The 115343-nt window shown below is 54.7% G+C and carries 100 protein-coding genes, 1 tRNA gene, 2 pseudogenes, 1 riboswitch and 1 other annotated feature (2 of these 105 running past the window's edge); of the genes and pseudogenes, 72 read left to right on the top strand and 31 right to left on the bottom strand.

The genetic code is table 11. The features are described 5' to 3' along the window. On the bottom strand, nt 1-197 hold the start of the coding sequence (locus NSQ80_RS14785; RefSeq protein WP_339299633.1) for an AraC family transcriptional regulator. The gene continues 709 nt to the left of window position 1, outside the view; only the first 197 of its 906 coding nucleotides appear in the window; the start codon lies at nt 195-197; its stop codon lies beyond the left edge, outside the window. Between the two features lie 134 nt (nt 198-331). On the opposite strand from NSQ80_RS14785, the gene yicI reads away from it, so the two are divergent. From yicI to NSQ80_RS14755, 6 genes are all read left to right on the top strand, one after another. Then, nucleotides 332-2650 (top strand): alpha-xylosidase, encoded by a 2319-nt coding sequence (gene yicI, locus NSQ80_RS14780; protein ID WP_323077202.1) that lies wholly within the window; start codon nt 332-334, stop codon nt 2648-2650. Nucleotides 2651-2788: 138 nt separating this feature from the next. Then, nucleotides 2789-4573, top strand: a complete 1785-nt coding sequence (locus tag NSQ80_RS14775) for a sensor histidine kinase (protein ID WP_339299630.1) — start codon at nt 2789-2791, stop codon at nt 4571-4573. A gap of 94 nt (nt 4574-4667) precedes the next feature. Continuing rightward, nucleotides 4668-5648 (top strand): sugar ABC transporter permease, encoded by a 981-nt coding sequence (locus NSQ80_RS14770; RefSeq protein ID WP_339299628.1) that lies wholly within the window; start codon nt 4668-4670, stop codon nt 5646-5648. Nucleotides 5649-5665: 17 nt separating this feature from the next. Beyond that, nucleotides 5666-6571, top strand: coding sequence for a carbohydrate ABC transporter permease (locus NSQ80_RS14765; protein WP_009224200.1), 906 nt, complete (start codon nt 5666-5668; stop codon nt 6569-6571). 241 nt (nt 6572-6812) lie between these two features. After that, nucleotides 6813-8534 carry an ABC transporter substrate-binding protein gene (locus NSQ80_RS14760; protein WP_009224199.1) on the top strand — a complete coding sequence of 574 codons (1722 nt, stop codon included), beginning with the start codon at nt 6813-6815 and terminating at the stop codon, nt 8532-8534. 100 nt (nt 8535-8634) lie between these two features. Next, nucleotides 8635-11034 (top strand): glycoside hydrolase family 95 protein, encoded by a 2400-nt coding sequence (locus NSQ80_RS14755; RefSeq protein WP_339299624.1) that lies wholly within the window; start codon nt 8635-8637, stop codon nt 11032-11034. A 144-nt stretch (nt 11035-11178) separates the two neighbouring features. Here NSQ80_RS14755 and NSQ80_RS14750 read toward each other — a convergent pair whose 3' ends face one another. Next, nucleotides 11179-12012 (bottom strand): AraC family transcriptional regulator, encoded by an 834-nt coding sequence (locus NSQ80_RS14750; RefSeq protein WP_339299622.1) that lies wholly within the window; start codon nt 12010-12012, stop codon nt 11179-11181. Between the two features lie 128 nt (nt 12013-12140). Between NSQ80_RS14750 and NSQ80_RS14745 the strand changes: the two genes are divergently transcribed. After that, nucleotides 12141-14171: a beta-galactosidase gene (locus NSQ80_RS14745; RefSeq protein ID WP_339299620.1), complete on the top strand. Its 2031-nt coding sequence runs from the start codon at nt 12141-12143 to the stop codon at nt 14169-14171. 64 nt (nt 14172-14235) lie between these two features. Here NSQ80_RS14745 and NSQ80_RS14740 read toward each other — a convergent pair whose 3' ends face one another. Further along, the gene (locus NSQ80_RS14740; RefSeq protein ID WP_339299618.1) at nt 14236-15309 is read right to left on the bottom strand and encodes a M42 family metallopeptidase; all 1074 of its coding nucleotides are present in this window, start codon (nt 15307-15309) and stop codon (nt 14236-14238) included. 509 nt (nt 15310-15818) lie between these two features. Here NSQ80_RS14740 and spoVAC point away from each other — a divergent pair. From spoVAC to NSQ80_RS14660, 16 genes are all read left to right on the top strand, one after another. Beyond that, the gene (spoVAC, locus tag NSQ80_RS14735; RefSeq protein ID WP_016311365.1) at nt 15819-16325 is read left to right on the top strand and encodes a stage V sporulation protein AC; all 507 of its coding nucleotides are present in this window, start codon (nt 15819-15821) and stop codon (nt 16323-16325) included. 3 nt (nt 16326-16328) lie between these two features. After that, nucleotides 16329-17351: a stage V sporulation protein AD gene (gene spoVAD, locus NSQ80_RS14730; protein WP_260071971.1), complete on the top strand. Its 1023-nt coding sequence runs from the start codon at nt 16329-16331 to the stop codon at nt 17349-17351. Further along, entirely contained in the window at nt 17348-17698 is a 351-nt protein-coding gene (gene spoVAE, locus NSQ80_RS14725; protein WP_009224192.1) for a stage V sporulation protein AE, read from the top strand. Before spoVAD ends, spoVAE begins: the two co-directional genes overlap by 4 nt. Nucleotides 17699-17802: 104 nt before the next feature. Next, nucleotides 17803-18759 (top strand): MoxR family ATPase, encoded by a 957-nt coding sequence (locus tag NSQ80_RS14720; RefSeq protein WP_009224191.1) that lies wholly within the window; start codon nt 17803-17805, stop codon nt 18757-18759. 3 nt (nt 18760-18762) lie between these two features. Continuing rightward, nucleotides 18763-20037, top strand: coding sequence for a DUF58 domain-containing protein (locus tag NSQ80_RS14715; protein WP_009224190.1), 1275 nt, complete (start codon nt 18763-18765; stop codon nt 20035-20037). Next, nucleotides 20034-22292 carry a transglutaminase domain-containing protein gene (locus NSQ80_RS14710; RefSeq protein ID WP_009224189.1) on the top strand — a complete coding sequence of 753 codons (2259 nt, stop codon included), beginning with the start codon at nt 20034-20036 and terminating at the stop codon, nt 22290-22292. The genes NSQ80_RS14715 and NSQ80_RS14710 overlap by 4 nt, the downstream gene beginning before the upstream one ends. Nucleotides 22293-22428: 136 nt before the next feature. Then, nucleotides 22429-22956 carry a YqeG family HAD IIIA-type phosphatase gene (locus tag NSQ80_RS14705; RefSeq protein WP_009224188.1) on the top strand — a complete coding sequence of 176 codons (528 nt, stop codon included), beginning with the start codon at nt 22429-22431 and terminating at the stop codon, nt 22954-22956. Then, nucleotides 22953-24080, top strand: a complete 1128-nt coding sequence (yqeH, locus tag NSQ80_RS14700; protein ID WP_009224187.1) for a ribosome biogenesis GTPase YqeH — start codon at nt 22953-22955, stop codon at nt 24078-24080. Before NSQ80_RS14705 ends, yqeH begins: the two co-directional genes overlap by 4 nt. A gap of 292 nt (nt 24081-24372) precedes the next feature. Continuing rightward, the gene (aroE, locus tag NSQ80_RS14695; protein ID WP_009224186.1) at nt 24373-25278 is read left to right on the top strand and encodes a shikimate dehydrogenase; all 906 of its coding nucleotides are present in this window, start codon (nt 24373-24375) and stop codon (nt 25276-25278) included. A 45-nt stretch (nt 25279-25323) separates the two neighbouring features. Then, nucleotides 25324-25614: a ribosome assembly RNA-binding protein YhbY gene (yhbY, locus tag NSQ80_RS14690; RefSeq protein ID WP_009224185.1), complete on the top strand. Its 291-nt coding sequence runs from the start codon at nt 25324-25326 to the stop codon at nt 25612-25614. Between the two features lie 38 nt (nt 25615-25652). Beyond that, nucleotides 25653-26246 carry a nicotinate-nucleotide adenylyltransferase gene (locus NSQ80_RS14685; RefSeq protein WP_036644628.1) on the top strand — a complete coding sequence of 198 codons (594 nt, stop codon included), beginning with the start codon at nt 25653-25655 and terminating at the stop codon, nt 26244-26246. Next, entirely contained in the window at nt 26230-26817 is a 588-nt protein-coding gene (gene yqeK / locus NSQ80_RS14680; RefSeq protein WP_009224183.1) for a bis(5'-nucleosyl)-tetraphosphatase (symmetrical) YqeK, read from the top strand. The genes NSQ80_RS14685 and yqeK overlap by 17 nt, the downstream gene beginning before the upstream one ends. Next, nucleotides 26818-27165, top strand: a complete 348-nt coding sequence (gene rsfS / locus NSQ80_RS14675) for a ribosome silencing factor (protein ID WP_009224182.1) — start codon at nt 26818-26820, stop codon at nt 27163-27165. It abuts the gene before it with no gap. Then, nucleotides 27162-28079, top strand: a complete 918-nt coding sequence (locus tag NSQ80_RS14670; protein ID WP_339299612.1) for a S1-like domain-containing RNA-binding protein — start codon at nt 27162-27164, stop codon at nt 28077-28079. The genes rsfS and NSQ80_RS14670 overlap by 4 nt, the downstream gene beginning before the upstream one ends. A gap of 42 nt (nt 28080-28121) precedes the next feature. Further along, nucleotides 28122-28895, top strand: coding sequence for a class I SAM-dependent methyltransferase (locus NSQ80_RS14665; protein ID WP_339299610.1), 774 nt, complete (start codon nt 28122-28124; stop codon nt 28893-28895). A 246-nt stretch (nt 28896-29141) separates the two neighbouring features. Next, nucleotides 29142-29792, top strand: a complete 651-nt coding sequence (locus NSQ80_RS14660) for an SGNH/GDSL hydrolase family protein (RefSeq protein WP_009224179.1) — start codon at nt 29142-29144, stop codon at nt 29790-29792. Nucleotides 29793-29843: 51 nt separating this feature from the next. On the opposite strand, the gene NSQ80_RS14655 is transcribed toward NSQ80_RS14660, so the two are convergent. Then, a complete protein-coding gene (locus NSQ80_RS14655; protein ID WP_028537439.1) occupies nt 29844-30173 on the bottom strand; it encodes a helix-turn-helix transcriptional regulator in 330 nt (109 codons plus the stop codon). A gap of 315 nt (nt 30174-30488) precedes the next feature. Between NSQ80_RS14655 and NSQ80_RS14650 the strand changes: the two genes are divergently transcribed. From NSQ80_RS14650 to NSQ80_RS14635, 4 genes are all read left to right on the top strand, one after another. Then, entirely contained in the window at nt 30489-31853 is a 1365-nt protein-coding gene (locus NSQ80_RS14650) for a transcriptional regulator (RefSeq protein ID WP_339299607.1), read from the top strand. A 220-nt stretch (nt 31854-32073) separates the two neighbouring features. Then, nucleotides 32074-33783 (top strand): ribonuclease J, encoded by a 1710-nt coding sequence (locus tag NSQ80_RS14645; protein WP_009224176.1) that lies wholly within the window; start codon nt 32074-32076, stop codon nt 33781-33783. A 113-nt stretch (nt 33784-33896) separates the two neighbouring features. Further along, complete coding sequence (locus NSQ80_RS14640; protein ID WP_009224175.1) at nt 33897-35294, top strand: helix-turn-helix transcriptional regulator; 1398 nt, start codon at nt 33897-33899, stop codon at nt 35292-35294. Between the two features lie 232 nt (nt 35295-35526). Continuing rightward, on the top strand, nt 35527-36507 hold the full coding sequence (locus tag NSQ80_RS14635) for a sugar kinase (RefSeq protein ID WP_036644624.1): 981 nt from the start codon (nt 35527-35529) through the stop codon (nt 36505-36507). Between the two features lie 113 nt (nt 36508-36620). Here NSQ80_RS14635 and NSQ80_RS14630 read toward each other — a convergent pair. From NSQ80_RS14630 to kduI, 6 genes and pseudogenes are all read right to left on the bottom strand, one after another. Then, nucleotides 36621-36761: pseudogene (locus NSQ80_RS14630) on the bottom strand (radical SAM protein); the annotation flags it as partial. Between the two features lie 101 nt (nt 36762-36862). Next, nucleotides 36863-37399 carry a methylated-DNA--[protein]-cysteine S-methyltransferase gene (locus tag NSQ80_RS14625; protein WP_260071462.1) on the bottom strand — a complete coding sequence of 179 codons (537 nt, stop codon included), beginning with the start codon at nt 37397-37399 and terminating at the stop codon, nt 36863-36865. Between the two features lie 5 nt (nt 37400-37404). Further along, entirely contained in the window at nt 37405-37992 is a 588-nt protein-coding gene (locus NSQ80_RS14620; protein ID WP_009224171.1) for a bifunctional transcriptional activator/DNA repair enzyme AdaA, read from the bottom strand. A gap of 130 nt (nt 37993-38122) precedes the next feature. Continuing rightward, the gene (kduD, locus tag NSQ80_RS14615) at nt 38123-38875 is read right to left on the bottom strand and encodes a 2-dehydro-3-deoxy-D-gluconate 5-dehydrogenase KduD (protein ID WP_009224170.1); all 753 of its coding nucleotides are present in this window, start codon (nt 38873-38875) and stop codon (nt 38123-38125) included. Nucleotides 38876-38908: 33 nt separating this feature from the next. Beyond that, on the bottom strand, nt 38909-39670 hold the full coding sequence (locus NSQ80_RS14610; RefSeq protein WP_036644623.1) for a DeoR/GlpR family DNA-binding transcription regulator: 762 nt from the start codon (nt 39668-39670) through the stop codon (nt 38909-38911). 18 nt (nt 39671-39688) lie between these two features. After that, the gene (kduI, locus tag NSQ80_RS14605; RefSeq protein WP_036644622.1) at nt 39689-40522 is read right to left on the bottom strand and encodes a 5-dehydro-4-deoxy-D-glucuronate isomerase; all 834 of its coding nucleotides are present in this window, start codon (nt 40520-40522) and stop codon (nt 39689-39691) included. Between the two features lie 215 nt (nt 40523-40737). Here kduI and NSQ80_RS14600 point away from each other — a divergent pair, with 215 nt between their 5' ends. The 3 genes from NSQ80_RS14600 to NSQ80_RS14590 are packed head-to-tail and all read left to right on the top strand — an operon-like array spanning nt 40738 to nt 43936. Then, on the top strand, nt 40738-42399 hold the full coding sequence (locus NSQ80_RS14600) for a hypothetical protein (protein WP_260071461.1): 1662 nt from the start codon (nt 40738-40740) through the stop codon (nt 42397-42399). A 41-nt stretch (nt 42400-42440) separates the two neighbouring features. Beyond that, nucleotides 42441-43103: a bifunctional 2-keto-4-hydroxyglutarate aldolase/2-keto-3-deoxy-6-phosphogluconate aldolase gene (locus tag NSQ80_RS14595; protein ID WP_260071460.1), complete on the top strand. Its 663-nt coding sequence runs from the start codon at nt 42441-42443 to the stop codon at nt 43101-43103. Nucleotides 43104-43153: 50 nt separating this feature from the next. Then, on the top strand, nt 43154-43936 hold the full coding sequence (locus NSQ80_RS14590) for an SDR family oxidoreductase (RefSeq protein ID WP_009224165.1): 783 nt from the start codon (nt 43154-43156) through the stop codon (nt 43934-43936). Between the two features lie 58 nt (nt 43937-43994). Here NSQ80_RS14590 and NSQ80_RS14585 read toward each other — a convergent pair whose 3' ends face one another. The 3 genes from NSQ80_RS14585 to NSQ80_RS14575 all read right to left on the bottom strand — a co-directional run bounded on the left by NSQ80_RS14585 (nt 43995) and on the right by NSQ80_RS14575 (nt 46216). Next, a complete protein-coding gene (locus NSQ80_RS14585; RefSeq protein ID WP_009224164.1) occupies nt 43995-44138 on the bottom strand; it encodes a hypothetical protein in 144 nt (47 codons plus the stop codon). A 243-nt stretch (nt 44139-44381) separates the two neighbouring features. Continuing rightward, nucleotides 44382-45485, bottom strand: a complete 1104-nt coding sequence (locus tag NSQ80_RS14580; RefSeq protein WP_009224163.1) for a Gfo/Idh/MocA family oxidoreductase — start codon at nt 45483-45485, stop codon at nt 44382-44384. Further along, the gene (locus NSQ80_RS14575; RefSeq protein ID WP_009224162.1) at nt 45485-46216 is read right to left on the bottom strand and encodes a ThuA domain-containing protein; all 732 of its coding nucleotides are present in this window, start codon (nt 46214-46216) and stop codon (nt 45485-45487) included. Before NSQ80_RS14575 ends, NSQ80_RS14580 begins: the two co-directional genes overlap by 1 nt. A gap of 245 nt (nt 46217-46461) precedes the next feature. On the opposite strand from NSQ80_RS14575, the gene NSQ80_RS14570 reads away from it, so the two are divergent. Beyond that, on the top strand, nt 46462-46590 hold the full coding sequence (locus tag NSQ80_RS14570) for a hypothetical protein (protein WP_260071459.1): 129 nt from the start codon (nt 46462-46464) through the stop codon (nt 46588-46590). A 29-nt stretch (nt 46591-46619) separates the two neighbouring features. Here NSQ80_RS14570 and NSQ80_RS14565 read toward each other — a convergent pair whose 3' ends face one another. Continuing rightward, a complete protein-coding gene (locus tag NSQ80_RS14565; protein ID WP_009224161.1) occupies nt 46620-47780 on the bottom strand; it encodes a Gfo/Idh/MocA family oxidoreductase in 1161 nt (386 codons plus the stop codon). A 154-nt stretch (nt 47781-47934) separates the two neighbouring features. Next, nucleotides 47935-48759: an AraC family transcriptional regulator gene (locus NSQ80_RS14560; protein ID WP_260071458.1), complete on the bottom strand. Its 825-nt coding sequence runs from the start codon at nt 48757-48759 to the stop codon at nt 47935-47937. Between the two features lie 154 nt (nt 48760-48913). On the opposite strand from NSQ80_RS14560, the gene NSQ80_RS14555 reads away from it, so the two are divergent. After that, nucleotides 48914-49957, top strand: coding sequence for a membrane protein (locus NSQ80_RS14555; RefSeq protein WP_009224159.1), 1044 nt, complete (start codon nt 48914-48916; stop codon nt 49955-49957). 188 nt (nt 49958-50145) lie between these two features. Beyond that, the gene (locus NSQ80_RS14550; RefSeq protein ID WP_217808293.1) at nt 50146-50937 is read left to right on the top strand and encodes a helix-turn-helix transcriptional regulator; all 792 of its coding nucleotides are present in this window, start codon (nt 50146-50148) and stop codon (nt 50935-50937) included. A 68-nt stretch (nt 50938-51005) separates the two neighbouring features. Here NSQ80_RS14550 and thiH read toward each other — a convergent pair whose 3' ends face one another. Genes thiH through NSQ80_RS14530 form a run of 4 tightly spaced genes read right to left on the bottom strand, consistent with a single transcriptional unit; the run spans nt 51006 to nt 53762 of the window. Then, nucleotides 51006-52121: a 2-iminoacetate synthase ThiH gene (gene thiH, locus NSQ80_RS14545; protein ID WP_260071457.1), complete on the bottom strand. Its 1116-nt coding sequence runs from the start codon at nt 52119-52121 to the stop codon at nt 51006-51008. 3 nt (nt 52122-52124) lie between these two features. Then, a complete protein-coding gene (locus NSQ80_RS14540; protein ID WP_260071456.1) occupies nt 52125-52904 on the bottom strand; it encodes a thiazole synthase in 780 nt (259 codons plus the stop codon). Between the two features lie 4 nt (nt 52905-52908). Then, nucleotides 52909-53112 carry a sulfur carrier protein ThiS gene (thiS, locus tag NSQ80_RS14535; protein WP_016311405.1) on the bottom strand — a complete coding sequence of 68 codons (204 nt, stop codon included), beginning with the start codon at nt 53110-53112 and terminating at the stop codon, nt 52909-52911. Between the two features lie 5 nt (nt 53113-53117). Further along, nucleotides 53118-53762, bottom strand: a complete 645-nt coding sequence (locus NSQ80_RS14530; RefSeq protein WP_009224155.1) for a thiamine phosphate synthase — start codon at nt 53760-53762, stop codon at nt 53118-53120. 114 nt (nt 53763-53876) lie between these two features. Further along, nucleotides 53877-53979: riboswitch (TPP riboswitch) on the bottom strand. A 221-nt stretch (nt 53980-54200) separates the two neighbouring features. Between NSQ80_RS14530 and NSQ80_RS14525 the strand changes: the two genes are divergently transcribed. Further along, complete coding sequence (locus NSQ80_RS14525; RefSeq protein ID WP_260071455.1) at nt 54201-55124, top strand: aromatic acid exporter family protein; 924 nt, start codon at nt 54201-54203, stop codon at nt 55122-55124. A gap of 109 nt (nt 55125-55233) precedes the next feature. On the opposite strand, the pseudogene NSQ80_RS14520 reads toward NSQ80_RS14525, so the two are convergent. Both NSQ80_RS14520 and NSQ80_RS14515 read right to left on the bottom strand, forming a co-directional pair. Further along, nucleotides 55234-55407, bottom strand: a pseudogene (locus NSQ80_RS14520) (3-beta hydroxysteroid dehydrogenase); the annotation flags it as partial. Nucleotides 55408-55653: 246 nt separating this feature from the next. Beyond that, on the bottom strand, nt 55654-55839 hold the full coding sequence (locus NSQ80_RS14515; RefSeq protein ID WP_009224153.1) for a hypothetical protein: 186 nt from the start codon (nt 55837-55839) through the stop codon (nt 55654-55656). A gap of 98 nt (nt 55840-55937) precedes the next feature. Between NSQ80_RS14515 and NSQ80_RS14510 the strand changes: the two genes are divergently transcribed. Further along, nucleotides 55938-56336: a hypothetical protein gene (locus tag NSQ80_RS14510; RefSeq protein ID WP_009224152.1), complete on the top strand. Its 399-nt coding sequence runs from the start codon at nt 55938-55940 to the stop codon at nt 56334-56336. 42 nt (nt 56337-56378) lie between these two features. Here NSQ80_RS14510 and NSQ80_RS14505 read toward each other — a convergent pair. Further along, a tRNA-Pro gene (locus NSQ80_RS14505) sits at nt 56379-56452 on the bottom strand. Between the two features lie 164 nt (nt 56453-56616). Continuing rightward, nucleotides 56617-56833: a binding site (T-box leader), on the top strand. Between the two features lie 109 nt (nt 56834-56942). Here NSQ80_RS14505 and leuS point away from each other — a divergent pair. After that, complete coding sequence (leuS, locus tag NSQ80_RS14500) at nt 56943-59384, top strand: leucine--tRNA ligase (protein ID WP_260071932.1); 2442 nt, start codon at nt 56943-56945, stop codon at nt 59382-59384. 31 nt (nt 59385-59415) lie between these two features. Here leuS and comER read toward each other — a convergent pair whose 3' ends face one another. Then, nucleotides 59416-60351: a late competence protein ComER gene (comER, locus tag NSQ80_RS14495; protein WP_009224150.1), complete on the bottom strand. Its 936-nt coding sequence runs from the start codon at nt 60349-60351 to the stop codon at nt 59416-59418. A gap of 219 nt (nt 60352-60570) precedes the next feature. On the opposite strand from comER, the gene NSQ80_RS14490 reads away from it, so the two are divergent. From NSQ80_RS14490 to holA, 6 genes are all read left to right on the top strand, one after another. Continuing rightward, entirely contained in the window at nt 60571-61155 is a 585-nt protein-coding gene (locus tag NSQ80_RS14490; RefSeq protein ID WP_260071933.1) for a ComEA family DNA-binding protein, read from the top strand. A 42-nt stretch (nt 61156-61197) separates the two neighbouring features. Then, nucleotides 61198-61716, top strand: a complete 519-nt coding sequence (locus tag NSQ80_RS14485; protein ID WP_016311414.1) for a dCMP deaminase family protein — start codon at nt 61198-61200, stop codon at nt 61714-61716. 98 nt (nt 61717-61814) lie between these two features. Further along, nucleotides 61815-64613: a ComEC/Rec2 family competence protein gene (locus NSQ80_RS14480; RefSeq protein ID WP_260071934.1), complete on the top strand. Its 2799-nt coding sequence runs from the start codon at nt 61815-61817 to the stop codon at nt 64611-64613. Nucleotides 64614-64784: 171 nt separating this feature from the next. Further along, nucleotides 64785-65333, top strand: coding sequence for a sigma-70 family RNA polymerase sigma factor (locus NSQ80_RS14475; protein WP_009224146.1), 549 nt, complete (start codon nt 64785-64787; stop codon nt 65331-65333). Beyond that, the gene (locus NSQ80_RS14470) at nt 65330-66544 is read left to right on the top strand and encodes an anti-sigma factor (RefSeq protein WP_339299584.1); all 1215 of its coding nucleotides are present in this window, start codon (nt 65330-65332) and stop codon (nt 66542-66544) included. The genes NSQ80_RS14475 and NSQ80_RS14470 overlap by 4 nt, the downstream gene beginning before the upstream one ends. Nucleotides 66545-67506: 962 nt before the next feature. Next, nucleotides 67507-68535: a DNA polymerase III subunit delta gene (holA, locus tag NSQ80_RS14465; RefSeq protein ID WP_009224144.1), complete on the top strand. Its 1029-nt coding sequence runs from the start codon at nt 67507-67509 to the stop codon at nt 68533-68535. 87 nt (nt 68536-68622) lie between these two features. Here holA and rpsT read toward each other — a convergent pair whose 3' ends face one another. Further along, the gene (rpsT, locus tag NSQ80_RS14460; protein ID WP_016311419.1) at nt 68623-68895 is read right to left on the bottom strand and encodes a 30S ribosomal protein S20; all 273 of its coding nucleotides are present in this window, start codon (nt 68893-68895) and stop codon (nt 68623-68625) included. Between the two features lie 205 nt (nt 68896-69100). Here rpsT and gpr point away from each other — a divergent pair, with 205 nt between their 5' ends. The 4 genes from gpr (at nt 69101) to NSQ80_RS14440 (ending at nt 73396) form a co-directional block, all read left to right on the top strand. Then, complete coding sequence (gene gpr, locus NSQ80_RS14455) at nt 69101-70114, top strand: GPR endopeptidase (RefSeq protein WP_009224142.1); 1014 nt, start codon at nt 69101-69103, stop codon at nt 70112-70114. Nucleotides 70115-70271: 157 nt separating this feature from the next. Beyond that, nucleotides 70272-71687: a stage II sporulation protein P gene (locus tag NSQ80_RS14450; protein ID WP_339299576.1), complete on the top strand. Its 1416-nt coding sequence runs from the start codon at nt 70272-70274 to the stop codon at nt 71685-71687. A gap of 18 nt (nt 71688-71705) precedes the next feature. Continuing rightward, entirely contained in the window at nt 71706-72233 is a 528-nt protein-coding gene (locus NSQ80_RS14445) for a hypothetical protein (RefSeq protein ID WP_028539695.1), read from the top strand. Nucleotides 72234-72325: 92 nt separating this feature from the next. Beyond that, nucleotides 72326-73396, top strand: a complete 1071-nt coding sequence (locus NSQ80_RS14440) for a LacI family DNA-binding transcriptional regulator (RefSeq protein ID WP_009224139.1) — start codon at nt 72326-72328, stop codon at nt 73394-73396. 58 nt (nt 73397-73454) lie between these two features. Here the strand turns inward: NSQ80_RS14440 and NSQ80_RS14435 are convergent, their stop codons facing one another. The 4 genes from NSQ80_RS14435 to NSQ80_RS14420 all read right to left on the bottom strand — a co-directional run bounded on the left by NSQ80_RS14435 (nt 73455) and on the right by NSQ80_RS14420 (nt 78027). Beyond that, complete coding sequence (locus NSQ80_RS14435) at nt 73455-74633, bottom strand: glycosidase (protein WP_339299573.1); 1179 nt, start codon at nt 74631-74633, stop codon at nt 73455-73457. A 24-nt stretch (nt 74634-74657) separates the two neighbouring features. Next, nucleotides 74658-75854: an AGE family epimerase/isomerase gene (locus NSQ80_RS14430; RefSeq protein ID WP_323077159.1), complete on the bottom strand. Its 1197-nt coding sequence runs from the start codon at nt 75852-75854 to the stop codon at nt 74658-74660. A gap of 13 nt (nt 75855-75867) precedes the next feature. Next, nucleotides 75868-76827: a 1,4-beta-xylanase gene (locus NSQ80_RS14425; protein ID WP_339299569.1), complete on the bottom strand. Its 960-nt coding sequence runs from the start codon at nt 76825-76827 to the stop codon at nt 75868-75870. 177 nt (nt 76828-77004) lie between these two features. Next, the gene (locus NSQ80_RS14420; RefSeq protein WP_036700814.1) at nt 77005-78027 is read right to left on the bottom strand and encodes a substrate-binding domain-containing protein; all 1023 of its coding nucleotides are present in this window, start codon (nt 78025-78027) and stop codon (nt 77005-77007) included. A gap of 250 nt (nt 78028-78277) precedes the next feature. Here NSQ80_RS14420 and NSQ80_RS14415 point away from each other — a divergent pair, with 250 nt between their 5' ends. The 11 genes from NSQ80_RS14415 (at nt 78278) to dnaJ (ending at nt 91459) form a co-directional block, all read left to right on the top strand. Beyond that, nucleotides 78278-79633: an extracellular solute-binding protein gene (locus NSQ80_RS14415; protein WP_028539689.1), complete on the top strand. Its 1356-nt coding sequence runs from the start codon at nt 78278-78280 to the stop codon at nt 79631-79633. Between the two features lie 120 nt (nt 79634-79753). After that, nucleotides 79754-80629, top strand: a complete 876-nt coding sequence (locus NSQ80_RS14410) for a sugar ABC transporter permease (protein WP_028539688.1) — start codon at nt 79754-79756, stop codon at nt 80627-80629. A 3-nt stretch (nt 80630-80632) separates the two neighbouring features. Beyond that, nucleotides 80633-81466 (top strand): carbohydrate ABC transporter permease, encoded by an 834-nt coding sequence (locus NSQ80_RS14405; RefSeq protein WP_009224132.1) that lies wholly within the window; start codon nt 80633-80635, stop codon nt 81464-81466. A 37-nt stretch (nt 81467-81503) separates the two neighbouring features. Further along, nucleotides 81504-82526: a glycoside hydrolase family 130 protein gene (locus tag NSQ80_RS14400; RefSeq protein WP_028539687.1), complete on the top strand. Its 1023-nt coding sequence runs from the start codon at nt 81504-81506 to the stop codon at nt 82524-82526. A 137-nt stretch (nt 82527-82663) separates the two neighbouring features. Then, on the top strand, nt 82664-84481 hold the full coding sequence (lepA, locus tag NSQ80_RS14395) for a translation elongation factor 4 (protein ID WP_009224125.1): 1818 nt from the start codon (nt 82664-82666) through the stop codon (nt 84479-84481). Nucleotides 84482-84596: 115 nt separating this feature from the next. Next, the gene (gene hemW, locus NSQ80_RS14390; RefSeq protein ID WP_260070479.1) at nt 84597-85802 is read left to right on the top strand and encodes a radical SAM family heme chaperone HemW; all 1206 of its coding nucleotides are present in this window, start codon (nt 84597-84599) and stop codon (nt 85800-85802) included. 171 nt (nt 85803-85973) lie between these two features. After that, entirely contained in the window at nt 85974-86441 is a 468-nt protein-coding gene (locus tag NSQ80_RS14385) for an N-acetyltransferase (RefSeq protein WP_009224123.1), read from the top strand. Nucleotides 86442-86548: 107 nt separating this feature from the next. Continuing rightward, nucleotides 86549-87577 (top strand): heat-inducible transcriptional repressor HrcA, encoded by a 1029-nt coding sequence (gene hrcA / locus NSQ80_RS14380; protein WP_009224122.1) that lies wholly within the window; start codon nt 86549-86551, stop codon nt 87575-87577. Nucleotides 87578-87680: 103 nt separating this feature from the next. Next, entirely contained in the window at nt 87681-88283 is a 603-nt protein-coding gene (gene grpE, locus NSQ80_RS14375) for a nucleotide exchange factor GrpE (protein WP_050769722.1), read from the top strand. A 59-nt stretch (nt 88284-88342) separates the two neighbouring features. Then, nucleotides 88343-90178: a molecular chaperone DnaK gene (gene dnaK, locus NSQ80_RS14370; RefSeq protein WP_260070473.1), complete on the top strand. Its 1836-nt coding sequence runs from the start codon at nt 88343-88345 to the stop codon at nt 90176-90178. A gap of 162 nt (nt 90179-90340) precedes the next feature. Continuing rightward, nucleotides 90341-91459, top strand: coding sequence for a molecular chaperone DnaJ (gene dnaJ / locus NSQ80_RS14365; RefSeq protein WP_009224119.1), 1119 nt, complete (start codon nt 90341-90343; stop codon nt 91457-91459). 73 nt (nt 91460-91532) lie between these two features. Here the strand turns inward: dnaJ and NSQ80_RS14360 are convergent, their stop codons facing one another. Next, nucleotides 91533-91817, bottom strand: a complete 285-nt coding sequence (locus NSQ80_RS14360) for a YxcD family protein (protein WP_009224118.1) — start codon at nt 91815-91817, stop codon at nt 91533-91535. 3 nt (nt 91818-91820) lie between these two features. Beyond that, nucleotides 91821-92252: a hypothetical protein gene (locus tag NSQ80_RS14355; protein WP_009224117.1), complete on the bottom strand. Its 432-nt coding sequence runs from the start codon at nt 92250-92252 to the stop codon at nt 91821-91823. 215 nt (nt 92253-92467) lie between these two features. Between NSQ80_RS14355 and NSQ80_RS14350 the strand changes: the two genes are divergently transcribed. The 7 genes from NSQ80_RS14350 to NSQ80_RS14320 all read left to right on the top strand — a co-directional run bounded on the left by NSQ80_RS14350 (nt 92468) and on the right by NSQ80_RS14320 (nt 97793). Continuing rightward, nucleotides 92468-92836: a hypothetical protein gene (locus NSQ80_RS14350; RefSeq protein ID WP_339299562.1), complete on the top strand. Its 369-nt coding sequence runs from the start codon at nt 92468-92470 to the stop codon at nt 92834-92836. Between the two features lie 65 nt (nt 92837-92901). Continuing rightward, entirely contained in the window at nt 92902-93081 is a 180-nt protein-coding gene (locus tag NSQ80_RS14345; protein WP_009224115.1) for a YfhD family protein, read from the top strand. 110 nt (nt 93082-93191) lie between these two features. Further along, a complete protein-coding gene (gene prmA, locus NSQ80_RS14340; protein ID WP_339299559.1) occupies nt 93192-94160 on the top strand; it encodes a 50S ribosomal protein L11 methyltransferase in 969 nt (322 codons plus the stop codon). Between the two features lie 6 nt (nt 94161-94166). Next, the gene (locus tag NSQ80_RS14335; RefSeq protein WP_009224113.1) at nt 94167-94850 is read left to right on the top strand and encodes a site-2 protease family protein; all 684 of its coding nucleotides are present in this window, start codon (nt 94167-94169) and stop codon (nt 94848-94850) included. 88 nt (nt 94851-94938) lie between these two features. Beyond that, a complete protein-coding gene (locus NSQ80_RS14330; RefSeq protein ID WP_036644744.1) occupies nt 94939-95703 on the top strand; it encodes a 16S rRNA (uracil(1498)-N(3))-methyltransferase in 765 nt (254 codons plus the stop codon). Between the two features lie 3 nt (nt 95704-95706). Beyond that, the gene (gene mtaB / locus NSQ80_RS14325) at nt 95707-97050 is read left to right on the top strand and encodes a tRNA (N(6)-L-threonylcarbamoyladenosine(37)-C(2))-methylthiotransferase MtaB (RefSeq protein WP_009224111.1); all 1344 of its coding nucleotides are present in this window, start codon (nt 95707-95709) and stop codon (nt 97048-97050) included. 305 nt (nt 97051-97355) lie between these two features. Beyond that, entirely contained in the window at nt 97356-97793 is a 438-nt protein-coding gene (locus NSQ80_RS14320) for an NUDIX domain-containing protein (protein WP_009224110.1), read from the top strand. Between the two features lie 71 nt (nt 97794-97864). Here the strand turns inward: NSQ80_RS14320 and NSQ80_RS14315 are convergent, their stop codons facing one another. Further along, the gene (locus NSQ80_RS14315) at nt 97865-98890 is read right to left on the bottom strand and encodes a Na/Pi symporter (protein ID WP_339299554.1); all 1026 of its coding nucleotides are present in this window, start codon (nt 98888-98890) and stop codon (nt 97865-97867) included. Nucleotides 98891-99063: 173 nt separating this feature from the next. Here NSQ80_RS14315 and NSQ80_RS14310 point away from each other — a divergent pair, with 173 nt between their 5' ends. From NSQ80_RS14310 to NSQ80_RS14275, 8 genes are all read left to right on the top strand, one after another. Continuing rightward, complete coding sequence (locus tag NSQ80_RS14310) at nt 99064-100437, top strand: class I SAM-dependent rRNA methyltransferase (RefSeq protein WP_339299552.1); 1374 nt, start codon at nt 99064-99066, stop codon at nt 100435-100437. 253 nt (nt 100438-100690) lie between these two features. Then, nucleotides 100691-104233 carry a helicase-exonuclease AddAB subunit AddB gene (gene addB, locus NSQ80_RS14305; protein ID WP_260070470.1) on the top strand — a complete coding sequence of 1181 codons (3543 nt, stop codon included), beginning with the start codon at nt 100691-100693 and terminating at the stop codon, nt 104231-104233. Continuing rightward, nucleotides 104230-108255 (top strand): helicase-exonuclease AddAB subunit AddA, encoded by a 4026-nt coding sequence (gene addA, locus NSQ80_RS14300; protein ID WP_260070469.1) that lies wholly within the window; start codon nt 104230-104232, stop codon nt 108253-108255. Before addB ends, addA begins: the two co-directional genes overlap by 4 nt. A gap of 101 nt (nt 108256-108356) precedes the next feature. Further along, nucleotides 108357-109556 (top strand): exonuclease SbcCD subunit D, encoded by a 1200-nt coding sequence (locus tag NSQ80_RS14295; RefSeq protein ID WP_339299549.1) that lies wholly within the window; start codon nt 108357-108359, stop codon nt 109554-109556. Further along, entirely contained in the window at nt 109553-113023 is a 3471-nt protein-coding gene (locus NSQ80_RS14290; protein WP_339299547.1) for an AAA family ATPase, read from the top strand. Before NSQ80_RS14295 ends, NSQ80_RS14290 begins: the two co-directional genes overlap by 4 nt. A gap of 80 nt (nt 113024-113103) precedes the next feature. Further along, nucleotides 113104-113847 (top strand): response regulator transcription factor, encoded by a 744-nt coding sequence (locus NSQ80_RS14285; protein ID WP_339299545.1) that lies wholly within the window; start codon nt 113104-113106, stop codon nt 113845-113847. Between the two features lie 3 nt (nt 113848-113850). Next, the gene (locus NSQ80_RS14280; protein WP_260070466.1) at nt 113851-114963 is read left to right on the top strand and encodes a sensor histidine kinase; all 1113 of its coding nucleotides are present in this window, start codon (nt 113851-113853) and stop codon (nt 114961-114963) included. Between the two features lie 137 nt (nt 114964-115100). Further along, a protein-coding gene (locus NSQ80_RS14275) for an ABC transporter ATP-binding protein (protein ID WP_009224100.1) crosses the window boundary here: on the top strand, nt 115101-115343 show its beginning. Its footprint extends 693 nt past the window's final position; the window shows 243 of its 936 coding nt (coding positions 1-243); its start codon is at nt 115101-115103; the stop codon falls past the right edge of the window.

Below are 115343 nucleotides of genomic sequence, written 5' to 3'. Positions count from 1 at the left end.
CGAACCGGGAAGTAATCTGTATCGACCTGAAACAGCGTTTCGCCTTCAAGGCAATAGAAGAACTCGGCTTCATCATGCCAATGGCAGTCGATCACATGTTCACCGGGCCCGTAGCGGTACCAATAGGTTCCGAACGGCTGCCGCTCGTTGCCGTGACTCTTGCTCTCCTTCAGGGAGCGGCGGAGCGCTTGATCCATACAGGTCACCTCATCAAAATAGTGTTATATTTCGGCTTGATAATGTTAGTTTTATATTAGTGGTATCAGTATAATGCAAGTATAGAGCGTTTTCATAAGAAAAACAATGCGACGAGAAAGGCGGTATTCCACCCATGAAGTTTACCGATGGTAACTGGCTGATTCGCGAAGAGTTTACGCTTTCCACCGCGGTACAGGCCTATGATTTTCAAGTAAAAGATCATACTTTAATTGCCTCCGCCTCCACGACACCGCTTCGCGGCCGGGGCGATATGATTAATACGACATTGCTGACGATGCAGTTCCATTCCCCGTTGCCGGGGGTCATTGGCGTGAAGCTGATCCATTTTGCCGGGACGGTGGACCATGGTCCGCATTTTGAATTGGCGAAGGGCGGCGACCATGCCGAGATTACTGTGAACGAGCACTATGCCGAGTTGAAAAGCGGCAGCCTTAGCGTCCGCATCAACAAAGGCCCGCAATGGTCCGTGGATTTCTTCCGCGGCAACGATCGGATTACCGGCAGCGGCTACAAATCGATGGCGCATATAACCGAAAAGGGTGGCAACACTTATATGCGCGAAGAGCTTGACCTGCGCGTCGGCGAATGGGTGTACGGTTTGGGCGAACGCTTCACCTCGTTCCTCAAGAACGGTCAAGTTGTTGACATCTGGAACAAGGACGGCGGGACGAGCTCTGAGCAGTCCTATAAGAACATTCCTTTTTACGTGACGAATAAAGGATATGGTGTGTTTGTAAATGATCCGGGCGCGGTTTCGTTTGAAGTCGCATCGGAAAAAGTCAAAAAAGTACAATTTAGTGTTCCCGGCGAATCGATTGAGTATTTCGTGATCGACGGTCCGAAGCCAAAGGATGTGCTGAACAAGTATACCGATTTGACTGGCAAGCCTTCGCTTCCTCCGGCGTGGAGCTTTGGCTTGTGGCTGACGACCTCGTTTACGACCGATTATGACGAGGCGACCGTTAACTCCTTCGTGGACGGCATGGCGGAGCGCGACTTGCCGCTGCACGTCTTCCACTTCGACTGCTTCTGGATGCGCGAATTCCACTGGACGGACTTCAAATGGGACGAGCGCGTCTTTCCGGATCCGGTGGGCATGCTGAAGCGCCTGAAGGAGAAAGGGCTGAAAATCTGCGTTTGGATCAACCCGTATATTGGGCAGCGTTCCCGTCTGTTTGAGGAAGGCAAGAAGAACGGCTACCTGGTGAAAAAACCAAACGGCGACGTATGGCAATGGAACTTGTGGCAACCGGGCATGGCGCTGGTGGACTTCACGAATCCGGCGGCTTGCGAATGGTTTGCCGGATATCTGCGGGAGCTGGTCGATATGGGTGTCGACTGCTTCAAGACCGACTTCGGCGAACGGATTCCGACGGATGTCGTGTATCACGATGGCTCCGATCCAGTGAAAATGCACAATTACTACACGTACCTGTACAACAAAGTTGTTTTTGAAGTGCTGGAAGAGAAGCTGGGCAAAAATGAAGCCGCCTTATTCGCCCGTTCGGCAACCGTCGGCGGTCAGAAGTTCCCGGTTCACTGGGGCGGCGACTGCTACGCCGATTATGAGTCGATGGCGGAAAGCCTTCGCGGCGGCTTGTCGCTGGGTCTCGCCGGCTTCGGCTTCTGGAGCCACGATATCGGCGGATTTGAGAACACGGCTCCGGCGCATGTGTTCAAGCGTTGGCTGGCCTTTGGCTTGCTGTCCAGCCACAGCCGTCTGCACGGCAGCAGTTCGTACCGCGTGCCTTGGGCATATGACGACGAGGCGGTGGACGTAACCCGGTTCTTCACCAAGCTGAAATGCCGTTTGATGCCGTATATGTTCGACATTGCGGTTCAAGCGACGCAGCAAGGCGTGCCAACGATGCGGGCGATGTTCCTGGAATTTCCGGACGATCCGGCCGCCGAAACATTGGACCGTCAATATATGCTGGGCGACTCGCTGCTAGTAGCGCCGGTGTTCAGCGAACAAGGCGACGTAACTTACTACCTGCCGGATGGCCAGTGGACGCATTTGCTGTCGGGACAGACGGTGGAAGGCGGCAAATGGCGCAAAGAGAAATATGATTTCTTCAGCTTGCCGCTGTTCGTTCGTCCGAACTCGATTCTGGCGACGGGGGCAAACGACGTTCGTCCGGATTACGACTATGCGAATGAAGTTGAGCTTGGCTTGTATACGATCGAAGACGGGGCAACCGTATCCCGCACGGTACGGAACACCAAAGGCGAAGCTGAACTCCAAGTTACGGTCGTTCGCGAAGGTAAGCTTGTGAAGCTGACTGCAGAAGGCGCCGGCAAACCGTTCTACGTAACATTGCACGGCATGGGCGAAGCGGAGTCGGTGCAAGGTGCAGCGTTGTCCAGCAATGGTGCAGTAAAAGTTGATGCTTTCACAGGGAAAACCGAACTGCAAATCACCTTGAAATAATTGGTCCTAGACCTTAATCGCATCTTAATTTAATATGTGACAGGCATCCCCGGCGCACGGTACGTGCCCGGGGAAACTGAAATATCCCCTTTCCCTTTGACGAAGGGGATATTTCCATTTAGGTGAGAGGTGATCCGATTGTTAAGCAAACTGATTCGCATCACCAATAATTTGCGGCTGAAGCATAAGCTGCTCATTTCCTATATCGTCGTGGTCATGATTCCTGTCCTGATTGTCGGCGTAGCCGTAACCGCTTACTTTCGTAATCAAGCCATGGAACGGGCGATCGCTCAAACCACCAACAACGTCGAAAAGGTAAAAACCCGAACCGCTGCAATGCTTCGTGTGCCTATGGATATCTCCGATATTTTTATGCTCGACGAAGGGCTGGAGAAGATCGTTAGCACCACGTATCCCAATGTGTTAGAGCTGACCAAAGCGTATCTCAATTATAATGATTTTCGCGCTTATGACAGAACCTATCGTGAAGTCTCGGGGATTCGCTTCTATTACGATAATCCTACCTTGATCAACAACCTGGAATTAATCCCGGTGAACGAGGAAATCGAGGGCATGTATTGGTACCAGCAAGCGATGAAGAGCAAAGACATCGGGTGGTTCTACATCAACGACAATCAGGAGGTTCCGGTCAAGCGGCTGAGTCTCGTTCGGCAGATCTCTTTTAAAGGAACAAAGAAAAGCGGTGTACTCATGGTCATCATGAACCAGGAGGAACTGAACCGGATGCTGCAGCAAGAGCCTTTTGAGACGCTGATCACCGATGATTTAGGTTATGTTGTGGCCGCCAATAACCCGGCGATCGTCGGTAAAACGCTGGAGGATTTGGATTACGGCATCGACTTGCGAACCCAGCAAAAGGGGACGTTTCGGGTAGATATCCAAGGAGTTCCATCCTATCTCGTCATCGACACCTTGATCCCGGAATCCAGCATGAACGGTCTGAAGTTTATTTCCGTGTTTGCGACGAAGCCGATTGTTAAGGACGCAAATACCGTAAGCCTTGTCGGATTGCTGATTATCCTTCTCGTATTGCTGATCGCGCTGGTGTTCGTATACACCGTATCGTTCCTGACGACCAACCGGATGCTGCGATTGAGCCGGCACTTAAACCGTCTGGCCTTAGGGGACCTGAACGTCGTGTCGCGGATCGACGGGAATGATGAGATCGGACAGTTGTCCCGGCAGTTCAACTACATGGTGGACAGCATCCGCCGGCTGATGGACCAGGTCGTGGAGAAAACAGAACAAAACAATGCCCTGGAGCTAGCCCAACGCGAGATTAAGCTGAAGATGATGGCCAGCCAGATTAATCCGCATTTTTTGTTTAACGCTTTAGAGTCCATCCGGATGAACGCTCATCTCAAAGGGGACAAGGAAATTGCCAACGTGGTCCGGTTGCTGGGCAAGATGATGCGCAAAAATTTGGAGGTCGGCCGGGAAAGCACACCGCTGAAGGAAGAGCTGGAAATGGTCAGCTCCTATTTGGAAATTCAGAAGTTTCGTTATGAGGACCGGCTAACTTATACCTTGTCCATTGATCCCGCAGCCAGCTCTATTCGGGTGCCGCCGCTGATCATTCAGCCGCTCGTCGAGAACGCTGTCGTGCACGGGGTAGAGGACAAGGAAGAAGGCGTCCATGTGGAGGTGAATATCCAAAGGGACGAAGGATTAGTCCGGGTGTCGGTACAGGATAACGGAATGGGTATGACCCAGGAGCGGCTTGATGAGGTCATGCGCTTTATCTCCGGTACGAAGGAACCGGAACAGGGGCGCATCGGGCTGCGTAACGTGCATCAAAGGCTTGTCCTCTCCTATGGGGAAGAACATGGATTACAGATCGTCAGCGAGTATGGAGTGGGTACGAAGATCAGCTTTACGATCCCGGCGGGAGGCAATCTCTAATTTTTATATGGTTTTGTTTGAAATCTCTCGGGTATTTCGTCGGCCGCTCCTCCCTTATCATAAAGCTATAGCAGACAAGGGGGGAGAAATCGAGATGGAAACGCTGTCAACTCAGCCTGAAACCAGAAATGTAAGCGCAACCCCTAAGCCGCAGAAGAAGCGGAAGACCGGTATCTGGCGGAGCATTTTGCAGCAAAAGTACTTATATTTAATGTCCATGCCATTCGTGATCTGGTTGTTTGTATTCAACTACCTGCCGGTGTGGGGATGGACGATGGCTTTCCAAAACTATAAGCCGGCGAAATCCTTCTCGGAGCAAAAATGGGTTGGATTTAAAAACTTCGTGGATTTGTTCCAGGATGAACGGTTCTACCTGGTCCTCCGTAATACGCTGGCGATGAGCTTTATGGGGCTGGTCGCGGGATTCGTGATTCCGATCACCTTTGCGGTGTTGTTGAACGAGCTGCGCGGCAAATATTTCAAACGGACGGTTCAGACGATTTCCTACCTTCCGCACTTTGTATCTTGGGTAGTCGTCGCCGGGATCGTGACGAAAATGCTCTCGATCGACGGCGGGATCGTCAACGAGATTTTAGTTTCCTTGCATATCATTGACGAACCCATCCAATTCATGGCCCAAGGGAAATGGTTTTGGGGAATTGTAACCGCTTCCGACGTATGGAAAGAAACCGGTTGGAACGCCATCATTTATTTGGCAGCGATCACCGGCATCGATAAAGAGCTGTACGAAGCGGCACGGGTCGATGGAGCCGGACGTTTCCGGCAAATTTGGAACATTACGCTGCCGGGGATCCGGACGACGATTTCGGTACTGCTGATTATGTCGATCGGCCATTTGATCGGCATCGGGTTCGAGAAGCAGTTCCAGCTGAGCAACTCGCTCGTCACCGACTATTCCGAAGTGTTGGACTTGTACGCACTGAACTACGGTATCAATATCAGCCGTTTCTCCTATGGTACAGCCATCAGTATGTTCACGTCCGTGGTCAGCATCATCCTGCTGCTTACGGCCAACGGAATCATGAAGAAAACCACAAAAGAGAGCATCATGTAAAGGGAGGGAGAAGGGCGATGGCAAGTTCAAGCAGAGGCTTTAATGATACGCGGGGCGATAAAATCTTCAACATTTGCAACATCATTCTCATGAGCGTCATTTTGGTCATCACGTTGTATCCTTTCCTGAACGTGTTGGCGATCTCCTTTAATGATTCCACCGATACGGTTCGAGGCGGCATTTACATCTGGCCGCGGGAATTCACTTTGGAGAACTATAAAACGATCTTTAATTATTCCAGCCTGATTACCGGCTTTAAAATTACGATTTACCGGACGGTTCTTGGGACCGTGCTTGGCTTGATCAGCGCCTCAATGCTGGCCTATACGCTAAGCCGGCCGGATTTCAAATCCCGGAAGTTTGTATCCACCTTCCTGGCGTTGACGATGTACTTCTCCGGCGGTTTGGTTCCAACCTACATGCTGATGCGCCATCTCGATTTGATCGGCACGTTCTGGATTTACATCTTACCGGGCGTTGTCAGCGCGTTTAACGTGTTCGTTATCCGTTCCTTTATCGACGGGTTGCCGTATGCATTGCAGGAATCTGCCAAGCTGGACGGAGCCAACGACTTCACGATTTACTACAAAGTGATTCTGCCGCTCTGTAAGCCGGTACTGGCGACCATCGCCTTGTTCCTGGCGGTAGGCCAATGGAACTCTTGGTTCGACACTTATCTGTACAACGGGAACAAAGCGCATTTGACGACGCTTCAATATGAGTTGATGAAAATTTTACAAAGCACCAACCAAGGCGCAAGAATGATCAACGCCAACGATATGGCGAATCAGATGGCTCAGGTATCGCCGGAATCCATCAAAATGGCGATCACTATCGTTGTAACGGTACCGATCTTGATCGTTTATCCGTTCTTGCAGCGTTACTTCGTAGATGGGATGACGCTGGGCGCCGTCAAGGCTTAACCCTAGAGCCTGCCGGGCGGTAAGCCCGATGGATTAACGCCGCCAAATCCGCCTCCGCCGCAAGCTGCATCAGCGGCGGGGCGGCACTCGGCGGGTGGGAGTAATTTCTTTTTCAATCAAAGATGAAAGCCTTTACTTTTTTGGGTAACACCGGGAATGAGGGAAGCAACTCAGGTATCAGCAGGCGAAAGCCTGTTCATACAATACAAGTTTGATCAAGATGACGAGGGGGAACGTAGAAATGAAGTGGAAAAGCCCTAAAGCATTCGCGGCGATCTTGCTCGCGAGTACGGTGTTGGTTGCGGGTTGCGGAAGTAACGGTAACAATGCTGCCAACAGCAGCAATACCGGCAACGCGGGAAGCAATGCGGAAGCGTCCGCAGATAACAGCCCGATCACCTTTACCTTCTTTGGTGCGGATGCCAGCCCGAACTGGAACAACATGCAGGACGATGTAGGCAAAGTGATTACAGAGAAAACCGGTGTAACGCTTGAAGCCGAGTTTGACGTAGGTGCCGGCGGCGGCGAAAACAAAATCGCGCTGATGGCCGCAAGCGGTGACGTTCCGGATCTAATTTTTGCCAAAGGGGAATTGAGCAAGCTGGTGGATGCCGGTCTCATTATCGACTTGGCTCCGCTTATTGAAGAGCATGCACCAAACCTGAAGAAAATTTTCAGCGAAAATATGAACCGTCTGAAATACAGCAACGATGATCCTGCGATTTATTCCATCTTCACGAATGGCGGCGTGGATCAGCAGTACTTCGACGCTGGCGGAGGCTTCGAAATCCAGCAACGCGTTTTGAAAGAGCTGGGATATCCGAAGATTCGTACGGTTAAGGATTTTGAAAACGTGCTGAAGCAGTATGTAGAGAAACACCCGACTACAGACGGTCAGCCAACCATTCCGCTGACACTGAGCGCCGATGACTGGAGAATCATGATTACGGTAACGAACCCGGCGTTCCTGACAACAGGTGCACCGGACGACGGCGAATATTATGTCAATCCGGAAACTTATGAGGCGATGCTGCATTACAAACGTCCGGAAGAGAAGGAATACTTCCGTTGGCTGAATCACATGTATAACGAAGGCCTCCTGGATAAAGATACATTCGTGCAAAAAGAAGACCAATACAAAGCGAAAATTGCCAGCGGCCGCGTGCTTGGCCTGATCGACCAAGAGTGGGGATATCAGGATGCAGAAAACGCGTTGAAAACAGCTGGTAAAGACGAGTACACTTACGCGCACTTCCCGGTTACTTTGACGGAGGAATATGAAGATCATTCCTTCCAACAAGCAGGCGTTGACGGCTACGGAATCAGCATCACCACAGCATGTAAAGATCCGGTTCGCGCCATCAAATTTATCGATTGGCTGTCTTCTGACGAAGGTCAGGTTTTGAGAAACTGGGGCGTAGAAGGTAAACACTATACGGTTGATGAGAACGGCCAACGCGTCATTCCAGCCGACATTCAAGAACGTAAAGTAAATGACAGCACGAACTTCACGAAGGAATCCGGCATCAGCTTGTACCGCATCTTCGGTGCGAACTATGGTGACGGCGTGAAAGATCCTTCGGGCAACTACTACACCACGAACTTCCCTGAGCAAATCGTGGCAGGCTACACCGAAGCTGAAAAAGAAACGTTGAAAGCTTACAATGCAACAACTTGGAAAGACCTGTTCCCAGGTGAAGATGCATTCCCTGCGAAGGATTGGGGCGCTCTGTACAACATGCCTGTTCCTACGGACGGCGATTACCAAGTGATTTACCAAAAAACGCAGGATATCATCCGTAAGCGGATTCCGGAAGCGATTCTGGCGAAGGAAGCCGATTTCGACAAGATTTATGACGCTTTCCTTGAAGAGCTGGACAAAGCCGGCGCGAAGAAGATGGAAGCCGAGTATACGGAATTGGTTAAGAAGAGAGTCGAATTGTTTACCGGTAAGAAATTGTAATTGTAGCTTAGCATTAACAATCTAAATAGGATTGCAAAAAGGCCCGTGTGTTTTCGGGCCTTTTTGCGCCAGTTAGCCATTATATACATCATTCAGGAGGATGAGGAAACTGAACTATTCGGAGCAAACGGAGTGGAAGCTATGGTATGATCGCCCCGCTTCTCGCTGGGAGGAAGCTCTTCCCGTTGGAAACGGGCGAATCGGCGGGATGGTCTTCGGCGGGATTCATCGCGAGCGGATTGCGCTGAATGAAGATACGTTATGGTCGGGATTCCCCCGGGACCCGCAAAACTACGATGCGCTGCGTCACCTTGGACCGGCCCGGGAACTGATCTTCGCCGGCAAATACAAAGAGGCCGAGAAACTGATCGATGCGAAAATGCTAGGCCGACGCACGGAATCCTACCAGCCGCTTGGGGATTTGTGGCTAGAGCAGGGAGATTCGGCGACGGAGGCCGATGGGAATGAGCTGCAGGGATTCCGACGGGAATTGGATCTGGCGACCGGGATCGCAACGACGACTTATCGGATCGGGGGGGCGGAATATCGCCGCGAGGTATTCATCAGTGCGGTTGATCAGGTGATGGTTCTCCGCATTACGGCGCTGGGGAGTGAACCTGTGAATATGGCCGCTTCGTTGGACTCACTTCTTCGGCATCAAGCCTTCGGCGGGCCGGCGGAAACGGCACGGATCTGCATGAGAGGCCAGGCCCCCAGCCATATTGCCGACAATTATCGCGGGGACCATCCGCAGTCGGTCTTATACGAGGACGGCTTGGGCCTCACCTTTGAGGCCCAGCTCTTGGCGCTGCCGGAGGGCGGCGGCACGGTGCAGGCAGATGCCTCAGGCCGGCTGACGGTGAGCGGGGCGAAGGCGGTGACGCTGCTGCTGGCAGCCGCCACGGATTACGCCGGCTATGATCAGGCGCCGGGAAGCGGCGGCATCGACCCGGCGGAGCGATGCCAGGCGGCGCTGGATGCGGCCGCAGCGCTTGGCTATGAGCAGCTGCGTCAGCGCCATGAGGCGGATCACCGCCGGCTGTTCGGCCGCGTTGAGCTGCGGCTGGGCCGCGCGGAGGAGGCCGCCGAGCGGGCAGCCCGTCCGACCGACGAGCGGCTTGAGGCTTATCGCCGCGGAGAGTCGGACCTTGGGCTGGAGTCGTTGTATTTTCACTACGGCCGATATTTGCTGATGGCCAGCTCCCGGCCGGGGACGGAGGCTGCTCATCTGCAGGGCATCTGGAATCCGCATGTGCAGCCGCCGTGGAACTGCGGGTATACGACCAACATCAATACGCAAATGAATTATTGGCACGCAGAGGTGGCGGGGCTGGCCGATTGCCATGAGCCGTTGTTCGAGCTGATCCGTGATCTTAGCGTAACCGGAGCCCGAACGGCGCGGATTCATTACGGCGCCCGGGGCTGGGTCGCTCATCACAATGTGGATTTATGGCGCCAATCCACGCCATCGGACGGCGAGGCCAGCTGGGCGTTCTGGCCGATGGGCGGCGTGTGGCTGTGCCGCCATTTATGGGAGCATTACGAATTTGGGCTGGACGAGCAGTTTCTGCGGGAGACGGCGTATCCGCTGATGAAGGGAGCCGCCGAGTTCTGCCAGGATTGGCTGGTGCCCGGACCGGACGGACAGCTGGTTACAGCCCCATCAACTTCACCGGAGAACAAGTTCCTGACACCGGATGGCGGTGAGCCTTGCAGCGTGTCTGCGGGCAGTACGATGGATCTGTTCTTGATCCGTGAACTGTTGGAGCATACGATTCGGGCCGCAGAAATTCTTAAGGTTGACGAGGCGTGGCGACAAGAGCTGGCCGATACGCTCACGCGTATGGCTGAACCGCAGATCGGCCCGGACGGCCGGCTGCAGGAGTGGAGCGAGCCGTTTGCAGAAGCCGAGCCGGGACATCGGCATGTGTCACACTTGGTTGGCTTCTACCCGGGCAATGCGATCACGGTGCGGCAGACGCCGGAGCTGGCAGAAGCCGTCCGCCGCACGCTGGAGGCGCGCAACCAGAATGGCGGAGGCCATACTGGTTGGAGCTGCGCATGGCTGATCAACCTATATGCCCGGCTGGGCGACGGGGAAACCGCTCATCGGTTCGTGAACACGCTGCTGTCACGTTCCACTTATCCGAACCTGTTCGACGATCATCCGCCGTTCCAGATCGACGGTAACTTTGGCGGGGCAGCCGGCATCGCCGAGATGCTGCTGCAAAGCCATATGGGCGGCATCGATCTGCTTCCGGCCCTGCCTGCGGCCTGGACGAGCGGGCAGGCCAGCGGCCTAAGGGCCCGCGGCGGGTTCACCGTCGACATGACGTGGGAGAACGGCCGCTTAACGTCGGCCCGCATCACGTCAACGTCCGGCAGCCACTGTACCCTGCGCGGGCTGCAGGGCCTGACCGTCCGCTTGCCGGACGGCCGCACCGTGCAGGAAGGCGAAAGCTTCCTGACGGAGGCGGGGGCGACGTACCTCGTAGGCTAGAAGGAAAAGCCCCGAATTTCTCGCGGGGGGGCGCTCGGCGTCAAATGAATGCAAAAGTGCAGTTTTCCACGAAAAAAAGCCCTCCCCTTTTGGGTTAGGCTTTGTTAGACGAATGCGCCGTACCGCCCCGGACTTGAACGTTCCCTAATGCAGCCTGCGGAACTGCTGGGGCGTCATGCCTGTGTGCTTGCGGAACGTGGCGACGAAGTGGCTGGCATCGCGAAAGCCCGTTTTGCCGGCGATCGCAGCGACGGTGACGCCGGGTTCGCTGGCCAGATGCTCCTTCGCCTTATGGATGCGCATTTGCGTGAGGTAACTGTACGGGGCGATGCCAAATGATTGCTGGAACAGCTTGCTGAGATGTCGCCCGGACATTCCGGCTACTTCCGCCAACGTATCCAGCCCCACGTTAGGATTGCCGTATTCCCGCTCCATCCAGGCGAGCAACGGTCCCAGCTTCTCCATGATTCGCGGGACAGCGCTGCTGCTTACTTGGCCGAATTGGCTCAGGACAGCGAGGAACCGGTACACCTCGGTTGAGGTCTCCAGGCCAAACGGGTCCTGAATGCTGTCCAGCCGGTTCAGCAAGTGGCCGAGCAACGGGGATATGGGGGCCTCCGGTTCCCAGCGGAACAGGACGGCCTCCCGGATGCCAAACGCAGCCAATATCGATCCGGCAGCCGCTCCGCCAAAGGTGAGGTAATAGGTCTCCCATGTCGAGCTCCGCTTGGCCTGATAAGCGTGAGGCATACCTGGCGGCAACAGCATCCCGCTACCTGGCTGAAGCAGGAACGTACCGCTGCCGAACGTTAGCTCTCCCTCGCCCTCGGCGGTATGCAGCCAATGGTAATAAGGGTAGCCGTCCGGGCGGACGATTTTTTCCTGATTTGGATTATAGCCGACGCTTTCGAGGAGCAAGGGAAGATTCGGTGTGGCAGCCGGGGAAAAAACAAAACGGGTAAAGGCCCGTGAACTCATCGTGCGAATTGCCTCCTAAGTTTGATCCATATTATTATATTACAATTCGAAATTATTATATATAAAGCGGGAAATTTCAACCTTACAATGGACTTAGAAGTTATATATCGCAAAAGGATGTGGATATGGTGATCAACGAGAAACTGCCGAAGATTTGGTACGGCGGCGACTACAATCCAGAGCAGTGGGGACCAGACGTCTGGAAAGAGGACGAGCGGATGTTTAATCTGGCTGGGATTGATGTGGCGACGGTCAACGTTTTTTCCTGGGCGCTGATTCAACCAAGCGAGGAAACGTATGACTTTGCACAATTGGACGAAACGATTGACCGCTTGTACAAAAGCGGCGTGTATGTCTGCCTGGCGACCAGCACCGGGGCTCACCCGGCGTGGATGGCTCGCAAATATCCGGACGTGCTGCGCGTTGACGTGCAGGGACGGAAACGCCGGTTTGGCGGACGTCATAACTCTTGCCCCAATTCGCCGACCTATCGCAAATACGCTGCCCGTCTGGCCGGCAAGCTGGCAGAACGATACAAGGATCATCCGGGGCTGTTAATCTGGCACGTGTCCAATGAATACGGCGGCTACTGCTATTGCGACAACTGTGCGGCGGCCTTCCGCGTCTGGCTGCGGGAACGTTACAAAACGCTGGATGAGCTCAACCGGGTATGGAATACGCGATTCTGGGGCCACACGTTTTATGATTGGGAAGAGATTGTGGTGCCTAACGAACTCAGTGAGGAATGGGGGGGCAACCGCACGAACTTCCAAGGAATTTCGCTGGATTACCGGCGCTTCCAGTCCGATTCGCTGCTGGAGTGCTACAAGCTGGAATACGACGAAATCAAGAAGCATACGCCTAACGTACCGGTAACCACCAACTTGATGGGCTTTTATCCGGAGCTGGATTACTTTAAATGGGCGAAATCTATGGACATTGTTTCTTGGGATAACTACCCGTCCTTGGATACGCCGGTCAGCTTCACGGCGATGGCTCATGACTTGATGCGCGGGTTGAAGAGCGGCGCTCCGTTTATGCTGATGGAACAGACGCCAAGCCAGCAAAACTGGCAGCCGTACAACTCGCTGAAGCGCCCTGGCGTGATGCGCCTTTGGAGCTATCAGGCCGTAGCTCGCGGCGCCGACACGGTGATGTTCTTCCAGCTGCGCCGCTCGATTGGGGCGTGCGAGAAATACCATGGGGCGGTTATTGAGCACGTGGGCCACGAGCACACCCGGGTCTTCCGTGAAGTAGCGGAGCTGGGCCGAGAGCTAGATCAACTGGGCGATACGCTGTTGGATGCGCGGACGGAAGCCAAGATCGGCATCGTCTATGACTGGGAGAACCGTTGGGCGATCGAGCTTTCCAGCGGCCCATCCGTAGCCTTAAACTACGTCAATGAAGTGCACAAATATTACGATACGTTGTTCCAAATGCATGTAGAGAGCGACATGGTGTCAGTGGAGGAGGATTTCAGCAAATACGAAATCCTGATTGCCCCGGTGATGTATATGGTGAAGCCGGGCTTTGCGAAAAAAGTGGAGGAGTTCGTAGCCGGCGGAGGTACGTTTGTCACCACCTTCTTCAGTGGCATCGTGAACGAGAACGATCTGGTGACGCTTGGCGGTTATCCAGGCGAGCTGCGCTCTGTACTAGGCATTTGGGCAGAGGAAATCGATGCCTTGCTGCCAGGCCGCACGAACCAAATCGTGATGAAAGAAGCTTGGGGTGCATTGTCCGGGCAATACGAATGCGGCCTCTTGTGCGATTTAATTCACGCCGAAGGCGCGGAAGTGCTGGCGGAATATGGCTCCGATTTCTATCAGGGGATGCCGGTTGTGACGGTCAACTCGTTCGGCAAAGGTCGCGCGTATTATGTGGCAAGCAGCCCGGACGCCGCCTTCTTGCAAGGATTCCTGAAGAACCTCTGCGAGGAGAAAGGGATCCAGCCGCTGCTGGATGCGCCAGAAGGCGTTGAAGTAGCACGCCGCGTGAAGGATGGGAAAGCTTTCTTGTTCCTGCTGAACCATAACGAAGGGGCCGCCGAGGTGGAGATTGGGTCCGAAGCTTATAAGGACCTGTTGGCGCAAACGGAAGTATCGGGGACGGTTCAAGTCTCTGGCCGAGGCGTTGTCATTTTGGAAGGGAAAAAATAAAGACCATAAAAAAACCGCAAGGCCGTTTAAGTCAGGCCTTGCGGTTTTTGCAAATCGGAGAGGTTCAGCTGTTCTCCAAAATTGTGTTCAGCGTAGTCCGATCCAGTCCGCGCACGAGGCGGATCAACAGCTCCTTCGCTGCAGCGTAATCATCCGTGTGGATGATCGAGGAGGACGTGTGGATGTAGCGGGAGCAAATGCCGATCACGCTCGACGGGACGCCGGTGCCGCTGAGATGCACTTGTCCGGCATCCGTGCCGCCCGGCGACACGAAATATTGGTACTTAATCTTGTGCGTATCTGCCGTATCACGGATATATTCGACCAAGCCGCGATGAGTGATCATCGTTGGGTCGAGGATGCGCAGCAGCGCGCCTTCGCCCAGCCGGCCAAACGCTTTTTTGTCGCCGGTCATATCGTTGGCGGCGCTGGCATCCAAAGCGAAGAAGATGTCCGGCTTAATGAGGTTCGCTGCCGTCCGAGCCCCTCTAAGGCCCACTTCTTCCTGCACATTCGCCCCGGCATACAGTACATTCGGCAGCTTCTCTCCGTGCAGCGCTTCAAGCAGCTCAATGGCCAAACCAACGCCATAGCGGTTATCCCAGGCTTTCGCCATAATTTTCTTCGGATTGACGAGAGGGGTGAACTTGCAAATCGGTACGATTTGCTGGCCGATCTGCACCCCTGCGGCTTCGGCTTCCTCACGGCTGTCCGCGCCGATATCCAAGTACATCGATTTGAGGTCTACCGGCTTGTTACGCTGCGCCTCATCCAGCAGGTGGGTTGGGATCGATCCCACTACGCCGACGATGGGGCCGTTCGGCGTAATGATCTGCAGGCGTTGGGCCAATACGGCCTGGCTCCACCAGCCCCCCAGCGGTTGGAACGACACCATTCCGTTGTCGCTGATCCCGGTGGTCATGAAGCCCACTTCGTCGAAATGCCCGGCCACCATCACCCGAGGTCCTTGCTCATCTCCGCGCAAGACCCCGAACAGCCCGCCAAGGTTATCCTGCACGAATTCCTGCGTGTAGGCCGACATTTTCTGTTTGACGAGGGCCCGCAGTTCTCGTTCAAATCCAGGAGCCGCTGGAAACTCCGTCAGTTCTTTAAATAGCTCGCGCGTTTTTTCATTCATTGCTTGCTTCTCCTTTTTCTAAAGATACGGGTTCCAAAGGCCCGATTTACAGCATCTAGATATCTTAGAATCCATCTCAGATAACCTTCCTACCCTAGTATGAACTACCTTTTTTCGATTGTCCATGGCGATTGGATTGCCCGGATTTCTTGTGCTGTCGTAACTCTGGCGAGCACCCGCCATCCGAGCGCAGCATATACTGCAGAAGCAGCAGTCGATGGGCGAATGAGGAGGCTAAGCTTAATGGAACGGTATGCCAAGGATTGGCTGGTGATCTGTCTGCTCTTTATCCTGTTAGTGATCGTCCTTCTATATTTATAATAACAGGATGCAATTCCCTTGCCCCACCTGATGCAAGTCCGCCGGAACTTGATTCCTGCGGGCTTCTTTGTGTTGTAATTGAGCAGTTTGAAGCCGAAATCCATGGATCATTTTCCAAACATAACAAGCCGCCGGATGACAAATAATGAGTATACCGTGCAAGTTAGGAAAATAAGGAGGAATGCCGTTTGCCTGCAAAAGCGAAAAACAAGCCGGGAGCTCGGGTGAAGCTGAACAACCTGCTGCTGACGGAGGAAGAGTACCAGCAGGTTGCCGACCAGCATAAGCCGAAAACCAACGTTTTGCGCAACTGCGTAAGGGCGTTTCTGGTCGGCGGGTTCATCTGCTTTATTGGCCAATGTATCCAACAGCTGTTTATGACTTTTGCCGACATGTCCGCGCGGGAAGCAGCGAGTCCTACGGTCGCGGTCCTGATTTTCATCTCCGTTGTACTGACCTCGTTTGGCGTGTACGACAAAATCGCCCAATGGGCTGGAGCCGGCACGGCTGTACCTGTGACAGGGTTTGCCAACTCCATGTGCTCCTCAGCCATTGAATCCCGAGCGGAGGGGCTTGTTCTCGGCGTAGGGGCCAATATGTTTAAGCTGGCGGGGTCGGTGATCGTGTTTGGCGTTGTAGCCGCTTTTATTGTAGGCGTGATTCATGTGATCTTCGGCTTGGGAGGAGTGCATTAACCGATGCTGATCGGCGCGCAAACCTGGGAATTTCGCTCCAAGCCGGCCGTTATCGGAGCGGCGACCGTTGTAGGGCCTGAAGAAGGGGAGGGGCCGTTGTCCCACACGTTTGATTTCGTCTACGACAATTTGGAGATTGACGAGAAGACGTGGGAAAGAGCGGAGCGCAAGCTGTTGGAGCACGCTGGGTCCCTTGCCTTGGTCCATGCCGGCATTAACCGGGAGGATCTGTCCTTCTTCATCAGCGGCGATTTGATGAACCAGATTATTACCGCGACGTTTGCGGCCCGGACGATTGCGGCTCCGTATCTTGGGGTGTTCGGTGCCTGCTCGACCTCCATGGAGAGTCTTGCCTTAGCCGCATTTCTGGCTGACGCCGGCGGGGCAAAATATGTGATGGCCGGTACGGCCAGCCATAACTGTACTGTGGAGAAGCAGTTCCGCTATCCAACCGAATACGGTTCGCAAAAACCGGCCACCGCCCAATATACGATTACGGGCGCAGGCTGTGCGGTTGTATCGAAGGAGGGGAGCGGTCCGCGCATTACCCATGCCACGATCGGCCGGATCCAGGATCTCGGTGTTAAGGATCCGTTTAACATGGGAGCGGCCATGGCGCCGGCCGCTGTGGATACGCTGGTTTCCCACTTCCGCGATACGGGCCGGGGGCCCGAGGATTATGATTTGATCGTCACCGGAGACTTAGCTTCGGTGGGACATGCCATCGCCAAGGATTTACTTGAAAAAGACGGCGTCTCGATGGACAAAACGAAATTTGACGATTGCGGATTGATGATTTATGACCGTAACAAACAAACGTATGTGAATGCCGGAGGCAGCGGCTGCGGCTGTTCCGCCGTCGTCACCTATGGCCACATTCTAAGAAAATTAAAGAACCGGGAACTAGGCCGGGTGCTGGTCGTTGCTACGGGTGCCCTCTTGTCTCCGCTGTCCTATCAGCAAGGCGAGAGCATTCCCTGCATCGCGCACGCGGTTGCCCTGGAACAGGAGGTTAACGAAAAATGATATTTTTTTGGGCATTTGTCGTTGGCGGATTGATCTGTGTTATCGGCCAACTGATGTTTGACGTGCTAAAGCTCACCCCGGCGCACACAATGAGTTCGCTGGTCGTCGCCGGTGCAGTGATGGATGCGATTGGCTGGTATGACCCGCTGGTGAAGTTCGCCGGAGCGGGAGCTTCCGTACCGATTACAAGCTTCGGCAACTCGCTGGTGCACGGGGCATTAACCGAACTGCAGCGGGACGGCTGGATCGGGGTTATTACCGGGATCTTCGACGTGACTAGTGCGGGGATCTCGGCGGCGATCATTTTCTCCTTCCTTGCGGCACTTGTTGCCCGGCCAAAAGGTTAAAATTTTTGGAAAACGCATTGCTTTTTGCGGGAACAGTGTACTCCCTATCTATCTTCATGTAAAATAGGTAGATATATACAGGTCTTATTTGGGAGGGAAAATGCGTGCCCGTACATGAGCAATCGATGCAAACTTTGAACGCCGTAAAGAACAACCTGGAGTCGTGTATTTTAGGAAAGTCTTTTGAAATCAAGCTGCTGCTTTCGGCGCTGCTGGCCGGCGGCCATGTGTTAATCGAGGACGTACCCGGTACAGGTAAGACGCAGCTCGTGAAGGCGCTGGCCAAGTCGATGAGCGGAGACTACCGGCGGATACAATGTAATCCAGATATTTTGCCCAGCGACATTACGGGGGTATCGGTTTTCCATCCTCATGAAGAACGTTTCGTATTCCGGCCAGGTCCGGTGATGACGCATATTTTGCTGGCGGATGAAATCAACCGGGCAACTACAAAGACGCAATCCGCCTTGCTGGAAGTCATGGAGGAGCGAAGCGTCACTGCCGATGGCGTGACCTACCCGCTTCCTCATCCTTTTATGCTCTGCGCTACGCAGAATCCGATTGACTTTGAAGGCACTTATCTGCTGCCGGAAGCTCAGTTGGACCGCTTTATGATGAAAATTGGGATCGGTTATCCCGACGCCGACACGGAGAAAGCGATGCTGCGCTCCCATAGTCAAGGCCAGCCGGCAGATCAGTTGGAATCGGTTACAACGATGGAGGAGATTGCCGCCATCCAACGTGAGGTTCAGCGCGTGCATATCAGCGAACCGCTTGCCGATTACTTGCTGGAGATCGTTCGCCGGACACGGGAGCATGAAGAAGTGTTGCTGGGCGCGTCGCCGCGCGCTTCGCTCGCCTTTATGGCCGCAGCCAAGGCCTATGCTTTCCTGGAGGAGCGGGATTATGTGCTGCCCGACGATATTAAGACGCTCGCGCCATTCGTGCTGGAGCACCGGATTCTGCTGCGTCCCGAGTCCCGCCTGGGGCACCGGAACGTCAGCGAGGTGCTGCAGCAAATTCTCCGGCAGGTCCACGTACCGGTCGCCATAGGACGGTAACCGATGCGCGCGCTGGTTGAAGGCGTTAAAGCGGGCCTCACCTCCCGGAAGTTCTGGAGGGTGGCGTCCGTTTGGCTGGTCTGCCTGTTGTATGTCTTGTTTCAAGGCGGGAAAACCTCGCTGATGTTATTTATGATGGTTTCGGTGCTGAGCTTCTACTGGGCGATTGGAGGGTTTGGCGGCGTCAAACGGATCACGGGCTCGCGGACGCTTTCGCTCTCTGGAGAACGGGGCGGGTTGCTTCAAGCCGGGGATCAGGTGGTGGTGAAGCTGCAGCTGCAGCTTCCGGCATTTTTGCCGCTGCCTTACATCGTCGTCAGGGAAACGCTGCGGCGCCATAACGGGGACAGCTGGATGTTCGAGGACAGCATTGTGCCTTATTTCAGCTCCCGATCCGAGCTGGTGTACAAAACGCCGCCCCTCGAGCGCGGGAAATACGCATTTGCCGGTACGAATTGCAGTGCTGAGGATATTTTTGGTCTCATGGAGCATACCAGCGTCTTTCAGACTGGCGGGGAGTTTCGCATCCTTCCCCGAACGGCGTTTATTCCGCACTGGGAGCTGTACAGCCGCAATTCGCGTCTTGCCGGTCCGGAGACGGCCGTTGCACTGTCGCGCCGGGAATCGACTCAAATCAACGGGGTGCGCGATTATGTGTACGGGGATCGGATTTCGCGGATTCATTGGAGCGCTACCGCGAAGACGGGGACCTGGAAGTCCAAGGAGTTCGAGCATGAATCGCTGCCGAAAATGGTTCTGGTGCTGGACGCCCATACGAGCGGATATTTCCGCCCTCCGCAGTTCGAATTGGCCGTATCGACGGCCGCGTCGCTGCTGGAATTTGGGGCTAGAGAACGGATCAGCATGGGGCTGTGCACCATGGGCAAGACCCTCCGTTACTTCCCGCCGGCAGAAGGTTATCTGGAGCGGCAGCAGATGCTGCACCATCTCGTAGATATCGATGCGGACGGATTCGGCAACTACAAGGATCGCTTAGAAGCGAAGCCGGATTTGTTTCAGCCGGGCGCGTTCTTTATCCTAATCAGTCCGCTGGCGGACGACAAGGTGCTGGCTATGCTTAGGTTAGCCAAATCGCGGCAGATGATCCCATATCATATCCAAATCGGGGATGAGGCTGTGGCCGCAGGCGCGCCTAACACATATCAAACCGTTAAACGTTCCGCATGGCAGGCGACCCTGCAGGAGCGGGGACTTCGCGGCATTTACGTCTCCTCTCTGCGCGAGCTTCCCGCAGCGATGGGGGGTGCGAAGCTGTGAAACTTACGGCAAATTCTCAGCTTCCGAAGTCTTATCAGAGCTTAACCCTGTTGTGGATCGTGATCATTGCCATGCAATGGATTGATTTTACGGAGCCGCTGTGGTTTTCGGTCACGACCACTTTGGTGACGGTCACAATCATTATGATGGCTCTGATTGAATGGCTGCTTCCGGTGCAGGCGGCGTGGAAATGGACGATCAAGATCATCGCGCTGCTGTTGATTTGGAGGTTCATCCTGACCAGTTACGGGGTTTACGTTCCGTTTGGCCCGTTTTTTCCCGATCAGATTCGCGGCATGGCGTTAACCTTTACGCCGTATATCTGGTTTTCCTTAATCGCCTGGGTGCTGCTTGAGGCGGCGCTGCGGCTGGTCGTGACTCGTCTGAGAATTTTGGCGTTTTTGGCCGTCCATCTGGTTGCGTTTACGATTTTGGACTCTTTTACACGTTATTATTTATGGCAAAACGTAGCCTGGATTGTATTCGCCGGTCTCGGCTGGCTGGTGAGCGCTCATTTCTACGAGTATCGCCGGAAATATCCGCATGGCTGGCAACGGTTGCGGCAAAGCCCGTTTAAGATCGCCGTGAACATCTTTATCGTCTTTGCCTGCGTGCTGCTGATCGGAATCAGCATGCCGTCGGTGTCGCCTACGCTGACCGATCCGTATACGGCTTGGATCAAGCGCAGCGGGGGAGGCGGCGGCGGTCCCTCAGCCCTGACCAGCGCGTTGGGGGATAGCCCGTCTGCCGTACAAGAGGAGGTCGTCTCCGGCTACAGCCGCGATGACAAAACGCTAGGCGACGGATTCGAATTCAGCTACAGCCCGGTTATGTCCATCGAAACGCCGGTGAGATCTTATTGGCGCGGTGAAACCCGGCGCATCTACTCAGGGAAGGGATGGGCTGACCTGGAGCAGGAAGGCCGGGATACGGAACGTTATCGCGGCGGACCGGACGCCGACCCGCTCATGCACGATCAGCCGGGCAAGGTGGAAACGATGCGGGTAGAACAGATCGTGACGATGAGTACCGATAAGGTGTACCCGGTCTTGTTCGGCGGTTATGCCATCGAAAGCATCGAATTGCTGGACGAACGCCAGCAGGCGGATATGCGCTGGGCCGGCAAACAGGCGGAGCTGTTCTGGAACGGCTACCGCGATCCCGGGGATTTGCCGGATTATCCGCGGAAATATAAGGTGGTTGCCAATATTCCGCTGATCCCACTGAAGGAGTTGGAGCAGGTCAGTTACGATGCGTTGTATCCGGAAGGTGCGCCGGAGGAATATTTGCAACTCCCCAGCAACCTGCCGCAGCGGGTGAAAGACCTGGCCGAGGAAATTACCGCAGAAGGCGAGACACCCTACGCGAAAATGGATTTGTTGCAGCAATACCTTCGGCAAAACTACGAATATACGAACAAGCCGGATTTGACCCGCAGACGCAGCGACGATTTCGTCGACAGCTTCCTGTTTGAAATCCGGCAGGGGTACTGCGACTACTATTCGACGGCGATGGTTGTGATGGCCCGCTCGCTGGGCATCCCCGCACGTTGGGTTAAAGGGTACGCTCCCGGCAGTCAGCCAAGCGACGAGATGATGATGCGCAACCCGGAGCTGGGCCGAGCGTACAATGTGAGCAATGCGGATGCCCACTCTTGGGCGGAATTGTATTTCGGCGATTACGGCTGGATTCCGTTTGAGGCGACGCCGGGCTTCGTCTCTCCGATTATGGAGGCGCCGGAGGAGAGCGAAGATACGCTTACGGTGGATACGAACACCGATACGGAAGTGGTTGCAGCCGAAGAAAGCTTCTTCTCCAAGCTGGATCCGGTGGTCATGCAACGGATTTTCGTTTCGGCCGTCAGTGTCTTATTGCTTTGGACTTTATATCAACTGCGCTCGGAGTTGTATTTCCTCTGGCTCCGGCTGCGGCTGGGCCGCCCGCTGACGCCGGGGGAGAAGACGATTTACGAAACGCTGCGACTCGTAAGACGGATGCGGCGAAGAGGCTTCACCCGCGGCGACCAGGAAACGCTGCGGGAAGCGTTTGGGCGCTGGAAGCTTGAACGACCGCAGCTCGCGGAGGCGCTGGATCCGTTGCTGCTCTTATACGAGCAGGCGATGTACAGCCCGAGTCCGGCTGCCGCCGATTGGCGCACCGCGCGGGAGCTGTCGCGAAAGGCAACCAAATTGGTTGGCGGTCACGGTTGGAGGCAGGCTTGGCCGCCTGGCCCTAAACGGTCCCTTGGTCAATGATCCGATCGTAAACTTATATACTCTGTCAACGTTAACGCCCCCGTGCTTGCGCGGGAGGCGTTTTCTTTTTTAAAATAGAAGCATGTCGGGGGAATAATATGGTATAGTTTGTCGTATGAAACCGAGGTGAACGTATTTGTTTGAGAAGTTTATACCGAATATGCGCGTGGACAGCGTATTCGATATCGATCTGGAAGGACTCTATGCCCAAGGCTACCGCGGTATCATCACCGACCTCGACAACACCCTGGTCGGAGCCAAAGCGCCGCTGGCCACTCCCGAACTGATCGAATGGTTTGAGAAAGTGAAGAAATGCGGGTTTAAACTCGTGATTGTGTCAAACAATAATTTGGATCGGGTGTCGGTATTCGCCAACCCGTTAAATATTGAGTTTGTGCACGCAGCCAGAAAACCGTCCGGCGCAGCTTTTCACCGAGCGATGGAAATGATGGGGCTTGGCCCGAAGGAGACGATCGTGGTAGGCGACCAAATGATGACCGACGTCTTTGGCGGGAACCGGCAAGGGTTGTTTACTGTGCTCGTGCTCCCGATTTCCGTTCAGGATGAAAGGTTCGGCACGAAAATTAATCGCATGCTGGAACGAATCGTGAAGCGGCGGCTGGGCAAGGTTGGATTATGGCTCGAGGAGGACAAGAGGAGATGACGGAAGTACGGGGCGCAGAAGGCGCTCTTCGTTGCAGCGGGTGCGGTGCTGTGCTGCAAACGCAGGATTCAAGTAAGCCGGGGTACGTCCCGGAGCAAGCTTTATCGAAAGAACCGGTGATATGCCAACGCTGTTTCCGGATCAAGAACTATAATGAATCTTCATCCGTTACGGTGGAGCAGGACGAGTTCCTGCGGTTGCTGTCGCAGATCGGCAGTAAGGAAGCGTTGGTCATTCATATCGTGGATCTGTTCGATTTTCATGGCAGCGTGATTACTGGCTTGCAGCGGTTTGTTGGGAACAATCCGGTGCTGCTGGCGGTAAACAAGACCGACCTGCTGCCGAAAGTAACGAACTGGAACAAAGTCCGTAACTGGGTGCAGAAGGAAGCCAAGGACTTGGGGCTGAAGATCGAAGACGTCGTTCTGTGCAGCGCCAAGCAAAACAGCGGCTTCGACCGGCTGCTGGATGCGGTGGCGGCACGGCGCGGCGATCGAGACGTGTATGTCGTTGGCGCAACGAATGTTGGCAAATCAACGCTGATCAACCGGTTGATTCGGGATTACAGCGATCTGGATCAGGAGTTGACCGTTTCGCGTTATCCAGGCACGACGCTCGACATGGTGCACATCCCGCTGGATGACGGCCGGGCGATCATTGATACGCCGGGGATTGTGTATCCGTCCCGCTACAGCGAGCTGGTAGCCCCATCCGATTTGGGCGTCATCATGCCGGACAAGCCGCTTAAGCCGGCGGTATACCAGCTGAATGAGGGACAGACGCTCTTTTTTGGCGGCTTTGGCCGGTTTGATTTCATTCAAGGGGAGCGCCAGTCGTTCACTTGTTTCGTCAACATCCGGGTGCCGATTCACCGTACGAAGCTTGCCCGGGCGGATGAGTTGTTCACGGAACATGCCGGGGAATTACTGTCACCGCCGAGCAAGGAGCATATTGAAGCGTTGCCGGAATGGACGCGCCATGAATTCCGGATTCCGAAGGGCAGCCGGAGCGATGTGTTTATTTCCGGCTTAGGCTGGATCAAAATTAACAACGATGCGGGTGCGGTCGTCGCGATGCATGTGCCTAAAGGCGTGAAGGTGCTCGTTCGGCCGTCGTTGATTTAAGGGTTTGATGGTGTGGACGCTGGCTGGCCTTGCTGGCTAGCGTCTTGCCATGCAGCACAGATAAGGGTAAAAAAAGGCGCTATTTGATGGAAAACGCAAGGATTGAGCAAAATAGCGGTCATTATGGGTGTTATTTTTGGAGCGTGGCCCGAAGTAGGGGCGATTGCGGCGTTTTTCAGGTGGAATAAGGCCATAATTTACCGCTATTTTTGAGTAGAAACGGACTTTAGAGTAAATAAGGCCCATTTGGACCTTTATTATTCGGAAAGTCCGGCGAGCGGGAGGAGAACCGATGGGAGAGCGAGAGCAGGCGAATCACGAAAAATGGGGAGAGACACAGGCAAGGGACTACGGAAGCGCTAGACAACCGCTGCTGCTCGGCGTCATCGGCGATCCGATTCAGCATTCCAAATCGCCGGTGATGCACACCGCCGCCTTGCAGGCGTGCGGGCTTACTGGTGCTTACCTGCCGTTCCACGTCAAAGGGAACCGGTTGGAGGAAGCAATCCGGGGCATTCGCGCGTTGGGGTTCCGAGGCATCAATGTCACGGTTCCGCATAAGGTGGAAGTGATGAACTACTTGGACCACATCGACGAAAGCGCGCGGCTGATCGGGGCGGTGAACACGATCGTGAACGACGACGGCGTGCTCACCGGGTACAACACCGATGGTATCGGGTATATCCGCTCGCTGAAGGAGGAGGCTGCCCCTGAGCTGAAGGGCAAACGCGTGCTGGTGCTGGGCTGCGGCGGCGCAGCCCGGGGCATTGTGTACGCGCTGCTGCAGGAGGAGCCGGGGCGGGTGACAATCGCCAACCGCACCGGGGAGAAAGCGCAGGAGCTGGCCGCCGAATGGTCCGGGCTCGGCAGCTTAACCGGCTGCGGCATGGATGAGCTGGCTGAGGTGCTGCCGGAAGTGGACCTCATCATTAACACCACCTCCGTTGGCATGCATCCGCACGTGAGCGATTGTCCGTTGGATGCGCGGCTCATCCCGGAGGGGATCGTGGTCAGCGATCTGATCTACAATCCGCTAAAGACCGAGCTGCTGGTGCAAGCTGAGGCGAAAGGCTGCACGATTCACAGCGGGCTGGGGATGTTCATTTACCAGGGCGCTTACGCGTTTGAACGTTGGACTGGCCTGATTGCGCCGGTGGGTGCGATGCGGGCAGCGGTCTTGGAGAGCATGAATCAATAACGCAAGTTGTCGCATAATTGAATGTTAAGGGGTCTTGAATACGACATGTTAACAGGAAAACAAAAACGTTACCTGCGCAGTTTAGCGCATGGGCTGCAGCCGATTTTTCAAGTTGGCAAAGGCGGCACCAACGAGCATATGATTAAGCAAATCTCGGAAGCGCTGGAGCGCCGGGAGCTCATCAAAATCTCTGTACTGAACAATAATCTGGACGATCCGCAGGAAATCGCCGAGGAGCTGGCGCAAGGCGCCGGCGCTGAGCTGGTACAGCTGATCGGCCGGACGATTATTTTATATAAGGAGTCTCGTGAATATAAGCAAATCGAGCTGCCTTGAAACGAGCTGCATTCAAAGGTTATTGGAGGCAACGCAACATGAAAAAAGTCGGAATTATGGGCGGGGCGTTTGACCCGATACACCTCGGCCATCTGTTGGCGGCGGAGGCGGCCAGAGAACAATACCATCTGGAAGAGGTTTGGTTCATGCCCTCCCATATCCCTCCGCATAAGCATCAGGCCGGCGTGAGCGGCCAGCAGCGGCTGGAGATGGTCGAGGCGGCGATAGACAGCAATCCCGCCTTTAAGCCGCTGGATATCGAGCTGCGCCGCGGCGGCGTGTCCTACACGGTGGATACGATCCGGGAGCTGCGTGCACTGCATCCCGATCTGGAGTTTTATTTTATTATCGGGGCCGATATGGTGAATTACCTTCCGAAATGGGAAGGGATTGAGGATTTGGCCGGGATGATTTCGTTTATCGGGCTGCAGCGCCCCGGAAGCTTTCTGGAACTGGACGCGCTGCCTCCGTTTATTCAGGAGGCGGTGCAGCTTGCGGAGATGCCGCTTGTTGATATTTCCTCGAGCCTGATCCGCAGCCGCTTATCCGCCGGACGTTCGGTCAGATATATGGTACCGGATGCCGTGTATGAATATATGACAAGGAGCGGATTGTATGGGTTACAGCCGTGAAGAACTGATCGCCTCCGTTTCGGCGGGGATGCCCGCCAAACGCTGGAAGCATGTTGAAGGCGTGATGGAGAGCGCGGTCATTCTGGCCAAGAGGTATGGAGCCGATCCGGTCAAAGCGGATTTAGCCGCTCTGCTGCATGACTTGGCCAAGTTTTGGCCGATTGAGGAGCAGGAAGCGGTCATCCGCGACAACGGTTTAAACGCCGAGCTGCTGAATCACGACAAGCAGCTGCTGCATGCTGAGGTCGGGGCATTCATCTCCAGGCGGGATTACGGGATAGAGGATGAAGAGGTGCTGGACGCGATCCGTTACCACACCTCCGGCCGGGTTGGCATGACGCTGCTGGACAAAATCGTATGTCTGGCAGATTACATCGAGCCGGGGCGCGAGTTCCCGGGCGTGGAGAGGATTCGCGAGCTGGCGGAAACAAGTTTGGAGGATGCGCTGATCGCGGGCTTTGACTCGACGATATCTTTTTTACTGGAGAAGGGGAAGCCGATCTTTCCTTTGACGGTATTAGCACGTAACGATTTGATCGTAAACCGACAAAAATCTAAGGAGGCTGAATGAATGGCGATTAGTTCCAATGAATTGATGAACTTGGCGGTGCAAGCTGCAGACGATAAAAAAGCAATGAACATCGTGGCGCTAGACTTGAAAGGGATTTCCTTGATTGCGGACTATTTTGTGATCTGCCACGGGAACTCGGATACGCAGGTGCAGGCGATTGCCACCGAGATTCGCAAAAGAGCGCATGAGGTTGGCGCCAATATTCGAGGCATCGAAGGCTTGGATTCCGCCCGCTGGGTGCTGATGGATCTGGGGGACGTTGTCGTGCACGTGTTCCATCGCGATGAGCGCGAATATTACAATATTGAGCGGCTTTGGTCGGATGCCAAGGTCGTGGAGACGGTATGAGCCTGGTCGCGGGAACCATCGTCTCTTTACCGATCGATCGCGAGGTATCGCCGTACGGGTATTTTCTAAGTGCAGGCGGGCAAGATGTGCTGCTCCATTACTCCGAGCTGACACGCCAGGTGAAGCCGGGGGAAACGGTGGAGGTGTTTCTGTTCTACGATACGGAGGACCGTTTGGCGGCCACGATGAAGAAGCCGTATCTCACGCTAGGCGAGCTGGCGCTGCTTGAGGTGGCTGACGTGCATCCGCGGCTCGGCTGCTTCCTGGAGATGGGGTTGGGCCGTCAGCTGCTGCTGCCGATCCGTGAGCTGCCCGAGATGAAGGAGCTTCATCCGCAAGTGGGCGACCAGGTGTACGTCATCATGGAGCACGACAAGCAGGGCCGTCTCAAAGCGAAGCTGGCTGGCGAGCAGGATCTGGCTCCCCTTGCTTTCCATGCTCCAACCTCGTGGAAAAACCAATGGCTCGATGCCATCGTCTACAAGCCGCTGCAAATGGGGACGTTTGTGGTCGTCCAAGGCGGCGTGCTGGGGTTCGGGGCGATTGGCTTGATCCACGCCTCGGAACGCAGCCGCTTGCTGCGCCTGGGCGAGCGCGTCCAGGTGCGGGTGGCCCATATCCGTGAGGACGGGCGCGTGAACCTGTCGATGGCGCCGCGCAAGGAAATCGGCATGGGCCAGGATGCGGAGCGCATTCTCGCGTATTTGGAGAGTCGTCCGGGCGGAAGCATGCCGTATTCCGACGCGACGCCGCCGGACCTGATCAAGCAGCGGTTTGCCATCAGCAAGTCCGCGTTCAAGCGGGCGCTCGGCAAGCTGATGAAGGAAGGTAAGGTTGTCCAGAAAGAGAACTGGACCTATTTGGTGCAGTCTCCAGTTGCCGGCACGGACGATCACGGGCAGCCGGAAGCTTAAGCAACAGCAGCAACTAGACAGAAGGCGGTGACAAGCAAGCCCATGGCATCTTATCGGAAATTTGCTTACGTGTACGACGAATTGATGGAGGACATGCCTTACCCGGACTGGATCCGGTTTGCCCGCACGGCTTGGGAACGGTACGGAATGCCAAAGACGGTCGTGGATCTCGGTTGCGGGACCGGCAGCATTACAATTCCGTTGGTGAATGCCGGGTTCGAGGTAATCGGCATCGATTTGTCCGCCGACATGCTGGCGGTGGCCCGCCGCAAAATGGAAACCACGCCCCAAGGCGCCCGGTTACTCCGCGAGGGCAGCGTGCGCTGGGTGCAGCAGGATATGACGGAGTGGTCCGTGCCGGAGCCGGTCGACGCCGTCATTTCTTTTTGCGATTGCTTGAACTATTTGCTGGAAGAAGAAGACATCATTCGGACCTTCCGCCGGACCTACGAAGGGCTGAAGCCCGGAGGGACGTTCCTGTTTGATGTGCACCATCCCCACACGTTGATCCGGTACGAGGAAGAGCAGCCGTTTGTTTGGGACGAGCCGAGTGTGTCGTATATCTGGACTTGCGAGCGAAACGCGCATCGCAACGAAATCGAGCATCATTTGACGATCTTCGCCCGGGAAGAGGAGCAGGGACCGGAATTGTACCGCCGGTTCGAAGAGACGCATATCCAGCGGGCGTACGACCCGGCATGGATGAAAAGCGAGCTGCTGCGCTGCGGCTTCCGCGAGGTCTACATCTATGCTGATTTCGAGTGGGTCGAGGCGGTAGAAGATGCGGCTAGGCTCTTTTTTGTGGCGGTGAAGTAGACGGCTCAGGCTGTGGCTGCCCATCGTTGTCCTAAGTGCAATACCTGCAAAAGTGCAATTTTATTGGGGATTATCCGCTTGATTCGCAAAATAAATGTAAACGTGCAGGTTTTGTACGGATTAATCAAAAATCGGCTAAAGTTCGAGAAGAAAACTGTATTTTTGCACTAATTTCTCCATGGAGGATCGCTGTCTCTCAAAGCTATAATGGGAAACGGAGATCATGGAAGGAAAGAGGGGAAACGCATGAAAAAGCAGTTGACCGTATTGTTTCAGGGGGATTCCATTACAGACGGAAATCGGGATCGCGGCACGGATTTGAATCATATTTTGGGCCACAGCTATGCCTACATCATCGCCGCGAAGCTAGGTCATGAATACGCGCATTTGCAGCCAAAATTCATTAACCGGGGCGTGAGCGGGGATCGGGTCTCCGACCTTTACGCAAGATGGAACGAGGATGCGATCAGTCTGAAGCCGGACGTGATTAGTCTGCTGATCGGCGTTAACGACGCCTGGCGGCAAATGAGCGGCGAACCTAGCGGGGCAACGGATCGTTTCGAACGGGCGTATCGTCACTTGCTGGAGGAGACGAAGGAAGTATTGCCGAACACCAAGCTGGTGTTATGCGAGCCGTTTATTTTGAAAACCGGAGCTACGGCGGAAAAATGGACCGAATGGGAGCGCCTGATCAAACGGTACCAGGATACCGTTCGTCAATTGGCTGAAGAGTTTGGTACGGTGCATGTTCCTTTGCAGGATGCGTTTGATGCGGCGACGGAAAAAGCCGAGGCCGCTTACTGGATCTGGGACGGCGTCCATCCGACGGCTGCAGGCCACGATGTCATCGCCAAACGGTGGCTGGAGGTCGTGGAGCGCAGCGGATTGTGGGACTAAGACGAACATAAATAAAGGGTTTAAAGCGGATCGATTCCGTTTTAAACCCTTTTATTTTTGACGAAACATTTCCTTCAGCACACGGTACGCACGCGCTTGTTCCTCGGCTGGCTGTTCCTGCAGCAGCTGCACGATCTGCCAAATCCAAGTTTGGTCCTGGAGCTCGTCGTACCCTGGATTGCGAAATAGAGCATATACGCTGATCTGCAGGGCATCCGCAATTTTATGCAGCGTTTCGAGCTGAACGTTTTGCTCCCCGCGTTCCAACCGTCCGATGTAGGAACCGTACGTTTCCGTCGACTCGGCCAGTTGTTCCTGCGTAAGCCCTTTGAGCTTGCGATAGTATCTGACATTTTTTCCGACCTGCTTTGCTACATCCATAGAGGCCACCTCTCGTATTAAGTTTAGTCCAAGCGGAGGGGCAAACTGCAGAGTATTCAAAGTTCAATATTTTATCAAAAAGAATTCATAAGTTCTTTATTGCATATTATTGACAAAATTCGAGTGGAATATTATTTTGAAAATAGAAAGTTGAACCATTCCTTTGGGATGGTTGATTTTTTCATATTGAAGGTTGTGAGGAGTGGTCTTTTTGAACAAATCAGGGTTGCAGATATTTCCATTTTATTCGAATTAGACATAATCCCCTAAAATCATGGATGAATAGTTTTTTTTGCAAAATAGAGGGGGATTCCTTTGAAACCGCGTGCCACTATTGTCGCTGCAATAGAAGAATATATGGTGCGACACCAGCTAAATCTCACTCAATTGGCCAAGCAGCTTGAACTGAACCCAGGGACGTTAAGCTCCATTCTGAACGGAAACCGTCCGCTGGCTGTAGATCAATTAGAACGGATCACCATGGTGCTGGGATTTCCGAGAGGCCATTTCTATAAGACTTATATCAGCGAGTATCTGCACGAGAAGGATCCGGATTGGCGAAGAGTAAAACCACTAATTCATAACTGCGCGGAGTTGGGCCAGTTTGATCGCATTCGGGAAATCGTTGGATTATTGCTGGACAACCCGCTTTATGCTCAACTTTTATTTGATTTGGCCGAAGAATTGTACGAGAAGGGCGAATATGAAGCAGCGGGGATCTTATACGAAAATGTGGCGATGACCGAGCGCAAGCAGCACTCCGAACGGTTGGCCCTTTGCCAATATCGTTTATTCCTGATCGGTCAAGGGACGAATCAGGATCAAAACTATCAGTCAGCGATCCAGTTCGAACCGTATATTGAGCGACTGGATGAAGCGAGTCAACTCGATGCGTTAAGGGATCTGGCCAATACCTATCGTGCCTTAAACCGATGGGATAGGGTGGAGAGTATTGCTCAACGATTGGAGCACAAGGCCAAAGTGTATTACTTTTCGGAACAGAAGCGAAAGATCTTGCAACGAAAGACAACTAGACCTTTGTTTTACTATTTGGCGTATTCCTATTTGCTGCTTGGGAGTGTACATAATTTGCGGGGGGAATATGACCAAGCCTTACTTTATATCCAACGCTATCATGATCTAAGTTGGGTGCGGGAAAACGATCCGGAAACGTTACATTGGCGGAACCTGTTTCGTGAATGGGCCTATGCAAACGCTCTTATAACCCGGCTTTCCTCCGGGGATATTACGGTACTCGATGAATATGTCACCTACTCCGAAAACAGACAAGCGGACAAGATCCTCATGATCTTCAATCTGGTTAAAAACGCCAATCGGCATGACTTCTCGATTGAACATATCCTTGAACGGTTTAAAGAAGATTTGGCTGCTTTAGATCATCAGCCCTTGACTACGGGAATGTACAGCCCGCAGTTTATTCTTGATCGGATCTCCCAACTTTATATCGAATTAGCCGATTATGATCTCCGCCGAGGTAAGTACCCGGAGGGGTTTCGTTACTTACTTAAAAGCTTGGAACAGTTCAATCAATTAAACAATTCACACCGAGCTGTCATGGTTAAATATGTAGAGCTATTCGAACGATACAGGAACTTTGCAACGCCGCAAGTCATCGATACATATGAGGAATTAATCAGCAAGTTAAAGAAAAGTGTATAATCCGTTGATGGAGCCACTGCCAAAGGAGCCGGTGTTGATGCACGGCTCTTTTTTTGTTGTCTTCCTTTTTTATGCAAAATTCCTCTTTTCGTGAAGGTTCTGCAGTAAATTCATCTGGTTCAGTGGAGAATTGTAAAAATTAAATAGTTATTGTGCTCATAATTCAGTATAATTCTTATGAACCCATTGAACGAACTCTTCAGAGAGGATTATCGACCTAATGAATGTAGCAGCAACTAAATCAGTTAAGACAAATCGGCGTTCGAAGCCGTCACCTCCACCTGTCCGGATCTTTTCACTCGGCGGGATCGGGGAAATCGGAAAAAATATGTATGGCATCGAGTTCAGAGACGAAATCATTTTGATTGACGCGGGGCTTAAATTCCCGGATTCCCGTTTGACGGGCATTGATTGCATCATTCCGGACATCAGTTATCTGATTGAGAACAAGCATAAAATGAAAGGGCTTTTCCTGACCCACGGTCATGAGGATCATATCGGTGCGATCCCGTATGTGTTACGTCAACTGCAGCTGCCTATTTATGGGGGCCCGTTGACGATTGGCTTGGTGAAGGCCAAATTGGAGGAGCATCGGTTGCTTGGGCAAGCGGAGCTGCATGTGTTCCATGAAAATGACCGGTATGCATTTAAGCATTTGGCTGTGCATTTCTTCCGGACGACACACAGCATTCCCGATGCTTTTGGCATTGTAGTAGATACCCCGTACGGATCGATCGTTCATACCGGCGATTTCAAATTCGATTTCACCCCGGAGGACCGTCCGGCGGATCTGTTTAAGATGGCCAGCGTCGGGGGAGAAGGCGTATTGGCGTTGCTCGCCGACAGCACCAACAGCGAGAAGGAAGGCTTTACCCCTTCCGAGCGTCGGGTTGGTGACGCCATCCTGGAGTCGTTCCGCGGCTGCCGGGGGCGGATCTTATTTGCCACCTTCGCCTCGAACGTGCATCGGCTTCAACAAGTGGTGGAAGCGGCCGCGATCGTAAACCGCAAAATCGCGGTTATCGGCCGCAGTATGGAGAAAGTGTTCGCTATCGGTCAGGATTTGGGCTACATCCGCGTTCCGGAAGGGATGCTGATCGATGTGAAGCACATCGACCGTTACCCTGAGGAGCAGGTCCTCATTGTCTGCACCGGCAGCCAAGGCGAACCCAACGCTGCGCTCAGCCGGATTGCTTCGGGTGCACATCGGAATGTGCAGGTTTATCCGGGGGATACGGTGATTTACTCGTCCTCGCCGATTCCTGGCAACGCGCAAAATATCAACCGCAGCATCGACCTGCTGCTTCGGGCAGGCGCAAACGTCATTTACGGCTCGATTTTCGACATCCATACGTCCGGGCATGGTTGCCGGGAGGACCTGAAGCTGATGCTCAGCTTTATTCGTCCTAAGTATTTTATCCCGATCCACGGTGAGTACCGGATGCTGCTCAGCCATCGTGATCTGGCGCTGCAAACAGGTATTCCTGAGGATCGCATCTTCATCATGAACATCGGGGATACGTTGTCGGTGTACCGGAACCGGGCGAAACGCGGGCGCACCATTCCTTCGGGGCAAGTGCTCATCAGTAACGGGGAAATGCGTCCTACCCATGAAGACACCCTGTTGTTGGAGCGGATGGAGCTGGCCCAGGAAGGGATCGTGATCGTCGTCATGACGGTCGACCGCAAGACGCGGCAAATTTTGGCCGGACCGGACATCGTCTCGCGCGGCTTCGTTTATATGCAGGACGCCAGACCGCTGCTGCGGCGGGCGGAGGCGATGCTGAAGCGGAACTTGAACCGCCTTGGCGAGAAGGAGCCTTACGATCATAACGCCTGGCTGCGAGCGACGCAGCAGCAGCTTCGGCGGTATTTTGCCAAAGAAGTGGGCCGGACGCCGCATATTATGCCTTCCATCTTGGAAGTTTAGCATCAGAGTGGGAGCTTCCCGATAACGGGAGGCTCCTCTCTTTTATTTGACCGGTTGTTCGGAGTTCCGTATAATGTGTAAAAATATAGGAGACCGCAAAGGAGGGAGATCCCATGACGAAGGAACCCACGATTCGTTCCGTGATCAACCATCAGCTGGAAAGGAAAGGATATTCCTTGCACAGCTTTTCTCGCCGTTCGGGAATCAATCGGGGGACGCTCAGCGCCATCTTGAATGGAAATCCCCCTAAACCGATCTCTATCGGGCAGTTGGACCTGATCACCGAAGCGCTCGAACAGCCGATCGGGTCGTATTACCCTTTATATGTGGAGGAATGTATTGATTCAGACCATCCCAACCGACGAAGGTTAAAAGCGTTTCTGCATCGCTGCGCGGAGATTGGCGAATTGGATTGCATCGAGCAGGTGTTGTCCCGCCTGACTGAGGACTTATCCTATCTTCCGATGATTTTTGATATGGGGGAGGAGCTTTACGAAGAAGGCCGCCGCGACGCCGCAAGGCTCTTCTACCAATCGGTCTGCGAATACGAGAAATACCAGCATTCGGAACGGCTGGCGATCAGCCAATACCGCCTGTTCCGGATGAATTTGGGGGAAGACGCAGAATCCAACCTGCGGACCGCCACCTGGTTCGAGCCCTACCGCAACCGGCTCCCCGAGGATCTTCAGCTCGATGGGCTGCTGCAATTAGCGAACACCTATTACTCGCTGCAAAAATGGACTTACGTCGTAAGATTTGCCGAGGAGCTGCAAACGCTGGCCCGGCGAATCTATGAAACGAGCTGGAAGGCGTCCTCCGCCCATCAGGATAGGGAGCTGCGCTGCGAGCGGCATCTGGTGGTTTACTTTGGCCAAGGGTATTTGCTGAAAGGCGCGGCATTGGAGCATCTGGGCAGGTATGAGGAAGCGCTGAAGTGTGTAGCCGAATACGCGGATTTGAGCTGGTTTGAAGGCCTTGATGAGACGGGCTTAAAAGAAGTGGAGAAATTTAAGGTCTGGGCCAAAGCGAACCGCTACAATCTGGAGATTTTAAATGGGAATGAAACGATTCTTCCGGAATATATCCAGATGCTTAAAGAGCATCCGCATGAAGTGCTGCCCAGTCTGAGAATCATTGTCGAAGCCGCCAATATTAACGGTTTTGTGATCGACGACGTATTAAAAGTGTTTCCGGTGAATACGGATTTATATAGCCTTTATCCCAATCACTATGTTTCCGCTGTAAATAAAGACCGGTTCTTGGACCTAAACTATCAGCTGGCGATTTATCTGCTGCGAAAACAGGAGATCGAGGAAGGCTTGGAGAAGTTGATTTACGCGCTCAAATATGCGGTTTCTCTGAATAACAAGGAACTTTTTATGAAAATGGTCCCGCTATTTGAGCAGCATCGAAGCTTCGCGACGCAAGAGCAACTCCAGCAGTACGAATCTTTGATGGGGGAGGTGTTGAAGGTTGCGGAAGTGGGCAATGATGTTCGCTCTGATCATTAGTTTAGGTACGGGAGTATTCGGCAGCATCAGTCACAACAGCCCTATTACAGCTTACGAGAACGGGGTAGGGGGCTAATAAGGCACAACAACATAAGGTCCAGTTTTGCTAGGACATAGCCGATTCATCCGGGGCAACCCGAATCGATGGATTGGCTTTTTTTTGATAGTTTTCCGAGTCCGGACATGAGATAATGGTAGTAAATTGACTCCAAAAGAAGGTGTGAATCTGAACATGCAGCAGTTAAGTGAATCTCGTCCGAACCCGGGAAGCCCCGAGGTGGTCACCTTTGGCGAAAGCATGGCTTTATTGATCGCGGAAGGGGGCAAAGGGCTCGAATATGCAAGCGCTCTCTCTCCATCGTTTGGGGGAGCGGAGTCCAATGTAGCGATCGGATTGGCACGGCTGGGCCAAACTTCCGGATGGTGCGGCCGCCTGGGGGACGATCCGTTTGGCCGGCGTATCCTGAAGGCGATCCGCGGCGAAGGCGTTGACGTATCCCGTGCGATGTTGACGGATGAAGCCCCTACGGGCATGATGGTACGGGAGAACGTGGCGGGCAAAAGCTCGGTCTATTACTACCGCAAGTTATCTGCGGCCAGCTTCATGCGACCGGAGCATCTGGACGAATCGTACATCGCCGGAGCCAAGGTCCTGCATCTGACGGGCATTACGCCGGCGCTTAGCGCTTCTTGCGTGGAAACGGCCCATGCGGCGGTGGATATCGCCAAGCGGCATGGGGTGAAGGTGAGCTTCGATCCGAACTTGCGATTGAAGCTGTGGAGCATTGAGGACGCGCGTAAGGTTTTGCTGCCGCTGGCGATGAAAGCGGATTATTTCCTGCCGGGACTGGATGAGTTAAAGCTGTTGTACGAGACAAATTCGATGGATACGATCATCGGCAAGCTGCAGGAGTTGTCTGCGATCAGTATCATCAAAGGCGGAGACGACTGCACCTACGTGCTGGAGCAAGGGCAGCTGAACCCGGTGCCGTATTTTAAAGTGGAACAGGTGATTGATACGGTGGGAGCGGGCGACGGATTTTGCGCCGGATTTCTGGCTGGAGTCGTACGCGGGTACAGCATGATTGAGGCCGTTCGCCTGGGGAATCTGGTTGGCGCTCAGGTCATTCAGGCTGTTGGTGACTGGGAAGGGTTGCCAAGTGCGGCGGAGATTGAACGTCTCTTGTCCGGCAAAGGGCATGTGGAGCGGTAAAGGGCTGGATCCTTTGCTGTGAACGGTTGTCGTTTGGGCTTTAATGTTAACGTGATCATTTTCTTAGGTAATGATAAAACCGCGGGAGCCTCGTCTCCGGCGGTTTTGCTTACTTATGGGGCGAACCCCTCCTGACTAAGAAATACTTGATGATCGGGAAAAACTTGCAGCAGGCGCTCATACACGATTCGGTAGGCGTCCGGTGAATACCAGGATTCGAGGCCCAGCTGTTCATAGATCGAGCGGATGCCCAGCCTCAGCGAATGAGAGTAGTGGGACAGGAATCCGGTCCCTATATTAAGCAGTGTCTTGGGCGTCATATAGGCGGCAGCTACCCGCGGGTGGCCGTTGGGATTCACCGCCCGCCTCCGCCTAAAGCGGCATGTTCCAGCTCCAGCAGCCGCATCTTCATCTCCAGGCCGCCGCGGTAGCCGGTAAGCGCCCCGTTCTTGCCGATCACGCGATGGCATGGAATCGTGATAAGCAGCGGATTCGCCCCAATCGCCGTGCCTACTGCACGGACGGCAGCGGGTTTACCGATCGACTCAGCAATGTCGGAGTAAGAGCGGGTTTGCCCGAACGGAATCGAGCATAACGCCTGCCAGACGTCTTGCTGGAACGGAGTTCCGTGCAAGTCGAAAGGGAGGGTAAAACGTTGGAGTTCACCGCGAAAATAGGCCGCCAGCTCGGAAGCATAGGGAGCCAGCTGGCGGTCATCTTGCGCAAGCAGACGGCCGGGGAAACGTTGGCCCGCCCAGGCGGTCAGCTCCTCAAAAGAACCGCCGGATGAGCCAACGAACGCCAGGCCTTGTTCGGTAGCGGCGAGATATAGGCTCCAAGCAGGTTCCTGGAGCTGTGACCAGTATAACGGCGGGGACTGAACGATTGTCATGGAGCTTACACCTCCGTTTGCATTTTGCGGTATTCGTTAGGCGTGATGCCGGTGATTTTCTTGAACAGGGTGATCAAATAGGCGGCGCTGCCAATCCCCACTTCTTGGGCGATCTCAGCAACGGTCCGCTGCGATTCAGATTCAGCCAAAGCGTGCTTCGCCTCATCGATTCGCCGTCGCACCAGGTATTCCGTTGGCGTCATTCGCATGACCCGTTTGAACGTTCGTTGCAGATGGTACGGGCTGCCGTGGCACGCTTCAGCCAACGTCTCCAGGGTGAGCTTGTCTTGGTAGTGGCGGTTGATATAGTCCGCGATCTGTTCGACCCATTCCTGATCTGGCAACCGCTGTCCTTCCGGCTTGCAGCGTTTGCAGGGGCGGAAATGGGCAGCACGCGCTTGCTCCGCAGTAGCAAAGACGAGAACGTTCTCCCGCTTAGGCGGCCTTGATTTACAGGACGGGCGGCAGAAGATGCCCGTGCTGACCACCGCGTAGAAGAATTGGCCGTCCTGTGCAGCATCATTGGCGAGAATCGCTTGCCACTGGGCATCGTTTGCGGTCTGGTAAGTCCGGGACCCGGTATGGATTGTCATGGCTTCACCCCCAGCCCTAGTATACCTTGATCAAGATCACGGCGCCACGGGAAGCGAAAGGAAAAGCAAGATTACGAAATGCCCCATCATAGAAAAAGCCTGCCAATAAGGCAGGCGAAATTCGATGATATTACCGCGCCATCCATCCTCCATCAACGCAAAGGATATGGCCGTTCATATAGTCTGAGGCGGCGGAGGCGAGGAAGACGGCCGGCCCTTTTAGATCCTCCGGCGTTCCCCAACGCCCGGCAGGAATCCGATCCGTGATCGAAGCCCTCCGGTTCTCGTCGGCCCGGATTTGCGCGGTATTGTCCGTTACCATGTAGCCGGGTGCGATGCCATTCACCTGTACGCCATAGGAAGCCCATTCGTTGGCGAATGCCTTCGTTAAGCCGGCGACCCCATGCTTGCTGGCCGTATAGCCGGGCACGTTGATCCCGCCTTGGTAGGAGAGCATCGAGCAGATATTAATGATTTTGCCGCTGCCGCGTTCAATCATATGGCGTCCGGCGATCTGCGAGAGCAAGAACACGGTGTTCAAGTTCAGTTGGATGACGTCGATCCAATCCTTTTCGCTGTGATCCTTCGCTGGTGTCCGGCGAATAATTCCGGCGTTGTTTACCAGAATGTCGACCGCCCCCGTTAATTGGAGCGCTTCATCAAAGGTTTCCTGCAGCTTGTCATGCTCGCTGAGGTCGACAACGATTTCCGTCGTTTTCCGGCCTAAGGCTGTAATTTGGCTGACCGTTTCAGCACTGCTGGTGCGAGAGACGCATACGACGTCGGCCCCGGCTTCGGCCAGTCCGACCGCAATCCCCTGGCCCAGTCCGCCGGAGGCTCCGGTGACGAGGGCAGTTTTGCCCGTTAAATCAAATAATTTCATAAGTGTACGCTCCTCCCATCAATCCGCTTTCGTTTATTTGGTTGCGTATTCGATCGTTACGCCGGCACGTTCATACGGTAGCGCGGACTCTGCGGGTAGGCCCCGATCGGTGAGGATACGCGAGATCTCGCTCAGCGAGGCGAAGGTGCGGAGCGCCGTCTGCCCGAACTTTTGATGGTTTAAGACGGCGATCGCCTCGCGGGACGTTTCGATCAAAGCCCGCTTGAAGTCGATCAAATCACCGGTATAAATCGACAGTCCGTGTTCCGGATGGATGCCGGTTGCCGAGATAAAGGCTTTCTGGATATTCAACTGACGCACGTACGCCGCCGATTCGGGACCGGCCAGCATGTTGCGGACGCGGTAGCCTCCGGGGACGACCAGACGAATCTGGTCTTTGGCCGCCAGCTCGCTGATGATATACACGTCGTTCGTGACAACGGTAAGCGGGCGATTCTCTAACCGCCGGGCGATCTCCAGCGTCGTGCTGCCCCCGTCCAGTGCGAGGATATCACCCTCTTGAATGTGATTGAGGGCGAGGCGGGCGATGTCCCTTTTCTCCTCCGCATGCTTGGTCAGCGGCTCTTTGGACGGCAAAATGCCGTACTGGTCGCTTTGGGCGAGCATTGCTCCGCCGTGTACGCGCACCAGCAGCCCTTGCTCCTCCAGCTTGGCGAGATCCTCCCGGATCGTCTTGCCGGTCACGCCCAAGCTTTCGCTTAATTCTGCCACCGTCACTTCCTTTTGCGTCAGCAGAACCTCCATAATTTTTTCATAACGTCGAATTGGATTCATGCAAGCTTTCACTCTTTCTTATCTCAAGTCTTTCATCGGAACGGCGTCCATGTCCGCATAAGCTTTGTTGTCGCCGGCCATGCCCCAAATAAACGTATAATTGCTGGTTCCTACCCCGCTGTGAATCGACCAGCTCGGCGAGATGACAGCTTGCTCGTTACGCACAACGATATGCCGGGTTTCGTTGGGCTCGCCCATCAGGTGGAAGACGACAGCGTCCTCTGCCAGATCGAAGTACATATAAGCCTCCATCCGGCGCGGATGGACATGGGCAGGCATCGTATTCCACATGTTGCCGGTCTTGAGCTGAGTCATCCCCATCACGAGTTGGGAGCTTTGAATGCCGTTCTCGTGGATGAACCGGTGAATCGTGCGCTCATTGGAATTTTCGATCGAACCAAGCGCTCCGGATTCCGCTTCTGCCAGCGTTGTTTTTGCCGTAGGGAATTCCTTGTGGGCCGGTGCCGAATTCAAATAGAACTTCGCTGGCTTCGAGGCATCCTTGCTTCGGAAAATCACTTCACGCGAGCCCTTGCCGACGTACAAGCAATCCTTGTTGTTCAGCTCGTATTCCGTTCCGTCGACAATAATGGATCCCGGTCCGCCAACATTAATGGCTCCAAGCTCGCGCCGTTCGAGGAAGTAGGAGACGCCTAGCTCCTTGAGATCCGTTTCCAGTTTGACATCCTGCTGCACCGGAGCCGCGCCGCCGATAATCAGCCGGTCTTCGTGCGTGAGCACCAGCTCCAATCGATCCGGCGTAAACAAGGTAGGAATGTGGAATTCCTTGCGTAAACGGTCGGTATCAAATTGCTTGACCTCTTGGGGATGCGAAGCGTAACGACGTTCCATGTAAAATCTCTCCTTTACACGTTCATTTTGGTGTATAATGTTCATATACGTTCAGATTAATCCATTTAGGTTCATTTGGCAAGAGGGCACACCATATTGCTCCATCTAGGATGAAGATGCCGGAATTCGGAAGTTTACCGTAGGAAATCGTGGATTCACCGGCTTTAAGCAGCTGAGGGAACCATGGTAGGATGTGGGGGAAGGGGTACGTTTTGATGAGTCTGTATCAAGCTCGAATGAAGACAATCGTCCGAAAAGCCGCAGCAACCGCCTGGCGGCAGCCGCTTCTGGACAGCGGACTGTGGTTTCATGGCGATATCCGGGACAACTATTATTACGCCTCCTATTTATTTGCTGCCGCCGTAGATCCGGACGAAACGCCGCCGTTTGATCGGACGGAAGGCCGGCGGCTGGCAGAGCGGGTGCTGCTGCGCGTGCTTCAGCTGCAGGACCAGGAGACGTCCAGCCCGACATATGGACACTGGCCGCTCGGATTGGATCCGACACCGGAGCGGGCCAAGCCGCATGTGCTCCCGGTTGAGCTCATGGGCAGCTTGATGGCGTATTTCATGCACAGCTATGGGGAAGAGCTGAGCCCGGAGTTGGCCGCCCGCTTCGAGGACGCGTTGTCGCATGTCTATCGCAGCGGCTTCTATCGCAAACCTTTACGGGAATACAACCATCATGAGGCGAAGTATACGGCCGCGAAGCTGATCTTGGGGCAGCGTTACGGAGATGCGACATTGTTCGCGGACGGCAGGGAATGCTTACGGCAAACGTTGGCCCGTTTACGGCTTGAGGGTATGGCCGAATACGGCGCGTTGCCGTGGTTTTGGCACTGGGTTCAGGCGTTCACCTGCGCTTGGGCGCTGATGGGCGATGCGGAGGTAAAGGCCGAGCTGTCTGAGATGTTAAATCATCTATGGACCCTTCGGGCCACCTATTATTTCAAGGGAGCATGGGTTGGTGCCCATGCCCGCGGTTGGCTGCATGATGCGCCGCGGGATGCGAACGTGCTGCACGATTATGTGCAATTCGGCGATTTCGAGCTGCCGGAAGCGATGCCGCGCACCGAGTATGCCGGGCTTCTATTCTATGAAGCTCCTGCGTCAGCTCGGCTGCGGGCATTGGAGCGAAGTAAGCCTGCCGAGTCCAAGGCGGCCATCCTCAAGGAGATCGGCGGCGTCAAGCAGCGGCTGCATTCCTATGCCTATCTGACCAACCACTTCGCGGCAGGTGGGCTGTGGGAGAGAGTCGAGGAATTCGACAATGAGCAGCTACGTTGGCTGTACAGCTTGCCGGTCCGCGGGGAGAAAGGAAATCAGCTGTATTTTTTCCATCCCGGCAAAGGGTATGATCTTAGCGGCTACGACCCGCGCCATCAGAGCGAATGGACGGAAGTGTTGTATTATCACAACGTCGTGGTGGCGGTCTACCCGCTGCCGGAGGGTGTGCCTGGGCAGGTCAATGGCGTGCTTCCGGAAGGAGAATGGCGATTTACAGCGAATGGTATATTCGGAAAGGTTGAAGAGACGTTTTTTGCCGTATATGTGTCGAGTGATTATCAGGTGCGGGAGCGGGACGGCTATCTCCAGGTCGAGGCGGAAGGCCGCTACGTTGGTGTTGTGGTGGAAGCGATGGGCCTTCCGGAAGCAGGCGAGCGGGGAATCGCGGGTCTAGACGATTTCGTATTAACTATGAAGTCCCACGCCCCACGCTTCACAGCCGACGATAGGACCGGTCGGATCGATGCCTCCTATACCACCTATGCCGAGGGAGTCCAGCTTACTCTAAGCGTCAAAGGTCCCGGGCTTCCAGGGGATCGATGGGTAAACGGCGAGCGTGTGGATTTGGAGTCGTATTCTTTTTCATTGTAAGGGGCAAAAAGTACAACGATTAGGAGAAAGAGGGTTAGGGAATGAAGAAGCTGCAGCTTGTGCAAAAAATCGTACAGGAAGGCGTTGTCGCCGTCCTGCGCGGAGAAACCCCGGAGGAAGTCGTACAAATGGCCGAGCAGGCCATTGCCGGCGGGATTAAGGTCATCGAAGTGACGATGACGGTTCCGTTTGCTTTGCGGGCGATCGAGGAATTGGTGCGTAAATACAGCTGGGACGCCCAGGACGAATCCCGTTATGCGATCATCGGCGTGGGCACGGTGCTGGATCCCGAAACGGCGCGGGCTGCGATCTTAAGCGGCGCTCAGTTCGTCGTTGGGCCTTCCTTGAATCGTGACACGGTGATGCTGTGTAACCGGTACCGGATCCCGGTCATGCCTGGATGTATGACGATCAAGGAAATCCAGGAGGCGCTGGAGCTGGGGGCGGACATCGTGAAGCTGTTCCCGGGCAATTTGTACGACCCGTCGATGATCAAGGCGATCAAAGGGCCGTTGCCGCAGGCAAATATTATGCCAACCGGCGGGGTCTCGCTGGCGAACCTCGGCGAATGGATCCAAGCGGGCGCGGTCGCTGTGGGGATCGGCTCGGATTTGACAAACGAAGCGGTGAAACGCAACGATCTGTCGTTGATCGCCCAGAAAGCCGCTGCTTATAAAGCGGAGTATCTGAAGGCCAAAGGATGATCCTAATCAATACACGTTGATCATAAAAATATCGTCGAGGAGGGATTCGCGTGGATCTTGGATTGAGAGGGAAACGGGCAATCATTACCGGCGGCAGCAAAGGCATTGGGCTGGCAACCGCCCTCACGTTGGCTGCGGAAGGCGCCCAGGTCGCCATCGTGGCGCGGAACGAAGGGCCGCTGCAGGAAGCGGCTGCAGCCATCCGCGAGAAGACGGGGACGGAACCGCTTGTCCTTGTCGCCGACGTCACTTCGGGCGATGACGCCCGCCGGGTTGTCGAGCAGGCGGCCAAGCATTTTGGCGGACTCGATATTCTCGTAAATAATGCAGGCACCTCGGCGGCGGCCCCGTTTGAGAAGGTGGAGGCCGAAGCTTGGGGCGCGGACTTGGACCTGAAGCTGCTTGGCGCGGTGAATTTCTCCCGGGCAGCGCTCCCCCATCTGCGTAAAGCGGGGGGCGGAGCGATTCTGAACGTCACTGCCATAGGCGGCAAAACACCTGGGGCTTCCTCATTGCCAACATCGGTCAGCCGGGCAGCGGGGTTGGCGTTAACGAAGGCGATGAGCAAGGATTTGGCGGCCGACCGAATCCGCGTGAACGCGGTGTGCATCGGGCTTGTCCGCAGCGACCAAATCGAACGGAAATGGCGTCAAACCGCGCCCGAGCTCACTTGGGAGCAATTTGCAACGGATCCTCGCCATGGCATCCCGCTAGGCCGAATCGGTCAGGCGGAGGAGGCGGCGAAGGTCATCGCCTTCCTGGTGTCCGAAGCGGCGTCATATGTGACGGGCACAGCGGTCAACATCGACGGCGGTACGTCGGCGGTGTTGTAATACTCGGCGGGGTGGAACCCGCCGGATGAAAAAAGGCGGATCGCCGGTGAGTCGGCGGTCAGCCTTTTTTTACAGGCATGATGCTGCGATTCATTTGGAACAGCCTCATCACGGGAATCCGCTTCATGACCTCTGTTCCCACGGCGCTTCCCATTGAGCCCAGCAGCACGCTGGCGGTCGCCAGCTTGATCAGGTAGTACAACCCGATTTCCGGTGATCAGATCCAGAATAATGAAATTACGAATCGTTGTTGATGCCCGGATCGACACAAAAATAAAGGGTTGTTGTATTCGCTCAGCCATCGTTCTCCCCATTCCTCTCCATCATCGCTGTTCAACAACGATATGGGGTGCAGAGATTGGACTATTCGCAAAAAAAAGAAACCCCGAACTTGATCTGGTCGGGGTTTCTTGGCGTTTCGTTTTGGCTTAGTGCCGGTGTCCGGTTAGTCGAGCCGATACGGCTTTAGATCCAGCGGCAACGCTGCCGGCGGGGTGCAAGTGCTCTGCATTTCATAGTAGCTTCCCGCATCGGAAGCATCGTGGAAGCCCCACATGGCCTCAAGCACATGGTAGGCAAGCTCGCCGGTGGCGCGGTGCGGACGCCCGTGCAGTAAAGCGCTGGCCATATCGGCCGGGCCGATGCCGCGGCTGTTCTCGGCGTAGCCGGGCAGGAGCGGCACCTCGGTCCAGGCTTCCTCGCCGATCCGGCGGAGCTTCACCGGGCCGCCAAAGGAGTTAGGATCGGGAACGAGCAAGGTGCCTTCCGTCCCGTGGATTTCGATCGGCGGTAACGTACTGCCGCCAAAAATATCAAAGCTGGTCGTGAGCGTAGCAATAGCGCCTTGCGCAAACTCCAGCGTGCCCGTGACATGGGTCGGGACTTCGACCTGAATCTTTTGCCCGTACTTTTTCTCGCTGGTGATTGTGCGCTGCTCCAGCGCTTTGCCGGTCATACCGGCGATCCGCTTAATAGGACCCAGCAGCTGGATGAGTGCGGTCAAATAGTAGGGGCCCATATCAAACATCGGGCCGCCGCCTTTGGCGTAATAAAATTCCGGGTCCGGATGCCAAAACTCATGGCCGCGGCTCATCATAAACGCCGCTGCCGAGACCGGCCGGCCGATCGCCCCGTCCTGGATGAGCTTCAGTGCCGTTTGGATTCCGGCACCAAAGAACGTTTCCGGCGCGCTGCCAACCATCAGCTCGCGCTCGCGGGCCGCTGCGAGAACGGCCAAGCCTTCCTCGCGGGTCACAGCCAGCGGCTTCTCCACGTATACATGTTTGCCGGCTTCCAGCGCTTTCAGGCAAACCTCGGCATGGGCCGCCGGAATCGTCAGATTTATCACGATCTGGATGTCAGGATCCTGCAGCAGCTCGTCGACCGTGCAAGCACGGGGGACGTTATATTGCTTGGCCTGCTCCTGCGCCCGGTTCAGGTCGAGATCGGCGCAGGCTACGAGTTCGAGCGCCTCGAACTTTGCGCAATTTTCCATGTAGATACCGCTGATTTTGCCGCAGCCGATAATTCCTACTTTGATTTTGTCCATTATTGGCTGTCCCCCATGCCCGTATAATTGCTGTGACTCAGCGCATTTTCACCTAGAGACTCGACGGCAAGCCGTTTGCCTTCCGCCGCCCACAGCATCCCGCGGGTCATCATTTCCTTCACCGGAGGCAGGTCGACGATGTCGGCGTGATGTCCCAGCGAGTTATAGTACACTCGTCCAACCCCCCAGCGTTTGGTCCAGACAACCGGCATATCCACCGGCTTATTCAGGCGATGAGGCCCGTCAACGACCGGGAAGCGGGTGGTGGCCAGCACTTCAACGGCAGGATCGACATGCAGGTAATACTGCTCCGTTTTGACGTAAAAGTCTTCGATCCCCTCCACCAGCGGGCTGGAATTGGCGATAATCTCTACCTTGTACTCGACTCCGTCATTACCCGGATGGGCCACCCATTGTCCGCCGGTCATAAATTGCCAATCGACATTGTTGCGGAACGAATCACACATCCCTCCGTGGCAGCCAGCCAATCCGGTTCCGGCCTGTACCGCCGCGGATACGTTATTAACCAACTCTTGAGCGATCGTTCCCATCGTCCACACCGGGACAATCAGATCAAGACCCAGGAGCTTTTCTGCATCGGCAAAAGCCTCCAGCGTATCGGAGACCTCCACCTCAAAGGCGTGCTCTCGCAAAACGCCAGCGAAGATGCCAGCAACCTGCTCCGGCTCATGTCCGTCCCAGCCGCCCCAGACGATTAATGCTTTTTTCATTTCTCGATTCCTTCTCTCCTGATAAATTGTTTAAAAAGCTAACGGACACCAGAGACGTTATCGACTTACGCTTGTACATCTGCGAATTCTAACGGACTGAGGAGACCTTATTTCGGGAAAAAGCAGCTGAACGTTCGCCACAATCGCTCCATAAGGTCATTGGAGTCCGTTACAGCGGGAAATAGCCGGGAAATAGACGAATAAGGTCGCTGTGGTCCGTTAGGCCGCTGGATGGGGAACACCGGATGTGGGATGCCGGATGGGGACCGATTCCGCAGGTCACCCCGCGGAACGGGTCGCATTCCGTGGACCCCAGCAGAATGTGCCGCATTCCGCAATACCCGCGGACCCACCTGCAATCCGGCGCGGCCTAAACGGCCACACCCCCATGACCCGGTGCCTATCACATTTCGGAAATGCCGACCCAGCGCCGCTCCGCAATCGAGCGTTCCACCGCTTCCAGCACGGCCTGGCATTGAACGCCTTCACGGAAGCTCGGCACAGGCCCACGGCCTTCGCGAATGGCCGAAGTCAGCTCCAGCACCTCGTGCGTAAACGTATGCTCGAACCCGATCGTGTGCCCCGGCGGCCACCAAGCTTCGGCATAAGCGTGGGCCGGATCGGTGGCAAGTACGCGCCGGAAGCCCTGGACATCGGCGTCGTCGGAGGTGAAGTACACCTCAAGCTCATTCATCCGCTCGAAGTCGAATTTCACGCTGCCCAGGCTGCCGTTGATTTCAAAAGCATTGGTCGAGCGGTGGCCGGCGGCAAACCGCGTTGCCTCAAAGCTGCCTAGCGCGCCGTTGGTGAACCGGGCCAGGAACAGCGTGGCGTCATCGACCGTGACCGGCCCCTTCGGCGCATCTGCGCTGCTTTTGGCGCTAAGGCCGGTCATATTCTCAGCGAGCGGCCGTTCCTTGATAAACGTCTCGCTCATGCCGATCACTTCCTGGATGTCTCCAACCAGATAGTGGGCCAGATCGATCAGATGGGCCCCTAGATCTCCATGCGCCCCCGATCCAGCAATGTCCTTCTGCAGCCGCCAAACCAGCGGGAAGGACGGGTCCATGACCCAATCCTGCAGGAACCAGGCCCGGAAATGGTAGATCCGGCCAAGCCGGCCGCTCTGTACCAGCTCCTTAGCCAACCGGACAGCCGGCGAGAAGCGGTAGTTGAAGCCAACCATATGAGCGACGCCGGCAGCTTCGGCCGCAGCAAGCATCTCCCGGGCATCCTGCAATGTAAGCGCTAACGGTTTCTCGCAAAAAATATGCTTTCCCGCCTGAGCTGCCGCAAGTGCGATTTCCTTATGGGCGTCGCTGGGGGCATTGATGTCGATCAGGTCGATATCGTCTCTGGCGACGAGCGCTCGCCAATCCGTGGTCGTTTCGCGCCAGCCCAGACGATTGGCCGCCTCTTGCACCGCTTCTTCGTTACGGCCGCATAATACAGCCATCTCCGGCTTTAAAGCGTCGGGGAAAAACATCGGCAGCGCCCGATAGGCGTTGCTGTGGGCTTTGCCCATAAACTTGTAACCGATCATTCCAACTCGCAGCGGGTTCATCGAATTCCTCCGTTTCGCGGGTGTAGTCAAAAGTTTTTTTAAATTTTACTTTTTCAACCCCATTATAATTAGATTTCCTTGCGATCTCTCGCCAGTTTATGCGTATGTATGGACAAAATATGCGTTTTCCCATTCTCTGCAGGTACCCGTTCAGCTATCGGGATGGGCGCAGGCTGGAAGGGACAGTGCCCCGCAGCTCCTTAAACACGCGGTTAAACGTACGAATGCTGCTGAAGCCGCACTCCAGAGCGATTTCCATAATACTGAGATCGCTGGTCAGCAGCTGATGTTCGGCGCTTAGGACGCGAACCGTGTTGAGATAAGTTTTGAAATTCATGCCGATGGCGGCTTTGAAGGAACGGCTGAAATGGGAGGGCTCCATGGAAAAACGTTTCGCCATCACCTTCACGTTTAATTCCTCCCGGTAATGGTCCTCGATATAGGACAAAATTTGCTGCATCCGCGCCCGGCGGGACTCGTACTTCTCCTTGGTGGTACGGTCCATCGGCAGCGTGTCCACCGCCCTTTGCAGACTGCCGCACAGCTTTAAGATGCCGGCTTTCAGCAGCAGGGGATAGCCAGGTTTCTTTTCGTCTTTTTCCCGAATTAGCTCGTCCAGGATCGTTTTCACTGTTTCGAGCCCCGGAGTACCTGCCGGAATAAAAGGTGAGGCGAAGCGAAAGTCGGACGGCCAGCTTTTTGTCATCGTGATCCACTCCGGTTTGCAGATCAGAATGATAATTTCCGACTCCAACTCTCGGCTGTCAAAATAGTGGATATCGTTGCTGCCGCAGATAACCATGTCGCCTTGCCGAAGCAGGCGGATTTCTTCATTAACCCCAATCCGGATGGTGCCGGAGAGGACATAAATAAACTCGATTTCAGCATGGAAATGAGGATAAAACGTAATGTTCGTGCTCTGGTAGATATCCATCGGAAGCTCGGGATCCAATTTCCAATTTTGATAGAACGATTTCACTTTTAGATCCCTCCGTGTCGTTAAAATCACATTCCCTCCTAAATGTACTGCATTTTGGCGGGAGATTCCTCTTTTTTGTTTCAAGAATAGATGGAAGAGCTTGGACATAGGATGAAATTGGGAGAATTCAAAAAATGGAAATGAAGGTGGCAATATGAATGATCGATGGGTCAAAATATTTCAAATTGCCGTTACCTACATCGGTACGGTGGTCGGCGCCGGTTTTGCTTCGGGACAATCGATTATGCAATTTTTTACCCTTTATGGCTCGGTTGGCGCCGCAGGGATTATCATTTCGACGTTGCTCTTCATGTGGTTGGGGACGAAAATGATGATCTATGCCCATCGAATACAAGCATTTTCTTACCAGGAATTTAATGATCATCTGTTTGGCCGCCTGTTCGGCAAGGTTGCCAACTTCCTGACCCTGCTGATCCTGCTGGGGGTTACCGCCGTAATGCTATCCGGTACCGGTTCGATCTTTGCCGAGCAGCTTCAGCTGCCTTATCAACTCGGGATCATCGTGAGTATCGTCTTGAGCTATCTGGTGATGACAAAGGGGATGAACGGTATCGTGGTTGTGAATGTGCTGGTTGTGCCGATGATTCTTCTATTTACGAGCTTGATTGCGTTCCGCGCGATTGAGCCGGAAGGTCTGTTCGGGATCAACGGCTTCCAGCTGCAACAACTGGAAAGTTACAAGTGGGTGCTGAGCCCATTTGTGTATGCTGCCCTCAACTTTGCTTTTATCCAGGCTGTGTTGATTCCGCTGGGGAGCGAGGTTCAGGAGGAGAGTACATTAAAATGGGGCGGCTTTTGGGGTGGTATCGGGCTTGGCTCTATGCTGTTGATTTACCATATTGCTTTGAATTCCCGGATGCCTGAAATGCTTAGTTACGAGATTCCGATGGCGGTCATCGTCCGCGACCTCGGCCCGTTTCTGCATGTGCTGTTTCTGTTAGTGCTCTATGGCGAGATATTTACGACCCTGATCGGCAATGTCTTTGGCGTCACGCGACAGCTGCAAAGCCTCTATCAGGTGCCCAAAAACATGACCATGCTGATCATCTTAGTTGCTTGCTTTGTGATTAGCCAGGCTGGTTTTGCTTCCTTATTAACATACCTGTACCCCATGTTTGGATATATTGGGATGCTGCTGCTTATTTTATTGGCGTTCCGGCGGTTGCCTCTTCGTTAAGCTTCCTGTTTCCATGTGCTGCTGAAAATATCACGGAACCGATTTCCCGGCTCGTTTATACTTAGGAAAATCGACTATTTCCCGAGCAATAAAGCTGGTATTTAGCGATTCGCAACCTGTAGTTGACAGATTGCCAACTTCGCTTGGTCGATCGGTGACGGAGGAGCAGCTATGATGGAGGCGGGGTGATGAAGAATATGGATTTTGCAGATAAGCTGCAGAACTATCGGAGACAAAAAGGAATGTCCCAGGAAAAACTGGCGGAAGCGATCGGCGTATCACGCCAAGCGGTTTCGAAGTGGGAGTCGGGTCAGTCATACCCGGAAACGGATAAACTGATCGCATTATGCGAATTGTTTGAGGTTAGCATGGATCATTTGGTCCGGGGAGTGCCAACGGAAAAAAGGGAGCTTCCTCCGGAATCAAATGGATCGGCGATGTTCCGCTATCGATATCACTATGAATATAAAAGTGAAAGAACCTGGTTTGGCGTACCGCTTCTGCACATCAATGTGGGGCGCGGGATGTACGTGGCCAAAGGGATCATCGCGATCGGCAATATTTCCATCGGCGCTGTCTCCCTGGGGCTCATTGCGCTTGGCGGTTTAAGTCTGGGTGTGTTGGCGGCGGGGGTGATAAGTCTGGCTGCGATTGCCTTAGCCTTGATTCTGGCGTTGGGCGGCTTTGCGGCCGGTTTCATCGCAGCTGGAGGGGCCGCTGTTGGTGTGTTGGCTTTTGGCGGATTCGCCGTGGGCGTGTATTCCTTTGGCGGCCTAGCGATCGCATCGAGGATTGCCGTCGGAGGTTATGCCAGCGGGCACATCGCCATTGGTGATGCTGTACGCGGAACTTATTCAATGGCGATCCCAGACGGCGAATTTACCCACGTTCAGGCCGAACAGGTGAGGGCTTTGATCAACCAGGAATACCCAAAGATGTGGAAACCGCTGACAGAATGGATCGTTTCATTATTCCATTGATAGGATAAGTAGATGAGCCGGACATTTCCCTAGATATTAGGGAGGGTCCGGCTCGATTGATGTTCGCCCTAGCTTTCAGTTGGGACTAAGATATCCCAGTCTTTAAACACAGGCTGCAGTCCGTTTTGATAGAGCATTTCCCGGATTTCGGCTACGCTACGCTCATCGGATATTTGAAACTGCGGGGTGCCTCCGCCTTGGGAATGGCCCCCAACTGCCGTGGATACGCCGGCTGACATCTTGGTAACGCCAAGGTGAACCAGCCTGTCGCGTAATCGGGCAGGCTCCCGGCTGGATAAGGTGATCCCGGCCCGCGGCAGAAAGAGACGGTAGACGAGCATCACCTGTACCAAAGCCCGATCGGTCACCTGGGCATCCGGTTCGTAATCTCCGAGAAAAGGGCGGAAGCGCGGAATCGATAAGCTGATCTCACAACCTGGATACTTGGTTTGCAAATAATCCGCGTGCATGGCGGCAAAGAAGGCTTCCTGTCTCCAATCGTACAAGCCAAGTAATGCCCCGATATTCACGGCCCGGTAACCTGCAGCACATCCGCGTTCCGGGGCATCCAGCCGATTTCGATAATTGCGCTTGGGGCCTTTGATATGGAGCTTGGCATAGGTTTCCCGGTGGTAGACCTCTTGGAATACCGTCAGGCTGTCTACGCCTGCCGCAGCTAGCTCCTGATATTCGGAGACAGACAGCGGGTTCACCTCAATGCCGATGGATGAAAAATAATTGCGCAGCACCTTCACGCAGTCTCTTAAGTATTCGACCGGGGAATCTTTGCGGGATTCACCGGTTAACAGCAGGATATGACGGATCCCGGTTGCCGCAATCGCTTCAGCTTCCCGTTCGACCTCTTGCATGTCTAATTTTTTTCGCGGAAAATCATAGATCGAACTAAAGCTGCAATACTCACAGTGGTTCACACAATAATCGGACACATACATCGGGGTAAACAATTGGATTACGTTCCCGAACTGGCTTTGGGTGATCTGCTGTGCCCGTTGGGCCATCTCCTCCAAATGTCGATCAGCCGCTGGTGACAGCAAGGCTAGCAGATCCTCCGCATCAAGCTTAGGCTTGCTAAGCGCCCGCCTTACATCTGCATCGCTGTAACCTTGAAGCCGCTGTGGAAAGGGGAAGCCTTCCCAGGATTGGATTTTGTCATAGAAGCTCATCCCTTAGGCCTCCACTTCATCCAGAAATCCGGTTAGCGGGGAAGAGGCTACCGCGTTTTGCTCCACCGGTCCCAGCCCGGCCAAATGAGCTAGTCTGCCGGCCACTACGGCTGCGCGGAACGCTTCGGCCATCCCCAGCGGATCACGGGCGGTCGCAATCGCTGTGTTCAAGAGGACCGCCGCCGCTCCCATTTCCATCGCTTCCGCCGCCTCAGACGGCTTACCGATGCCGGCGTCAACGATCACCGGCAGGCCTGCTTCCTCGATCAGGATCTGAATCAGTTCCTTCGTCCGCAGACCGCGGTTACTGCCAATCGGTGAACCGAGCGGCATGACGGCAGCGGCTCCTGCATCCCTTAGCCGGAGAGCAGCCGACAAATCCGGGCTCATATAAGGAAGGACAACGAACCCTTCTGCGGCCAATACCTCGGTTGCTTTAATGGTTTCCACGTTGTCTGGCAGCAAATAACGTTGATCCTGGATGACCTCCAGTTTAATCCAATTGCCCATATCCGCCGCTCTGGCCAGCCTTGCGATGCGGATTGCTTCTTCTGCGTTGCGGGCACCGGAAGTGTTCGGCAGCAGCGTCATATGTGGAGGAATATGATGCAGCAGATTTTCCTCCTCCCAATCGGGATTCACTCTTCTTAAAGCGACAGTGATGACTTCTGCTCCTGAACGTTCGATCACTTCGGGAATTAAGGTGTTGCGGTTATATTTGCCAGTACCGATAAAGAGACGGCTGGACAACGCCTTGCCGCCTATATGGAATAAGTCCTGCATAGGATCAACCTCCCCCAACAAAATGGACTAGCTCAATACGATCCCCATCCGATAACGGGGTCACGTCATAGTCTTCCTTTCGTACAACTGTACCGTTTAGTTCAACCAACAGCTTTCGGTCCTTCCATGGGGGCTCTGCTAATAAATCGGCCAGTGTGACACAGCTTTCGTTGATCGTCGTCTCTTTCCCATTCAGACGAACCTGCACGTGGTTCACCTCCTTTCCAGCCAAGCTGCTTGCATCGCCTTGCGGTAAGCTTGGGCTTCTTCTGCCGGGTCCGGTGCATGAAACAACCTTGTCATGACGGCAATCCCTTGAGCGCCGCAGCGGATGATCTCTCCCGCTTGATCCGGTCGGATGCCTCCAATGGCGATCATCGGAACCGGGCAAGCCTTCGCCGTAGCAGTTAATGCCGCCAGCCCTCTGCCGGGAAGTCCGGGTTTGCTGGAGGTATCGTACACATGTCCGAACAGGCAATAATCCGCTCCATCTACGGCGGCCTGCACTGTTTCTTCCACCGAATGAACCGACCTGCCCAAGCGCATCCCGCTGGCTAACGGACGAGCGGAGTCCACCGGAAGACTATGGCCGGCTAAGTGGACATTCACTGCCCGCGCGGCCAAGGCCACGTCCAGCCGATCGTTCACGACAATTTTGTTCAGCGGAATGCCTGATTCGAACATTTGTTGAATGATCTCCAGCTGACCTTTCGCGGTGAGCTGCTTATCCCGCACATGAATGTAATCCAAGTAGGGAAGGGCCTTGAGGGATACCCTGAGCAGTTCGGATACGTGGATGGGAGAGATGGAGATCAGATGCAGTTCGGGTGCGGTTAGCGTTAATTTTTGGCTCGTCATATTCATCCCCTCTCAGGTTAGAAATCCAATGCAAAAAAGCCCCCTCCGTAAGGAGGGGGCTAAGTTCAGCAACAGAATGTATAAGCCTAAATAGACCTATTTTCCGGTTCATGTATGCTTTACTCTCCACTTCCCTACGCAGGTCTTAACCCGTTCAGGTTCAAAGGGTCCGAATCTTTCGATTCATCTCAGCCTTGCGGCTCCCCTAGTGTCGATCGATTTAGAATTGTCATGTTTACTATACACGGGGATCCAGATAATTACAACCGTTGAATTGGATTGGTGTTAAGCTGCCTGCTTTAAGCCGTTTCCAAGAAGTTTTCATGAAAATGTCACGATTTATCGCAAAAATAGCCGTTTTGTGATGTTTAATTAAATTGAAGCGAATTAAAAACATCCTCTATAATACGGTCGGAGCTTGATTGGGGAGTGATGAGATTGAAATGGACGATTGGTTTACGCAATCTCAAGACAGGGCTAGCCATCTGTTTGTGTGTGATCGTTGCAGCGTTATTGCGCCTGGAGTATCCTTTTTACGCCGCGATCGCAACGATCATTTCCATGGAAAATTCGGTCACCAACTCATTTACGGCCGGGAAACATCGGACGATGGGGACGTTTGTTGGGGCGATCGTGGGTGCAGGTTTCGCCATGATTGAGCCTGGGAACGCGGTGTATTGCGCGTTAGGCGTCATCGTCGTGATCTATGTCTGCAATTTGCTGAAATGGAATAAGTCGATATCCATCGGGTGTATCGTTTTTTTAGCCATTATGTTAAATCTTCAGCCGGGTGAAAGTCCGATTTTTTATGGGATTAACCGGATCACGGACACACTGGTTGGTATTGCTGTTGCTGTGATCGTCAATTTGGTCGTCTTCCCCCCTAAGCATGAGGCCGATTTGGAAAAGGCGCGGAAAGCCGTCGCTAAGCGGATGGCCGATTTATTCGGGCAGATCACGACGTGCCGGGAAGTCGTCGATTTGGAGAGTTTTCGTGCGGAGCTAAGTTGCCTGGAGAAATATTATCAGCTTTGCAAAGAGGAATTCCATCTGACTCGAGATCTCAGCGAATCGATGGAGCACATCGGCAAAGAAATTGAATCCTATCGCCATATCTATGAGCATTTGGTGATTTTGCAGCAGCTGCTTGCCGAGCATCGACTGTTGCTGGTCGAGGCCGATCATGAACGGAGCGACTCAGCAGAGGTAGGAAACCGTAGTGAAGAGCAGCAGTACAAGATCGAAACCGTCTATGAGTACCACGCGGATTGGATATACGCTGAGCTGCAGAAGCTGGGATTACCGCTTCCGATTAAGGAGCGGGGTCGTTTCCAGACGAAAGCGGAGCTTAAAATATCGTAACGTGGGTATGGTGCCTACGATTTTCTAACGAACAGGTAGAAAGGGGATGTCCCAAGAGCCGTTAAAGGCTTCTGGGGCATCCCTGCTTTTTTAAGCAAAATAGTGTCCTGATGGCACCAAGAAAACCGAAATGGGCATCAGCCTCTTCCGGTGTGATGCTGACCACAGGCACGTTTAATTGCCGCCCGATGACAGCAGCGATTTCGCGAAGCTGAATGCCTTCGTCGCCGGCACCAAGCAACCGTGAACCCGCTGGGGCGGACTCTACATCCGCTAGTATGAAAAAGAAGGGTTGCTGGATGAGATTGATGAAAATCAAAGGCTTTTAGTGGATCAGAGCCCTCTTCCAGCCATAGCTCATATACCAAGAGATTCGCGGGAAAAAGATATTTAGTAAAGCAAGAAGGACAAATAAAAATAAAAAGACTCCCATTACTAACCTTAAAACACAATACGTTAAGTATCGGAAATTGTTTCAAGGATTGTTTTTATACAGTAAAAAAGGAGTGCACTAGCAGTTTTTGGCCTGTTAGAATCTAAAGGAGAAGAAAAGAAGGAGTCCTACGATGATGACGAGAGTGGTCCAAAAGCCGCCTTTTGCTAAAGCGTCCCAATCTCCGATTTCAGCACGATTCATCGAATCCGCAAAATTGATGAAAGGCTTACGTTGATACTCTTTAAACTTTTCTTTCTCTTGTTTCTCCCACATATTCACTGTAATCCCTCCCTATGGGTTACCCTTTAACATTAGTATACTTGGAACCGCGTTGAAGAGCATTCATTTTTTTAAATTGAGTTTAGGAGCCGATCTCTATGAACAAACTCCCCCCAAATAAATCAACGAAGTCTTCTCTTCAAGAAGTTGAGAATTTCCTTATTCAAACCTACTCAGCCAAGAAGATCCCCGTTTCGAACTTTGAGGAACTTAGAAACGACGCTCAGGTTAAATTTGATCGGATTGTGGCTTGCTTTGAAGTGGATCATCCGGAAGTTCTTAAGAGCATCTTTAATGAAGATGAGAAAAAAATGCACGAAGACTTCATTCATGAGCATAGGAATACGTCATTTGCTACTCCATGGCAGAAGATAAATGCGGGGCAGCTCCTTAGGATCGTATTAGAAAGCGAGGACGGGGTCAGTTTTAGTAACTTCACCGTTCAGGGGTTGTGCATGAGGTTGGTTAATGATCTTTCAGCCTTAAAAACGCAATAAAAAAATCGCGGCCATAAGACCGCGATATTGGTGTCATAAGAATCGAGACGACAGGATTTGAACCTGCGACCTCTTGCTCCCGAAGCAAGCGCTCTACCAAGCTGAGCCACGTCTCGTCAGCAATATTAATAATTTGGGGGAAACATTAATACATTATACACTTTTAGACGAAACTGTAAAGAGGGTAACGGATGAAAAAATTTTGAACGCAAGGAATAGGAACCAACGTTGACGATATGTGGCATTATTTTATATAATAATTGATAATCCAATTCTATAGTGTGGAACTTTGAAGAGGAATAGTAATTTGGATTTCGCCATCCAGAGAGCCGGCGTTTGGTGCAAGCCGGTTGGGGAATGCAGATGAACTCGCCTTGGAGTTATGATGCGCAAATCATCATCGTCTTGCCCGCGTTAAGGGTGCAAAGGGAGCTAGGACAAAGCATGTCCGACGCTAACTAGGGTGGTACCACGGGAAATCTCCTCTCGTCCCTAGCGATCATAACGCTACGGGTCGGGAGGTTTTTAATTTTAGGGAGTTCAATCAGTCGGTTATTGACTTTGATCCCGCATATCAAATTGTTGTTTCAAGGAGGATTTTGAATTATGGCGGACTATAACGTGCCCCATGACGTTTACCGTCCCCAGGCCATCGAACCGAAATGGCAGGCCTACTGGGATGAGCATCACACTTTCAAAACACGGGAAGAGTCGGGGAAACCGAAGTTTTATGCCCTTGACATGTTCCCTTATCCATCGGGAGCAGGCCTCCATGTAGGCCATCCGGAAGGCTATACGGCCACGGATATCGTCTCCCGCTTTAAACGGATGCGCGGATATAACGTTCTGCATCCGATGGGCTGGGATGCTTTCGGGCTGCCGGCGGAGCAGCATGCGCTCGATACGGGCGAACATCCGCGTGATATCACGGTGAAGAACATCAACAATTTCCGGCGCCAAATCAAGTCACTGGGCTTCTCCTACGATTGGGACCGCGAGATCAGTACGACGGATCCGAATTATTATAAATGGACGCAGTGGATTTTTATCCAGCTGTATAAAAAAGGTCTGGCCTATGTGGCCGAAGTTCCGGTGAACTGGTGCCCGGCATTGGGAACGGTGCTGGCGAACGAAGAGGTCATTGATGGCAAGAGCGAACGCGGCGGCCATCCGGTCATCCGCAAGCCGATGCGCCAATGGGTGCTGAAAATTACCGAATATGCCGAACGACTGCTGGAAGACCTGGAGGAGCTGGACTGGTCGGAAAGCATCAAGGATATGCAGCGCAACTGGATTGGGAAATCCGAAGGCGCCGAGGTCGTCTTCGAGATTGATGGACATGACGCATCTCTGACGGTCTTTACCACACGCCCGGATACGCTGTTTGGGGCTACTTATGCCGTGCTTGCGCCAGAACATGAACTGGTCAAGAAAATCACGACCGATGCTCAACGCGAAGCGGTTGAAGCTTACCAAGACCAAGCTGCGCGGAAGAGCGATCTGGAACGTACCGACCTTGCTAAGGAGAAAACCGGGGTGTTCACCGGTGCATACGCGATCAATCCGGTCAATGGCGAGAAGCTGCCGATCTGGATTGCCGACTACGTGCTGGCGGGTTACGGAACCGGTGCGATCATGGCCGTACCGGGGCATGATGAGCGCGACTATGAATTCGCCAAACAGTATGATCTGCCGATCATCGAGGTGGTCGAAGGCGGCGATCTGTCGAAAGAGGCTTACACGGGCGACGGAGCCCATGTGAACTCCGGCTTCCTGAACGGTCTGGGCAAAGAGGCAGCAATCAAGAAAATGATCTCCTGGCTGGAGGAAAACGGCAAAGGCCGCGGCAAAGTGACTTACCGCCTGCGCGACTGGCTGTTCAGCCGTCAGCGGTATTGGGGTGAGCCGATCCCGATTCTGCATCTGGAAGACGGCACGATGAAGCCGGTACCGGAAGATCAGCTGCCGCTGGTTCTGCCGGATGTGGATGCCATCAAACCGTCGGGTACCGGGGAATCGCCGCTGGCGAACGTGACCGAATGGGTGAACACGGTAGATCCGGAAACGGGGCTGCCAGCTCGCCGCGAAACGAATACGATGCCGCAATGGGCCGGAAGCTGCTGGTATTATCTGCGTTATATCGACCCGCACAACGACAAGGAGCTGTGCTCGAAGGAGAAGCAGCAGGAATGGCTGCCGGTTGACCTGTACATCGGTGGGGCTGAGCATGCAGTGCTTCACCTGCTCTACGCCCGCTTCTGGCATAAGGTGCTGTATGATCTCGGAGTGGTTACGACCAAAGAGCCGTTCCAAAAACTGGTAAACCAAGGGATGATCCTTGGCACCAACAATGAGAAGATGAGTAAATCCCGCGGCAACGTCATCAATCCGGACGAAATCGTTAACCAATACGGGGCGGATACGTTGCGCGTTTATGAAATGTTCATGGGACCGTTGGAAGCAACGAAGCCATGGAATGAAAGCGGCGTGGAGGGCATTCACCGCTTCCTGTCCCGCGTATGGCGTCTGTTTGTTGCTGAAGACGGCAGCCTGAATCCGAAAATTACAGCGGACGGCGGCAGCGACGAATTTAAACGCACTTGGCACAAGACGATTAAGAAAGTGACGGAGGATTTTGAAAACCTGCGCTTTAACACCGCGATCAGCCAGTTGATGATTTTCGTTAACGAGGCTTACAAAACGGATGCTGTGCCGAAAGCGGCAGCGGAAAACTTCGTGCAGATGCTGTCCCCGCTGGCACCGCATTTGGCGGAAGAGCTGTGGGAACGCCTTGGCCATACCGATACGATTACGTATGAACCATGGCCAACGTACGATGAGGCTTGGACAGTAGAATCCGAAGTTGAAATCGTCGTGCAAGTGAACGGAAAAATCGTAGAACGCACGAAAATTTCCAAAGACCTGGATCAAGCAGCTATGCAAGAACATAGCTTAAGCCTGCCGAACGTTCAGCAGGCTGTGGCTGGGAAGACGATTCGCAAAGTGATTGCGGTGCCAGGCAAGCTGGTGAATATCGTCGTCGGATAAGCCGCTTCCCTTCGTGAGGGCGTAGGTTTGTTCAGGAAATGGAGGCGGCCCCCGATCCGTCCGGCGGTTTGACGCCGGCAAAGGGGGCTTCCCTTTCCGGACATGACGGAGCATGATCCGAAGACGACGGCAGGGCATCCGGAATGGCCGGATGAAACAGCGCATGCAGCTTGCTGATATCGTCGTCGTATTTGCGATGAGTCGTATCGATCAGGCGGGCAAAAACCTCGCGCAGGCTGGAATCCAGCACAGCGATGCCTTCAGCGGTCACTCCTCCGGGGACGGCAACCCGTTCGATCAGTTGCTCGGGGTTCAGGCCGCCTTCGGTCAGCAGCTTGCCGGTGCCTAGCAGCATTTCCGAGCCGAGCGCAATCGCCTCCGCATAACCGATACCGGTTAATTCAGCGGCAGACTCGGCCCAAAGCTGCAGCATATGAGCAACGAAAGCCGGCCCGCAGCTGGATAAATCGGAAGCGATTCGAGTTTCGCTCTCTTTGAGAGTGATTGGCGTGCTGATTGAGGACATCAGCTGCTCCAGGAGCAGACGGTCTTCGGGGCGAATCCGCCCGCCGTAGATGCAGAGCGAAGCGCCGCTGTGAACGGAATGCGTGATGCTGGGAATGATTTTGGCGATTTTTGAGGGAATGGCAGCTTCTAAGGTTTCAATTTGAACGGGGCTCGTGATCGACACGACGATCTGTTTCTCATCGAGCACGTCCCGGATTTCCGCGATGACATCGGGGTAATCCAGGGGTTTTATGCACAAGAAGACGATTTTGCTTCCCTGGGCGGCTTCGGCATTGCTGCTGTACGCCCGCAGTCCGGGATGGCGCTGGGCCAGCCGTTTCGCTTTCGAGGGAGAGCGGTTGCTGGCACAAATATTTTGCGGGAGCAGCGCGCCGGAACGCAAAAACGCGTCAATGAGCAGGCTTCCCATGGCTCCGGTTCCGATGAAGGCGACTTTCATCCGGCTTCCCCTTTCCGTGCTTCGCGCACTGTATTGGTAAAACGTTAAAGTGATTGCACTCGTTCACTTGTTGTGGTATTGAGGCGGTTAGTCTTACGTTATTGCGATCCTACTTTTGCCGTTTCTACTTCACTTGTATAGATTGTATGCAGCTTGATTGGATCTTCATGACTATTGGCAGATTCTTTTAAGATGTTGAAAGAGGAGTGGAGTTACGATATGCGGAGGGAACTCGTATTGACGGCCATCGTTTCGGCTGCGATTGGCGCCGGATTGATGCTGCTGGCTACGGGCAGCCGCCCACCTGCAGGCATCGAAGGCTGGAGGCCGATCAATGCCGAGGTTAAGGCCGCACTGGCCACAGAAGGCTCGGCTGCGGATCCAGGCGGCGATAAGGCCTCTAAGCCCGCAGAAACTGCGTCAGCGGTGGACAAGCCTGGCGAAGAGGTGACTGGGAACGGCGCAGCCGGGAAAACAGAGCCAGGCGGCGGTTCAGGAGAGACGGTAACGAACGCGGATGCAGCAGGTCAGAACGCAGGGCCTAGTGCCGGGGCCGAATCGAACAGCGGAGTTGCAGCCTTTAAGGAAGAAGCCGGGAAATCAACGGATACGGGAAAGATCAGCATTAATCGCGCCGGATTGGCCGAGCTGCAGGAAATCCCCGGGATCGGCGAGAAGAAAGCCCAAGCTATCCTCGATTACCGGAATGCGCACGGCCCTTTTACCTCCATTGAAGAGTTGACTCAGGTGAAAGGCATCGGAGACAAAATGCTGGAGAAAATGAAGCCTTATATCGGGCTGTAAGGCTTGTGATCGAAAGATGACTTGCGAGGGTGATGATGGAATATGAATCCGGACAAACGCAAAGATTGGGATACGTATTTTATGGATATCGCTTATATGGTATCGACGCGGTCGCGGTGTAACCGACGTCATGTCGGCGCTGTGCTCGTTCAGGGCAAGAAGTTGCTGGGTACGGCATATAACGGAGCCCCTTCCGGCGTTCCGGACTGCTCGGAGGCCGGCTGTATGATTGCGGAAGAATACGAGCTGGTGGTGGAGGACGGACAGGAGAAAATGGTGAAGAAGCAGCGCTGCGTCCGCACCATTCATGCCGAGCAGAATCTGCTGTTGTTCACCGACCGGATCGACCGGGAAGGTTCCAGTGTTTACGTCACGGACGAGCCATGCTGGACTTGTGCCAATATGCTGGCCAACAGCGGCATTACGGAGATCGTGTTCCATCGGCCCTATCCGAAGGATACCGGCAAAGTGACGGCCATGATGGCGCAAAAAGGCATCACCTTCCGCCGTCTGGAAGGCTATCAACCGCCGCAGGAAACGATTGCGCACGTGGAAGAATAATTGAAATCTTACGATTGATCATCGAATGTGGAAGCACCTCATTCGCCTTAGGGCGGGTGGGGTGTTTTTTGTTTAGGTGGACTTGGGAGGGGATGTCCATGAACCGGAGGCCGTTAATCGCGATCGCCTGCGGTTGGATGGCTGGCAGCGGCTTGGCGGCAGCTTATGCCGGCTGGCGTTTTTGGCTGTTTGGGCTGGGATTATCGTTGGTATGTACGGCTATCGCCATCATTTGGCGTCAGTCGTGGCGGAGTCTCGCCTTGGCAGGGCTGGCTTTTTTGCTTGGAGGCGGCTATTGGCTGTATAACGAAGCGGGAAATGTGAGCCGGATCGGGCCGATGGTGGCTGGTGTGAATGTAGAAAAAGAAGCGAGAACGGGTACACGCCCTATAAAGGAGGGGGCGCAGCCACTTGACGGTCAACCCGTCCGTCTGGAGGGAACGATCGTGTCCACGCTAAGGGTTGACGGGGATCGGGCTGATTTTACGCTGAAGGCCGACCGCCTATCGCTAAAGTCTCCAGAGGGGAAAGCATCGGTGATGCAGGAGATTCCCCGAGGAGAAAAGGTAGCCGTCCAGCTGCGGCTGGCGTCGCAAAGCGAACAGCGTACGGCGGCCACCTGGCGTCGCGGGCTTCGGATTACGCTAAACGGAACGTTGGAGTCACCGCAGCCTGCCCGCAATTTTGGCGCGTTTGATTACCGCCGGTATTTACATTTGCAGCGGATCCATTGGCTGGTCAAAGCATCGGGTGTATCGTCCCTGAAGGCGGGACAGCCGACCCGAGGCGTCGCCGCAGCCTTGGGATATATCGATGCGCTGCGCGAACGTCTTGGTGAGCGTATTGAGGGGTTGTTTCCGGGCTGGCAAGCCGGTTATATGAAGGGGCTGCTGATTGGGCTGCAGGATGAGCTGGAGCCGGACAAATATGCGGAGTTTACACAGCTGGGACTTACGCATATCCTGGCCATCTCCGGCAGCCATGTCGCGATTAACGTGGCGCTTGTGTTCGGATTACTTCGCCTGTGCCGGGTGACGCGGGAGACGGCAATCACGGTTGCAATGATGTTCGTTCCGGGATACATGCTGCTTACCGGTTTCTCCCCATCGGTCATCCGGTCCGGGCTGATGACGATGCTGGGGCTGTATTTGCTAAGGCGCGGGCTGCTAAAAGACAGCCTGAATGTATTGGCCGCCGTTGCGATGCTGATGTTGATCTGGGAGCCGTATTATTTGCTGAACGTGAGCTTTCAGCTCTCGTTCGCTGTGACGGCGGGGCTGATCGTGTTCGTCCCGCGCTTAACTCCGTACCTGAGATGGCTGCCTGGTAAGATCGGGAATGCGGTGGCGATCACGTTGGCGGCGCAGCTGGTATCTTTTCCGCTGACCATTTTCTATTTTAATCAGTTCTCTTTCCTATCGATTCCGGCCAATTTGCTGCTGGTTCCGTTGATTGGTACCTTAGCGCTTCCGCTGGGAACAGGGGCGTTGCTGTTAGGGTTGTTATCGATCAAGCTGGGCGCCTGGGCGGCTCTTCCGGTACGTTGGCTGAACGAGGCAACGTTTGCAGCAACAAACTGGCTAAGTGCGCGCAGCGGCTTTATGACCTATTGGAAATCGCCATCGCTGCTTTGGATCGCGGCTTTTTATGCCGGGTGCTATCTGCTGGTGTATTGGGGACATCGCCGTGAGCGCTTTGCCGCCGAGGCCTTAGCTGTCAGTGGGCGGGATGACGAAACCGTTCCTTTGAATCCAGCTAAACGAGAGGCAGCTTTCGCTCATCTCAGCTGGAGTGAGTGGCCTCAGGACGTGCCTGGATTCCGGGCTCGGCTAGGGTTTCTTGGGAGATTGACAGCTGTTAGAACCGCCTGGGCCCAACAGGGTCACGGATTGGGGCCGATCGCAGACGCGCTTAGCCGATGGGTATGGACGAAACGAATGGATCTTCTGCGTTTGGGCGTAGCCATGGGCCTAGGGCTGCTGCTGATCACTGGATATCAACCGGCATACAGCCAAGGGACCGGCTATATCGAGTTCATCGATGTCGGCCAAGGTGATTGTGCCCTGATCACAACGCCATCTGGCAAGCATATTTTGGTGGACGGCGGCGGGACGGTATCGTTTCGCAAAGCGAAGGATGCGTGGCGGGAGCGGCGTGAACCTTTCGAGGTCGGGGCCAAAACGGTGGTTCCGCTGCTCAAGAAGCGCGGGATCCACCGCTTGGATGCGGTTATTTTAACGCACGGGGACCAGGATCATATCGGCGGACTGCAGGCGGTGCTTGATTCCATTCCCGTGGAGGCGCTGTTGATCAATGGCAGCCTGGCCGAGTCCAAGACGATGACGAGCTTGATGGAAACGGCGCTGACCCAGCGTATTCCGGTGTATTCGGCAAGCCGCGGCATGAAGCTGCAACCGGATGACGCCACCCTCTTGGAGGTGCTTTATCCCCTGATGCCTGAGGAGGCGCTTAACCCAATCCCCTTCGTGAAAGAACAAAATCACCGCTCGATCGTCTTTCGTTTAGATATGAATGGAGCTTCCTTTTTATTTACAGGTGATATGGATGAGGCGGCGGAGAAGGAGGTACTTGGGCTTGAAACGCTGACCGCTTTGCGAACGACAACGCCGAATCCCTCTTCGATCGATGTCATGAAAGTCGCCCACCACGGCAGCAAAACCTCTACCTCTGCAGCTTGGCTAGAATATTGGCAACCGGAAGCGGCAGTTATTTCGGTTGGCGCTTCAAACCTGTATGGCCACCCGCATCCTACGGTCATTGATCGGTTGAACGCTCAACAGATTCGAATCTATCGAACCGACAACCAAGGCGAGGTCCAAATGAGAGTTCGAGAGGGAAGAATCGAGGTTAGATATAAGCTGCTTCCAATCCCATAGAATCAGGCCTTTTCGCTGTTTGTAAGGATGACGGGGCCTTTTTTTTCTGGTATCCTTAGGTCAGATTGCTTAGAGGGTGGACTTCTAAAATATTTTTTAAAAATAGTAACAACATTGCAACATCTTGTCGGACATTAGCGTCTGTAAGGATGCAAGGAAGGGGGAGCCTTAGTGGTAGAGCAGGGACTCATCAGAGCCGCTCAAACGGGCGATCGCGACGCTCTAATCACCCTATTGCGAGAAATTGAAAGCCATGTGTACCGGACGGCCTATTATATTTTAAACAATGAACAGGATGCACATGATGCTGCTCAGGAAGCGCTCATTCGCATTTATACGAAAATCGGTTCCTATGAAGAAAAAGCGCAGTTCAAAACCTGGGTTCAGCGGATTGTGACCAACATCTGTATCGACAAATTTCGCAGAAATAAGCCAACCGTATCGATCGAAGAGCACGAAATGGTGTTTCAGGGGAATGATAGCGTAGAACGGGAAGTGATGTCGGGCTACTTGGCCGAGGACATCCGAAGCGCGATTGAACAATTGCCGGATCACCATCGGTCGGTGGTTGTGCTGAGGTATTTGCAAGATTTTTCGTATAACGAAATTGCTGACAGCTTGAATTTGCCGCTGAATACGGTGAAATCCTATTTATTTAGGGCAAGGCAACAGCTGCAACACTTACTCCAAGATTATCAGAAAGGTGGTGTATCAGGATGAAGTGCCCAGAGGCGGTGGAATGGATGCATCGTTATCTAGACCATGACTTAAATGAAGAGGAGACCTCTCTTCTCTTTGAGCATATGCGCAGTTGTGAAGAGTGCGCCGAAACGTTTGCGCTGCTTCGCAAGCTGTCTGCGCAATTGGAGGAGCTGCCGAAGGTAGTTCCGAACTATAGCCTCGTGGACGCGATCCTTCCGCAGTTGGATGAGATCGACCGGGCCCGCCGTGAAGGCGGCAGTGCTGCGGAGGAAATCGTGCTGCCGATGACAGCGGTGAAACGCGATGCGGATGCCGGTCAAGGTGGCATGCTGCCGAGCCGACGCAGTCTTCGTCGTCCTGATGCGGGAGCAGGAATGCGTCGGAGCCGGATTTACCGGTATGGGGCGCTTGGTGTGGCGGCGGTATTGATATTGGGCGTATTCATTTATCAATACGAACCGCGCACTGTATCCGATGCCGAGATCGCCATGGACACCGCGTTGGAATCGGCGAATGAGCAATCCTCGGCAGCCAACTCGGCGGACGATGCCGCGGGCAACGCTCGGCTGTTCAGTGACGACACCAATACCGGTGAGCCTGAGACCGGAGATTTGGACACTCCAGTGTCCAAAGATGTGGTTCCTCCGACTGAAGACTCGAATACCGGAGGCGCCCAAGATCGAATTGCTCCCGGGAATACACCGGATACCGGTTCTCCAGCGGTGACGCCGGGCAACCCCGGTGCAGGCGACAAAGCTCCAAGCGAGCCAAATCAAGGGAAGAACCATTCGTCCGGCAGCCCTTCGGTTCCAAATGGCGGCAGTGACAAGGCTCCTGTGCAGGAGCCAACATCGCCAGAAGCGGGAAATTCGGACCCTGCGGGCGATACGCAAGCTCCGGACAATCTGGAATATCCGATCGCAGATCAGCAAATGCTCATCGATGATCTCAGAGAGAAGTTTGGCATCGCGAGCTTTAATATCTGGACTTCTCCAGATGGCGCATTTGAAGCCGAGTTCAAGGACGGACACCTGTATGTATATCGTCTCGAAGCCGAGGAACGGAAACTGGTGGCTGATCAGGTGATCGATGGGAATTGGGTTGACGGGTCGTGGTCGGAAGCAGGCCATGTATTTACGTACGAGACAGAAATCGAGGGAACCCCTGCGGTTCATACCATCGATGCCGAGAAGGCGGCCACGGATGCTGCAAAAGGAACACAGCCCTAAAATAAGTGCAAAAGACGGACGAATTTGGGCGGTTTTTTGAACATGCGGCAGTCACCTTTTCAGGAGATATGGAATAGGTTATATATATAGTAGAGATAACGGATTAAACCCCTGATCGTCGTATGACCGCTGGCGGGAGAGTTTCTAGAGCTCTTTAGCCCGCGTTTATATAGATGTTCCGGGACAGAGGGATCTTTCGCCAAGAGGCAGAGGTCCCTCTGTTGCATTATAAGCGGTTGTTTAAAAAGTCATCTTGGGATCACGAAGTGTCTCAGGGAAGTGTTTTCGACGTCGAATCTTGAATTCAGCCGGGCCTTCCGTTGCTCACGTAGCCTCCGGCTACGCTCCGCTACTCAGTCCCTAAGCTTCATCCAACCTTCTCGGTGCTCCCAACCTGACTTTTTAAACCTTCATTGGAAGAGGTAGTTTAAAAAATCATCTTGGGATCACGAAGTGTCTCGGGGAAGTGTTCTCGACGTCGAATCTTGAATTCAGCCGGGCCTTGCGAGCTCGGTTCCTGGTATCCCCGTAGGCTAGCGGACTCCAGAGCCGCTATTTTCACATATCGTAGGCTTACCGATTCTAACGGACCGAGGAGACCTTATTCTGGACAAATCCAGCTAAAAGGGTGCTGGAAGTGCCCAATAAGGTCTCAGGTGTCCGTTACAGCGGGAAATAGCCGGGAAATGTACAAATAAGGGCTGTACGGTCCGTTACGTTACTTTAGGCCAACCTTAGGCCCATTTCGCGGTACATCGGAGCTGGAACAGTACAACCCCTGTCATGCAACTGAACATTTTCCGCCGCATCCCCGTCTAATAACAACCGCGCACGTTTCCCCTTGCTGTGACCTCAAGTAACTTGACGGTATTTCGACTGAACAACAATAAACAGAGCTTGGACGAATGCGTGAAATCGAAGTATGATGGAAGAAGGCAACAAAGTCGAAAGGGAGATACCGGATGGACGCAAAGCAAAAACAAGCGATAAAAGACATTAAGCAGGGGCGGGTCTCCCCGTTGTACGTATGTTACGGTACGGAGAAGTATCAAATTCAGGAGTTTGTTAGTTTGCTCCAGGATCAGCTGGTGGATCCGGATCAGAAGGATTTTGCCATCGCGACCTTTGATTTGGCGGAGACGCCGATTGAGGTGGTGGTCGAGGAGGCGGAGACGATGCCTTTTCTCGTGGAGCGCAAGCTGATCGTTGTACGCGACTCCACCCTGCTTGTAGCAGGCGGCAAGGAAGGCGGCAAGATTGAGCATAAAGTCGAGGCGCTGCTGACGTATATCGGCAACCCGGCAGAACATAGCGTCGTTGTGTTTGTCGTGAACGGTGAAAAGCTGGACGAGCGAAAGAAGGTTGTCAAAGCGATCAAGGCGGCGGGTACGGTGTTGTCCTTTTTGCCGCTTGGCGGCGGCGAGCTTGTTCAGTGGGTTGTGCAAGAGGTAGAGAAGCGAGGTTGCCGAATTGGACGGGATGCCGCGGAAGCATTAATTGCGGCAAGCGGTGTGCAGATGGCTGTATTGGCTGCGGAAATGGACAAGCTCTGCTTGTACGCCGGAGCCGGCGGCATGATCGATACTGCTGCGGTGGAGCAGCTGGTGGCGCGCAGCACAGAGCAGAACGTGTTCGTGATGGTGGAGCATATCGCCGCGATTCGGCTGGAGCAGGCGCTGGGCATTTTCTACGAGCTGCTGAAGCAACGTGAGGAACCGATTAAAATTGCGGCGCTGATCGCCCGCCAGTTCCGGATTATGCTGCAGGTGAAGGAGCTCGCCCGCCAAAGCTATTCGCAGCAGCAAATTGCCTCCCAGCTGAGCCTGCATCCGTACGTCGTCAAGCTGGCCGGCGACCAGGCCCGGAAGTTTGAGACCGGCCGCCTGAAGGCGATTTTGTCCGAGCTGGCCGAACTGGACTACCGGATGAAGAGCGGGCAGATCGACAAAGTCCTGGGGCTGGAGCTGTTCCTGCTAAAACTGGCGGCTTGAGGTACAAGCCCGACCTAAACAATAACCAAAAAGACCTGAACGATTTATCGTTCAGGTCTTTTTGAGCTTCGTATCATTTAACGAGACTTACGCTTGGGACGTAAGTTCGTTTAATTTTTTAGCCAAGCGGGATTTCTTACGGGCAGCTGCATTTTTGTGGATCAGACCTTTCGTAACGGCTTTGTCCAATTTTTTGGTAGCAGCCACGAAAGCAGCTTTAGCTGCTTCAACTTCGTTGTTCGCCAGAGCGGTGTCAACTGTCTTCACAGCCGTACGCAGGGCGGATTTTTGCGAAGCGTTCAACGCGCGGCGTTTGTCGCTCGTTTTTACGCGTTTGATTGCGGATTTAATGTTAGGCATTGCATTCACCTCCTGTAAAGCATATATCAACCCAGATGATTCACAACTTAAAATATTTTATCACGCAAGATAGCAAAAAGCAATAAATTCATCATACCGAATCTCTCGATTTCGCGCAAGTTTTTCAGCCTCGCAGAAGGGATGTATAAACCCATTCCCTCTCCCGCACAATAAAGGCAATCAGAGGAAATGGAGGTCTTATGGCATGAACTTGGACTTGCGCGAATATTCCGTACGCACTGACTTGGCCGTTGAATCAAAGGAAATGGCGGAGACGATCCATGGCGGCCCGGTCCCTGGGCTCAATGAGCAGGTCGAGGAACAGGACGGGATCAAGATTACCCGTCTGGATGTGACCGATGAGGCAGCCTCGCGGCAAATTGGACGAATCCAGGGGCATTATGTGACGCTGGAGGTTCCCGGTCTCCGCAATCAGGATACCGAGCTGCAGGAGAAGGTGGCTGCGGCGTTCGCCAAGGAGTTTACTGCATTTTTAAATAAAATCGGGGTTGGACCGGAGGCGAAGACGTTGATCGTTGGCCTCGGCAACTGGAACGTCACGCCGGATGCGCTTGGACCGCTGGTGGTGGAAAATGTGATGGTCACCCGCCATTATTTTGAGCTGACACCGGACCAGGTAGCGCCAGGTTACCGCGAGGTTAGCGCGATTGCCCCCGGGGTGCTTGGCATTACCGGTATTGAATCCAGCGAAGTGGTGCAGGGGATCGTGGATCGGACAAAACCCGATCTCATCATCGCCATCGATGCGCTGGCTTCGCGCTCGTTGGAGCGGGTGAATACCACGATCCAGATCGCCGATATCGGCATACATCCCGGCTCAGGGATCGGCAATAAGCGGCGGGGGCTGACCAAGGAAATTTTGGGCGTGCCTTGTATCGCCATCGGCGTTCCAACGGTGTGCTACGCATCGACGATCGTAAATAATGTATTGGATTTGATGAAAAATCATTTTAACCAGGAAAGCGACGACGGAAAAGCTCCGACCAAGCAGATCATGGGCATGCTGAACGACCTGAGCGAAAACGAGCGTCTGGGTCTCGTCAAAGAGGTGCTTGAACCGCTCGGCCATGATTTGATCGTCACGCCGAAGGAAATTGATGAATTCATCGAGGACGTCGCCAACGTCATTGCAAGCGGACTCAACATCTCGCTGCATGAGGCAGTTACTCCGGATAACGTGGCGTCCTACACGCATTAATGAGCTACGCCGCTTCTAGTACCTTCTCCTAAAATCTCTAGGAAATCCGCGAATCTAGCGGATTTCTTTTTTTGTGTGAGAATTTGAGGTTCTAGCCTTTCAACTAGGTTCATAGATTTGGAATATAGTTTGAAAGCGGCTGGAGGAGGACATGCATATGAAATTCAAGGCTTGGAATCTAGGGAAAATGAGAAGGAATCTGCTTCATGTGTTGGCGATGGGACGCACCTTTTTGCTGCTGTCGGTCATGTCGGTGATCTTCTTCGTCATGCTGGGGGTGCTGGGGATCGCTGAGAAACAGCTGAACACCTCTCCTGTCTCCTCGATGAAAGGACTGGCGGCCTCGCTGTCCAGCGGATTCTTCATGGATATGGTTGGCATGGAGCTGCCGCATGTGGCTAGCGAGAAGCAGACCCCGGCGATTTCCGGGCGGCAGGTGACGAACTTCGTCTTTCAGCTGTTGACGGACGTGAATCCGTCCGATCCAAAGAGCTTGGTAGCCCGGGAAGTCCCAGGGCTTGGCGCTGACAGTCCGATCCTGCTGCGCACCGGCTCCGGCAACGGGACGGCCCAGGCTCCGGAGGACTACCGGCCAGGCGCAGGAGCCGACGGAAGTGCGCCGGATCACCCGGAACCGGATATCCCCGATGACGGAAGTAACGCGGATCTCGGGAAGGACGGCGACAATTCGGACACAGCACAGCCGCCAGCAGTGGAACCGGGGAAGACGGACGGCACGTCCGGGGATCAGGAGGAGCCTTCCATCAAGCCGGGCAATAAAAATATCGTGATGATCTATCATTCCCATCCGCAAGAATCTTTTAATCCCGTGCTTGGCACGAATGTAGATAATCCGAGCTCGGCGGAGGATAAGAAGAACGTAGGCTTAGTTGGAGAGGCCTTGGCGAAAGAGCTGGAACGCAGAGGGGTCGCAACCTTACACACGTACGAAAATTATGCGGCCAAGGTGAGCAATTACAACTACAACTACTCATATAAATATTCACGAGAGACTGTCAAACAAGCGATGGCTGAAAACGGTCAGCTGCAATATTTTATCGATATTCACCGCGACTCGCAGCGCCACGACAAAACGACAACAACCATCAACGGTGTGAATTATGCCCAGGTATACTTCATTATCGGACACGGGAACAAGAATTGGCGCGAGAATGAGAAATTCGCCAGCTCCATCCATGAACGGTTGGAGAAGGCGTATCCCGGGATTTCCAGAGGCATCTGGGGGAAGACGTCTTCCCAAGGCAACGGGGAATATAACCAGTCGCTGTCGCCGAACAGCGTGCTGATCGAAATCGGCGGCATCGACAACAGCCAGGAAGAGCTGGAGCGTACCGCCAAGGTGCTGGCCGGAATTTTGGCCGATCTGTATTGGGAAAGTCAGGACGCGGAGAAAGCAGGCAAGCTGTCGAAGAGCAGTACGAACGGCATCGCTAGCGGCAGCGCAAAGAGCACGGACAAGTCCGCTGGCACCACGAACAAAGGCGCGGGCAGTTCCAATAAGTCTTCGGACAGCGTGAACAAAGGAACGAACAGCAAAAACAAGAAATCTTGATTTGAATGGGGGATGGACATGGCTAAAATGCTGCGAAAAACATTGGTATACGGTTTATTGCTGGCGACTGGGGTGACGCTGGGGATGCAGCTTGCCGAAAGCGGAACCAGCTCGATCCTCGGCCCCGGATTTCAAACCGGAGGGACGACTGCAGGCATGAACGGACAATCCATGATCTATCCCTATCCGCAATCGCAGCAGCCGCAACAATCGCAACAGCAATTACAGCAGCAATTGCAGCAGAACAACAACGGTTGGACCGCCGGATCCCCCCCCATTTGGACAACCGGTCAAGGCAATGCCGCGCCGCAAGGAACGACAGGCGGTTATACCCAGGTTCCCGGCTACGGAACCTCCCCATCCGGGACCGATGTGCCAAACACGACGGGGGGCGGTCAGGCGCTGCAGACGCCAGCTGACCTGCTGATGCCGCCACCCTCGCCGCCGGCCATCGACCGATTTGCCGACAAAGCGGCTCACCTATTGCAGCAGGCGTCGCAGAAGAGCATTCATTGGGTGGCCTCCTGGTTTGGTCCAGGCGAATGAAATAACGATTTATAACGAATGGCGAGTTTGTTATACTGTTGTTATATTGTTATGAACCCGTTCGTTATACGTTATTTCGGAGGTTAGAGTCCTTGAAAAAAATTACGATGCAGCAAATCGCCGACCATCTAGGCGTCTCGAAATTCGTTGTATCCAAAGCTTTGTCCGGCAAGGGAGGGGTCAGCGAGCAGACCCGGGAGCGGGTCATTCAAGCTGCCTCCCAGCTTGGGTATTTTAATCAGAAGAACGGTTATGTGAAGAACGTCATCCCTACGGGAACCGCGCTGCCGGCACCGGCCGGCAAGCAGTCAGTGCTGGTGCTGATGCCAAATATCCGGTTTCAGAACAAGGAATCGCTGTATTGGGGTAGACTGCTGGAAGGCATCTCCCGGGAGCTGGAGGCGCAGGAGCTGGGGATGATTATCGTATCCGAACCTCGCGGTGACAACTTCATGAGCATCCTGAATCCTGACGGGATTCTGGGGATGATCGGGGTGGGGCAGATCGCCACCCCATTCCTGCTGGAGGTACACCGGATCGGGCTGCCGATCGTGCTGGTCGATCATGAGGACCCGCTGATTCCAAGCGACACGGTCTTCGCTAACAACGTTGATGGGATGGCCCGTTTGACCAATCACCTGATCGGCCTGGGGCATCGGAAGCTGCATTTCTTAGGCAATTTAACGTTTTCCCGCAGCTTTCGGGACCGCTGGATTGGCTTCCGCAGCGCCTTGGAGGAGAACGGCTTGACACCGCAGTCCCTGGAGGATCCGATGCTGGAGCTGGAAGGTGTCGACACCGGGGCTTACGGCGACGTGCTGCGCGGATGGCTGGAGGGGCAGAAAGCGGAAGGGACGCTCCCGACCGCGCTTGTGTGTGCGAACGACTCCATCGCGATGCATGCCTGCTCCGTCCTGAGTGAGATTGGCCTTCACGTGCCCGGGGATATCACGGTCAGCGGGTTTGACAATATCGACGATGCGGCCCGGTACACTCCGGCCATTACCACCATTAACGTGCCGAAGGAGAACCTTGGCCAGCGGGCGGTGAGGAAGCTGCTGGAACGACTGGCCCAACCGGACGCGCCGCGGGAGAAAATCATGATCTCCGTCGAGACGGTATACCGGGATTCCACCGCCGAGCCGCATCGAAAGGCCGAGTAAAGAAGTCAACTCAAACAAACGAGCTGCCAAGAGATGAACTCCTGGCAGCTCGCTTGTTTTACTTGTTCAGAAATTGGATATTCCGCTCGATCAAATCGATTCGTTGCTGTACGCAGGCATAGGAGCGCAGCGGATCCTCCGGCGTGTTCAGCACGTAGTCCAGCAGCCGGTCGACCGTCGTTGTGGCGACGTGGATGCGCGTATCAGAGGAAGCGTAATAGATGAAGACGTCGCCGTTGTCGCGGGCGATGACGCCGTTACAGAACACGACGTTGGACACATCGCCGACACGCTCCTCGCCTTCCGGTGCGATCAGATGGCCGCCCGGCCGATGCGTCACCCGCTGCGGCTCCTGCAAGTCGGAGAGGAAGGCGTACAGCACGTAGCGGAGCCCGGCCGCCGTTCCCCGCACGCCATGGGCGATGTGCAGCCAGCCTTTATCCGTTTTGATCGGGGCGGGACCTTGGCCGTTCTTGACCTCTTTGATCGTATGGTACTTGCGGTCGTCAACGATGATTTCCTCGTCGATGACCGCCTGCTCGATCGAATCAGACAACCCCCAGCCGATGCCGCCGCCGGAGCCGGCGTCGATGAAGCTGTCCTGCGGACGGGTGTAGAACGCGTATTTCCCGTCTACGAACTCGGGGTGCAGCACCACATTGCGCTGCTGCGGAGATTTCGTTTTCAGGTCGGCTAACCGCTCCCAAGTGACGAGATCCTTCGTGCGGGCGATGCCGCACTGGGCTACGGCGCTCGACAGATCTCCCCGCGGCGCATGGGGGTCTTTCCGCTCCGTACAGAACAGTCCGTAAATCCAGCCGTCTTCATGCCGCACGACCCGCATGTCGTAGACGTTGACGTCCGGATCTTCGGTTTCGGGCATAACCACCGGCTTATCCCAGAAACGGAAGCCGTCGATGCCGTTATCGCTCTCGGCTACAGCGAAGAACGATTTGCGGTCTACGCCTTCAACGCGGGCGATCAGATAAAATTTTCCATTCAGCTCGATGGCTCCCGGATTAAACACGCCGTTGACGCCAAGGCGTTCAGAGAAATACGGATTCGTCGCCGGATTGAAATCGTATCTCCAAATGAGCGGCGCATGCTCCGCCGTCAAGACCGGATAGCGGTAGCGGTCGTACACCCCGTTGCCATAGGGCATTTTCTCGTTGCGGCGCGCAATCAGCTGTTCGTAACGTTCGGTCAGCTGCTGTTTTCTTTCGTCAAATAGGCTCATTCTCAATTCCTCCGATCCATCAAATTACTTCTCACGTTCCAGACGCTCCAGCATTTCCAGACACGCGCGGCTGTTATGATAAGGGCATTTCCAAGGGCTGACCTTTGGTTCGCCCGGCAACGGTGCGCCGCCTCGATCCACGCCCCAGAACCATTCGCCGTGTTTACGATCCACCAGATACGTTTGAATAAAGCTCCAGGAATTTGCTGCAGCCGCCCGGTACTTGGGGTCTCCGGTCAGTTGGTACGCATTGTAGAAACCAACCATCGCTTCCGCCTGCGGCCACCAGTCTTTGTTATTGTCAGTCAGGCCGTTTGGATCGGCTTCGTTCCATATCCCGCCGTCCCGGTCAACGCCTTCCGCATACACAGCCTCGGCCATCTTTAAGGCGGTTTCCTTCACGCGCTGCAGCAGAGCGGGCTCACCCAGCACCTCGGCTGCCTCGACGAGCAGCCAGCTGCCCTCGATATCATGGCCATACGAGACATGATGTCCTCTGACCTGCCAGCCGTCATCGAAGAACAGCAGGAAGTGGGCAGTTTTCGGATCGATGATTTGCTCTAGCGTCACTTCGATCAGCTCGGACAAGCTGCCCCGCAGCTCAGAGGATTTCCATACCCGGTACAAATTGGTGTACGCCTCCAGCACGTGCAGGTGCGTATTCATCGATTTCTTTTCGTTTAAATCTTTGTTGCTGAGACTTAAATCCCCGGTGGGTTTCCAGTCGCGGGACTGAGCCTCAACATAGCCTTTATGAACCGGATCATAGCTGTGCTGCTCCAGCAGGCGGTAGAGGTTGACCGCTTGCTCCAATGCCTCTTCGCTGGAGGTTGCGCGATAATATTCAGTCAAAGCGTAAATGACAAACGCTTGCCCGTAGACCTGCTTTTTGTCTTGAACCGGCCGTCCTTGGACATCCACCATCCAATAGAAACCGCCGTACTGAGGGTCCACAAAATGCGTCTTCAGGTAATCATAAGCCCGCTCGGCGATTTCCAGGTATTTGGGATCGGGAAATCGACGATAGGCCGAAGCGAAGGTCCATAGAATGCGGGCGTGCAGCACCAGCCCTTTATCGGCCTCGGGGTGCTTGTTGAGCTGCTCATCGATGTATCCGACAAAGCCGCCATGCTGCCAATCGATTGTATGTTCGATCCAAAACGGGAGAATGTTGCCTTGCAGCTCCTGCTGCAGCTGTACCTTCCAATCATGGGTTTCCACGTAAAAAACCTCCTTATCGCTCGATCGCGTTCAGCTTGGCGGCATAAGCTTCAGCTACGACCGTCTCCGCTTCCTTGCCATAAATGCAGTAACCATCATTTGTTGCAGCCTGGCTCCGATCGTACAGCCGCGCCGGCCAATCCCACAGCATCAAGCCGCGGACCCAATCGCGTTCTCCGCATTTCTCCAGCATCGTGCGGTAATATTCCGCCTGTTCTGCCTCATTCACTGCACCCTGCAGCGTCCAGTCATTTGGGACGTTCGCCGACCCGGTGCGGCTCGGGCAGCCGGCTTCCATAAACAAAAACGGCTTACCGTATCTCCGGACAACGCTTTCAATTCGATCCAGCTGACGATCCCAGTCTCCGATCGGGTAGTAGCCGCTGGAACTGATCACATCCAGGGCATCCCACCACATCACATTGTCCTCTTGATATTTGTCGCAGTTATACGTCAGCGGTCCGTGGTAAACCTGGCGAATGTCGGCGATCAAAGCGCGCCATTCCGCTTCCCGCCGGTCGGTTTGCACCATTTCGCAGCCGATACAGAACATCTCGCACCCGGTTTCCTCGGCGATTTGCGCGAAATGAAGGAGATATGCGCGATACGAGGCAAACCAGTCAGACCATTTTGGTTCACAAGGGACGTCTCGATCAAAAAAATTAATGTGCGCTCGCCAAGTTCCGTCCGCGCAGTTCACGATCGGCTTCAGACATACCTTCAACCCCAGCGAATGCGCCTTACGAATGGCCCATCGGACTTCCTCGTCGGTCACCGTCGGCGCCTCCCAGAAGGGGATATCCGTGGAGAAGGCTGTTGCTTGCAGTGCGGCAAAAGCAATGGCCGTCCAGTTACTGCGGGTCACCTTCGCCATCATTTCCATGGAATGAGCTGCGGCCTCGTTGCCCCAGGTCCCCCTGACGCCCATAAACCCCCAAGTCATTCCGGCAATATAAGGTTCGAGCGATTGCATACTTGCACTTCACCCCACGATCTCGAAAATTTAAAATTTGTTATTATTTGTTATATAAATTAAGATAACAAAATACTAATTATGACATAACTATATAACGGCTAAACGGTGGATTCAACCTTTTTTATTTTGAATTTGTTAGCGTGAAGTTGTCCTAAAGAAGCAAAAAACCGCCGATTACTCGGCGGGTTCGGTATTAAGGTTCTTAACGGAATCCCGGTAGATGATCTTGCCTTGCACCAGCATGCGGCCGATGCGGCGATGGGGGTTGGACACTTTATCCATAATCGCCTTGACGGCGGATCGGGCCATCTGCTCAATATCCACCTCAACCGTAGTTAGCGGCGGATTTGCCAGCGTGGCGTATACGTCGTTGTCGAACCCGACAATCGAACAGTCATCCGGGATACGGTAACCCATGCTGGTGAGGCGCTCGCCCAAAAGATAGGCGACTTGGTCGCAGTTGCAGACGAACGCGGTAGGCATTTGCTCCGGAAGCTCGATATCAATATAGGTACCGTGTTCATCACGGTCATTGATCAGATAACGCTCGTTAAACTTCAACCCGTGCTCCAGCAGCGATTTGTAGTAACCCAGGAAGCGGTCTTGGATACTGCTGGTGGAATAGACGTTGCCAACATAAGCGATCTCGCGGTGGCCGCATCGGATCAGATAGTTCGTGATCTCGTAAGCGCCGTAAAAGTTATCGGTAACGATTGAATCGATCGCGGCATGCTCGTCATAAAAGTCGAGAAACAGCTTCGGCAGCTCCATATTTTGCACCGTTTCGATGTACTTCTTGCTGACCTGCCCCAAAATGATGATGCCATCCACCTTATTTTCACTGTATACCCGCGGGAAATTGAGCTGTTCCTCATCTTCGCTGCTTAAGATATTTAAGATTCCGAAATAGCCATAGTGGTCCAACTGAATGGCGATCTGCTGATAAACCTGCAAATAGAAGGACTCTCTAAGACCCGTAAAACGCTGCGGAATCATCACGCCAATATTATAAGAAAGCCCGTCCTTGATCGATTTGGCCGCCGAGTTAAAGCGGTAGCCCATCTCACTGGCCACCTTCTTGATCTTCAGCTTCAGGCTGTCGCTGACGCCTTCCTTGTCATTCAGCGCTTTAGATACCGTAACGCTGCTGACGCCCAGCTTGTCGGCGATATCTTTCATCGTTATGTTGCGTTTCATGAACTTATATTCACCATCCCGTTCAATCTATCATCCAGAGCCAATCGATCTAAAATCCAGTATACCGATTCTGTTGGTAAATAGGAAGATGAGCGAAAAATTAAACTTATCATTCATAAGCAATAACTTAATACATTACTTTATTAACTGAAAATAAATGGATTTAGTCATTGACGAGTAAACGTATACATTATAGAATCTTAGTTAGTTTATCGATAACTTAATTTATAAATTGAAAGGGGAAACGGATGTGAAAAAGAACAAAGCTTTCATCGGTTTGCTGGCCTTGATGCTTGTTTTGACTCTGTTGGCTGGCTGTGGAGGGAACAACCGTAATAACGCGGCACAGAACAATGCAGCCGGAAATGCCGGAACCGCGAACTCCGGCACGGAACAGACGGCGGGAAGGGACATCTCGGGAGAGATTACCGTCATTACGCAACGAACAGACATCGTCGACACCGTATTCAAGGATTATGCCGCCGAATTTAATAAGGAATACCCGAACGTGAAAGTAAACTTCCAAGCGCTTTCCGATTATGAAGGACAAATCACAGTGCGGATGAACTCTGACGATTACGGTGATGTTCTGTTGCTGCCAACCAGCATTCCGCTGGCGGATACGCCGGAGTTTTTTGAACCGCTGGGTACGTTGGAAGAGATGAGCAAGCAGTATATCGGCCTGGAGGAAAGAACCGTTGATGGCAAAGTTTACGGGATTCCGATCGCTGTTAACTTTTCCGGGATCCTCTACAACAAGAAAGTATTTAACGACGCCGGCGTAACGACGACGCCGAGAACACCGGACGAGTTTTTGGCCGCTTTGCACAAAATCAAAGAAAAAGGCGACGCGATTCCTCTGTACAGCAACTATGCAGACAGCTGGCCTTTGACGCAATGGGAAGCTGTATTAACTACCGTTGCCGGCGACGTCGACTATGTCAATGTGATCCAGCCGAACACCGATGACAACTTCGTTCCTGGACAGCCGCACTATGAACTGTACAAGGTGATGTACGACACCGCCAAACAAGGTTTGATTGAAGATGACCCGACAACGACGAACTGGGAAGCTTCCAAAGCCGACATGGCCAATGGCAAAATCGGTGCGATGGTGCTGGGCTCCTGGGCGATCGGGCAGGTTCAAGGCTTAGCTGAGAATCCGGATGACATCGCTTACATGCCTTTCCCAACGAATGCTAAGGAAATCATTATGCCGCTTGCCGACGACTATACGCTGGGCATCAGCAAGCACAGCAAGCACAAAGAGGCGGCAAGAGCTTGGGTGGACTGGTTCATCAACAAATCCGGATATCCCACGGAACAAGCCGGCGGCATGAGCCCGGTGGTCGGCGCTCCTCTTCCGGAATCGCTGAAGCAATTCGAAGGAACTGACGTGAAGTTCGAACTGCAGACTCCTGCAAAACCGGGGCAAGAGGGCCTGGTGGACAAAATCGACAAAGACGCGGAAATCGGCTTGTGGCAGCCGGAATTCAAGAAACGGATCATGGAAGCCGCGATCGGTAACCTGAACGAATCCTATGACGACATCATGAAGGATCTCAACGACGCTTGGGTGAAATCCCGCGCCAAATTCGTGAAATAACACCGGTCACAGGGGAGGACAAAGTTGCAGGGGGAACGTGCCGGATGCGCGTTTCCCTTGTGATTTTAGCCAAGGAGAGACAGAGATAGGCATTTTGCAGGATTTTTGGAGGTGTGAGTGGTGTTCAAAAATTTAAGCTACAAAACCCAGCGGAAAGTGATCATTTTCGCCTTCTCGCTGATCCCGGTCGCCTTGTTGTTCACTTTCGCCTACTTGCCGGTTTTTAATATGTTCAAATACAGCTTCACCAACTGGAACGGCTACAGCAAGCATTATGATTACGTAGGGTTTGAGAACTACAAGACGATCTTTACCGACTCCAAATATTTCACCGTCTTTAAGGTCAGCTTGTATTATTTTTGCGCGACCTTTGTTCAAATGGCAATTGCTCTTTATTTTGCAACGATACTTAGCTTTAAGGTGCGATTCAAAAACTTCTTTAAAGGCGTCCTGTTCTTTCCTTACCTCTTAAACGGGGTAGCGATCGGGTTTATCTTCCTGTTCTTCTTCCGTCCGGACGGTACGCTGGATACCTTGATGCAATCGGTGGGGCTTGGCGCTTACACGCAGGGATGGTTGAAGAACCCGAACATCATTAATATTTCGCTGGCGGGCGCATCCGTGTGGAGATACATGGGCTTTAACTTCATCATTTTCCTGGGCGCGATTTCGTCGATTGGTTCCGATATTTACGAAGCGGCCGAGATCGACGGGGCCAACCGTTGGCATCAGTTCCGCCATATCATCATTCCCAGCATCATGAAAATTGTGCAGCTCAACCTGATCCTCGCCATCAGCGGTGCAATCAGCGCCTTCGATATTCCGTACATTATGACCGGCGGCTCCAACGGAAGTAATACGTTTGTCATCCAAACGGTGACCACCGCGTTTAAATATAACAAGCTTGGCCTTGCCTCCGCCATGGCGGTTGTCCTGCTGTTTATCGTGATCATTGTCACCTTGCTGCAGCGCTTGTTGATCAAGGAGGAGAAGTAAGCCATGTATAGACTGAAATACGTAGCCGCGGCCTTCATTAAATATGTCAGCTTGCTGCTGGGCGCTTTCGCCGCGCTCGTTCCGATCGTGGTGGTGCTGTTCGCTTCCTTTAAAACGAACAAGGAATACGGTTCGACCAGCCCCTTGACGCCGCCGGAGAACTGGCTGAATTTCGCCAACTACTCCAAGGCTTTTATTAATGGAAAAATGCTGCTTGGCTTCGGAAACACCGTCATTATCGTAGTCATCTCAATTCTTGGCGCGACCTTGATCGGCTCCATGATCGCTTATGTCCTAAACCGCTTCAAATTTCGCGGCAACAAGCTGTTGATGGGGGCCTTCTTGCTGGCGACCTTGATCCCAAGCGTGACGACCCAGGTGGCGACATTCCGAATCATCAACTTCTTCCACTTGGTGGATACACGATTTGCTCCGATTTTGCTTTACTTAGGCACTGACATTATCGCCGTGTATATTTTCATGCAATTCCTCGATTCGATTTCCGAATCGCTGGACGAATCCGCGATGCTGGACGGCGCGTCCTATTTCACGATTTACTGGCGCATTATTTTGCCGCTGCTCGCCCCAGCCATCGTGACGGTCATTATCGTCAAAGGCGTGAATATCTATAACGATTTCTACACGCCGTTCCTGTATATGCCAAGCGAGGACCTGCAGGTGATCTCGACCGCGCTGTTTAAGTTTAAAGGCCCTTACGGTTCGCAATGGGAAGTGATCTGCGCCGGGATCATGATAACGATTGTGCCGATCCTGATTGCTTTTGTGGCGCTGCAGAAATACATCTATAACGGATTTGCCCAAGGCTCCGTTAAATAAACGCACTTATTTGAGTTGATTTGGAAGGGGTAACCTCATGAGCACAGTGAAAATCATTGGAGAGAACCTGCCGAACATTCCTTGGCAAGATAAACCGGAGCATGCGGCAGGACCCGTATGGAGACATAATGACAATCCGGTCGTGAAGAGGAATCCGGCCAAAGGCATCGCGCGCATCTTCAACAGCGCAGTTGTTCCTTACGATGGCCGCTTTGTTGGCGTGTTTCGCGCCGAAACGATTAACGGCCGTCCTCACCTGCATACAGGCTGGAGCGAAGACGGCTATGAATGGAAGATCGACGAGGAGCGTATTCCTTTTGTGGATGAGGAAGGGAAGCCGTTCCAACCTCAATATGCCTATGATCCCCGGTTGGTGAAGGTGGAGGATACCTACTATATTATTTGGTGCACGGACTTCTACGGCGCTTCGATTGGGGTGGCCAAAACCCAAGACTTTAAGACGTTTGTCCGTTTGGAGAATCCGTTCTTACCATTTAACCGCAACGGCGTGTTGTTCCCGAAGAAAATCGGAGGCAACTTCGTGATGTTGTCCCGTCCCAGCGACAGCGGGCATACTCCGTTTGGCGACATCTTCCTTAGCGAAAGCCCGGATTTCGTCTATTGGGGCAAACATCGCCATGTGATGACCAAGGGCGGGCAAGGCTGGTGGCAGTCGGTGAAAATCGGCGGCGGTCCCGCTCCAATCGAAACGACCGAAGGTTGGCTGATGTTCTACCATGGCGTCACCGGGACGTGCAATGGCCTTGTTTACAGCATGGGTGCGGTCATTCTTGACCGAGAGGAACCGTCCCGCGTGAAATATCGCTCCAGTACGTATGTATTAACGCCGGAGGAATGGTATGAGGAGCGCGGCTTCGTCCCGAACGTCGTGTTCCCTTGCGCCGCTTTGACCGATGCTGCCACAGGCCGTATCGCCATTTACTACGGCGCTGCAGATACCTATGTTGGGATCGCCTATACGACGGTTCAGGAAATCGTGGATTATGTCAAGGCGACGCATGAGGAAGTTGGCGATGACGCAGAAATCGGTAGAATGTAGCGGGACGGAGGCGACCGGGTTCTTCTGGAGAGGTTGAAGCTGTAAACGGAAAATCGCTGGCCGTGATTGCTGCTTGCCCCTTCAACTGCTATAATAAATTGATTGCATTACTTCGATGATTTGTGGTGGGGGTAAGGATGACAGATATTAGGGCTAGACAAGCGAAAATTCGCAATTTCTGTATTATTGCACATATAGACCATGGCAAATCGACTTTGGCCGACCGGATTCTGGAGTATACCGGGGCGCTGACCTCCCGGGAAATGCAGGATCAGGTTCTTGACCAGATGGACTTGGAACGGGAGCGCGGAATTACGATCAAGCTTCAGGCGGTCCGCCTGAACTACCGTGCTGACGACGGCGAGGAGTATGTGCTGAACCTCATCGATACTCCAGGGCACGTCGACTTCACCTATGAGGTTTCCCGCAGCTTGGCGGCTTGCGAAGGCGCATTGCTGGTCGTGGACGCAGCCCAGGGGATTGAGGCGCAGACGTTGGCCAACGTTTATCTGGCGCTGGATAACAACCTGGAGATTTTGCCGGTCATCAACAAAATCGACTTGCCGAGCGCAGATCCTGACCGGGTAAAGCAGGAGATTGAAGATGTCATCGGCCTGGATGCCAGCGAAGCGGTGCATGCTTCCGCCAAGGCCGGAATCGGGATTAAGGAGATTTTGGAACAGGTCGTTCAGAAGGTGCCGGCACCGACGGGAGATCCGGATAAACCGCTGAAGGCGCTGATCTTCGACTCCCACTATGACCCTTACAAAGGCGTTATCGTTTATGTGCGCGTCATTGACGGCAAGATCAAAGCCGGTTCGAAAATCAAAATGATGGCGACGGACAAAACCTTTGAGGTCATCGAAGTCGGCGCGTTCAAACCGCGGATGACGATTGTGGACGAGCTTAACGTCGGCGATGTTGGCTTTATCGTCGCCGGGATCAAGACGGTTGGCGATACCCGTGTCGGGGATACGGTGACGGACGCGAAGAATCCGACACCAGAGCCGCTGCCGGGTTACCGGAAGATCAACCCGATGGTGTACTGCGGCTTGTACCCGATCGAAACGTCGGATTACAACGACCTGCGTGAAGCGCTGGAGAAGCTGCAGCTGAACGACGCTTCGCTGAGCTTCGAACCTGAAACTTCAAGCGCGCTGGGCTTCGGCTTCCGCTGCGGTTTCTTGGGACTGCTGCACATGGACGTGATCCAGGAGCGGATTGAACGGGAATTTAACATTCCGCTGATTACGACAGCACCAAGCGTTATCTACAAAGTAACGCTGACGAACGGCGAGACGATTTCCATCGACAACCCGTCGAACTATCCGGAGGTCGGCAAAATCGACTATGTCGAGGAGCCTTACGTCAAAGCGTCGATCATTGTGCCCAACGATTATGTCGGAACCGTGATGGAGCTGTGCCAAAGCAAACGCGGCGAGTTCGTCAATATGGAATACCTCGACACGACGCGCGTGACGATTACGTACCAGGTTCCGTTGTCGGAGATTGTATACGACTTCTTTGATCAGTTAAAATCGAGCACCAAAGGCTATGCTTCGTTTGATTACGAGCTGTCCGGCTACCGCAGATCCAATCTCGTGAAGATGGATATCCTGCTGAACGGCGAGCAGGTGGACGCCTTGTCCTTTATCGTGCACCGCGATCGCGCATATCACCGCGGCCGGATCATCTGCGAGAAGCTGCGCGAGCTGATTCCGCGCCAAATGTTCGAGGTACCGATTCAGGCTTCGATCGGAACGAAGGTCATCGCCCGCGAAACCGTAAAGGCGATGCGCAAGAACGTCCTTGCCAAGTGTTACGGCGGCGACATCTCGCGGAAACGGAAATTGCTGGAGAAGCAAAAGGAAGGCAAGAAGCGGATGAAGCAGGTCGGCAGCGTCGAGGTGCCGCAGGAAGCGTTCATGGCGGTGCTGAAGATCGACGACAATTAAGAAGCAGGTTGGTTGACGAAGGAAAGCCGTCAGGCTTTCCTTTCTACTATTATTTAAGAGAAACTTGGAGGAGGGCATGACCATGGACCAAACGATGAAGCATCCGGGGCAGGGAATGCCGATCCAAAACCCTGCGGCAAGCGGCGTGACATCATCCGGACCATCCGGCGCACCGCATGCGGTATATATTCATATCCCGTTTTGCACCAACAAGTGCTTCTATTGTGATTTCAACTCCTACGTATTAAAAGATCAGCCGGTGATGGACTATCTGCGCGCCTTGGATCGGGAGATGGAGCTGACGGTCCAGCAAACTCCGCCGGGCGAAATCCGCAGCATATTTGTGGGCGGCGGGACGCCTACCGTGCTGACTCCGCAGGAGATGGAGTTTTTCCTGGCATCAGTCAGACGTCATTTCCCGTATTGGGCCAGCGATATCGAATTTACGATGGAAGCGAACCCGGGCACGACGGACCGCGACAAGTTGACCGTCATGAAAGACGGCGGCGTCAACCGGGTCAGCTTTGGCGTGCAGGCATTCCAGAATGAGCTTCTGAGCGGCATCGGCCGGATCCATAACACCGATGATGTCTACCGGAGCTTGGAGAATGCTAGAGCTGTTGGGCTAGATAATCTGTCCATCGATTTGATGTTTGGTCTGCCCAACCAAACGGTTGAGATGCTGGACTACAGCGTCTCACGGGCATTGGAGCTTGGGCTGCCGCATTATTCGATTTACAGCCTGAAGGTTGAGGAGAACACGTTGTTCCATACGTTGTACCACAAAAATCAGCTCCCGCTTCCAAGCGAAGAGGAGGAACTGAACATGTACCTGCTGTTAATGGAGCGAATGGAACAAGCCGGTTACAAGCAATACGAGATCAGCAATTTTGCCAAACCCGGCTTCGCCAGCCGGCACAACATCACGTACTGGAAGAACGAGGATTATTACGGTTTGGGCGCCGGCGCCCACGGGTATGTCGGCCGCACGCGTCACGTGAACATTAAGGGCGTGAACCCTTATGTGGAAGCGGCGAAGACAGGATTGCCTCGCTTGGAGCAATTTGGCGTGTCCCGGGAAGAGGCGATGGAGGACTTCGTTATGGTTGGACTTCGGATGCTGGACGGCATCCGTAAGGCGGATTTCCGGAGACAATTTGGCGAAGAGCTGGACGATGTATTTGCCCGGCAGCTTACGAAGATGTTAAGCGCCGGCCTGTTGGAGCCTCATAGCGACGGTGAAGGCTATCGGCTCAGCAAGCAAGGCGTGTTGTTCGGAAACGAAGTGTTTGCCGAATTTATCGGCGTCTTAACGGATTAGTGACTTATCCAACAAGCAGCTTGCGCTTCTTTAATGAAGTAGCAAAGCTGCTTTTTTACATGTCGCTGAATATACTTGGAAAAATGACATGGCCATGAAACATTTCTCTTGAAGTTTTATACCGTATAATGTATATTTATTCATATTATTTGTGATCGAGGGGGAATCAGCATGCCAGCGGTAGCCGTGTGCAGACAGGCGAATTTAGCGGATGTCGAGCCATTATATAACATCATTGAAGGGTATGCCCGGCGAGGCATTATGCTGCCGCGTTCACGGGCGGTGTTGGAGCGTCAGATCCAGGATTTCGTCGTGGCGGAAGTGGATGGCGAGGTCGTCGGCTGCGGTTCGCTGTGCAAGCTGGGGGAGGAACTGGTTGAAATCCGTTCCCTTGGGATCGCCGAAGGCCACAAGGGGAAGGGGCTTGGTTCCATGCTGGTCGAGCAACTGGTGGAAGAGGCCCGGAGACAAGCGATCCCCAAAGTGATGGCGCTCACCTATGAGGTTTCCTTTTTTATTAAAAATGGCTTTACAGTCGTGAATAAAGAGATCTTTCCGGAGAAAGTATGGACCGACTGCGTCAATTGTGCAAAGCAGCATTGCTGCGATGAAATCGCCGTTCTCAAGATACTGGACTGACTTGACAATCGTCAGGTCGGTTTGGTATTTTTGTATTAGTGATTAGCACTCTATGACATTGAGTGCTAACGATTCGGAAAAATCGAGTTTATCCGGGAGGGATTGCCATGTTGACGGAACGCCAAAGAATGATATTGACCGCTATTGTTGATGACTATATTCGCTCGGCGGAGCCTGTGGGATCCCGAAGCATTTCGAAACGGGGCGATGTCGGGTACAGTCCGGCAACGATCCGGAACGAAATGGCCGACTTGGAAGAGCTCGGTTTTTTGGAGCAGCCGCATACGTCGGCGGGGCGGATTCCTTCTCATAAAGGCTACCGCTACTATGTGGATCACCTGACGCCGTTGAACTTACTATCGAATGAAGAAGTAACGACGTTAAAAGCATTCTTCGCAGAAAAGCTAAACGAAACTGAACAAGTGATTCAACATGCTGGGACCATTCTATCCCAAATGACCAATTACACTTCCATCCTGCTGGGGCCGGAAGTTTTTCATACGTCTTTGCGTCACTTCCAGCTATTGCCGTTAAACGAAACGAAGGCGGTGGCGATCGTCGTGACGAATACAGGACAAGTGGAGAACAAGACCGTCGCGATTCCGCCGGACGTATCCGTATCCGAAATGGAGCGGGTGGTCAACCTGTTGAACCGCAAACTTGCTGGGGTGCCGATCTATAAGCTCAAGACTGCCTTGTATAACGAGATTGCTCAAGAGATGCAGCGGCATATTGAGCATTTTGAAGATCTGATGAAGGTGCTGGATCAAGCGCTTGACCCGGGCACAGAGGGGCAACGCCTCTTCCTGAGCGGGGCGACGAACATGCTGACACAGCCGGAATTCCGCGATGTCGAGAAGGTCAAAGGGATTCTGGATGTACTGGAAGAGACCCCAACCTTGACGAAAATGATCTCTTCCGCATCCGGGTCTGGCATTCAAGTGCGAATCGGCACCGAAAACGGGCATGAAGCCTTTGCCAACTGCAGCCTCATCACGGCAACCTATCAAGTTGAAGGCGAAGCGGTTGGTACGATCGGCATTTTGGGACCTACACGGATGGAATATGCCCGAGTGATCCGGATTTTGGAAATTTTGTCGAAGGACCTAAGCAATTTTCTGAGCCGGATGCAATAACATGCATGATCTGCGGGTCTAGCTGCATGTTAAGGAGGTGAGCATCTTGAAGGAATCACAGCCGATTCAGGACAACAATCACACTGTAGAGGAAGAAACGAATATGAACGATAACGTGAAAGAGGACTTGCAAAACACCCCGGAATCCGAAGAGAGGCAGGATGAAGTAGCGGCTCAAGAGCCGCAGGATACTCAGGACGCTGCCGGTGGAGAGGGTGCAGCTGAGGCTGTCAACGAAGCGAATAACGCAGATGTGACTGCGGAGCTGGAGAAGCTGCGTGCGGAGAACGAGGAATTTCAGCAGCGCTTGCTGCGTGCTCAGGCGGATTTCGATAATTTCCGGCGCCGTACGGTGAAGGAAAAGGAAGAACTGGGCAAATACGCATCCGCCAAGCTGATTACCGAGCTGCTTCCGGTGATTGACAACTTTGAACGGGCGCTTAACACAACCGGAGACATCTCGGACGCCGCCTCATATGTCAAAGGGGTGGAAATGATCTTCCGCCAACTGGAAGGCGTCTTGAAGGCGGAAGGCCTCACTCCGATGGAAGCGGAGGGCCAGCCGTTTAATCCTGAATTCCATCAGGCGATTATGCAGGTGGAATCCGAGGAGCATGAAGAGGGCATCGTCGTGGAAGTTGTGCAGAAAGGCTATATGCTGAAAGATAAGGTGCTGCGCCCGGCGATGGTCAAAGTCAGCGGCTAATATAGCAGCTAACAACGAATCCAAAAGACGATTCAACCTATTAAGGAGGACATAACGTAATGAGCAAAGTAATCGGTATTGACCTTGGTACAACGAACTCCTGCGTTGCGGTGATGGAGGGCGGCGAAGCGGTCGTCATTCCTAACCCGGAAGGTGCGCGCACAACCCCTTCCGTCGTAGGTTTTAAGAAAGACGGCGAACGGATCGTCGGCGAAACGGCGAAACGCCAAGCGATCACCAATCCGGATCGGACGATCATTTCGATCAAACGTCATATGGGGACGAACCATAAAGAAGTCATCGACGGCAAAGAATATACGCCGCAAGAAATTTCTGCGATCATTTTGCAGAAGCTGAAAGCTGACGCCGAAGCGTATTTGGGACAACCGGTCACCCAAGCGGTTATCACGGTTCCGGCATATTTTAACGATAGTCAGCGTCAAGCGACGAAGGATGCCGGGAAAATCGCCGGTTTGGAAGTATTGCGGATCGTGAACGAACCAACGGCAGCTGCACTGGCTTACGGTCTGGATAAAGCTGAAGATCAAACGATTCTCGTATATGACCTTGGCGGCGGTACCTTTGACGTATCGATCCTCGAGCTGGGCGACGGCTTCTTCGAAGTTAAAGCGACCAGCGGGGACAACCATCTGGGCGGCGACGACTTCGACCAGAAGATCATCGACTACCTCGTTGCCGAGTTCAAGAAAGATCAAGGCATTGACTTGAGCAAGGACAAAGCAGCGGTACAACGTTTGAAAGATGCCGCGGAAAAAGCGAAAAAAGAACTGTCCGGCGTGCTGACGACGACGATTTCTCTGCCATTCATCACGGTAGTTGACGGCGTGCCGCAACACCTTGAAGTGAACCTGACCCGCGCGAAATTCGAAGAGTTGACTGCGGATCTTGTTGAACGCACCCTTGGACCAACTCGCCGTGCTTTGAGCGATGCTGGCCTTACTCCGGCTGACATCGATAAAGTCGTGCTTGTCGGTGGTTCTACGCGGATTCCTGCCGTACAAGAAGCGATCAAGAAACTGACGGGCAAAGAGCCGCATAAAGGCGTAAACCCGGACGAAGTCGTTGCGCTTGGTGCTGCGGTGCAAGCCGGCGTATTGACTGGCGATGTCAAAGACGTTGTCCTGCTTGACGTTACTCCGCTTTCGCTGGGGATCGAAACGGCTGGCGGCGTATTCACGAAGATGATCGAACGGAATACAACGATTCCGACGAGCAAGTCGCAAATCTTCTCGACCTTCGCCGATAATCAGCCAAGCGTTGAGATCCACGTCCTGCAAGGGGAACGGGAAATGGCAGCCGGCAACAAAACGTTGGGCCGCTTTATCCTGGGTGATATTCCGCCTGCACCACGCGGGGTACCGCAAATCGAAGTTACCTTCGACATTGACGCGAACGGGATTGTTAACGTATCGGCAACCGATAAAGGGACCGGTAAGAGCCAAAAAATCACGATTACTTCCTCCAGCGGCTTGAGCGATGAAGAAATCGAACGGATGATGAAGGACGCCGAGCTGCATGCGGAAGAAGATAAAAAACGCAAAGCGCTGGTTGAAGCGAAAAACAACGCTGACCAACTGATCTACAGCGTTGACAAAACGTTGAAAGATCTGGGCGACAAAGTTGACGCAACTGAAGTTGAGAAAGCAAACGCCGCTAAAGAAGAGCTGAAGAAAGTGCTGGAAAGCGACAATCTGGAGCAAATCAAAGCGGCATCGGAGAAATTGACCGAGGTTGTTCAGCAGTTGTCCGTGAAGCTGTATGAGCAAGCTTCGCAAGCGGCAGGTGCGCAAGGCAACGCTGAAGCTGCCGGCGGCCAAAACCGCGATAACGTCGTTGACGCTGACTACGAAGTGGTTGACGAAGATAAGAAATAAAGCTAAGATGGCTCACAGAGCAGTTTGAGTCTGGTGAATAGACTTTGGCATCCGGGAAGGTCAAAGTGCGGGCTGCTACCGCACTTTGACTTTCCTTTTGCTGATAAGGGTTATTGAATAGATTTACTTCGTGATTAAAAGATGACCGATGGGGGTGGAAGGATGGCAGAGAAGCGCGATTACTACGAGGTGCTGGGCCTCAGTAAAAACGCAACTGAAGACGAAATCAAAAAAGCTTACCGCAAGCTGGCCCGGCAATATCACCCGGACGTCAATAAAGCGGCGGATGCGGAAGCGAAATTCAAAGAAGTCAAGGAAGCCTATGACGTCTTAAGTGATCCAGCGAAACGGTCGCGTTATGACCAATATGGCCATATGGATCCGAATCAGGGGATGGGCGGCGGCTTCTCTGACGCGGATTTTGGCGGCTTCGGGGATATCTTCGATATGTTCTTCGGCGGCGGCAGCCGGCGTGATCCGAATGCGCCGCAGCGCGGTAACGATTTGCAATACACGATGACGATCGAATTTAAGGAAGCGGTGTTCGGGAAAGAAACGGACATCACCATTCCGCGTACTGAAAGCTGCGATACCTGCTTTGGAACGGGAGCGAAACCAGGGACCAAACCGGTCACCTGTTCCGTGTGCCATGGCACCGGGCAACAGGAAGTCGTTCAAAATACACCGTTTGGCCGTATGGTGAACCGGCGTACTTGTACGAACTGCGGCGGAAGAGGGCAAATCATAAAGGAGAAATGTCCGACCTGCGCAGGCAGCGGCAAGGTAAAGAAGCAGCGTAAAATTCATGTCCGCATTCCGGCAGGGGTTGACGATGGAGCTCAACTGCGGATGTCCGGTGAAGGTGAAAGCGGGTTGCGCGGCGGTCCAGCCGGCGATTTGTACATCGTGATCCGCGTGAAACCGCATGATTTCTTCTACCGCGAGGGCGACGATATCTATTGTGAGGTTCCGTTGACGTTCGCCCAAGCTGCGCTGGGGGATGAAATCGAAATTCCTACGCTGACAGAGAAAGTGAAGCTGAAAATTCCGGCAGGAACGCAAACCGGAACCTACTTCCGCTTGAAAGGGAAAGGGGTGCCGCGCCTGCGTGGAATCGGTCAAGGCGACCAGCATGTTAAAGTGGTCGTTGTGACGCCAAGCAAGCTCAGCGAAGAGCAGAAGGAGCTGCTGCGCCAATTTGCTTCGTTGGACGGCGAGCAGACGCATGAGCATGAGCAATCGTTTTTTGACCGAATGAAACGGGCGTTTCGCGGAGACTAATCGCTCCAACATAAAAGCGCGAGCTAAGGAGAAATAATTCCCTAGTTCGCGCTTTTGTTTTTGTATTGAAAAATCAACCTTCCGTCCGAATCTCCGCCAAGATTTCATCCTCCAGCATCAGCCGGATATCTTCCCGGAAGACCCGCATTCCGTATTCCCGATGTACGTACACCATGATCGCCTCCATGATGTTCGATTCAACGATATACCAACTGCGGCCGTTCACCCATACTTCACCGGTATAGCCGGTATCCTCGTCCCAGCTGAGCTCGACCGTCACATCGGTGGGGCGGACGCCCCTCCGTTCGGCCGTATGCAGGCAAATCGCGTTAATAATTTCGTCCATACCGAGGATCATGGCTTAATAACGGCCTCCGTTGCGATAATCGTCGTGGCGCGGCTGCTTTTTGAATCGGCGGTACAGAGCCATTGCGGCGGCAATGATCACATAGATTGCCAACAGATTTACGGCTAATCCCAGCAGATTGCCGAAGAAGCCCATACTGCTGAATAGGCCGCCGAACAGCAGACCCGCAAGCCCGCCGATCATCATGCCGCGCATAAAGCTGCCGCCGCTAAAGAATCCGCGGTTTGTTGTCGGAGTTCCCGTTTGGGTTCCGGTGCGATTGCCCGTCGTATTCTGATATTCGCTTTGCGACGGCTTCTTCGGGGTTGGATTGTACGACCGAGGGCCGGATTTGAATCCGCCGCGTCTGGCGTCAGCAAAGTCAGGGGCGGTGAAGGTGAAGAAGACGGTGAAGACCATCATCAGAAGCATTATTCTTTTTAACATCGTCTATAAACTCCTCCTATGATTGTAAGATAAGTATGTTCGCTTCCCCATCGAGTAATACGGACAAGCCAAGGAAACGTTTCAAATTTAAATCAATTCAGGTCGGTAAACGAACAAAATTTGTATAAAGCCATGGCCAAAATTACATCCTACCGAATAATGGGCTGCGAGCGTGCAGCTTCATTGAAGTGTAAAACGAAAGGCAGGGAGGAAGGATGGCTGAAAAGAACATTTTGGCCTATTTCAAAAGCCCGGAACAGGCCGAAGGGGTTGCCCGCAAATTAAATGCGCTGCGGGTGGAAGAGATATCGATTGATCGATTCAGCCGTTATGCCGGCGAGGGCTACAATCCGATGAACCCGGTGACGGGAAGCATCTCCAACCTGGCGGCTGTCACCCAGGATGCGTCGATGACCAACCAATCAGCGGGGATATTGGCAGCAGCGGATCCGGCAGCCAGCGGACTTAGCCATGGGGGACAAGGCGGGCCGACCGGCCATGATATTTTACTGACCGCTGTCGTTGACGAATCGATTCATCATCAGGCGCTGCGCATCATTGAAGAAGCGGGCGGCTTGATTTAATCGTTAAGAAGGATGACTCCAATCATGCCAATCGGAGAATACATGGAAAGGAGTTGAAGCGAGAGATGAGTCAAAGCCAGGAGGATCGGCGAACCAAGCGGATCTCTGCCAAAGGAAAAAATCTGCCGATCGTACATTACACGGATGTGGAGTTTTCCGAAGAGAGGGCTGATCAAGAGGATTGGGAAGCGCTGGAGCGCAGCGAACGGGCGGACGCACGCCAGCAGGGACAATACAAGCTGTAATCGTAAGCAGCAGACGGGGGACCCGAATGGTTCCCTGTTTTGTTTTGTCACGTTCCTGAATCTATAGTACAATTAATTTTATGCATGTAAGTCAAGGAGGAAATCATACGATGATTTGGAAAGAAATAACTATACATACGACGGAAGAAGCGGTGGAGATGGTTTCCAACTTCCTGCATGAAGCAGGCGCAGGCGGGGTAACCATTGAAGAGCACGTCGATAACGATAAACCTCGGGATACTTCACTGGGACAATGGTTTGAAATTCCCCCTAATGACATTCCTGAAGGAGAAGCGAAAATCAGCGGGTATTTTCCGGAAGGACTGGATATCGACGAAGTGATTGCGGAAGTCCGCGCACGCATCGAGGAACTTAAGAGCTTTGATATCGATCCTGGGGTTGCGGAGATCTCCGTGCGGGATGTCAGTGAGGACGATTGGGCGAACAATTGGAAGCAATATTTCAAGCCGCTGCGGGTCTCTGAGAGACTGACGATCAAACCAACGTGGGAGGAATATGTACCAGTTTCGCCGAACGAGCAAATTATCGAGCTGGACCCTGGTATGGCGTTTGGTACAGGTACGCATCCAACAACATCCCTTTGCTTACTCACGCTTGAGAGCATTATCCAAGAAGGGGACGAAGTGATTGATGTCGGCACAGGTTCAGGGATTCTGGCCATCGGAGCATGTCGGCTTGGTGCCTCCAAGGTGTTGGCGCTGGATCTGGATCCGGTAGCCGTATCTAGTGCGAAGGAGAACACGCGTCTGAATGGTCTTGAGGACCGGATCCAAGTCGTGGAAAGCGACCTGTTATCCGTTCTGAAAGGAGAAGGCAGCACGGGTGTAGAGATCAAGCTGCCGGTACGGGTGGTCGTGGCTAACATTTTGGCAGAGATCATTTTGCTGTTTATCGAGGATGTCTATCAAGCATTGGCACCCGGCGGTTATTATATCGCCTCGGGGATTTATAAGAATAAAGAACAAGCCGTACAAGAAGCGCTGATTGCCGCGGGTTTCGAACTGGAACGGACGGCCCGGGAAGAAGATTGGGTCGCTTTTGTGACGAGAAAGAGGTAACTATATATGGATTTACTAGACCGAATATTGCGGGTTCCGTTGGAACAGCTCCCCTTTTATTTGATCACGCTGGTGATCGCCTTTACGCTGCATGAATTTTCTCATGCCTATTTTGCGAACAAATTTGGGGACCCGACAGCCAAGCTGCTGGGTCGCGTGACGTTGAACCCGGCAGTTCATTTTGATCTATTGGGCATTATCCTGCTCCTGCTTGCCGGGTTCGGTTGGGCTCGGCCGGTTCCGGTGAACCGGGACAATTTCAGCAAACCGCGCCTGATGGGTGTGATTGTATCCGTTGCCGGGCCGCTCAGCAACTTGCTGCTGGGCGTCCTGGGGACGCTTGTTTACGTGATGCTGGCTCGTTTTGGCGTACTGGATGCAATTACGAACGAGAAGTTGTTTCAAGCCGTTCTCATTTTCTTTAATCTATTTACGGTCATGAACTTTTTCTTATTTTTATTTAACCTGATTCCTTTACCGCCGCTGGATGGCTATCGAATTTTGGAGGATGTCGTGCCGCGCCGCATGCTGGGCAAATTGCAGCAATACGAGCAGTGGTCGGTGCTGATCTTCTTAGTGATCCTAATCGTCCCGGGGATGCAGCAGTATACGATTCTGCCGTTATATAATGCAGCGGAAACAATCTATTACCAGTTTGCCCATCTTTTCCTGACATTGTCTGGGGTTTAGGCTGGGGAGAAGGACTGGAAACGGAAGTTCAAAAGTTGTATGATGTAGTTTGGTGATTTTGACCTTGTGGAACGGTGAGGATGATGGCATGCAGCGATATTTTGTGGATCCCGCGCAATTTGGCGATCGGGAAGTGACGATTGCCGGTGAGGATGCCCGTCATATCGGCAGGGTGATGCGTTCCAAACCCGGCGATAAGCTGATCGTGAGCGACGGGATATCCCGGGAAGTCCTCGCGGAGATTACGATCATAGAGCCGCAGCAAGTGACTGCGGCTATTATAGAGGAGCTGGCGGCGTCGGGAGAACCGTGGTTTCAAGTGACTGTAGCCCAAAGCTTGCCGAAAGGCGACAAGATGGAAACCGTCATTCAGAAGTGCACGGAAATCGGCGCGGCTTCTTTCCTTCCTTTTTTATCAGAACGTACGATCGTACAGTATGACAGCAAGAAGGAGGAGAAGCGGCTCACCCGCTGGCAGAAAATCGCCAAGGAAGCCGCCGAGCAAGCGCATCGCAGCAAAATCCCGGCGGTTGAGCTTCCAGTCAAGTGGGACAAGCTGCTTGTAGAGCTTAAGAACTACGATTTGGTATGTTTATGCTATGAAAAAGAGGACGGTCGGCAGCTGCGGGACGTGCTTAAGCCTTTCGTCACCGGGCTGACGCCCGAGAGAACGGTGAAGGTCGCTGTTGTCGTTGGACCGGAAGGCGGCTTTACTGAAGCGGAAGTGGAGGAAGCCGAAGCTGCGGGAGCGGTATCCGTTGGTTTAGGCCGGCGCATTCTGCGCACCGAGACGGCTGCGATGGCCGCCCTGACCTGCATCATGTATGAATCCGGAGAAATGGGGGGGGAATGAGCGATGCCTACTGTCGCCTTTTACACCTTGGGCTGTAAAGTTAATTTCTATGATACCGAAGCCATTTGGCAACTATTTAAAAACGAAGGCTATGAACAGGTTGATTTTGAGCAATCAGCCGCCGACGTTTACTTGATTAATACTTGTACGGTTACGAATACCGGTGACAAGAAGAGCCGTCAGATCATTCGGCGGGCGGTGCGCCGCAACCCAGACGCGATCATCGCGGTAACCGGCTGCTACGCGCAGACGTCGCCTGCGGAGATTCTGGATATTCCCGGCGTGGATCTGGTCATCGGAACGCAAGACCGGGACAAAATTATCCCTTACGTCAAGCAACTCCAAGAGCAACGTAAGCCGATTAACGCCGTGCGCAACATTATGAAGACCCGGGAGTTCGAAGAGCTGGACGTGCCAAGCTTCGCCGATCATACCCGCGCTTATCTGAAAATCCAAGAGGGCTGCAACAACTTCTGCACCTTCTGTATTATCCCTTGGTCGCGCGGACTGTCGCGCAGCCGTGACCCGCAAAGCGTGATTCAGCAAGCGCGTCAACTGGTCGCTGCGGGCTACAAGGAAATCGTCCTGACCGGCATCCATACGGGCGGCTACGGTGATGATCTGGAGAACTACCGTTTGTCCGACCTGCTGTGGGACTTGGATAAAGTAGAAGGGCTGGGACGCATCCGTATCAGTTCGATTGAAGCAAGCCAGATCGATGACCGGATGCTGGATGTGTTGAAGAACTCCTCGAAGATGTGCCGCCACTTCCACATCCCGCTGCAAGCGGGCAGCAATGAAGTGCTGAAGCGCATGAGAAGAAAGTACACGATTGAAGAGTTCGAGCATAAAATCAAAATGATCCGTGATTTCATGCCGGATGTTGCGATTACCACGGACGTTATTGTCGGCTTCCCTGGGGAAACGGACGAGCTGTTCCGCGAAGGCTTCGAAGCGATCAAACGCATCGGTTTCTCGGAAATGCACGTGTTCCCTTATTCCAAGCGGAGCGGTACGCCGGCAGCGCGGATGGAGGACCAGGTCGACGAGGAAGTGAAGCATGCTCGCGTGCATGAACTGATCGACTTGTCCGAGCAAATGCAGCTTGCTTATGCGGAGAAATTCGTTGGCCAGGTGCTGGATGTCATTCCAGAGAAGGATGAGAAAGGCACAGCCGGAGACGGCTATGTGACTGGCTTCAGCGACAACTACCTGCAAATCCGCTTCCCGGGCACACCGGACTTGACCGGCAAAATCTGCCGCGTGAAGCTGACCCAAGCGGATGCGAACACCTGCGAAGGCCAGTTAGTCCGAGTCCTGGACGATGCCGCGCAAGCTTTAGCATAATACTGTCGCCCGACACCGGGCATAGGCCAAGGATTTCACCCTGTCGGGGGTGAAATCCTTGTTGTTACATACGGGCAAATTGGAAGTATGAGTGCGATGCTCCTATAATTAACAAATAACACCAGGTGTCAATAATTTCTCGCCCAGCGCCGAAGGCAGCATTTTCCCGGAGGGAACAGCGAGCAGGAGCGCCTCAGTCACTCCCGCGTTTGTCCCGTTTGCGGGATGCCTAAGGGCTGCGAACCCTTAGGGCCCTCTTTTACGGTAAGGGAGGCTTGGGTAAAATAAAGGGAGGTACAGCCAGAATGCCATTCAAAGAAATCTCTGCTGGAGGCGTCGTTTACCGCATCCAAGACGGACGGCTGCAAGTGCAACTGATTACCGATCGTTATGGCAAGATATCGTTTCCGAAAGGAAAGCGGGAACCGGGAGAAACCGTGGAACAAACGGCGCTGCGCGAAATTTTGGAAGAAACCGGCATTGTGGGCCGGATCAGTAAATTGATTGATATCATCGCGTATACTTACCATCATCCCAAGCTGGGGAACGTGGATAAAGAAGTCCATTATTACTTGGTTGAATGGCAAAGCGGAGCCCTCCGTCCTCAGCTTGAGGAGATCCGCAGCGTGTCCTGGTATGAGCCGCAGGAGGCTTGGCGTCAGCAACGCAAGGCGGGATATGACAACAACGACTTCATCTTAGAGAAGGCGTTGCAAATGCTTGGTATCGAGCCGGAGAACTAATACGGTGCAGTTATTTTCTGCGATATTTAAGAGATGGGAGAATATCGGGGGAAATAACTGCATTTTTACGGCTATTTAGACGCTTTCGTATTCGGGAGGAGGGGGCCGGCGAGATGATCCAGGTCCTCGGGCCGATCCAGTTTGGACCAGATGGGCAAATAGCAGAAAGGCAACGCCAGCAAGGAGCAGACGACGTTAAAAATCGTCTGCGTGTGTGCGATTTGCGCTGAAAGATCGCTGGTTAACCAGGCTGCCGCCGCTTGCAACAGCGGAACCAGCGGCAAGAACAACACTGCCCCCAGCACGTTGAGCGCCACGTGCGACCAAGCGACGAATCGGCCGGATCGGGTGCCGCCGATGGCGGCGATCACCGCCGTGACGCAGGTGCCAACGTTGGATCCGATAACCATGGCAATGCCGAATTCCACCGGCAAGGCACCGCTGGCGGCGAGTCCCATCGTCATGGCGACGACTGCGGCGCTGCTATGAATGATCGCCGTCAGGATGGCGCCGGCGAAGGCGCCCCACAGCAGGCTGCCGGTGGCATGCTCCAGCAGCCAGGAGATCACGCCGCGTTCTTCCAGCGCCGGACCGATCAACTGCATAAAGCGGATGGCGATCATCACCAGGCTGAAGCCGGCTAAGGCCAGTGTGGCAAACTGCAAGGGCAACAACCATGGCATGCGGCGTTTGATATCGTCCGGCAGCATTTCGCCTCCCAGCACAGCGGCCGCCCATAACGTTAACGAAACGATCAGCATGGGGACGCCCAGCTTGGCTATATTAAGGGCAAGCAGCTCCGTGGTCAGGCAGGTTCCGATATTGCCTCCCAGAATAATGCCCAGCGTTCGCGCATAGGACAACAGGCGGGCATTAACCAGGCCAATCGTCATTACCGTCACGGCAGTGCTGCTCTGTAAGACGGCCGTGATGAAGGTGCTCGACAGCAGGCCGGTCCAAGGCGTCCGCGTCGTCCGGTGAAGGAAACCGATCAGCCGGGGACCCGCCCATGCGTGCAGGGCAGCCTCCATCACCTTCATGCCGAACAGGAACAGGGCGAAGCCAAACGTCACTGGAAACAAGATCTCATGAAACATATTGGCAGCCTCCCTTCCCGGATCATCTGTAAAATGCAGACAAGCGACAATCGTACAAGTTACATATATGACGGTCGGACAACTTCCATGCCAGCCAAGCTGACGTACCGTCCCGGCCGCAGGGGTGCTTTAGGCGCAGTGGGTCATATTTTTAATGAGGAGTGAAGGATTAAGTGGCAAGGGTCATATTGCAGCGCAGCCGCAAGAAACGGTTGGAAAAAGGGCATCCTTGGATCTTCAAAAATGAAATCGAGCGTTTGGAAGGGAACGTGGAACCGGGCGGATTGGTTGAGGTCGTTGACCACCGGAACCGTTACATGGCCACCGGGTATTACAACCCGGCTTCGCAAATTACCGTCCGCGTTGTGTCGTATACGCCGTTGGAAGCGATGGACACGGCCTTTTTTGTCCGGCGGTTTCAGGAATGCTTGAAGCATCGGGAACGGTTCGTGAAGGAGGATGCTTACCGCTTCGTGTACGGAGAGGCCGACTTTTTGCCGGGGCTGATCGTGGACAAGTTTGGTGACGTACTGGTTGTACAGCTGCTTACACTGGGTATGGACCGCTGTCGGGAGCAGATTGTGGAGGCGTTGTCGGAAGTGCTGCATCCCGTTGGCATCTATGAACGCAGCGATGTAGCCGTCCGGGAAATGGAGGGCTTGGAGCAGGTGAAAGGGCCGATCTTTGGCCAGCCGCCGCGCCATGTCATCGTGTCGGAGAACGGGCTCAAGATCGAGGTGGATATTGAGCAGGGGCAAAAAACGGGCTATTTCTTCGACCAGCGGGAGAACCGGGCGTCCATCAAGCCGCTGATGACCGGTTGGGGCGGACGCAGCGGCATCACGCTGCAGGAACTGCCGACGGAAGACGGCGGCGTGCGGCTAGCGCCGGTCAACCGGAACGGCAAAGAAGTCACTTTCCCGTACTGGGACGGAGCCACCGTGCTGGAATGCTTCTCGCATACCGGAAGCTTCACCTTACATGCCTGCAAATACGGAGCCAAAAAGGTGACCTGCCTTGACATCTCCGAGCATGCGATCGAAAGCGCGAAGCGGAACGTGGAGCTGAACGGGTTCACCGATCGCGTCGAATTTGTCGTGGCTGATGCGTTTGATTATTTGCGCAGTCAGGTGAAAGGCTTGGAGGAACGGGCGCGCCGTGCGGCCCAAGACGCCAAGGTGGACACTTCCGTGCCGCTGACGGCCGGCGGCGGGCGGACTTGGGACGTCGTGATCCTCGATCCCCCGGCGTTTGCCAAGACGAAAGCGGCGGTTAAAGGTGCCGTTCGCGGTTATAAAGATATTAACCTGCACGGCATGAAGCTGGTGAATGAAGGCGGCTATCTGGTAACGGCCAGCTGTTCCTACCATATGCGACCGGATCTGTTCCTGGAGACGATCCTCGAGGCCGCGGAGGATGCAGGCAAAGTGCTGCGCCTTGTGGAATGGCGGGCAGCCGGCAAGGATCATCCGCAAATCCTTGGGGTGGACGAAGGACATTACCTGAAATTTGCCATTTTCGAAGTGCGCAGCAAACACGCGTTGTAAAATTGGATATAACGGATAAACAGCCTCGTTTCGCGAGCTTTCGCGGTACGGGGCTTTTTTAAGGTATCAGAAAGTATAAGCTTCGGGGGATTGACATCCTGATATCGCAAGAAAAACTTCCGCTAAACGCGGTCTGTCTACATTGAATGTACGTCGATTGACGTTTTTCTTATGCTTGAAGAAGATACGAATGTTTGATCGTATTTATGCTATACTGGAACTTAACGAATTGTCCGTCGTAGGAGGTACTTCCATGTCTTTACAGTTCATACTCGGCCGCTCCGGCAGCGGCAAAACCAGCCTCATTCTCGACCGGGTGACCGCCAAGCTGCGCGAGCAGCCGATCGGTCCGCCGCTGATTATTTTAACCCCGGAGCAAGGCACGTTTCAGATCGAGCAGCGGATCGCCACGGCCCCGGGCTTGCGCGGTACGGTACGCACCCAGGTGCTTGGCTTTCGCCGTTTGGCGCTGCGCGTCATGCAGGAAACCGGCGGTGCGGCGCTGGTGCCGATCGATGATGAAGGCAAAAAAATGCTGCTATATAAGCTCATGCGCCGCCGCAAAGGCGAGTTGAAGCTGTTTGGACACGGCGGAGACCAGCTCGGATTAATTGACCGGATAGCCGGACTATACACGGAAATGAAGAAATACAACGTGGATTTCTCAGCTCTGCGGGAGCATTATCAACTCCTGGAGCAGACCGAAGGGGAATCCCCTTTATTAAAGGATAAAATGCACGATCTTAGCCTTTTGTTTGCGGAGTATGACGAAGAGCTGTCCCGCTTGTACATCGACAACGAGGACCATGTCGTCAAGCTGGCGCAGGGGGCTAGCAAGTCGGCTTATTTGCGCGGGGCGGAAATTTGGATTGACGGGTTTCATACGTTTACGCCGCAGGAATATACAGCGATCCTCGCACTGCTGAAGACGGCGGCTTCCGTCACCGTCTCGCTGACGTTGGACCGGGTATACAGCAATGGAAATCTGCCGCATGAACTAAACCTGTTTTATACCCCTGCATCCGCCTTCGTTAAGCTGAGCCGACTGGCCGCAGAAGAGGGAATTGAAGTTCTGCCGGCAGAGCTGTTGGAGGCCCGTCCGTTTCCGCGGTTTCGGGAGAGCGAGACGCTTTCGTACCTGGAGTCTGCGTACGAGCGGCGTTCGCCGTGGCCGAAGTCCGAGCCGCCTCAGGATTTGGAACAGGCCCTATCTTTGCACCGGGCTGCCAGCCGGCGGGCTGAGGTTGAAGGCGCGGCGCGCGAGATGGTTCGCCTCGCCAGGGAAGAAGGCGTGCGTTGGCGGGACATGGCGCTGCTGGTGCGCAACTTAGGGGATTATGAAGAACTGCTTGCTCCGACGATGGAAGCATACGGGATCCCTTATTTTCTTGACCAGAAAGCAAGTATGCTGTATCATCCGATGATCGAATTTATCCGGGCCGCGTTGGACGTGGTACTCGGGTTTTGGAGATACGAAGACGTATTTCGCTGCGTGAAAAGCGAATTTCTTCTGCCGCTGGACGGCAGCCTGACGCGCGAGCATATGGATGTGCTGGAGAATTATGCTCTGGCGAGCGGGATTCAAGGTTACCGTTGGTTTGACGGCCGTCCTTGGAAGTCGGCGCCAAGCCTGTCGCTGGAGCAGGAGGATCAAACGGCGGCATCCGTTAAAGCCATGGAGCAGCTGCAGCTGCTGGAGCGGTGCCGCGCTGCGGTCGCCGGCCCTTTGTCAGCGTTTGAGAAAGAGATCCGCAAGGCGAAGAACGCGGCAGACATGTGTGCCGCAGTATTCCATCTGCTGGAGCGGGTGGAGGCCGCCCAGCGTCTGGATGTGCTGGCGCATCGGATGGTGCGCGAAGGCAAGCCGCGTCAGGCGATGGAGCATCGCCAACTATGGAGCGCGGTATTGGACGTGCTCGACCAGATCGTGGAAATGATGGGGGACGAGCCTTTGGAGCTGGAGCTGTTTGCCGGCGTGCTGGAGACCGGGCTCAAGGAGCTGAAGGTGTCGCTTGTGCCGCCTTCGCTCGACCAGGTGCTGATCGGGAGTACGGAGCGGACGCGTTCGGGGCAAGTCAAGCATCTGTTCCTGCTTGGCATCAACGAAGGGATCATGCCGGCCAATCTGCAGGAGGAGGGTGTGCTCAGCGAGCAGGAGCGGGAGCGACTGGCGGAGCTTGGCTTGGAGCTGGCTCCGGGGCTGGCCCGCAAGCTGCTGGATGAGCGCTTCCTCATTTACGAAGCGTTGTCTGGGGCAAGCCGTTCTCTGTGGTTGAGCTACCCTGCTGCCGACGGAGAGGGCGGTGCGCTTTTGCCGTCGGAGGTGATCCGGCATGTGAAGCGGATTTTCCCGGGACTAACGGAGCGGCCGCTGCTGTTAACACCAGGACCTGCAAGCAGTTCTGCCGATCCGATGGCGTCGCAGCTTGAATTCGTCTCCCGTCCGGGCCCGGCGCTGAACGCCTTAATCGGCCAGCTGCGGCTGTGGAAGGCGGGAGAGTCCATTTCACCGCTATGGTGGCGTGTGCTGGAATGGTACAAGACCCGGCCGGAATGGGAGAGCAAAGCGGCGCGCCTGCTGACCTCACTGGATTATCGTAACCGGGTGCGCGGTTTGACGCCGGCAACGAGCCGACGGCTTTACGGCAAGCGGCTGCGGACAAGCGTGTCGCGAATGGAGCAGTTCTCGGCTTGTCCGTTTGCGCACTTCGCTTCGCATGGGCTGAAGCTGAAGGAACGCCAGCTTTACCGGCTGCAAGCGCCGGACATCGGACAGTTGTTTCACGCTGCGCTCAGTCAGATGGCGATCACTTTTAAGGCGCAAAACCGCAGCTGGGGGAGCCTCACGCCGGAGGAGGCGATTCAGGCGGCCAATTCGGCCGTTGATGAACTGGCGCCCAAGCTGCAGGGAGAAATCCTGTTAAGCTCCAAGCGCTACGGTTATATTTCCCGCAAGCTGAAAGCTATCGTCGGCCGTGCTTCGTTGATCCTTGGCGAGCAAGCGCGCCGGGGCAGCTTTGAACCGGTTGGACTGGAGTTGGATTTTGGACCAGGGCGGCCCTTGCCTCCGCTGACGTTTGAGTTACCGAACGGCTGCGTTATGGAAATTGTCGGCCGGATTGATCGTGTGGACATGGCGGAAGGGGAGCAAGGCCTGCTCTTGCGGGTCATCGACTACAAGTCAAGCCAGACCGACCTGAAGCTGCATGAGGTGTATTACGGCTTATCGCTGCAAATGCTCACGTATCTGGACGTCTTGTTGTCCTCGGCGGAAGCCTGGCTTGGCCAGCCTGCGCTCCCTGCGGGCACGCTGTATTTCCACGTGCATAACCCGCTGCTGCAGAGCAGCAACGGCATGAGCGCGGAGCAGGCGCAGCAGGAGCTGTTAAAGCGATTCAAGATGAAGGGCCTGCTGCTGGCAGACCGGGATGTGATCGCGAAGATGGACGCTCAGCTGGAAAAAGGCTATTCCGATATCATCCCGGTGGCGATCAAGGCGGACGGCGGCTTTTATAGCAGCGCCTCGGTTGCGACGCCGGAGCAGTGGGATACGCTGCTGGGTTCTGTGCGGCGGACGATTACGGAGATCGGCACGCGCATCACCGACGGTGACGTGCAGATTGCCCCATATCGGCTTGGGCTGGAAACGGCTTGTACGTTTTGTCCCTACAAACCGGTGTGCCGCTTTGAGGAAGCGCTGGACGGCAATGCATACCACGTCCTCGGCAAACCGGGCAAAAACGAAATTTGGCAGCTCCTTGGACAGGAGCGCGGAAAGGAGGCGAATCCTTCATGACCATCCCGATGAAACCCAAACCGGCCGGCAGTTATTGGAGCGACGACCAATGGCGGGCGATCGCTCTGTCCGGCGGCGACATGCTGGTGGCGGCGGCCGCCGGGTCCGGCAAGACGGCGGTGCTCGTCGAGCGGATTATCCGCAAGCTGACGGACCGCGAACAACCGCTGAGCGTGGACCGGCTGCTGGTGGCCACGTTCACCAAAGCCGCCGCCGCGGAGATGCGGGGGCGGATCACGGAAGCGCTGGAGAAGGAACTGGCCAAGGACCCGGGCAACGAGTACCTAAACCATCAGTTGGCCATGTTGGGGCGTGCTTCGATCACGACGCTCCACTCGTTTTGTATGGAAGTGATCCAACGCTATTACACGCTGATCCCGTTAGATCCGGGCTTTCGGATCGCCTCGGAAAGCGAGACGGCGCTGCTGCGTCAAGAGGTGCTGGAGGAGCTGCTTGAGGACAAATACGGCAGCGAACCGGAGGACAGCCCGTTTTTGAAGCTGGTAGATCTGTTTGGCGGAGAGCGCAGCGATACGGCGGTCTTTACGCTGGTGCAGCGGCTTTACGACTTCTCGCGCAGCCATCCTTGGCCGGATCATTGGCTTCAGGAAGCATCCTCAGCTTTTATGGCTCCGGATCTCGATGCCTTAGAGAAGAGCGCATGGGTCCAAAGCCTATTGGCCGATACGAAGTTGGCGCTGGGAGGCGCGATCAGCTTGCTGACTCAAGCGAAGGCGCTGGCGTTGTCTCCAGGAGGGCCGGAGCCGTACGCCGTCACGCTGGAGGACGATCTGAACGTGGTCCGCTCGCTGCAGGAAGCGGTGGCAGGCGGAGCTTGGGCTTCGTTGTATGACGCCTTTCAGGCTGTGAACTTCGGCAAGCTGAAGCCGGTCAAGAAAGACCAGACCGATCCGGAGGTGCAGGAGCGGGTTAAGGCGCTGCGGGAGGAAGCGAAGAAGACGGTGACCGATTTGCGCACGCAACTCTATGGCCGGCCGCCGGAGGCGTTTTTGCGGGAGATGCATGACATGGCTCCGCTGCTTGGCGCGTTGTCCGAGCTCGTAAGCGAATTTGGGGAACGTTACCGGCTGCAAAAAGTGTCCAAGGGCTGGCTCGATTTCTCCGACCTGGAGCATTATTGCTTGCAGATCCTGCGGCATCCGGATTCGGAGCCGGGCGAGCTTCGGCCGTCCGATGCTGCCTTGGAATACCGCCGGCAATTCGATGAGGTGCTGCTGGACGAATATCAGGACACCAATACGGTGCAGGAAACGATCGTACGGTTGATCTCCCGGGAGAACCCGGGCAACCGGTTTATGGTCGGCGACGTGAAGCAGAGCATCTATCGTTTCCGCTTGGCTGAACCGGGGCTGTTCCTGGAGAAATATCGGACCTATGGCGACGATTTTGACGGAGCCGGGCTGCGCATCGATTTAGCGCGGAACTTCCGCAGCCGGCGTGAGGTCGTTGATGCGGTGAATTTGCTGTTCCGGCAAATCATGAACGAAAGCGTGGCGGAAATTTCGTACGATACACGAGCGGAACTGGTGTATGGAGAAGGTTTTCCGCCGGAGGGGGCGGAGGATTATCGGCCCGAGCTCTTGCTGATCGATCGCGACAACGGCTCAAGCGGCGGTTCAGATTCGTCCGAACGCGGGGACAACGAATGGACGGACGGCGACGGCGGGGATGAGGAAGATGAGGCGGCGCTGATTGAAGCGGTGCGGCTGGAAGCCCGTGCGATCGCGGCCCGCATTCGCGGCATGCTGGGCGAAGGCGGCGAACCGCTGCGCATCTACGACAAACAGCTGCAGGCGATGCGCCCGGTCGCTTTCCGGGACATGGTGATTTTGCTGCGCTCAACGCTGACCTGGGCGCCGGCGATGATCGAGGAGCTTCGGATGGAAGGAATCCCGGCGTACGGGGAACTGAGCCAGGGGTATTTTCAGGCGTCCGAGGTCGAGACGATGCTGTCGCTCCTGCAGGTGATCGATAATCCGCTGCAGGATATTCCGCTGGCGGCGGTGCTGCGTTCTCCGCTGTACGATTTCTCCGAGGAGGAGCTGGCGGACATTCGCCTTGCTTCTCCAAGCGGCCGTTACTATGAGGCGGTGCTCGCACGGGCAGCCGCAGGGAATGCGGAGTCGGCTTTGAGCGACAGCAGGGGAGGCGACGCCGGGGAAGCCTCGGTGTATCACCCGGAGACGGGGCAAATTGAACCTTCGGCCAATGATGCTTTGGCGCTGAAGCTGCAGGCTTTCTTACGGCAGCTGGAAGCTTGGCGGAGCATGGCGCGGGTTGGACAGCTGGGCGACCTGATCCGAGAGATTTACCGGGAAACCGGTTATCTGGAATGGGTTGGCGGCTTGCCGGGCGGAACCCAGCGTCAGAGCAACCTGCAGGCGCTGCTGGATCGGGCGAGACAATACGAGGTATCGTCTTCTGCGCCCGGGTTGTTCCGCTTCTTGCGTTACGTCACACGGTTGCGCGAGAACGGCGGAGACCTTGGAGCTCCGGGGGATGCCGGGGAACAGGGCGACGGCGTTCGGATCATGACGATCCACAAGAGTAAAGGCTTGGAGTTTCCAGTTGTGTTCGTCGCCGGACTGTCCAAGCAATTTAACCGGCAGGATCTGAACGCGCCGTTTCTGATGCATAAGGAGCTGGGTTTTGGTCCGAAGTACGTCGACGCGAACACGCGCGTCAGCTACCCGACGCTGCCGAACCTGGCGATCCGGCGGCGGGCGCAAATGGAGCTGCTGGCGGAGGAGATGCGCGTCTTGTACGTGGCGCTCACCCGCCCGAAGGACAAGCTCGTGCTCGTCTCCTCGGTCAAAAATCTCACCAAGTCCGTCGAAGCTTGGGGCGGTGCACTTGAGGCAAGTGAACAGCAGCTGCCAGATTACTTGCTGGCGCGCGGCCGCTGCTATCTCGACTGGATCGGCCCGGCGTTGATTCGCCATCCAAGCGCGCGCGAGCTGCGACAGTTTGCCGGGCTGCCGGAGGTTGGCCCTGCCGTGTTAGCGGACAGCCCTTCTGACTGGCACATCGCGTTTCTTTCCGCCCGCTCGGCGGGACAGAACGGAGGAGCGGAAACAGAAGCGGCAGCAACTGCAGAGGCTGCGGCGGTGGACACGGCGCAAATCAAGGCGCTGCTGTCCGGGCAGCCGACAGCGGTCCTTGCAGAGGATGCGGACGGTACCGAGGCCGCTGAGATGAGAGCTATGGTGGAGTCCCGGCTCAGCTGGACGTATCCTTATGCGGCAGCAAGCCGAATCGCGGCCAAAACCTCGGTGACGGAGATGAAGGCGCTGCTGATGCTGCAGGAGGAGCCGGTGCGCGACGTCTTCGCCGAAGCGGAGCTATTGCGCGAGCGGGAGCAGGCGGAGGCGGAAGAGCAGCCGGATTTCAAGCTGCATCTGCGGCGGCCACGGTTCATGGAGCAGCGCAAGCTGACCCCAACCGAACGCGGGGTGGCCTACCATACGCTGATGCAGCATCTGCCGTTTGACGCAGAGCCGGGAATCGCGGTCGTCCAAGCGACGCTCGCCCGGTTGATCGAGCGGAAGATTATGACCGCTGAGCAGGCTGCGGCCATCGAGGTGGATAGCATCGCCAGATTGCTGCAGAGCCCGCTTGGCGAACTGCTGCGGCAGGCGGACTGGTTGAAACGTGAGATGCCGTTCAGCTACGGGCTGCCTGCAGCGGAAGCCTCGCCGCAGCTGGGGGGCTTGGAAGCCATGCAAGACGGCACAGCAGGCGACGCAATCCGGGAGCTGGATGGGGAAACGGTGCTGATCCAGGGGATCGTGGACTGCCTGTTCGCTGCAGGCGGCAAAGTGTACCTGCTCGATTACAAAAGCGACCGGGTGCTGGAGCATCGCGGCGGCGCTGCGGCCCTGGCGGAATCGTACCGGTTCCAGCTGGAGCTGTACGCCAAGGCGGTTGAGGAGATCACCGGTTCGACCGTGGATGAGAAGTGGTTGTATTTCTTCGACGGCGGCCAAGCGGTGAGACTGTAATCTAAAATGAGTATGGATAGAATTGCAGGTTTTACGGCTTTATGAAAAAAGGGATGTTTTGAACGCCGGCGTACTTGGCCGGAATCAAGGGGGAGAAACGGATGCGCATTTTACATACGGGCGATTGGCATTTGGGGCGCACGCTGGAGGGACGCAGCCGGCTCGCAGAGCAGGAGGCGTTTCTGGACGAGCTGGTGCAGATGGTTAAGGAGCAGCAGGTTGATCTCGTCCTGATGGCGGGCGACGTCTATGACAGTGTGAACCCGCCGGCTGCGGCGGAAGCGATGTTCTATGAGGCGGCGGCGCGGCTGACGGAGACCGGCTGTCATCTGGCGGTGATCGCCGGGAACCATGACCAGCCGGAGCGGGTGGCCGCGGTATCGCCGCTGGTTGCGCGCCGGGGCATTTCGCTGGTGGGGCTGCCGGTGCCGGAGGCGATCACCGTTCCCGTGCCGCGCACCGGGGAGACGGCGGTCATCGCCGCGCTGCCCTATCCTTCCGAAGCCCGGCTGTCCGAGCTGCTGGCCGGCGACGCGGATGAATCCGAGCTGCGGCTTGCCTACAGCGCCAAGGTAGGGCTGCTGATGCGCCAGCTGGCCGGTGCGTTTCGCCTGGACACGGTGAACCTCGCGATGAGCCATATCTATGTGCTTGGCGGCGTGGAGTCTGACTCTGAACGGCCGATTCAGGTTGGCGGCGCATATACCGTGGACCCGTCGGCGCTGGACATCGGCGCGCAATATACGGCGCTGGGCCACCTGCATCGGCCGCAGGCGGTGAAGGGAGGCGGATTGACCCGGTATAGCGGGTCGCCGCTGGCGTATTCTTTTTCTGAGGCAGGACAAGCCAAATCGGTGATGCTCCTGGACGTGGCGCCCGGGAAGGAGCCGATCTTGGAGGAGCTGTACCTGAGCAGCGGGCGGCCGCTGGTGCGCTGGAGCTGCCGGGGCGGACTGGCAGAAGCGTACCGCTGGCTGGAGGAGGGGAGGGACGCGAATGCGTTTATCGACCTCGAAATCAGTCTGAGCGAAGCGATGTCGCTGGGCGACATCCAGGCGCTGCGCAAAGCCCATGACGGGATCGTCCATATCCGGCCGGTATATCCGGGACGGGAGCTGCAGGAGGAGCTGGCCTCCCGGGAGAGTGTGCCGGTGCATGAGCTGTTCCGCAAGTTTTATCAGCGGCAAACCGGCGGAGCCGAGCCGGAGGCCGAGTTGGTCGAGCTGTTTATGTCGCTCGTCTCCGAAGAAGAGGACGAAGGTGCGGATGCGGATGGAGCGATGGAGGGAGTAAGCCGATGAAGCCGATTACGCTGAAATTAGCCGGGCTGCAAAGCTACCGTGAGATGCAGACGATCGATTTTACCGAGCTGTGCGAGACAGGGTTGTTTGGCATTTTTGGGCCGACAGGCAGCGGGAAGTCGACGATTCTGGATGCGATCACGCTGGCCCTTTATGGCAAGGTCGGCCGTGCATCCGGCGGAACCCAAGGGATTATGAACCATTTGGAAGACGCGCTGTTCGTCGCGTTTACGTTCGAGCTGACCTCTGCTGCCGGGACGGAGCGTTACCGGGTGGAGCGGCGGTTTAAGCGCCAGGGCGAGCTGTCGGTCAGCAATACGATCAGCCGGTTTATCGAAATTCTGCCGGATGATGAGGAAAAAGTGATCGCCGACAAGCTCGCTGACGTGACGCGCTGCGTGGAACAGAAGCTGGGCCTCAAGATGGACGATTTCACCCGCGCGGTCGTATTACCGCAGGGGAAATTCGCCGAGTTTTTGTCCCTGAAGGGGGCGGACCGACGGGCGATGCTGCAGCGCCTGTTCCACTTGGAGAAATACGGCGACCTGCTCGGGCAGAAGCTGACCCGCAAGGTCAGAGTGAACGAGCAGCGTCGCGCTGAGGTCGCTGCCGAGCAGCAAGGGCTCGGCAATGCCTCCGCCGAGGCGCTGGAGCAAGCGGCGGCAGCGGTGCGCGAAGCCGCAGCGCTCGCCGCCCAGCGGCGCCGCGAGCTGCTGCTCGCGCAGCAGCGCTACGACCAGCTCGCCAAAGTGCGCGAGCTGGCGGTGGAGCGCGCCGAGCGTGCGGCGCAGCTGGAGGCGCTGCGCGCGCAAGGCGGCGAGATCGCCGCGCTGGAGGCGAAGCTGGCGCGCGGGAGCGCCGCCGAGGCGCTCAGGCCGGTGCTGACGGCCTGGCAAGAGGCGCAGCGCGCCGCCGCCGTCCGCGCGCAGCAAGCGGCCGAGGCCGAGCAGGCCGCCCGGGCCGCGGCTTCGGCGGCCGCCGAGGCCGGCGCTGCTGCCGAAGCCGCAGCGGCGGCGCTCGGCCGCGAGGAGCCGGCGTTGCTCGTGCGGCTCGAGCAGCTGGAGCAGGCGCGCAGCCTGCAGGAAGAGGCCGCGCGCCTTAGCGCCGAGCTGCAGCGGCTCGCGGCGCAGCGCGCGGAGGGCGCGCAGCGTAAGCAGCACCTCGCCGAGCAGACGGCGAAGGAGGAGCAGCTGCTGGCCAAGGCGCAGACGCGCCAGCGCGAGCTGGAGCAGCAGCTGAAGGACACGGAAGTTAAGGCCGAGGAGCGTCATCAAGCGCAAGCTGCCGTACGGCTGGCCCAGCAGCTGGCCGCGTTGCAGGAGCAGCTTGCGCAAGCGGAGACCGAGGAAGCGGCTGCGCGTACGAGCTTGCAGCAGGCTGCAGGCAAGCTGGAGCAAATCGCGAGGGAGATTGCCGAGGTACAGCAATCCGGCCAAGCGCTTGCCGGACAGCTCGCGGAAACCGCTTTGGAGCTGACGGCAGTGGAGAAGGAGTTGCAGCAACATGCTGCTGAGCTCACCGGATACGAACACTCGCTGCGTCAGGCGCTGAAAGCCCGTGAACGTCATCTGTGGGCGGCACGGTTAGCCGAGCAGCTACACAGCGGCGAACCGTGCCCGGTGTGCGGCTCCGCGCATCATCCGGCTCCGGCCGAGGGCGATGACGACGGGGGCGCCGGCGAGGAGGCGGAGCTTGAGACGCTCGCCGCCCTGATCGCGGAGGCCCGCGAGCTGCAGTTCGCCGTCGCCCGCGACCGCGACGTGTGCAGCGCGCTGCTGCAGGCGCTGGCCCAGGACGGCGCCTTCGGCTACAGCGGCGAGCCTGCTTCTGCGCCAGGCGCGCTTGCTGCGGGCGAAGCCGCCGCCAGCGCCGAAGCCGCCGCCACAGCGGCTGCGCTCGCCGCGCCGCACGCAGCCGCGCCCGCCGGCCTCGCGGCCCTGCAGCGCCAGGCCGCGGCGCTGGCCGAGCGGCACGCCGCTTGCCGCCGCCGGCTGGAGGCGCTGCAGCGGGACGGCCGCGCAGCGCAAAGCGCGCTGGCGGCCTTGCAGCCGCAGCGTGCCGCCGCCGAAGCGGCGGAAGCCGCGGCCTCCGGCCAGCTGAAGCAGGCGGCCGCCCGCAGCGCGCAGCACCGCGAGGCCCTCGCGGCCAAGCAGCGCGAGTGGGCCGAGCTTTACCCGGACCTCTCGCCAGAGGAAGCCGCCCGGCAAATGGAGACGTATGCCGCCAAGGATCGGCTGGCCGAAGATTTGCGGGGCCGGCTGGCCGTCAGCGTGCCGTTTATCGAGGAGAAAACGGCCAAGCTGCAGGCATTGACCGGCGAAATGATCGAGCTGGACAAAACGCTGGTCCAATGGGAAGTACAGGAGCAAGGGAAACAGGATCTCCTGCGGGAGAAACAGGAGAGATTGCACGCCGTGGCCGGGGAACGTCCGGTTGATGAGCTGCTAACCGAAGCACGGGAGAAGCTGGCGGCCCTTCGTGAGCAGGCGGAGCGCAGCCGAGCAATGCAGACGGAAACAGCGGCCCGAAGCCATGAGCTCGCCAAAGCGGAAGCGCTGGCTGCTCAAGCGGCCGCATCGGCCCGGGAGCAGGAGGCGGAGCTTGCGGCCCGCTGGCTTCAAGCGCTGGAGGCGTCGCCTTTTGAGGAAGAAGCTTCCGTATTGAATAACCTGCTTGCCCCGGGAGAAGCGGAATCGATCGCGGAGACGGTGCAGCAACACCGCAGCCGGGAGCAGGAGCTCGTGATTAGCCTAAGTGAGCTGGACGCCAAGCTGTCGGGACAAACGGTCGGCGACGAGGAATGGCAGCAAAGTAGAGCGGCATTCGCCGCGGCGAAAGAGCAAGATGAAGCGGCCTTGCAGCAAAAAGCCCGGGCCGAGCGGGACTGGGAGGACCTGCAGGTTCGCCATGTCCGCTGGCAGGAGCTGGAGCAGGTCCGCAGCCAGCTGGAGCATGAAGCCGGCTTGCTCGCCAAGCTGCAATCAGCGCTGCGCGGGAACGCGTTCGTTGAGTATGTCGCGGAGGAGCAGCTGATGAATGTCAGCCATGCGGCTTCCCAACGTCTGCGGTTCCTGACGAAGCAGCGGTATGCGCTGGAGACCGACTCCGGCGGCGGCTTTGTCATCCGCGACGATGCGAGCGGCGGCGTGAAGCGCCCGGTGGCGACGTTGTCCGGCGGGGAGACCTTCCTGGCTTCCCTGGCGCTGGCGCTGGCCTTGTCAGCGCAGATTCAGCTTCGCGGCCAATATCCGCTGCAATTCTTTTTCCTGGACGAAGGCTTTGGGACGCTGGATCCCGAGCTGTTGGATACGGTCATCACCTCACTGGAGCACCTGCATCACGACCATCTCTCGGTGGGGATTATCAGCCACGTTGCCGAGTTGCAGACCCGGTTGGCCCGCAAGCTGGTGGTGATTCCGGCGGAAAGCGGCGGGGCCGGTTCCCGGATTAAGCTGGAACGGCTGTAGCCTTCACAAATTTAGAAAGAAAGCGCAAGGCGGGCCTTGTGGCAACGCCGCCGAGTAAGGAGACGAAACGGAGGAGCGGTATGAAGATACGGGTGCTGATCGCAGACGATAACTCGTTTATCCGTGAGGGAATGCGAATTATTTTAAACAGCTTTGAGGAATTCGAGGTGGCGGAGACCGTGGAGGACGGACAAAAGGCGGTCGAGTACTGCCGGTCCAACCCGGTAGACATTGCGTTGCTGGACGTGCGGATGCCAAATATGAACGGGGTGGAAGCGACCCGGCTGCTGACGGAGGAAGGGCTGGCGAAGCCGCTGATCCTGACCACCTTCGACGACGATGAATACGTCATGGACGCGATCCGTTTTGGCGCGAAAGGATATTTGCTGAAAAATAACGACCCGGAACGCATTCGCGACGCGATCAAAAGCGTGTATTACGGCCACAACGTCTTGCAGGACGTTGTGCTGGACAAGCTCAAGCAGACGCTTGCCTCTGGCGGAGCTTCGAAGGAAGCGGAGGTGCCGCCTCCGCCGGAATCGGTGAGCGCGCAAGCGAATGCGACTGCATCGCCGGTGACTCCTGCTGCAGCTTCAACTCCGGTAGGCACCGGCCTGTCGCCAAGCGATCTGGAGCGGTTCACCGAACGGGAGCTGGAGGTCATGTCCCGAATTGCCAAGGGCTTGTCCAACAAGGAAATCGCGAAGGAAATTTTTATATCAGAGGGAACCGTAGCCAACTACATCACCTCGATCCTGAACAAAACCGGGCTGGAGCACCGCACGCAAATCGCCATTTATTACTTGACCGGGAGGGTCCGCTAGCTTATGGAACGGTGGAGCATCGGCAACAAGTGGCTCGTGCTGGGCCTGGCCATTGCTTTGATCTATGCGAGGGAAGCTTCCCCGTCCCCCTGGCTGATCTTGATCGTTTTACTTTATTTGGCCTTGGACCTCACGGCGCTTCTGCTTCCCAAATTGGCGTATCGAAATGCGCTGTACGGAGCGATGCTGATCTACTGCGCCTGTTGCGCGGTTTACGTCTCTCCCGAGTTCGTGCTGCTGCTGCCGCCAACCACCTATGAAATGGCAAAGGGAAAGAGCACGCTCATCGTTGCTGCGGCGCTGCTTGCAGTACCGCTGCTCTTCCTGAAAGGGACGCTGGCAGCGGTATACGCGTTTATCGTGATCATCAGCTTGCTTAACAGGCATCATGTCCGCCGCCTGCTGATGAGGTTAAGCCGGCAGGAGGAGCAGCTCGACAAGCTGCGTTTGACTCAGGATAAGCTGCGGAAGCGGCTGAACGACAATGAGGACTTCATTCGGGCTTCGGAATACACGTATAAGCTGGAAGAACGAAACCGTCTCTCCCAGGAAATTCATGATGGCGTTGGCCACTCCATGACTGGGGCGCTGATCCAGATGGAGGCCGCCAAGCGTGTGCTGCATACCGACCCGCCAGGGGCGGAGAAGCTGCTGCAGAATGCGATTGGCATTGCCCAGGAATCGATTGAACGTATCCGGCAAACGCTGAAGAACATGAAGCCTCCGGTGGAGCAGTTAGGGATCCATCGGTTGAAAAGCGCCGTAGAAGCCTTTGGCAACCGTTCCGGACTGCAGACCCTGGTCGTCCATAGCGGAGATCTGGAGAAGATTACACCGCTTTATTGGAAAATCATTTATGACAACGTGACGGAGGCGCTGACCAATACGGCCAAATACAGTGGAGCTACCTCCGTACAGGTCGAAGTGCGGGTTCTCGGCAAATGGATTCAAGCCGTCGTAACGGACAATGGCCGAGGGCAAGCCAAGATCGTCAAAGGAATGGGCTTGATCGGTATGGAAGAGCGCGCGGCTGCGGTGAACGGCACGGTGATCGCAGACGGCACGCAGGGATTCAAGGTGACCACCTTAATTCCCTACGCACCTCCCGAATCATGAAGAACTTCATTGGCATGGGTCCGCCCCTAAGACAATATGAATTTTCTCATGCGCAAAGGATGAACTTATGCACTGACATAAGGGCATCCTTTTTTTCTACAATAAGGTCAAGAACGAAGCAGAATGGAGAGGTTGCAATGAACGTTTTAGAGATTCGCGGACTCACGAAAAAATTCGGCGACTTTATCGCAGTTGACAATATGTCCTTATCCGTGCGGGAAGGGGAGATCTTCGGATTTCTTGGATCCAACGGCGCCGGCAAAAGCACAACGATCAATCTGGCCGCTTCGCTGCTGCGTCCGACGAGCGGGGAGATCCGCATTTTGGATAAAGACATCAGCAAGCACAACCGCTTCGCCAAAATGAACCTAGGCATTGTT

It is taken from the genome of Paenibacillus sp. FSL K6-2441 (genome assembly GCF_037964765.1).
In the GTDB taxonomy this organism is placed as follows: Bacteria; Bacillota; Bacilli; order Paenibacillales; family Paenibacillaceae; genus Fontibacillus; species Fontibacillus phoenicis.
The sequence above is the reverse complement of the archived record's forward strand: the minus strand, read 5'-3'. Positions and strand labels throughout refer to the sequence as shown.

Excerpts from the sequence above, each read along its gene's own strand:
- NSQ80_RS14565 (WP_009224161.1), bottom strand. The coding sequence starts at position 47,780 with ATGAACCCGCTGCGAGTTGGAATGATCGGTTACAAGTTTATGGGCAAA.
- rsfS (WP_009224182.1), top strand. The coding sequence starts at position 26,818 with ATGGCGATTAGTTCCAATGAATTGATGAACTTGGCGGTGCAAGCTGCA.
- NSQ80_RS14420 (WP_036700814.1), bottom strand. The coding sequence starts at position 78,027 with ATGAAACGCAACATAACGATGAAAGATATCGCCGACAAGCTGGGCGTC.
- NSQ80_RS14645 (WP_009224176.1), top strand. The coding sequence starts at position 32,074 with ATGAATGTAGCAGCAACTAAATCAGTTAAGACAAATCGGCGTTCGAAG.
- NSQ80_RS14715 (WP_009224190.1), top strand. The coding sequence starts at position 18,763 with ATGCGCGCGCTGGTTGAAGGCGTTAAAGCGGGCCTCACCTCCCGGAAG.
- NSQ80_RS14450 (WP_339299576.1), top strand. The coding sequence starts at position 70,272 with ATGAAATTCAAGGCTTGGAATCTAGGGAAAATGAGAAGGAATCTGCTT.
- NSQ80_RS14480 (WP_260071934.1), top strand. The coding sequence starts at position 61,815 with ATGAACCGGAGGCCGTTAATCGCGATCGCCTGCGGTTGGATGGCTGGC.
- mtaB (WP_009224111.1), top strand. The coding sequence starts at position 95,707 with ATGCCTACTGTCGCCTTTTACACCTTGGGCTGTAAAGTTAATTTCTAT.
- NSQ80_RS14385 (WP_009224123.1), top strand. The coding sequence starts at position 85,974 with ATGCCAGCGGTAGCCGTGTGCAGACAGGCGAATTTAGCGGATGTCGAG.
- yqeH (WP_009224187.1), top strand. The coding sequence starts at position 22,953 with ATGACGGAAGTACGGGGCGCAGAAGGCGCTCTTCGTTGCAGCGGGTGC.
- hemW (WP_260070479.1), top strand. The coding sequence starts at position 84,597 with ATGCCGATCCAAAACCCTGCGGCAAGCGGCGTGACATCATCCGGACCA.
- NSQ80_RS14625 (WP_260071462.1), bottom strand. The coding sequence starts at position 37,399 with ATGACAATCGTTCAGTCCCCGCCGTTATACTGGTCACAGCTCCAGGAA.
- gpr (WP_009224142.1), top strand. The coding sequence starts at position 69,101 with ATGAACTTGGACTTGCGCGAATATTCCGTACGCACTGACTTGGCCGTT.
- NSQ80_RS14740 (WP_339299618.1), bottom strand. The coding sequence starts at position 15,309 with ATGAATGAAAAAACGCGCGAGCTATTTAAAGAACTGACGGAGTTTCCA.
- NSQ80_RS14355 (WP_009224117.1), bottom strand. The coding sequence starts at position 92,252 with ATGTTAAAAAGAATAATGCTTCTGATGATGGTCTTCACCGTCTTCTTC.
- kduI (WP_036644622.1), bottom strand. The coding sequence starts at position 40,522 with ATGGAACGTCGTTACGCTTCGCATCCCCAAGAGGTCAAGCAATTTGAT.
- NSQ80_RS14580 (WP_009224163.1), bottom strand. The coding sequence starts at position 45,485 with ATGGACAAAATCAAAGTAGGAATTATCGGCTGCGGCAAAATCAGCGGT.
- NSQ80_RS14765 (WP_009224200.1), top strand. The coding sequence starts at position 5,666 with ATGGCAAGTTCAAGCAGAGGCTTTAATGATACGCGGGGCGATAAAATC.
- NSQ80_RS14540 (WP_260071456.1), bottom strand. The coding sequence starts at position 52,904 with ATGCAGGACTTATTCCATATAGGCGGCAAGGCGTTGTCCAGCCGTCTC.
- yhbY (WP_009224185.1), top strand. The coding sequence starts at position 25,324 with ATGTTAACAGGAAAACAAAAACGTTACCTGCGCAGTTTAGCGCATGGG.
- NSQ80_RS14610 (WP_036644623.1), bottom strand. The coding sequence starts at position 39,670 with ATGAATCCAATTCGACGTTATGAAAAAATTATGGAGGTTCTGCTGACG.
- spoVAD (WP_260071971.1), top strand. The coding sequence starts at position 16,329 with ATGCTGATCGGCGCGCAAACCTGGGAATTTCGCTCCAAGCCGGCCGTT.
- NSQ80_RS14490 (WP_260071933.1), top strand. The coding sequence starts at position 60,571 with ATGCGGAGGGAACTCGTATTGACGGCCATCGTTTCGGCTGCGATTGGC.
- prmA (WP_339299559.1), top strand. The coding sequence starts at position 93,192 with ATGATTTGGAAAGAAATAACTATACATACGACGGAAGAAGCGGTGGAG.
- NSQ80_RS14665 (WP_339299610.1), top strand. The coding sequence starts at position 28,122 with ATGGCATCTTATCGGAAATTTGCTTACGTGTACGACGAATTGATGGAG.
- NSQ80_RS14345 (WP_009224115.1), top strand. The coding sequence starts at position 92,902 with ATGAGTCAAAGCCAGGAGGATCGGCGAACCAAGCGGATCTCTGCCAAA.
- NSQ80_RS14360 (WP_009224118.1), bottom strand. The coding sequence starts at position 91,817 with ATGATCCTCGGTATGGACGAAATTATTAACGCGATTTGCCTGCATACG.
- NSQ80_RS14400 (WP_028539687.1), top strand. The coding sequence starts at position 81,504 with ATGAGCACAGTGAAAATCATTGGAGAGAACCTGCCGAACATTCCTTGG.
- NSQ80_RS14330 (WP_036644744.1), top strand. The coding sequence starts at position 94,939 with ATGCAGCGATATTTTGTGGATCCCGCGCAATTTGGCGATCGGGAAGTG.
- NSQ80_RS14635 (WP_036644624.1), top strand. The coding sequence starts at position 35,527 with ATGCAGCAGTTAAGTGAATCTCGTCCGAACCCGGGAAGCCCCGAGGTG.
- NSQ80_RS14595 (WP_260071460.1), top strand. The coding sequence starts at position 42,441 with ATGAAGAAGCTGCAGCTTGTGCAAAAAATCGTACAGGAAGGCGTTGTC.
- NSQ80_RS14570 (WP_260071459.1), top strand. The coding sequence starts at position 46,462 with ATGTGGGATGCCGGATGGGGACCGATTCCGCAGGTCACCCCGCGGAAC.
- NSQ80_RS14760 (WP_009224199.1), top strand. The coding sequence starts at position 6,813 with ATGAAGTGGAAAAGCCCTAAAGCATTCGCGGCGATCTTGCTCGCGAGT.
- NSQ80_RS14640 (WP_009224175.1), top strand. The coding sequence starts at position 33,897 with ATGACGAAGGAACCCACGATTCGTTCCGTGATCAACCATCAGCTGGAA.
- NSQ80_RS14550 (WP_217808293.1), top strand. The coding sequence starts at position 50,146 with ATGAAGAATATGGATTTTGCAGATAAGCTGCAGAACTATCGGAGACAA.
- yicI (WP_323077202.1), top strand. The coding sequence starts at position 332 with ATGAAGTTTACCGATGGTAACTGGCTGATTCGCGAAGAGTTTACGCTT.
- hrcA (WP_009224122.1), top strand. The coding sequence starts at position 86,549 with ATGTTGACGGAACGCCAAAGAATGATATTGACCGCTATTGTTGATGAC.
- grpE (WP_050769722.1), top strand. The coding sequence starts at position 87,681 with ATGAACGATAACGTGAAAGAGGACTTGCAAAACACCCCGGAATCCGAA.
- NSQ80_RS14670 (WP_339299612.1), top strand. The coding sequence starts at position 27,162 with ATGAGCCTGGTCGCGGGAACCATCGTCTCTTTACCGATCGATCGCGAG.
- NSQ80_RS14335 (WP_009224113.1), top strand. The coding sequence starts at position 94,167 with ATGGATTTACTAGACCGAATATTGCGGGTTCCGTTGGAACAGCTCCCC.
- NSQ80_RS14575 (WP_009224162.1), bottom strand. The coding sequence starts at position 46,216 with ATGAAAAAAGCATTAATCGTCTGGGGCGGCTGGGACGGACATGAGCCG.
- aroE (WP_009224186.1), top strand. The coding sequence starts at position 24,373 with ATGGGAGAGCGAGAGCAGGCGAATCACGAAAAATGGGGAGAGACACAG.
- leuS (WP_260071932.1), top strand. The coding sequence starts at position 56,943 with ATGGCGGACTATAACGTGCCCCATGACGTTTACCGTCCCCAGGCCATC.
- NSQ80_RS14425 (WP_339299569.1), bottom strand. The coding sequence starts at position 76,827 with ATGCAATCGCTCGAACCTTATATTGCCGGAATGACTTGGGGGTTTATG.
- NSQ80_RS14485 (WP_016311414.1), top strand. The coding sequence starts at position 61,198 with ATGAATCCGGACAAACGCAAAGATTGGGATACGTATTTTATGGATATC.
- addB (WP_260070470.1), top strand. The coding sequence starts at position 100,691 with ATGTCTTTACAGTTCATACTCGGCCGCTCCGGCAGCGGCAAAACCAGC.
- NSQ80_RS14290 (WP_339299547.1), top strand. The coding sequence starts at position 109,553 with ATGAAGCCGATTACGCTGAAATTAGCCGGGCTGCAAAGCTACCGTGAG.
- NSQ80_RS14600 (WP_260071461.1), top strand. The coding sequence starts at position 40,738 with ATGAGTCTGTATCAAGCTCGAATGAAGACAATCGTCCGAAAAGCCGCA.
- NSQ80_RS14750 (WP_339299622.1), bottom strand. The coding sequence starts at position 12,012 with ATGAGTTCACGGGCCTTTACCCGTTTTGTTTTTTCCCCGGCTGCCACA.
- dnaK (WP_260070473.1), top strand. The coding sequence starts at position 88,343 with ATGAGCAAAGTAATCGGTATTGACCTTGGTACAACGAACTCCTGCGTT.
- NSQ80_RS14295 (WP_339299549.1), top strand. The coding sequence starts at position 108,357 with ATGCGCATTTTACATACGGGCGATTGGCATTTGGGGCGCACGCTGGAG.
- NSQ80_RS14755 (WP_339299624.1), top strand. The coding sequence starts at position 8,635 with ATGAGGAAACTGAACTATTCGGAGCAAACGGAGTGGAAGCTATGGTAT.
- dnaJ (WP_009224119.1), top strand. The coding sequence starts at position 90,341 with ATGGCAGAGAAGCGCGATTACTACGAGGTGCTGGGCCTCAGTAAAAAC.
- holA (WP_009224144.1), top strand. The coding sequence starts at position 67,507 with ATGGACGCAAAGCAAAAACAAGCGATAAAAGACATTAAGCAGGGGCGG.
- lepA (WP_009224125.1), top strand. The coding sequence starts at position 82,664 with ATGACAGATATTAGGGCTAGACAAGCGAAAATTCGCAATTTCTGTATT.
- NSQ80_RS14350 (WP_339299562.1), top strand. The coding sequence starts at position 92,468 with ATGGCTGAAAAGAACATTTTGGCCTATTTCAAAAGCCCGGAACAGGCC.
- NSQ80_RS14530 (WP_009224155.1), bottom strand. The coding sequence starts at position 53,762 with ATGACGAGCCAAAAATTAACGCTAACCGCACCCGAACTGCATCTGATC.
- NSQ80_RS14280 (WP_260070466.1), top strand. The coding sequence starts at position 113,851 with ATGGAACGGTGGAGCATCGGCAACAAGTGGCTCGTGCTGGGCCTGGCC.
- NSQ80_RS14510 (WP_009224152.1), top strand. The coding sequence starts at position 55,938 with ATGAACAAACTCCCCCCAAATAAATCAACGAAGTCTTCTCTTCAAGAA.
- NSQ80_RS14470 (WP_339299584.1), top strand. The coding sequence starts at position 65,330 with ATGAAGTGCCCAGAGGCGGTGGAATGGATGCATCGTTATCTAGACCAT.
- addA (WP_260070469.1), top strand. The coding sequence starts at position 104,230 with ATGACCATCCCGATGAAACCCAAACCGGCCGGCAGTTATTGGAGCGAC.
- NSQ80_RS14320 (WP_009224110.1), top strand. The coding sequence starts at position 97,356 with ATGCCATTCAAAGAAATCTCTGCTGGAGGCGTCGTTTACCGCATCCAA.
- kduD (WP_009224170.1), bottom strand. The coding sequence starts at position 38,875 with ATGAAATTATTTGATTTAACGGGCAAAACTGCCCTCGTCACCGGAGCC.
- comER (WP_009224150.1), bottom strand. The coding sequence starts at position 60,351 with ATGAAAGTCGCCTTCATCGGAACCGGAGCCATGGGAAGCCTGCTCATT.
- NSQ80_RS14285 (WP_339299545.1), top strand. The coding sequence starts at position 113,104 with ATGAAGATACGGGTGCTGATCGCAGACGATAACTCGTTTATCCGTGAG.
- NSQ80_RS14555 (WP_009224159.1), top strand. The coding sequence starts at position 48,914 with ATGAATGATCGATGGGTCAAAATATTTCAAATTGCCGTTACCTACATC.
- NSQ80_RS14620 (WP_009224171.1), bottom strand. The coding sequence starts at position 37,992 with ATGACAATCCATACCGGGTCCCGGACTTACCAGACCGCAAACGATGCC.
- NSQ80_RS14435 (WP_339299573.1), bottom strand. The coding sequence starts at position 74,633 with ATGAGCCTATTTGACGAAAGAAAACAGCAGCTGACCGAACGTTACGAA.
- NSQ80_RS14685 (WP_036644628.1), top strand. The coding sequence starts at position 25,653 with ATGAAAAAAGTCGGAATTATGGGCGGGGCGTTTGACCCGATACACCTC.
- NSQ80_RS14660 (WP_009224179.1), top strand. The coding sequence starts at position 29,142 with ATGAAAAAGCAGTTGACCGTATTGTTTCAGGGGGATTCCATTACAGAC.
- rpsT (WP_016311419.1), bottom strand. The coding sequence starts at position 68,895 with ATGCCTAACATTAAATCCGCAATCAAACGCGTAAAAACGAGCGACAAA.
- spoVAE (WP_009224192.1), top strand. The coding sequence starts at position 17,348 with ATGATATTTTTTTGGGCATTTGTCGTTGGCGGATTGATCTGTGTTATC.
- NSQ80_RS14405 (WP_009224132.1), top strand. The coding sequence starts at position 80,633 with ATGTATAGACTGAAATACGTAGCCGCGGCCTTCATTAAATATGTCAGC.
- NSQ80_RS14315 (WP_339299554.1), bottom strand. The coding sequence starts at position 98,890 with ATGTTTCATGAGATCTTGTTTCCAGTGACGTTTGGCTTCGCCCTGTTC.
- NSQ80_RS14770 (WP_339299628.1), top strand. The coding sequence starts at position 4,668 with ATGGAAACGCTGTCAACTCAGCCTGAAACCAGAAATGTAAGCGCAACC.
- NSQ80_RS14655 (WP_028537439.1), bottom strand. The coding sequence starts at position 30,173 with ATGGATGTAGCAAAGCAGGTCGGAAAAAATGTCAGATACTATCGCAAG.
- NSQ80_RS14445 (WP_028539695.1), top strand. The coding sequence starts at position 71,706 with ATGGCTAAAATGCTGCGAAAAACATTGGTATACGGTTTATTGCTGGCG.
- thiH (WP_260071457.1), bottom strand. The coding sequence starts at position 52,121 with ATGAGCTTCTATGACAAAATCCAATCCTGGGAAGGCTTCCCCTTTCCA.
- yqeK (WP_009224183.1), top strand. The coding sequence starts at position 26,230 with ATGGGTTACAGCCGTGAAGAACTGATCGCCTCCGTTTCGGCGGGGATG.